The sequence below is a fragment of the Acinetobacter tjernbergiae DSM 14971 = CIP 107465 genome (genome assembly GCF_000374425.1).
Lineage (GTDB): Bacteria > Pseudomonadota > Gammaproteobacteria > Pseudomonadales > Moraxellaceae > Acinetobacter > Acinetobacter tjernbergiae.
Genome location: NZ_KB894359.1, coordinates 57,166 through 156,387, shown reverse-complemented (window position 1 = coordinate 156,387; position 99,222 = coordinate 57,166). Strand labels below are relative to the sequence as shown.

94 protein-coding genes and 2 pseudogenes (1 of these 96 only partly in view) are annotated in these 99,222 nt (G+C 38.5%); 47 read left to right on the top strand and 49 right to left on the bottom strand.

From position 1 onward, the window contains the following. The 11 genes from C502_RS0107225 to C502_RS0107175 all read right to left on the bottom strand — a co-directional run. Positions 1–926, bottom strand: a 926-nt coding sequence (locus tag C502_RS0107225) for an acetyl-CoA C-acyltransferase (protein WP_018678163.1), incomplete at its 3' end; no start/stop codon positions are given. Positions 927–1,015: 89 nt separating this feature from the next. After that, positions 1,016–1,669, bottom strand: a complete 654-nt coding sequence (locus tag C502_RS0107220; protein ID WP_018678162.1) for a 3-oxoacid CoA-transferase subunit B — start codon at positions 1,667–1,669, stop codon at positions 1,016–1,018. A gap of 11 nt (positions 1,670–1,680) precedes the next feature. Further along, the gene (locus C502_RS0107215; RefSeq protein WP_018678161.1) at positions 1,681–2,367 is read right to left on the bottom strand and encodes a 3-oxoacid CoA-transferase subunit A; all 687 of its coding nucleotides are present in this window, start codon (positions 2,365–2,367) and stop codon (positions 1,681–1,683) included. Between the two features lie 18 nt (positions 2,368–2,385). After that, complete coding sequence (gene benE, locus C502_RS0107210) at positions 2,386–3,618, bottom strand: benzoate/H(+) symporter BenE (RefSeq protein ID WP_018678160.1); 1,233 nt, start codon at positions 3,616–3,618, stop codon at positions 2,386–2,388. Between the two features lie 39 nt (positions 3,619–3,657). Further along, positions 3,658–4,443 (bottom strand): benzoate diol dehydrogenase BenD, encoded by a 786-nt coding sequence (gene benD, locus C502_RS0107205; protein ID WP_018678159.1) that lies wholly within the window; start codon positions 4,441–4,443, stop codon positions 3,658–3,660. Between the two features lie 17 nt (positions 4,444–4,460). Further along, a complete protein-coding gene (benC, locus tag C502_RS0107200; RefSeq protein WP_018678158.1) occupies positions 4,461–5,477 on the bottom strand; it encodes a benzoate 1,2-dioxygenase electron transfer component BenC in 1,017 nt (338 codons plus the stop codon). 70 nt (positions 5,478–5,547) lie between these two features. After that, on the bottom strand, positions 5,548–6,051 hold the full coding sequence (benB, locus tag C502_RS0107195; protein WP_018678157.1) for a benzoate 1,2-dioxygenase small subunit: 504 nt from the start codon (positions 6,049–6,051) through the stop codon (positions 5,548–5,550). Next, positions 6,048–7,439, bottom strand: a complete 1,392-nt coding sequence (benA, locus tag C502_RS0107190) for a benzoate 1,2-dioxygenase large subunit (RefSeq protein WP_018678156.1) — start codon at positions 7,437–7,439, stop codon at positions 6,048–6,050. The genes benB and benA overlap by 4 nt, the downstream gene beginning before the upstream one ends. 79 nt (positions 7,440–7,518) lie before the next feature. Continuing rightward, positions 7,519–8,439, bottom strand: a complete 921-nt coding sequence (gene catA / locus C502_RS0107185; protein WP_018678155.1) for a catechol 1,2-dioxygenase — start codon at positions 8,437–8,439, stop codon at positions 7,519–7,521. 145 nt (positions 8,440–8,584) lie between these two features. After that, entirely contained in the window at positions 8,585–8,875 is a 291-nt protein-coding gene (catC, locus tag C502_RS0107180; protein ID WP_018678154.1) for a muconolactone Delta-isomerase, read from the bottom strand. 10 nt (positions 8,876–8,885) lie between these two features. Next, positions 8,886–10,001 carry a muconate/chloromuconate family cycloisomerase gene (locus tag C502_RS0107175; RefSeq protein ID WP_018678153.1) on the bottom strand — a complete coding sequence of 372 codons (1,116 nt, stop codon included), beginning with the start codon at positions 9,999–10,001 and terminating at the stop codon, positions 8,886–8,888. A gap of 111 nt (positions 10,002–10,112) precedes the next feature. Between C502_RS0107175 and C502_RS0107170 the strand changes: the two genes are divergently transcribed. The 5 genes and pseudogenes from C502_RS0107170 to C502_RS0107150 all read left to right on the top strand — a co-directional run bounded on the left by C502_RS0107170 (position 10,113) and on the right by C502_RS0107150 (position 17,020). Further along, positions 10,113–11,036: a LysR family transcriptional regulator gene (locus C502_RS0107170; RefSeq protein ID WP_018678152.1), complete on the top strand. Its 924-nt coding sequence runs from the start codon at positions 10,113–10,115 to the stop codon at positions 11,034–11,036. A 187-nt stretch (positions 11,037–11,223) separates the two neighbouring features. Next, a pseudogene (locus C502_RS18120) lies at positions 11,224–13,020 on the top strand (sigma-54-dependent Fis family transcriptional regulator). A gap of 414 nt (positions 13,021–13,434) precedes the next feature. Continuing rightward, positions 13,435–14,316 (top strand): transporter, encoded by an 882-nt coding sequence (locus C502_RS0107160; protein ID WP_018678149.1) that lies wholly within the window; start codon positions 13,435–13,437, stop codon positions 14,314–14,316. Positions 14,317–14,416: 100 nt separating this feature from the next. Then, a complete protein-coding gene (locus C502_RS0107155) occupies positions 14,417–15,871 on the top strand; it encodes a benzaldehyde dehydrogenase (RefSeq protein ID WP_018678148.1) in 1,455 nt (484 codons plus the stop codon). Positions 15,872–15,904: 33 nt separating this feature from the next. Continuing rightward, positions 15,905–17,020 (top strand): NAD(P)-dependent alcohol dehydrogenase, encoded by a 1,116-nt coding sequence (locus tag C502_RS0107150; RefSeq protein ID WP_018678147.1) that lies wholly within the window; start codon positions 15,905–15,907, stop codon positions 17,018–17,020. A gap of 233 nt (positions 17,021–17,253) precedes the next feature. Here the strand turns inward: C502_RS0107150 and C502_RS0107145 are convergent, their stop codons facing one another. Further along, positions 17,254–17,775 carry a winged helix-turn-helix transcriptional regulator gene (locus C502_RS0107145; protein ID WP_018678146.1) on the bottom strand — a complete coding sequence of 174 codons (522 nt, stop codon included), beginning with the start codon at positions 17,773–17,775 and terminating at the stop codon, positions 17,254–17,256. A 142-nt stretch (positions 17,776–17,917) separates the two neighbouring features. Between C502_RS0107145 and C502_RS0107140 the strand changes: the two genes are divergently transcribed. The 5 genes and pseudogenes from C502_RS0107140 to C502_RS0107125 all read left to right on the top strand — a co-directional run bounded on the left by C502_RS0107140 (position 17,918) and on the right by C502_RS0107125 (position 22,662). Continuing rightward, positions 17,918–18,700 carry an SDR family NAD(P)-dependent oxidoreductase gene (locus C502_RS0107140; protein WP_018678145.1) on the top strand — a complete coding sequence of 261 codons (783 nt, stop codon included), beginning with the start codon at positions 17,918–17,920 and terminating at the stop codon, positions 18,698–18,700. Between the two features lie 50 nt (positions 18,701–18,750). After that, positions 18,751–19,170: a tautomerase family protein gene (locus C502_RS0107135; protein ID WP_228129324.1), complete on the top strand. Its 420-nt coding sequence runs from the start codon at positions 18,751–18,753 to the stop codon at positions 19,168–19,170. A 588-nt stretch (positions 19,171–19,758) separates the two neighbouring features. Continuing rightward, positions 19,759–19,955 (top strand): annotated as a pseudogene (locus tag C502_RS19470) (hypothetical protein). Positions 19,956–20,262: 307 nt separating this feature from the next. Next, entirely contained in the window at positions 20,263–21,582 is a 1,320-nt protein-coding gene (locus C502_RS0107130; protein WP_018678143.1) for an NCS2 family permease, read from the top strand. 81 nt (positions 21,583–21,663) lie between these two features. Further along, positions 21,664–22,662 (top strand): adenosine deaminase, encoded by a 999-nt coding sequence (locus tag C502_RS0107125; protein WP_018678142.1) that lies wholly within the window; start codon positions 21,664–21,666, stop codon positions 22,660–22,662. 44 nt (positions 22,663–22,706) lie between these two features. On the opposite strand, the gene C502_RS0107120 is transcribed toward C502_RS0107125, so the two are convergent. After that, positions 22,707–23,261 carry a cytochrome b gene (locus C502_RS0107120; RefSeq protein WP_018678141.1) on the bottom strand — a complete coding sequence of 185 codons (555 nt, stop codon included), beginning with the start codon at positions 23,259–23,261 and terminating at the stop codon, positions 22,707–22,709. A 216-nt stretch (positions 23,262–23,477) separates the two neighbouring features. Here C502_RS0107120 and C502_RS0107115 point away from each other — a divergent pair, with 216 nt between their 5' ends. The 3 genes from C502_RS0107115 to rnhB all read left to right on the top strand — a co-directional run bounded on the left by C502_RS0107115 (position 23,478) and on the right by rnhB (position 24,993). Continuing rightward, a complete protein-coding gene (locus tag C502_RS0107115; protein ID WP_023274539.1) occupies positions 23,478–23,852 on the top strand; it encodes a hypothetical protein in 375 nt (124 codons plus the stop codon). Positions 23,853–23,997: 145 nt separating this feature from the next. After that, positions 23,998–24,363: a hypothetical protein gene (locus C502_RS0107110; RefSeq protein ID WP_018678139.1), complete on the top strand. Its 366-nt coding sequence runs from the start codon at positions 23,998–24,000 to the stop codon at positions 24,361–24,363. Between the two features lie 60 nt (positions 24,364–24,423). Next, on the top strand, positions 24,424–24,993 hold the full coding sequence (gene rnhB, locus C502_RS0107105) for a ribonuclease HII (protein WP_018678138.1): 570 nt from the start codon (positions 24,424–24,426) through the stop codon (positions 24,991–24,993). 78 nt (positions 24,994–25,071) lie between these two features. On the opposite strand, the gene csrA is transcribed toward rnhB, so the two are convergent. The 3 genes from csrA to alaS all read right to left on the bottom strand — a co-directional run bounded on the left by csrA (position 25,072) and on the right by alaS (position 29,612). Then, entirely contained in the window at positions 25,072–25,335 is a 264-nt protein-coding gene (gene csrA / locus C502_RS0107100) for a carbon storage regulator CsrA (RefSeq protein ID WP_018678137.1), read from the bottom strand. Between the two features lie 239 nt (positions 25,336–25,574). After that, complete coding sequence (locus C502_RS0107095; RefSeq protein WP_018678136.1) at positions 25,575–26,855, bottom strand: aspartate kinase; 1,281 nt, start codon at positions 26,853–26,855, stop codon at positions 25,575–25,577. Positions 26,856–26,921: 66 nt separating this feature from the next. Continuing rightward, positions 26,922–29,612 carry an alanine--tRNA ligase gene (alaS, locus tag C502_RS0107090; RefSeq protein ID WP_171067618.1) on the bottom strand — a complete coding sequence of 897 codons (2,691 nt, stop codon included), beginning with the start codon at positions 29,610–29,612 and terminating at the stop codon, positions 26,922–26,924. Positions 29,613–29,794: 182 nt separating this feature from the next. Between alaS and C502_RS0107085 the strand changes: the two genes are divergently transcribed. From C502_RS0107085 to C502_RS0107065, 5 genes are all read left to right on the top strand, one after another. Continuing rightward, positions 29,795–30,820 carry a type I glyceraldehyde-3-phosphate dehydrogenase gene (locus C502_RS0107085; protein ID WP_018678134.1) on the top strand — a complete coding sequence of 342 codons (1,026 nt, stop codon included), beginning with the start codon at positions 29,795–29,797 and terminating at the stop codon, positions 30,818–30,820. Positions 30,821–30,850: 30 nt separating this feature from the next. Further along, on the top strand, positions 30,851–31,162 hold the full coding sequence (locus C502_RS0107080; RefSeq protein ID WP_018678133.1) for a hypothetical protein: 312 nt from the start codon (positions 30,851–30,853) through the stop codon (positions 31,160–31,162). 92 nt (positions 31,163–31,254) lie between these two features. Next, on the top strand, positions 31,255–32,316 hold the full coding sequence (locus C502_RS0107075; RefSeq protein ID WP_018678132.1) for a hypothetical protein: 1,062 nt from the start codon (positions 31,255–31,257) through the stop codon (positions 32,314–32,316). 204 nt (positions 32,317–32,520) lie between these two features. Further along, entirely contained in the window at positions 32,521–33,687 is a 1,167-nt protein-coding gene (locus tag C502_RS0107070) for an ATP phosphoribosyltransferase regulatory subunit (RefSeq protein ID WP_018678131.1), read from the top strand. Positions 33,688–33,744: 57 nt separating this feature from the next. Then, positions 33,745–35,064: an adenylosuccinate synthase gene (locus C502_RS0107065; protein ID WP_018678130.1), complete on the top strand. Its 1,320-nt coding sequence runs from the start codon at positions 33,745–33,747 to the stop codon at positions 35,062–35,064. Positions 35,065–35,436: 372 nt separating this feature from the next. On the opposite strand, the gene C502_RS19360 is transcribed toward C502_RS0107065, so the two are convergent. Continuing rightward, a complete protein-coding gene (locus C502_RS19360) occupies positions 35,437–36,447 on the bottom strand; it encodes a helix-turn-helix transcriptional regulator (protein WP_018678129.1) in 1,011 nt (336 codons plus the stop codon). A gap of 212 nt (positions 36,448–36,659) precedes the next feature. Between C502_RS19360 and C502_RS0107055 the strand changes: the two genes are divergently transcribed. The 4 genes from C502_RS0107055 to C502_RS0107040 all read left to right on the top strand — a co-directional run bounded on the left by C502_RS0107055 (position 36,660) and on the right by C502_RS0107040 (position 40,425). Next, entirely contained in the window at positions 36,660–38,210 is a 1,551-nt protein-coding gene (locus tag C502_RS0107055) for a circularly permuted type 2 ATP-grasp protein (protein ID WP_018678128.1), read from the top strand. 85 nt (positions 38,211–38,295) lie between these two features. Next, positions 38,296–38,898, top strand: coding sequence for an alpha-E domain-containing protein (locus C502_RS0107050; RefSeq protein WP_018678127.1), 603 nt, complete (start codon positions 38,296–38,298; stop codon positions 38,896–38,898). Next, entirely contained in the window at positions 38,895–39,674 is a 780-nt protein-coding gene (locus C502_RS0107045) for a transglutaminase family protein (RefSeq protein ID WP_018678126.1), read from the top strand. The genes C502_RS0107050 and C502_RS0107045 overlap by 4 nt, the downstream gene beginning before the upstream one ends. A gap of 16 nt (positions 39,675–39,690) precedes the next feature. After that, positions 39,691–40,425, top strand: a complete 735-nt coding sequence (locus tag C502_RS0107040; RefSeq protein ID WP_018678125.1) for a proteasome-type protease — start codon at positions 39,691–39,693, stop codon at positions 40,423–40,425. Positions 40,426–40,472: 47 nt separating this feature from the next. Here C502_RS0107040 and alr read toward each other — a convergent pair whose 3' ends face one another. From alr to ppsA, 14 genes are all read right to left on the bottom strand, one after another. Then, a complete protein-coding gene (alr, locus tag C502_RS0107035) occupies positions 40,473–41,543 on the bottom strand; it encodes an alanine racemase (protein ID WP_018678124.1) in 1,071 nt (356 codons plus the stop codon). A gap of 80 nt (positions 41,544–41,623) precedes the next feature. Further along, positions 41,624–43,069: a replicative DNA helicase gene (gene dnaB, locus C502_RS0107030; RefSeq protein WP_018678123.1), complete on the bottom strand. Its 1,446-nt coding sequence runs from the start codon at positions 43,067–43,069 to the stop codon at positions 41,624–41,626. A gap of 182 nt (positions 43,070–43,251) precedes the next feature. Continuing rightward, positions 43,252–43,698, bottom strand: coding sequence for a 50S ribosomal protein L9 (gene rplI / locus C502_RS0107025; RefSeq protein ID WP_018678122.1), 447 nt, complete (start codon positions 43,696–43,698; stop codon positions 43,252–43,254). A 12-nt stretch (positions 43,699–43,710) separates the two neighbouring features. Continuing rightward, the gene (rpsR, locus tag C502_RS0107020) at positions 43,711–43,938 is read right to left on the bottom strand and encodes a 30S ribosomal protein S18 (RefSeq protein ID WP_004648825.1); all 228 of its coding nucleotides are present in this window, start codon (positions 43,936–43,938) and stop codon (positions 43,711–43,713) included. Between the two features lie 11 nt (positions 43,939–43,949). After that, positions 43,950–44,333: a 30S ribosomal protein S6 gene (gene rpsF / locus C502_RS0107015; RefSeq protein ID WP_018678121.1), complete on the bottom strand. Its 384-nt coding sequence runs from the start codon at positions 44,331–44,333 to the stop codon at positions 43,950–43,952. Positions 44,334–44,461: 128 nt separating this feature from the next. Further along, the gene (locus tag C502_RS0107010) at positions 44,462–45,199 is read right to left on the bottom strand and encodes a DUF3142 domain-containing protein (protein ID WP_018678120.1); all 738 of its coding nucleotides are present in this window, start codon (positions 45,197–45,199) and stop codon (positions 44,462–44,464) included. A 6-nt stretch (positions 45,200–45,205) separates the two neighbouring features. After that, positions 45,206–47,317, bottom strand: coding sequence for a hypothetical protein (locus tag C502_RS0107005; protein ID WP_023274540.1), 2,112 nt, complete (start codon positions 47,315–47,317; stop codon positions 45,206–45,208). 87 nt (positions 47,318–47,404) lie between these two features. Further along, entirely contained in the window at positions 47,405–48,283 is an 879-nt protein-coding gene (gene cyoE / locus C502_RS0107000; RefSeq protein WP_018678118.1) for a heme o synthase, read from the bottom strand. A 10-nt stretch (positions 48,284–48,293) separates the two neighbouring features. Further along, on the bottom strand, positions 48,294–48,623 hold the full coding sequence (locus C502_RS0106995) for a cytochrome o ubiquinol oxidase subunit IV (RefSeq protein ID WP_018678117.1): 330 nt from the start codon (positions 48,621–48,623) through the stop codon (positions 48,294–48,296). Then, positions 48,623–49,243, bottom strand: coding sequence for a cytochrome o ubiquinol oxidase subunit III (gene cyoC, locus C502_RS0106990; protein WP_018678116.1), 621 nt, complete (start codon positions 49,241–49,243; stop codon positions 48,623–48,625). Before cyoC ends, C502_RS0106995 begins: the two co-directional genes overlap by 1 nt. Before the next feature lie 4 nt (positions 49,244–49,247). After that, a complete protein-coding gene (cyoB, locus tag C502_RS0106985; protein ID WP_018678115.1) occupies positions 49,248–51,239 on the bottom strand; it encodes a cytochrome o ubiquinol oxidase subunit I in 1,992 nt (663 codons plus the stop codon). 3 nt (positions 51,240–51,242) lie between these two features. Next, positions 51,243–52,295 (bottom strand): ubiquinol oxidase subunit II, encoded by a 1,053-nt coding sequence (gene cyoA, locus C502_RS0106980; RefSeq protein ID WP_018678114.1) that lies wholly within the window; start codon positions 52,293–52,295, stop codon positions 51,243–51,245. 298 nt (positions 52,296–52,593) lie between these two features. Then, positions 52,594–53,355 carry an RDD family protein gene (locus C502_RS0106975; protein ID WP_018678113.1) on the bottom strand — a complete coding sequence of 254 codons (762 nt, stop codon included), beginning with the start codon at positions 53,353–53,355 and terminating at the stop codon, positions 52,594–52,596. Between the two features lie 65 nt (positions 53,356–53,420). Next, on the bottom strand, positions 53,421–55,799 hold the full coding sequence (gene ppsA / locus C502_RS0106970) for a phosphoenolpyruvate synthase (protein WP_018678112.1): 2,379 nt from the start codon (positions 55,797–55,799) through the stop codon (positions 53,421–53,423). 158 nt (positions 55,800–55,957) lie between these two features. On the opposite strand from ppsA, the gene ppsR reads away from it, so the two are divergent. Further along, positions 55,958–56,794, top strand: a complete 837-nt coding sequence (gene ppsR, locus C502_RS0106965; protein ID WP_018678111.1) for a posphoenolpyruvate synthetase regulatory kinase/phosphorylase PpsR — start codon at positions 55,958–55,960, stop codon at positions 56,792–56,794. Positions 56,795–56,874: 80 nt separating this feature from the next. Beyond that, positions 56,875–57,591: a hypothetical protein gene (locus C502_RS0106960; RefSeq protein ID WP_018678110.1), complete on the top strand. Its 717-nt coding sequence runs from the start codon at positions 56,875–56,877 to the stop codon at positions 57,589–57,591. A 42-nt stretch (positions 57,592–57,633) separates the two neighbouring features. Here C502_RS0106960 and C502_RS0106955 read toward each other — a convergent pair whose 3' ends face one another. Then, positions 57,634–58,635 (bottom strand): LLM class flavin-dependent oxidoreductase, encoded by a 1,002-nt coding sequence (locus C502_RS0106955; protein WP_162147109.1) that lies wholly within the window; start codon positions 58,633–58,635, stop codon positions 57,634–57,636. 143 nt (positions 58,636–58,778) lie between these two features. After that, positions 58,779–59,297: a glycine zipper domain-containing protein gene (locus tag C502_RS0106950; protein WP_018678108.1), complete on the bottom strand. Its 519-nt coding sequence runs from the start codon at positions 59,295–59,297 to the stop codon at positions 58,779–58,781. 245 nt (positions 59,298–59,542) lie between these two features. Between C502_RS0106950 and C502_RS0106945 the strand changes: the two genes are divergently transcribed. Then, entirely contained in the window at positions 59,543–60,256 is a 714-nt protein-coding gene (locus C502_RS0106945) for a pseudouridine synthase (protein ID WP_018678107.1), read from the top strand. Here the strand turns inward: C502_RS0106945 and C502_RS0106940 are convergent, their stop codons facing one another. From C502_RS0106940 to C502_RS0106925, 4 genes are all read right to left on the bottom strand, one after another. Then, the gene (locus C502_RS0106940; RefSeq protein WP_018678106.1) at positions 60,257–60,700 is read right to left on the bottom strand and encodes a GNAT family N-acetyltransferase; all 444 of its coding nucleotides are present in this window, start codon (positions 60,698–60,700) and stop codon (positions 60,257–60,259) included. Positions 60,701–60,798: 98 nt separating this feature from the next. After that, positions 60,799–61,107 carry a type II toxin-antitoxin system RelB/DinJ family antitoxin gene (locus tag C502_RS0106935; protein ID WP_018678105.1) on the bottom strand — a complete coding sequence of 103 codons (309 nt, stop codon included), beginning with the start codon at positions 61,105–61,107 and terminating at the stop codon, positions 60,799–60,801. 108 nt (positions 61,108–61,215) lie between these two features. After that, positions 61,216–62,130, bottom strand: coding sequence for a pseudouridine synthase (locus C502_RS0106930; protein ID WP_018678104.1), 915 nt, complete (start codon positions 62,128–62,130; stop codon positions 61,216–61,218). 26 nt (positions 62,131–62,156) lie between these two features. After that, positions 62,157–62,447: a hypothetical protein gene (locus tag C502_RS0106925; protein WP_018678103.1), complete on the bottom strand. Its 291-nt coding sequence runs from the start codon at positions 62,445–62,447 to the stop codon at positions 62,157–62,159. A 120-nt stretch (positions 62,448–62,567) separates the two neighbouring features. On the opposite strand from C502_RS0106925, the gene tsaE reads away from it, so the two are divergent. The 5 genes from tsaE (at position 62,568) to C502_RS0106900 (ending at position 67,524) form a co-directional block, all read left to right on the top strand. Next, positions 62,568–63,044: a tRNA (adenosine(37)-N6)-threonylcarbamoyltransferase complex ATPase subunit type 1 TsaE gene (gene tsaE / locus C502_RS0106920; protein ID WP_018678102.1), complete on the top strand. Its 477-nt coding sequence runs from the start codon at positions 62,568–62,570 to the stop codon at positions 63,042–63,044. Beyond that, entirely contained in the window at positions 63,034–65,022 is a 1,989-nt protein-coding gene (mutL, locus tag C502_RS0106915; protein WP_018678101.1) for a DNA mismatch repair endonuclease MutL, read from the top strand. The genes tsaE and mutL overlap by 11 nt, the downstream gene beginning before the upstream one ends. A gap of 6 nt (positions 65,023–65,028) precedes the next feature. Further along, positions 65,029–65,973 carry a tRNA (adenosine(37)-N6)-dimethylallyltransferase MiaA gene (miaA, locus tag C502_RS0106910; RefSeq protein ID WP_018678100.1) on the top strand — a complete coding sequence of 315 codons (945 nt, stop codon included), beginning with the start codon at positions 65,029–65,031 and terminating at the stop codon, positions 65,971–65,973. Between the two features lie 90 nt (positions 65,974–66,063). Further along, positions 66,064–66,582, top strand: a complete 519-nt coding sequence (hfq, locus tag C502_RS0106905) for an RNA chaperone Hfq (protein WP_018678099.1) — start codon at positions 66,064–66,066, stop codon at positions 66,580–66,582. An 81-nt stretch (positions 66,583–66,663) separates the two neighbouring features. Then, positions 66,664–67,524: a DMT family transporter gene (locus C502_RS0106900; protein ID WP_023274541.1), complete on the top strand. Its 861-nt coding sequence runs from the start codon at positions 66,664–66,666 to the stop codon at positions 67,522–67,524. Between the two features lie 37 nt (positions 67,525–67,561). On the opposite strand, the gene nfsB is transcribed toward C502_RS0106900, so the two are convergent. From nfsB to C502_RS0106885, 3 genes are all read right to left on the bottom strand, one after another. Then, a complete protein-coding gene (gene nfsB / locus C502_RS0106895; RefSeq protein WP_018678097.1) occupies positions 67,562–68,215 on the bottom strand; it encodes an oxygen-insensitive NAD(P)H nitroreductase in 654 nt (217 codons plus the stop codon). A gap of 107 nt (positions 68,216–68,322) precedes the next feature. Then, entirely contained in the window at positions 68,323–69,039 is a 717-nt protein-coding gene (locus tag C502_RS0106890) for a UDP-2,3-diacylglucosamine diphosphatase (protein ID WP_018678096.1), read from the bottom strand. An 83-nt stretch (positions 69,040–69,122) separates the two neighbouring features. Continuing rightward, positions 69,123–69,632: a peptidylprolyl isomerase gene (locus C502_RS0106885; RefSeq protein ID WP_018678095.1), complete on the bottom strand. Its 510-nt coding sequence runs from the start codon at positions 69,630–69,632 to the stop codon at positions 69,123–69,125. Positions 69,633–69,799: 167 nt separating this feature from the next. On the opposite strand from C502_RS0106885, the gene C502_RS0106880 reads away from it, so the two are divergent. Then, on the top strand, positions 69,800–71,527 hold the full coding sequence (locus C502_RS0106880; protein WP_018678094.1) for a glutamine--tRNA ligase/YqeY domain fusion protein: 1,728 nt from the start codon (positions 69,800–69,802) through the stop codon (positions 71,525–71,527). Between the two features lie 402 nt (positions 71,528–71,929). Here the strand turns inward: C502_RS0106880 and C502_RS0106875 are convergent, their stop codons facing one another. Continuing rightward, positions 71,930–72,652: a glutamine amidotransferase gene (locus C502_RS0106875; protein WP_018678093.1), complete on the bottom strand. Its 723-nt coding sequence runs from the start codon at positions 72,650–72,652 to the stop codon at positions 71,930–71,932. 31 nt (positions 72,653–72,683) lie between these two features. Further along, positions 72,684–73,649, bottom strand: a complete 966-nt coding sequence (locus C502_RS0106870; protein ID WP_018678092.1) for an alpha/beta hydrolase — start codon at positions 73,647–73,649, stop codon at positions 72,684–72,686. A 159-nt stretch (positions 73,650–73,808) separates the two neighbouring features. Here C502_RS0106870 and C502_RS0106865 point away from each other — a divergent pair, with 159 nt between their 5' ends. The 3 genes from C502_RS0106865 to C502_RS0106855 all read left to right on the top strand — a co-directional run bounded on the left by C502_RS0106865 (position 73,809) and on the right by C502_RS0106855 (position 76,833). Further along, the gene (locus C502_RS0106865; RefSeq protein ID WP_023274542.1) at positions 73,809–75,521 is read left to right on the top strand and encodes an AAA family ATPase; all 1,713 of its coding nucleotides are present in this window, start codon (positions 73,809–73,811) and stop codon (positions 75,519–75,521) included. 10 nt (positions 75,522–75,531) lie between these two features. Next, the gene (locus C502_RS0106860; RefSeq protein ID WP_018678090.1) at positions 75,532–75,894 is read left to right on the top strand and encodes a 5-carboxymethyl-2-hydroxymuconate Delta-isomerase; all 363 of its coding nucleotides are present in this window, start codon (positions 75,532–75,534) and stop codon (positions 75,892–75,894) included. Between the two features lie 87 nt (positions 75,895–75,981). Next, positions 75,982–76,833 carry an AraC family transcriptional regulator gene (locus C502_RS0106855; RefSeq protein ID WP_018678089.1) on the top strand — a complete coding sequence of 284 codons (852 nt, stop codon included), beginning with the start codon at positions 75,982–75,984 and terminating at the stop codon, positions 76,831–76,833. Positions 76,834–76,866: 33 nt separating this feature from the next. Here the strand turns inward: C502_RS0106855 and thiM are convergent, their stop codons facing one another. Together thiM and C502_RS0106845 are read right to left on the bottom strand one after the other, a co-directional pair. After that, positions 76,867–77,682: a hydroxyethylthiazole kinase gene (gene thiM / locus C502_RS0106850; protein WP_018678088.1), complete on the bottom strand. Its 816-nt coding sequence runs from the start codon at positions 77,680–77,682 to the stop codon at positions 76,867–76,869. Positions 77,683–77,718: 36 nt separating this feature from the next. After that, the gene (locus tag C502_RS0106845; protein WP_018678087.1) at positions 77,719–78,879 is read right to left on the bottom strand and encodes a hypothetical protein; all 1,161 of its coding nucleotides are present in this window, start codon (positions 78,877–78,879) and stop codon (positions 77,719–77,721) included. A 228-nt stretch (positions 78,880–79,107) separates the two neighbouring features. Between C502_RS0106845 and C502_RS0106840 the strand changes: the two genes are divergently transcribed. The 4 genes from C502_RS0106840 to C502_RS0106825 all read left to right on the top strand — a co-directional run bounded on the left by C502_RS0106840 (position 79,108) and on the right by C502_RS0106825 (position 81,551). Further along, positions 79,108–79,581, top strand: a complete 474-nt coding sequence (locus tag C502_RS0106840) for a DUF2147 domain-containing protein (protein ID WP_018678086.1) — start codon at positions 79,108–79,110, stop codon at positions 79,579–79,581. 142 nt (positions 79,582–79,723) lie between these two features. Then, positions 79,724–80,200 carry a DUF2147 domain-containing protein gene (locus C502_RS0106835; RefSeq protein WP_018678085.1) on the top strand — a complete coding sequence of 159 codons (477 nt, stop codon included), beginning with the start codon at positions 79,724–79,726 and terminating at the stop codon, positions 80,198–80,200. Positions 80,201–80,395: 195 nt separating this feature from the next. After that, positions 80,396–80,869 (top strand): DUF2147 domain-containing protein, encoded by a 474-nt coding sequence (locus C502_RS0106830; RefSeq protein WP_018678084.1) that lies wholly within the window; start codon positions 80,396–80,398, stop codon positions 80,867–80,869. A 208-nt stretch (positions 80,870–81,077) separates the two neighbouring features. Beyond that, positions 81,078–81,551 (top strand): DUF2147 domain-containing protein, encoded by a 474-nt coding sequence (locus C502_RS0106825; RefSeq protein WP_026315762.1) that lies wholly within the window; start codon positions 81,078–81,080, stop codon positions 81,549–81,551. 72 nt (positions 81,552–81,623) lie between these two features. On the opposite strand, the gene C502_RS0106820 is transcribed toward C502_RS0106825, so the two are convergent. Next, positions 81,624–81,881, bottom strand: a complete 258-nt coding sequence (locus C502_RS0106820; protein WP_018678082.1) for a hypothetical protein — start codon at positions 81,879–81,881, stop codon at positions 81,624–81,626. A gap of 332 nt (positions 81,882–82,213) precedes the next feature. Here C502_RS0106820 and pepN point away from each other — a divergent pair, with 332 nt between their 5' ends. From pepN to C502_RS0106780, 8 genes are all read left to right on the top strand, one after another. Further along, the gene (gene pepN, locus C502_RS0106815; protein ID WP_018678081.1) at positions 82,214–84,820 is read left to right on the top strand and encodes an aminopeptidase N; all 2,607 of its coding nucleotides are present in this window, start codon (positions 82,214–82,216) and stop codon (positions 84,818–84,820) included. A gap of 286 nt (positions 84,821–85,106) precedes the next feature. Then, complete coding sequence (locus C502_RS0106810; protein ID WP_018678080.1) at positions 85,107–87,236, top strand: sensor histidine kinase; 2,130 nt, start codon at positions 85,107–85,109, stop codon at positions 87,234–87,236. A gap of 29 nt (positions 87,237–87,265) precedes the next feature. Further along, complete coding sequence (locus tag C502_RS0106805) at positions 87,266–87,931, top strand: response regulator transcription factor (RefSeq protein WP_018678079.1); 666 nt, start codon at positions 87,266–87,268, stop codon at positions 87,929–87,931. 266 nt (positions 87,932–88,197) lie between these two features. Then, entirely contained in the window at positions 88,198–90,606 is a 2,409-nt protein-coding gene (locus tag C502_RS0106800; protein ID WP_018678078.1) for a hypothetical protein, read from the top strand. 116 nt (positions 90,607–90,722) lie between these two features. Continuing rightward, complete coding sequence (locus tag C502_RS0106795) at positions 90,723–91,409, top strand: dienelactone hydrolase family protein (RefSeq protein WP_018678077.1); 687 nt, start codon at positions 90,723–90,725, stop codon at positions 91,407–91,409. Between the two features lie 66 nt (positions 91,410–91,475). Beyond that, entirely contained in the window at positions 91,476–91,892 is a 417-nt protein-coding gene (locus tag C502_RS0106790) for an RDD family protein (protein WP_018678076.1), read from the top strand. A 360-nt stretch (positions 91,893–92,252) separates the two neighbouring features. Next, entirely contained in the window at positions 92,253–92,972 is a 720-nt protein-coding gene (locus C502_RS0106785; protein WP_018678075.1) for an MgtC/SapB family protein, read from the top strand. Between the two features lie 116 nt (positions 92,973–93,088). Continuing rightward, positions 93,089–94,921, top strand: coding sequence for a monovalent cation:proton antiporter-2 (CPA2) family protein (locus C502_RS0106780; RefSeq protein WP_018678074.1), 1,833 nt, complete (start codon positions 93,089–93,091; stop codon positions 94,919–94,921). Positions 94,922–94,965: 44 nt separating this feature from the next. On the opposite strand, the gene C502_RS0106775 is transcribed toward C502_RS0106780, so the two are convergent. The 4 genes from C502_RS0106775 to aceR all read right to left on the bottom strand — a co-directional run bounded on the left by C502_RS0106775 (position 94,966) and on the right by aceR (position 98,966). Further along, positions 94,966–96,144 (bottom strand): benzoate/H(+) symporter BenE family transporter, encoded by a 1,179-nt coding sequence (locus C502_RS0106775; protein ID WP_018678073.1) that lies wholly within the window; start codon positions 96,142–96,144, stop codon positions 94,966–94,968. Positions 96,145–96,251: 107 nt separating this feature from the next. Next, on the bottom strand, positions 96,252–96,902 hold the full coding sequence (leuE, locus tag C502_RS0106770) for a leucine efflux protein LeuE (RefSeq protein ID WP_018678072.1): 651 nt from the start codon (positions 96,900–96,902) through the stop codon (positions 96,252–96,254). A gap of 72 nt (positions 96,903–96,974) precedes the next feature. Continuing rightward, positions 96,975–97,964 (bottom strand): transaldolase, encoded by a 990-nt coding sequence (gene tal, locus C502_RS0106765; RefSeq protein WP_018678071.1) that lies wholly within the window; start codon positions 97,962–97,964, stop codon positions 96,975–96,977. A 102-nt stretch (positions 97,965–98,066) separates the two neighbouring features. Then, entirely contained in the window at positions 98,067–98,966 is a 900-nt protein-coding gene (aceR, locus tag C502_RS0106760; protein WP_018678070.1) for an HTH-type transcriptional regulator AceR, read from the bottom strand. Between the two features lie 87 nt (positions 98,967–99,053). On the opposite strand from aceR, the gene aceI reads away from it, so the two are divergent. Then, a protein-coding gene (aceI, locus tag C502_RS0106755; RefSeq protein ID WP_018678069.1) for a chlorhexidine efflux PACE transporter AceI crosses the window boundary here: on the top strand, positions 99,054–99,222 show its beginning. 260 nt of this gene lie beyond the right edge of the window; 169 of the gene's 429 nt are visible here — the first part of the coding sequence; the start codon lies at positions 99,054–99,056; its stop codon lies off the right edge, out of view.

The window sequence follows — 99,222 nt, the reverse complement described above, 5'->3', positions numbered from 1 at the left end:
TGTTTCAGTAACTTTTTGATTGCAGGCGCAGGTGCAAAACCCATAATGCGTGGTTCAACACCCACCGTGGTTGCCGCAATAATTTTGGCACGTGGCTTCAGTTGGTATTGAGCAACTGCTTCATCTGAAGCGATCAATAGCGCTGCCGCACCATCGTTAATGCCTGAGGCATTGCCTGCTGTGACCGTACCTTCTGCCTTCACAACACCTTTGAGTTTCGTTAATGCTTCAATGGTGGTGGATGCACGTGGATGTTCATCCGTATCTACAACGATCGCGTCACCTTTATGTTGTGGAATGCTGACAGCAACGATTTCGTGTTTAAAAAAGCCTTTGGCTTGCGCTGCTGCTGTCCGTTGTTGGCTCACCAAGGCAAACTGGTCTTGATCAATACGATTGATATTAAATTGCTCTGCCACGTTCTCCGCAGTCTGTGGCATGGTCTCTACACCATACAGTTCTTTCAGCTTTGGATTGATAAAACGCCAACCCATGGTGGTGTCTTCAATTTTTTGGCTACGACCAAAAGCACTGTCAGACTTACCCATGACATAGGGCGCACGGCTCATACTCTCGACACCACCTGCAATGATCAGATTTGCTTCACCTGCTTTAATCGCACGCGCTGCCATCGCAATCGCATCTAAGGATGAACCACAAAGACGGTTCACTGTGGTTGCAGGGACTTGATATGGCAAGCCTGCGAGTAGAGCGGACATACGACCGACATTACGATTGTCTTCACCTGCTTGATTGGCACAACCATAGATCACATCATCCACTTGTTGCCAATCCACGGTTGGATTTCGTTGTATTAAGGCTTGAATCGGAACTGCCCCAAGGTCATCCGCACGTACAGGGGCTAAACCACCTGCATAACGTCCGAATGGAGTGCGAATCGCATCAATGATATAAGCGTTTTTCATATTTTTCCCTTTATCTAAAATCCCTCCCAACCTCCCTTTAATAAAGGGAGGAGTTCCCCTCTTTTTAAAGAGGGGTTAGGGGAGATTCATTATCCTTGTGTCGCATCAATCAATTGAGCACCCGTCAACGCCTGTAGTTCTTCAAAACTCAGACCATCTACTTTCTCAATCACTGTTAAACCGTCTTTGGTCACATCAATCACACACAGATCGGTATAGATACGATCGACACATTTCAAACCGGTTGCTGGATAAGAAAGCGCTTCAACAATCTTTGGTTCGCCTTGTTTGGTGACATGGTCGGTGGTGATAAAGACTTTCTTTGCACCCACGGCCAAATCCATTGCACCACCCACAGCAGGAATCGCATCGGCAGCACCTGTATGCCAATTGGCAAGGTCACCGTTGGCTGCGACTTGGAAAGCGCCTAAAACTGCAATATCTAAATGACCACCACGCATCATGGCAAAGGAATCACCGTGATGGAAAAAGCTTCCACCTGTGAGCATGGTCACATATTCTTTACCTGCATTAATCAGTTCAGGGTCTTCTTCACCTTTGGCTGGTGCTGGGCCAAATGCCAATAAACCATTTTCAGAATGTAGAAAGACATCTTTATCCGCAGGTAAGTAGTTCGAAATCTTGGTGGGTAAACCAATGCCTAAATTGACATAGGCACCATCAGGAATATCTTGTGCAACACGTTCTGCAATTTGGTCACGGCTGAGTTTTTGATAGCTCATTGTTATTCTCCTTATTGCGCAGTGACAGGTGATGCTGCTTCAACAGCAACCACATGCTGAACAAAAATCCCTGGGGTAATAATGTGTTCAGGATCAAGCTGACCGAGTTCAACCACTTCAGAAACTTGAGCAATCGTGACATCAGCAGCCATCGCCATAATAGGTCCAAAGTTACGTGCCGATTTATTGAAAACCAGATTGCCCCAACGATCGCCTTTGTAGGCTTTGATCAAGGCAAAGTCAGCCTTAATTGGGTATTCAAGCACATAGTCTTTCCCCTCGATATGACGGGTTTCTTTGCCTTCTGCCAATAATGTTCCAAAGCCTGTCGGCGTAAATACAGCACCTAAGCCCATACCTGCGGCTTGGATACGGCAAGCGAGATTGCCTTGTGGCACGAGTTCTAATTCAATCTTGCCTGCATGGTAAAGTTCATCGAACACCCATGAATCAGATTGACGAGGGAAAGAACATATGATTTTACGGACTGCACCTGTTTTTAGGAGTTTGGCAAGACCATAGTCACCATTGCCTGCATTGTTATTCACAATAACAAGGTCTTTGATACCGAGTTCAATCAGACCATCGATGAGTTCTGCGGGTTGTCCTGCAGTTCCGAAGCCACCAATCATGATGGTTGAGCCATTTTGGATTTGGGAGAGTGCTTCAACCAGTGAAGCTTGTGATTTGTCGATCATAATAAATTCATCCTACAATCAAGTCTTTCTGATCTGTTTTTCAGAAGATGACTGGGTCATTACAGTATTTGGGTGAGCATGAGGATTTAAGAGAATTTGAGCAATAACACCGATACAGATGCCCCAAAAAACTGAGCTCAGCCCTAAAAAGTGCATTCCTGAAACCGTTGCAAGAAATGTGATTAATGCTGCATCACGCTGATTATCATCTTTCATCGCAATCATGACATTTGTCCCGATCGCCCCAAGCAGGGCTAATCCTGCTAAAGCTGCGATGAGTTCTTTGGGAAGAAGGCTAAAGAGCGTGACAATACTGCCAGCAAATAAGCCACCTAAAATATAGAAAATACCGTTGGCAACACCTGCGATATAACGCTTCTCTTGGAGTTCATGGGCGTCTTTACCCATACATAAAGCAGCAGTAATTGCAGCAAGTACAATCGTAATTCCACCTACACAAGCGACTGCAAGTGAGGTAATACTTGATGCTGTAATAATCGGTTTAGCAGGAGTGTCATAACCACTTAATTTCATAATGGCCATACCCGGCAAGAATTGCCCTGTTAAACTCACGAGAATTAAAGGTAAAGCCAAGTTGAATGTAGAGTGCCAAGTCCATTCAGGAAAAATAAAATGGGGGATAGCAAAGTTAAACTGCATTTCAACAGGATTCATTTTTCCCAAGAATAAACTGAGTGAAACACCACATAGCAATACCCAAAGCATGGTGTAACGAGGTGAATATCGTTTTGCTAATATATAACAAAGCAACATGCTGAAAACGATCAAAGGCATGGAATCAGTTGCTACAAATAATCCGAGCCCAAACTGAAATAAAATCCCTGCCATCATGCCTGCTGCGATCCCTTGAGGAATCCATTTCAACAATTTATCGAAATAGCCTGTAACCCCAACAATAAAAATAACGATGGCGGTGGTAATATAAGCAGCAACAACTTCATTCAAACTGATATTGGGGAATAAGGTCACGAGAAGGGCTGTACCGGGTGCAGACCAAGCTGTAATAACAGGTGTTTTATAACGAATCGAAAGGTAGATGCCTGCAACTGCTGCCCCAATCGAAATTCCCCAAATCCATGAAATCATCATTTCTGTAGAGATATTGGCTTTTTGTGCTGCTTGGAAAAAGATAATAAGCGGACCAGAATATGAGATCAGAACCGCTAAAAATCCAGCGATCGTTGCGGAAATAGACCAATCATCCTTTAAATTCTTCAACAGGGTTGTCATAGTGCCTCCTTGCAAGATTTCCTGCTGTTTAGATCAGAATTAGCCCTGATCACCACCACCCACTGCAATGACACTTCCAGTCATATAAGACGATTCATCTGATGCAAGAAAAACAATGGCGTTGACTTGTTCATCAATCGTGCCATAACGTCCCATCAGACTTCGTTCTTTGGTTTGATCTACAACCTGTTGCATCCAAACTTTTTCATCTTCGGTCAGTGGAGTTGAATTACGAGGCACTTTACGTGGTGGAGCATCTGTTCCACCTGTTGCAATCGCGTTTACACGAATTCCATCTTTCGCGTGCTCAAATGCAAGGGATGCAGTAAGCGCATTGACACCCCCTTTTGCTGCTGAATAAGGAATTCGGTTGATACCACGCGTTGCAATAGAAGAGACATTTACGATGACACCGCTTTTTTCCTTCAACATTTCTGGCAATACAGCACGGCAACACCATAAAGTTGGAAACAATGAGCGATTGATTTCTTTAATGATTTCTTCTTCACTAAAAGCATCATAGGGCTTCATCCAAATTGCGCCACCGACATTGTTAATCAGAACATCAACACGACCGAAATGCTCAATTGCTTGATTTACAACGGTCTGGGCGCCAACAAAAGTTTCCAAATCTGTTTTGACTGTGATCGCCACGCCACCTGAACGCATAATTTCATGAGCAACTTCATCCACCAAATCTGAACGATCAGCTAAAATCACTTGTCCATTTTCAGCAGCAATTCTAAGTGCAACACCGCGACCAATCCCTTGTGCCGCACCTGTAACAATCACTATTTTGTCTTTGAATCTATCTGGAAAAATCATGCTCACCTCCAATTTAATTAATTCGCTGAGAATTTTTCAAATAAGAAATTGGCAGGTTTAATGCCTTCTTGATCTAACCAACCACGAACAGCTTCAACCATTGGTACTGGGCCACATAAGTAAATGTCGACATCACCATGATTCAACCAGTCATTTTCAATATGACCTGTGACATAACCTTTACGTTCATGTTGACTGTCTGGGTTTGCGACGACAGTACGATACTCAAACCACGAGTATTTATTTTGAAGTTCTTCTAACTTTTCAAGAGCGACTAAATCAAAGTCATTGGTTACACCAAAAACCATACGAATAGGGTGCTCAGACCCTTTTTCTTCAAGGATTTGAAGCATCGACATAAATGGCGCAATGCCTGTACCACCAGCGAGCATTAATACTGGGCGAGTCACATGACGCAGATAGAAACTGCCAAATGGACCAGTAAAACTCATTTTGTCACCCGCTTTTGCATTTTTACTGAGGAACTCGCTCATCTGTCCATTCGGTACATTACGAACAACGAAACCCGTTAAACGATTGCCAGGTTTTGAACTAAAAGAATAAGAGCGTGTTTCAGTCGTATTTGGAATTCCTACATTGACGTATTGGCCTGCAAGGAAATGAATCTCTGGCTGCCCATCATCCAGTTGAATATCAAAGGTAATTGTGGAGTCAGAAAGATTTTCGACACGTGATAAAGTACCTTGAAAGCTATGAATTTCTGTTTTGCAAACATCAGAAGAAGCTTGAATTTTGAATACTGCATCTGATTTTGGGCGACATTGGCAAGCAAGTATGTAGCCTTGTTCAGCTTCTTCAGGCGTTAAAGCGTCTTCAATATAGGTTTCTTCTGGCATGTCATAACGACCAGATTCACAGAATGCTCGACATGTACCACATGCACCATCTCGGCAATCCAAAGGAATATTAATCTTCTGGCGGTAGGCAGCATCAGATAAAGTTTCATCTTGTGCGACAGTAATAAATCGCGTTACGCCATCTTCAAATTGAAGTGCTACATTATGGTTAGACATGGCAATCATCCTATTTAAAAATTTTGATCTGGCTAACCCAACCAAAAAATCCATTTGGCTGGGCGGCTGGCTATAGATGATAAATATCAATAACTTGATTGATATAATCGTTCTTTAACACCACATATTTACTGAGGATTTTTGGTTGTTCAGCTGAAAAATCAATGACATAGCGAGACATACCAAAGTAGCTATAGTTGGTTTTGTAGCGGAAGCTCAAGGTATTCCAGTTGAAACGTACGGTGACTGTTTCACCATTACGTTCCACAATTTCAATATTGCAGATGTTGTGGCTGGTCCGTGTATCTGGCATCGTTGCTGATGAACGTTCGGTTTTGATACGAAATATGCGATCTTCCAATCCTTGGCGGTCTGGGTAGTAAATTAATGAAATTTCAGACTGAGGATTTTCGGTGAGTTTGTCGTCATCATCCCATGCAGGCATCCAAAAAGATGCTTCTGCTGCATAGCAATTCAGCCAATCGTCCCACTGTTCATCATCGAGAAAACGAGCTTCTTGATAGAGGAATTGAGTGATATTTTCTAAGGTCACTTTTTCTGCTGCGGTATTCATACGGCTTCCCCCTGAAATTGAGCTGCTGCCAATCGTTTTTCGATCGCAATTGCATTTTTCATAGAGGTCAACCAGTATTGATGCTGAGCAAGATATAAGCCCTCATCTTCAGTTTTAATACCACTGAGTTTTGGTTTTAGACCAATTTCGTTTGCTGCTTCATCAGGCCCATGAATCCAGTGTTTTGAACCACGACACATGTCATTCCATTCCAGTTCTAAGCCTGCATAACCTGCTTGGCATGCGCGGAACTCTTCCAAATCATCAGGCGTCGCCATTCCAGAAGCATTGAAGAAATCTTCATATTGACGGATACGGCGAGCACGAGCTTCAGTCGATTCTCCAACAGGCGCGATGCAGTAAATGGTGACTTCAGTTTTATTCACGCCAAGTGGACGGAGTACCCGAATTTGAGAGCCAAATTGATCCATCAAATAAACGTTAGGATATAGGCATAGATTTCGTGAGCGTTCGATCATCCATTTAGACATCGCAGTCCCGAATTTCTCGGTATATTCTTCTGCTTTGGGAAAATTCGGTCGATCTTCTGGGTTTGCCCATTGAGTCCATAGCAACATATGACCATGTTCAAAACCGTATGATCCACCACCTTGTTTGCCCCAAGAACCTGCACTCATTGCACGAATATTATCGCCTGCCTGAGCTTCTTTACGGTGTTGAGTCGTTGCAGCATAGTTCCAGTGAACGGCTGATACGTGATAGCCATCCGCACCATTTTCAGCGGTGAGCTTCCAGTTTCCTTCATAGGTGTAGCTTGAAGAACCACGTAAAACTTCTAAACCTTGTTCCGACTGACCAACAATCATGTCGATAATTTTACTTGTTTCACCCAAGAATTCTTCTAAAGATGGGACATCTGGGTTTAAGCTGCCAAATAAGAAACCCTTATAGTTTTCAAACTTTGCAACTTTTTTTAAGTCATGTGAACCATCTTGGTTGAAACAATCAGAATATCCAGCATCGCTTGGATCTTTTACTTTGAGCAATTTACCTGAGTTGTTAAATGTCCAACCATGGAAAGGGCACGTATAAGTCGCTTTATTACCGCGTTTATGTCTGCAAAGTTGTGCACCACGATGAGAACATGCATTGATCATTGCATTTAATTCACCGTTACGGTTACGCGCGATAATGATTGGCTGACGACCGATATAGGTGGTGTAAAAATCATTATTTTGGGGAATTTGGCTTTCATGTGCTAAATAAACCCAGTTACCTTCAAAGATGTATTTCATTTCAAGATCAAACAAGGCTTGATCAGTAAATACTGAACGATGCAGTTTGTATTCGCCCGTTTCTTCGTTATCTACAAGTAATTCATCAATTCGATCAAGATGGCTCGTATTAATTACAGGAATTCGTGGCATGTCCGTTCTCCGACTTTCCAAGCAAGGAAGTCCTGAGCTAACAAGTTTCTATTGCTAACTCAGTTCCTATTAAGCTGAGTTATGCGCTAGCGCGACGACGATCTACTTCAGTTGAAGGTGCTGTGGTAGCGTCTTTCACGAGTTCGATATTGAACGTGATATGTTTAAAGGGTTTATCCAGACCACGACCTTGAATTTCAGCTTGATCAGATACATCAATCGCGGTTGCCACTAAGCCATCACGGGTCGCAAAAGCAAAGTCATCCCATAAATATTGATCACCCTCAATGTTGAATTGAGTTGTTAATTTGCGGAAACCTGGTGCAGAAACAAAATAATGGACATGAGAAGGGCGGTTACCATGACGACCTAATTTGTTGAGTACAAATTGGGTTGTGCCTTCTGGTGGACAGCCATAACCTACAGGCATTGTGGTAAGCGCTACGTATTTGCCCTCAGCATCCGCCAAAATAGTACGACGTAAATTAAAATCGGATTGAGACTTATCGAAGAAAGAGTAGTTGCCTAAACTATTCGCATGCCAAACTTCAACCTTAGCACCTTCAATCACATTACCATCAGTATCAGTGACTGTACCTTCAATAATTAATGTGTCGATTTTGTCTGATTCAGAGCCATCGTCCATACGTGCAAAACCAACGGATTCAGGTGCGCCTGCAACATAAAGTGGACCTTCAATCGTACGTGGTGTACCGCCTGAAATACCTGCTTTAGCATCAGCTTCATCAGCATGTAAATCTAAATAATGTTCTAAACCCAAACCTGCCGCAAGTAAGCCTAATTCATTGGCTTGACCTGCATCTGTAAAATATTCGAGACCTTTCCATACTTCCGATGGTTGGATATCTAAATCTTCAATTGCTTGAAATAAATCACCTAATAAACGAACCACAATCGTTTGAACGCGTTGATCAACTGCAGCAGTTGCAGTATCAACATTCATTTGTTTAACGAGCGTATCGATTTCCTGACGGTTCATACTATTTCTCCTTGAGTATGCTTATAGCGTTAGTAGCGGGGGGAATCACCAAATTGTTTATTGTGATTTTGCCTTGCTACATTCCTTGTTTTAGCCTAGCGCTGAGAGGATATTGGTAATCTCAGAGCAATTAGATTCATATACGTTAATGATCATCTTCCCGAATCGATGATGGGTGACGATTCAACGCCATCACTTCAATATTCATGTAGGGATATAGAGGAAGATCTTGTAAAATGTCGTGCAGCTCTTCATTGCTTTCGACATCAAAAATACTGATGTTTGAATACTGACCTGTGATACGCCAAATGTGACGCCATTTACCTTGATGCTGTAAATCTTGTGAATACGCCTTTTCTACAGCTTTAATTTCATTAACTTGCTCAACTGGCATATCGAGTGGAATATGCACATCCATGCGAACCTGAAATAACATGCTTTTCTCCTTATGCTTTGCGTCGTAATTGCTCAATTTTGTCTTCATCGATCTCAATACCTAAACCTGCTGCTTGAGGTACAACCAATTCAAAATTTTCATATTGCAAAGGTGTTTTTAAGATATCTTCAGTGAGCAACAATGGCCCAAACAATTCTGTTCCAAATGCAAGGCTGTCAAAGGTGCTAAACGCATGTGCTGAGGCAATCGTTCCAATCGGACCTTCAAGCATCGTGCCACCATAAAGATCAATACCTGCAAGTTTTGCAATTTTTGCCACTTCACACGCTTCAATCAGACCGCCGGACTGTTCAACTTTTACGGCAAATACATCAGCCGCATGTTGTTGTGCTAAACGATAAGCACTGTCAGGACCTGTTAATGCTTCATCAGCCATAATCGCGACATCAAATCGCTGGGTTAAACGTCCGAGAACATTGGTTTGTTCAATTGCACAAGGTTGTTCAATTAAATCAATGCCACCATCCTGTAACTGTTGAATACCTTGGATACATTCCAATTCTGACCATGCACGATTTACATCGACACGAATACTGATCTCTGTACCTAAAGCCTTTTTAATGGCAATTACATGATCAACATCATGTTGCAGAGGATTAGAACCAATTTTTAACTTGAAAATATTGTGGCGTTTTAGCTCAATCATTTTCTTTGCTTCAGCAATATCTTTATCTGTATCGCCAGAAGCTAAAGTCCAAAGTACAGGCAAGCGATCACGCAAACGACCACCTAAAACCTCACTCAAAGGAAGGTTTAATTTTTTTGCTTGAATATCAAGAAGTGCTGTTTGAATGGCACATTTTGCAAATCGATTGCCATTAATACTTTTGCGAATTAACGTCAAAGTTTGTGCCACATTCAACGATTTTTTGATTGAAAGTAATAATGGTGCAAAGTAAGTATCGATATTTGCTTTTACACTTTCAGGACTTTCTTCACCATAGTTAAGCCCACCAATCGTGGTGGCTTCACCCCAACCAACCACCCCATTTTCTGCTGTTACTTTGACCAAAACTAAAGTTTGAGTCTGCATCGTAGTCACTGAAAGCTTGTGTGGACGAATGGTTGGAATATCAACTAATATGGTTTCGACAGATTTATACATTTCACACCATCACTGGTTCTTTATGTTCTTCCTATACCTTAAAAGAATGATTAAACTCTGTCTAAGACTGAATATGTATTTTTTTATACCTATTAGGTATGGAGGTAAGGAATGGAACTCAGATATCTACGCTATTTTGTCGCAGTGGTAGAAGAACAAAGCTTCACCAAAGCAGCAGAAAGGCTTTTCATTGCTCAACCACCATTGAGTAGGCAAATTCAAAACCTTGAAAATGAACTAGGTGTGCAACTTTTTGAGAGAGGCAGTCGACCACTTCAAACCACAACCGCAGGACAATTCCTTTATCAGCATGCGCTTAAACTTTTGTCTAATGCGGAAGAAGTCAAAAGTATGACCAAAAGAATTGGTCTCATCGAAAGAACTTTAACGATAGGTTTTGTCGGTTCATTACTGTTTGGTTTATTACCAAGAATTATTTATCTCTACCGCCAACAACATCCACACTTAAACATTCAATTAATCGAATTGAGTACCACTGAACAAATCCAAGCGTTAAAGGAAGGACGAATAGATGTTGGATTTGGTCGATTAAGAATTAGTGATCCTGCGGTGAAACGTGTTTTATTGCGTAAAGAAAATTTGGTTGTCGCTGCTCATTCAAGCCATCCTTTGGCTCAACGAGTGGAGGGCGTTCATTTAGCAGATTTAGTTGATGAAAAACTTTTTGTTTATCCAAATACGCCAAAACCAAATTTTTCGACCCAGCTTATGAATATTTTTGCGGAGCACAGTTTAGTGCCAAAACATATTCGTGAATTGCGTGAAATCCAACTCGCATTAGGTTTGGTTGCGGCCGGAGAAGGAATTTGTATTATTCCAGCAAGTGCAGATACGATTCGATTTCCACATTTACTGTATATTCCTATTTTGGATAGTGGCGCGGTGAGTCCTATTTTTATTACTGCCAGAGCGATGGATAAAAGTGAAGATTTACAATCGCTATTTGATTCAATTTATCAGGTTTATGATTTAGAAGGAATAAAATACAATCGGACAATATTTGAATGGGGATAATTTAGAGCATAACTACGCATTGAATCGGTATAGTTGAACTGATATTTCCTTTAGATGTTCAATAACTAAATTAATTGTATTCTTCTTTTATATTTGAATTTATGAAACAAAGAATTTTTTTCTATTATTTTATATTTGAATGAACAACGGTATGATTTAACGAATTTGATTCATTTTGGATATGCTTATGGATGGTTTATCTGAATTCTCTTGGCAAAATATTAAATATAATTTTTACAAGACAGGGGTGCTTCCTGAGATCGTAGAGAGAGATTCGCCGATTCTGCAAGCATGGGAGCGATCTAAAAAAGCGGGTTTAAGTCCTTTTTCTAAACTGACCTCGTTACATGATTTTCCTGTTGATCATCTGTCTTGTGAGGATGTCAAATTTGCTGCGCTAGCTGAAGTGGTTTTAAATGATATTTGGCAGTTATTTGGACAACAGGATGTTAGTGTTTTTTTAATTAATCAACAGCTTAAAATTATTGCTGAACGACATAATCCTGATTTAGATGAGCAATATCATTTTCTAAGGACAGGTCGTGTGATTGATCCATCTATATTTGGTGCGATTGCACCGACATGCAGTGTTCTGTCCAAACAGCCGCTGATTATGACGGGACATCAGCATTATTTAGATGAGTTTGCCAATTATTCTTGTGCTTCTGTGCCTATTTTTAATGGAACAGGAGAGGTTTTAGGGGCATTGGATATCACTTCACCACAAGGACTTTTGGCAAGTAATTGGCTTCGGCATTTACTCTATCAAAGTTATGTTTTAGAAAATAAAATAATTCTTTCTGAACTTAGACTGAATCAGCGAGTACTCTATTTTCAACACTCAAAAGACCTACTTGAAAATGCTTATACTGGCATGATCGTGCTGGATGATCATGGACAAACTGTGAAAGCCAACCAAATGGCATTGAAATTACTCAATTGTTCGATCCAGCTGTTACTACATCGTTCTATTCATGATTTCTTTTTAACAGAGCACTTGAACCAGTTCGACGCGAGTGATCCATTTTTTATTCAAAGTCATGATCATGCATTTTTCTATGCACAGTTGCATATTTTGCATAGAACAGCACAAACCGAAAAAATCGCTGTACAGCCTGTGCTTGATCAGGCATTAAAAGCATTAAAAGCAGATATTCCAGTACTGATTACGGGTGAGACAGGTACGGGTAAAGACCATTTCGCACAGCAATTGCATCAGAAGTTGGATGCTCATTTACCTTTTATTTCTATTAACTGTGGTGCGATTCCTGATCATTTGTTGGAAGCGGAGCTGTTTGGTTATTAGGGTGGTGCTTTTACTGGAGCAAAAACACAAGGTGAAAAAGGTCTCATCGAAATGGCAGATCGAGGGATATTATTTCTCGATGAAATTGGTGACTTAGCTTTGCATTTACAGGTCAAAATTTTAAGAGTCTTGCAAGATCAGCAGTTTTATCGTGTCGGTGGACGTAAGCCGATTAAGTCTGCATTTAAATTATTATGTGCAACCCATCAGGATCTGAAAACGAAAATTGCACAGCAGTCATTCCGTAGTGATTTATATTATCGGATTTGTGGTTTTCAAGTGTATTTGGAACCTTTACGTTTACGTCAGGATAAGCAGGACATTTTCTACAAAATTCTACACCAGTTTGGTATCTTGGAATGGTCAGCCCAAGTTGAGCAGCAGTTTAAAGCCCATGCTTGGTCAGGGAATATTCGTGAGCTGATTCATATCGTGAGGTTGTCAATTGCATTTAAGGAAAGTGAAGTCTTAAATCAGCTTTATTTACCTGAGTCCCAGCCCTTGTTACGTCCTCACACTATCAATCAACCTACTTTCGATGGTGAAAACAAGAATTTAAATGCCATGACCAAACATATGGTCATACAGGTGCTTAATGAGGAAAATGGCAATATTGCTCGCACTGCCAAACGTCTCAATATCTCAAGAACAACAGTATATAAATACATCAGCAGTTAAGCATTATTGAGTAGCTTAATTTTAATGAAATTTTGCCTTAACCTTTAGTTTTTGATTACTGCTATTTAAATGCCGCGACGTTTCAGACTTCTATTATAAGTTCAGCATATTAAGTGCAATTTATTTCGATGAGTTTTTAAGGTATTAATGTAGAAAAAGGATTGTCCAATAACTGGACAGTCCTTTTTTAATATGTCTAATTTATGGACATGATAAGACTATTTAAATTAATAAATTGTTGATTTTAAATAATTAAAATTATGGCATGTAAACTGCAATAATTCTATGACTCATACTTGATCTAGAAGGACTCTTGATAATTTCTGGCAAATGATCAACGGATTTAAATGCCATTAAAAAGTTCAAGAAAAGAGATGAGTCATTAAGGATAATTTGAATAAAAGGAAACATATTATGCATTTTAGGAATAAAAATGCGTTACTTCTCATGCTGGGTGGTTTACTCGCTCAACATAGCCATGCGATTGATGTGAATGCGGGGGATTATACGGCTTTACCGAGTGGAACCAATGTCGGTGTTTTTTATTATCAACATGGTGAAATGGATGGTTACTATCAAAAGGGCGATAAAGCCCGTGCTGAATCCAAATCTGATATTGGGATTGCACGCTTTATTCATTACACGGATATCGCAGGCTTACGAGCGACCCCGCAAGTAGTTATACCTTTTGGATCGGTGCGTAATACTCAAATTGGGGATGCGCATTTAAATAATGCATCGGGTTTTGCTGACCCCATCATTGCCTCCGCTTTTTGGTTCATCAATCAACCTGAACAGGGCGTTTCTGGTCGCTATCTTGCAGTTACGCCATTTATTTATTTGCCGCTTGGGCAATACGATAAAAATGATGCCGTCAACCTTGGTGAAAACCGTTTTAAATATGATTTGCAGTTGGCTTGGGTACAACCGCTTTATGGCAAATTGGGTTTTGAGTTTTATCAAGATGCAATTTGGTATGGCGATAATGATGAAGCGGGTAGTGGCAATCAGACACTGTCTCAAGACACCAGTTATCAAACACAGGTCAATTTACGTTATGACCTGAATGCCAAGCAACGGATTGCGCTGGGTTATGCTGCCAACTATGGTGGCGATCAGTCACTAGATGGCATTCAGCTTAAACAGAACATGGAAAAACAACAAGCAAGAGTTGAATTCCAGCAAATGATCAATTCCAAAACGCAATTGAGTGCGCAGTTGGTTTCGGACACTCAAGTCGAAAGCGGATTTAAGAAAGATTTAGGACTGAATTTTCGACTTTTTTACATTTTTTAATTCAGAACACATGCGATGGCAACACATGAATTGTTTCAGTTTTGCGACTATGAAATTTGAACAATAAATGAATTGTCTAAATAAATTTTAAGAGGTCATGATGTCTATATTAGCAAAAGAGATTTGGGATAAAAAACTGTTCAACGGTTCATGGCAGCCAGCTCAGCAGACTTATCACGTGGTGGAAGTGGCTACGGGTCAAGGACTGGGTGAAATTGGTTATGCTTCCGCTCAAGATGTGGTGGAGGCAGCTCAACAAGCAAAAATTACCCAGCACCAGTGGTGGTCTTTGTCTTATCAAGAACGTCAAGCTGTATTTGAACGAGCAGTCGCTTTACTCACAGAACATCAAGCAGAGGTAATTGCATGGTTAGTGAAAGAAAGTGGTTCTTTACAGCTTAAAGCTGGGTTCGAAGTCAGTATTTCGATTCAAGTGCTTAAACATTGTATCGGTTTACCTGCTGCGGATCAGGGCACATTACTGCCGACTCAAAATGGCAAATTAAGCATCGCCAAACGCGTACCGCTTGGTGTTGTTGGGGTCATTTCACCGTTTAATTTCCCACTGTACTTAGCTTTACGTGCTGTAGCACCAGCTTTGGCATTGGGTAATGCCGTGGTACTGAAACCTGATGAACGGACAGCGGTGTGCAGTGGTTATGCGATTGCACGTATTTTTGAGCTTGCAGGTCTTCCAAAAGGTCTTCTACATATCTTACCGGGTGGAGCTGAAGTAGGGGAAGCACTCACTCTAGATAAAAATATTGCCAGTATTCAGTTTACAGGTTCAACGAATGTGGGACGCATTGTAGGCGCTAATGCTGCAAAAACGTTGAAGAAAGTATCGTTAGAGTTAGGTGGTAAAAACTCGCTGATTATTTTAGATGATGCTGATATTGAATTGGCGGCTGAAAATATTGCATGGGGAGCATTTTTGCATTCAGGTCAGATTTGTATGACTTCAGGCAAAATTCTGATCCATCAAAATATTTATGAACAAGTCAAACAGCGTGTGATTGAAAAAGTGAAAAACTTTGTGGTGGGCAACCCGTCAGAAAGCCATGTCACGATTGGTCCACTGATTAATGCCAAACAAGTGCAGCGTGTAGAACAATTGGTGAATGCTGCAGTTGCCGAAGGCGCAACATTGGAAATTGGCGGACGTGCCGATGGCGTCTTCTTTGAACCGACAGTTCTTGCAGGTGTGACTTCAAACAATTCAATTTTTAGTGAAGAAATTTTTGGTCCTGTTGCGGTGCTCATCCCTTTTAGTACAGATGAACAAGCGATTGAGTTAGCCAATGACGGTGACTATGGGCTTTCCGCAGGTGTGATTAGCTCAAATGTTGGGCGTGCTATGCAGCTTGGTGCACAGCTCAAAGTGGGTTTACTACACATCAATGACCAAACCGTAAATGATGAAACGGTCAATCCATTTGGTGGTTTCGGTGCATCAGGAAATGGAACGCGTATTGGTGGCCCTGCCAATGCAGATGAGTTTACCCAATGGCAATGGATGACCGTACAGGCTCAAGCGCCACATTATCCTTTTTAATAAATTGAATGACACATTACAGGAAGTAATTACATGAACGAAATGAAAGAAATGATTGCCGCAGTGACTGCATGTAAAGGTGCAGACTTTGAATTGCAACCGCTTAAAATTCGCCAGCCCCAAGGCGATGAAGTACTGGTAAAAGTGATTGCCACAGGCATGTGCCATACCGACTTAATTGTCCGCGATCAATATTATCCTGTGCCACTGCCTGCGGTGCTTGGACATGAGGGGGCGGGTATTATTGAGGCCATTGGCCCGAATGTCACTGATCTTCAAGTGGGCGATCACGTGGTTTTAACCTATGGTTACTGTGGGAAATGTACGCAGTGTAATACAGGTAATCCGGCTTATTGTGCAGAGTTTTTTGGGCGCAACTTTAGTGGCGCTGACCTAGAAGGGCACAGTGCAATTTGTACCCATGATCATGCTGTGGTGCATGATCACTTTTTTGCACAGTCCTCTTTTGCAACCCATGCCTTAAGCCGTGAAAATAATACGGTTAAAGTCACTAAAGATGTACCAATCGAGTTACTTGGACCTTTAGGCTGTGGCATTCAAACGGGTGCGGGTGCATGTATTAATGCACTTAAAGTCACACCAGCAAGTAGCTTTGTAACATGGGGCGCGGGTGCGGTTGGTTTAAGCGCATTGCTTGCGGCAAAAGTGTGTGGTGCTGCAATCATTATCGCCGTCGACATTGTCGAATCTCGTTTAGAACTGGCCAAACAATTGGGGGCAACTCATGTCATCAATAGTAAAACGCAAGATCCTGTCGCTGCGATCAAGGAAATTACGGGTGGCGGGATCAATTTTGCTTTGGAATCAACGGGACGACCTGAAATCTTAAAACAGGGTATTGATGCATTGGGTATTTTAGGCAAAATCGCGGTCGTTGGCGCGCCACCTTTAGGTACGACTGCTCAGTTTGATGTGAATGATTTATTACTCGGTGGAAAAACCATTCTGGGTGTAGTTGAAGGCAGTGGTTCACCGAAGAAATTTATTCCTGAGTTGGTCACGCTATATCAACAAGGTAAATTCCCGTTTGATCAGTTGGTGAAGTTCTATGCCTTTGATGACATCAATCAAGCTGCTATAGATAGCCAAATAGGGGTTACCCTTAAGCCAATTATCAAAATTGGCTAATTTTTGATGACCTGATCATATCGATGTGATCAGGTCATTTCATTTAAAAAATGTATAAATAATAAATTTAGGGAATAGATGAATGGCGGAGTCAATGCCAAAATATGTTCGCAAAACTTTGATATAGCGTTATCTAACTGGATTTACAACAGTGAAGTTTTGGAGGTATAAGTTTGATTCTGCAATCTATCTATTAAAAGAGGATTCTATCACTACGTAAAGCGAGTTTAATATCAATCATAATTGTTTCTCGAAACAGATTGATATTTCTGAGCTTGCTCCAATCGCCAGCGTGTTTTTTCATCAGCTACAGGTCCAGCGATAATCGCAACTTGATGAGGGTTCACGATTGCTTGAGTTTTTGAATTAATAATGGCGAAAGAAATAGGTATATGGCTGTTTTTTTCTACAGCTATCAGTTGTGGTGGAATTTGCTCCTCTTGATCAAATATATTACCTAATTGCAGCATCATTAAAATAACTAAACCAATTTTCTGGCCTTTAGGGGTTGGAACATATTCATAACGTTCTGGCTTAAATTGATATATTTTTTTTTCGATAAGCCCATTTTTTTCAAGAACTTTTAGCCGATCAGAAAGTGTTGCATTGGTAATGTTTGTTGAGTTTTTAAGCTCATCATATCGTCGTAAGCCTAATAATAAATCACGCATAATCAAAACGCCCCAGCGATCATTCAGTGCACTCATTACTTTGGCGATCGGGCAGTTCATACCATCAAAATCATTTGATTTCATAAAACTCCAAAAATATTTTCTAATTTTTCAGATGAATAGCTTAATTTAAAAACTTTATGTTTACAACTCTAATTATAAGAGTTATAAACTCAAAACACATATACTCTAATTATAAGAGTTAATTTTAAAAGGAAATGAGAGCATGACTTTAAGTAATAAAACCGCTTTAGTTACAGGAGCCTCTTCAGGTATTGGGGCTGCTTATGCAGATCAATTAGCCAGTCGAGGATATCATCTAATTTTAGTGGCTCGTCGTGAGGAGCGACTCCAGCAATTAGCACTAGAATTAAAACAAAAATATGCAAAAAATGTGGAAGTTATCGTTGCAGATTTAGCCAGCCCAGTAGAGTTGGAGTGGATATGTAATTGTATTCGGGATGTTGATCAATTGGATATGCTCGTAAACTGCGCTGGTTTGGGGGCTCTAGGAACCAGTCAGCAGGTCAATCCTCAATCGGTTGTTCAGATGTTACTAGTGAACGTCATTGCATTGACTCAATTATCTTTAGCTGCCGCTAAACGTTTTAGCCAACAACAATCAGGCAATATTATCAATATCGGCTCCATTCTTGCTGCAATGCCTGTTGCTGGTGCAGGTGCTTATAGTGGTTCTAAAGCATATGTATTGAATTTCTCTAAAGCCTTACAAGCAGAATTCAAAACTTCATCGGTTAAGGTTCAAGTGATCATGCCAGGACCCGTCAAAACGGAGTTTTTTACTCATACTCCAGCACCATTCCCAGAATCATTATTCATGCAACCAGAAACGCTTGTTGAGACTGCACTGATTGCATTAGATCAGGGAGAAGACGTTATTTTTCCTAATTTAGAAGATATGTCTTTATGGGAAAAATATGAAATTTCACGAGGAATTTTGGTAAAGGGATTAACACAATCGAATGCTATCCCTTCACGTTATCTATAAACCAATGTGAATAAACTTTAATTTAAATATAAGAGTAATTTGATATGCCAATGTGGAAAATATATCATCCTGAAAATGCTTTTAATGATGCAGATAAGCAACAACTTGCACAAAACATCACCGAACTATATTCATCATTTTTGCCAAAATTTTATGTAAATGTTTTTTTCCATCCGATAGCGCCAACAACTTGTTATATCGGTGGGCAAGAGAGTAATGACTTTGTTCGTGTTGCGATTGACCATATCGCACGCTCACTCACTTCTCCAGAAGCTCAACAGCAATTTTTGCAAGGTTGTACACAGGTTTTAAATCCATACGTTCATGAGAGAGGATTCCGTTGGGAATTACATGTCAATGAAACATCATTTGATTTATGGACAATTAATGGTTTTAAGCCGCCTTTACCCAATACAAAAGCTGAAGCGAAATGGAGAGCAGAGAATAAGCCTTCTGAATATTACCAATAAAGCTTTTATACGCAGTAGAAAATAATTTAACAAGGAAAGTAGCTTATGATAAATTTGATACTTTTCTTGTTCTTGTTCTTGTTCTTGTTCTTGTTCTTGTTCTTGTTCTTGTTCTTGTTCTTGTTCTTGTTCTTGTTCTTGTTCTAAGCTTTTGCTCATACTTCATATAAGGTAAGTTGTAAGGACTAGGATTGGCCAAAGTTGAAAATCTATTTTTAATATGAGAATATATTTTTATTTATATAAGTCATTGAAAAAATTAATTTTTATATATTTTTATTTATTGTTTTTACTCAATTGCTTTTGGTTCTAAGTAAAAATGCCTCTTTGTAGATATCTTAGTTAAGATAAATATTTTACCAAACGTTAAAAAAATTGCTTAAATTTCAACCTATCTCATTGAATTATATAAAATGCAATTGCATTAGGGAGTTAAATAATTTATTATTTAAATGGATGAAAAATGTACAATTTTAATTTATAAATAATCGTATAATTGTGACCTATTTTTAATTTGTGATTATAAAATGTTAATTTGTTCTCATTTTTGTTAGTATTGAAGAAAAGTATACAATAGAGATAATAATAATGAAGATATTACTTTCATTGCTTGTTGTTAGTTCTGTATTTTTTTTGGGTTATGCAGCATATGTAGATGCTCATACAAAAAACGCCAAGAACTTATTAGAATTGTCAATGATGCTGAACATAGCTTGAATACAATCCAACATAATCCAAATTATGTGAAGCACTCGCGTTTAACATCGTATCAACAAAATCAGTAATGATAAATACGAGTGCATAAATAGCATTCGAATAATTAGCTTCGGCTTTTTTTATGTGGTGATACTCAAGTTTTCGATAGAATCTGCTAAAATATTTACCATTAAATAAAAAGCTGCATCTCGTTATGCAGCTTTTTACATTTTGATAGCGGATTAAATTTGTATATCTTGTTGCAATTACAACGGTTTAACTGGCATGTAGATTGCTTTGTTGTCTTGTCTAGCATTTCATATATTCAAAAAAGATTGAAATGCAAGAGTACAAATTTCAAGTCCTAAGATCTCAGATTTTAACAGGTGCTATGTTATGACAACGCCTAATACTTCGGTTGGTGTTTTGGAACGCTTATTTAAATTAAGTGAGAACAAAACCAACTTTAGAACAGAAGTTTTAGCAGGTGTGACCACATTTTTGACTATGTGTTACATCATTATTGTAAACCCACTTATTCTTTCCGAAACAGGAATGGATCATGGTGCTGTGTTTGTTGCGACCTGTTTAGCTGCTGCTATTGGGTGTTTGGTTATGGGGATTGTTGCGAACTATCCTATCGCACTTGCACCAGGTATGGGCTTAAATGCCTATTTTACCTATTCTGTCTGTTTAGGGATGGGAGTGCCTTGGCAAACTGCACTTGCGGCTGTTTTTGTTTCAGGTTTAGTTTTCTTAGCAATAAGCTTCTTTAAAATCCGTGAAGCGATTGTGAATGCAATTCCGATGTCACTTAAATTTGCGATTGGTGGCGGTATTGGTTTATTTCTTGCCTTAATTGCACTCAAAAATGCAGGAATTATTGTTGATAATCCAGCGACTTTAGTGGGTTTAGGAAATATCAAGCAACCTACGGTTTTACTGGCTTTATTTGGCTTTTTAATGATTGTCGTTTTACACCAGTTAAAAGTTCGTGGTGCGATCATTATTAGTATTCTCGCAGTTACAGCAATCGCAACGGCTTTAGGCTTAAATGAATTTAAAGGTGTGGTTGGACAGATTCCATCGATTGCACCAACATTTATGCAAATGGATTTTGAAGGTCTGTTTACGAGCAGTATGGTTGGCGTGATTTTCGTCTTCTTTATTGTGGATTTATTTGACAGTACGGGTACTTTGGTTGGCGTGTCGCACCGTGCAGGATTGCTACAAGATGGTAAATTACCGCGTTTGAAGAAAGCTTTATTTGCTGATTCAACTGCGATTGTTGCAGGTGCCGCATTAGGTACGTCTTCAACAACACCGTATATTGAATCTGCATCGGGTGTTGCTGCGGGTGGTCGTACGGGTTTGACTGCCGTTGTCGTTGCATTGTTATTTATCTGTTGTTTATTCTTAGCACCATTAGCGCAATCTGTTCCAAGTTTTGCGACAGCCCCTGCGTTGTTGTTCATCGGTGTGTTGATGATTCAAGGAATCACACATATTGATTGGGATGATATTACTGAAGCAGTGCCTGCATTTTTAACGATTGTATTCATGCCATTTACCTATTCAATTGCGGATGGTATTGCAATGGGCTTTATTAGTTATGCATTAGTAAAATTATTTACAGGCAAAGCAAAAACAGTTCCTTACATGGTTTGGATTATTGCTGCACTGTGGGTATTTAAATTTATTGCATTTGGTGGCTAAGCCATTTAAAAGTTATTGATAAAACCTTTAAAGGGTGTACCGAACAGGCAACACCCTTTTTTATTTAGACGTGGAGTTAATATGAATCAAGTCGAGCTGATTCGTGCTTTACCCAAAGCCGAATTGCATGTGCATATTGAGGGGACTTTTGAACCAGAACTGATGTTTGCAATTGCACAGCGTAATCAGATTCAGATTCCGTATCAATCGGTTGAAGAAGTAAAGCAAGCGTATAACTTTCATAATCTTCAATCTTTTTTAGATATTTATTATGCTGGTGCGAACGTGCTGGTGTATGAACAAGATTTTTATGATCTGGCTTGGGCATATTTTGAGAAATGTGCTGAAGATCGTGTAGTGCATACAGAGATGTTCTTCGATCCACAAACACATACTGAGCGTGGGGTTGCATTTGCAACAGTGCTTGCAGGTTTAAAGCGTGCTTGTAAAGATGCTCAGGAAAAATTAGGGATTAGTTCTCAATTGATCATGTGTTTCTTACGTCATTTAAGTGAAGAAAAAGCATTTGAAACACTTGAGCAAGCTTTGCCATTTAAAGATGACATTATTGCAATTGGTTTAGATTCGAGTGAAGTCGGGCATCCTCCTTCGAAATTTGAGCGTGTTTTTGCCAAAGCGCGTGAAGCAGGTTTCTTGATCGTTGCACACGCAGGTGAAGAAGGCCCACCAGCATATATTTGGGAAGCTTTGGATTTACTCAAAGTAAACCGTATTGATCATGGTGTTCGCTCAGAAGAAGATGAGCAGCTAATGGCGCGTTTAATCGCAGAAAAAATGCCATTAACGGTTTGCCCTTTAAGTAATTTAAAGCTTTGTGTTGTCAATGACATGGGCGAGCATAACATCCGCCGTTTATTACAAAAAGGTGTGCATGTTACGGTGAATTCAGATGATCCTTCATATTTCGGTGGTTATATGAATGATAACTTTGTAGCAATTCAGCAGGCTTTAGATTTATCGAATGATGAGCTTAAGCAACTTGCAATTAACTCTTTTGAGGCGTCCTTTATTTCTGATGATGAAAAACAGAAATGGATTGCAGAAGTAAGAAAGATCTAAATCAAAAAAACCGCTGATGAAGCGGTTTTTTTACACATCAAGATTTATTTAGGCTGACGTAGCATGCTCATTAAGACATTATCTTTGTCAATAACATGGTGTTTAATTGCAGCTAAAGCGTGTCCAGCAATGAGTAGACCTGCAAACCATGATAAGTAGATATGTAAGGGTTTCACGATTTCAAGAAGATCAGGATTGTCTTGCACTAAGCGTGGAATTTCAAACAAATATAAAACAGGGGCAGGGTGTCCAGCACTCCAACTAAATAAACAGCCTGTAATGGGTAGTGCGAGTAGCATGAGATATAATAAGAAATGCCCAACATGTGCCAATATTTTCATGGTCGGAGACATTGTGTCAGGTAGCTGTGGTGCAGGGTGGGTATAACGCCAAAAAATTCGAATCATAACCAGAAAGATAATGGTGGTCGCTATATTTTTATGTAGTGTAATAACGTTCCCTTTAAAGCTTCCATCAACGTCATAGCTGAGAAAATTACCACTATAAAAGCCGATCAGCCAAGCGGTGATAAAAATAGCCGCCATCAGCCAGTGTAAAATTTGCGCTGTGCGTGTGTAATATTGTGCTGAGGTTGACATCGCAACATCCTAGCGGTGAGATATGAGTCTTTCAATTTTAAATAGCTCATTTTTCTGGATATACAGTGTATATGTAACAGAGCGTTTTATGCTTGGAACAGTAAGTGGGATGCAACGTCATTGTTATATTATGTAAAGAATCTACACAGTCATTTCTTTCAAGCAGCGCTTTAGGCACAATATGCCTGCCAAAATTTTGGATACAGGTTTGAGTTCGTGAAAAAATTATTATTTATTGTGCCTATGCTATTTGCTTTAAATGGATGTGTTGCACCTAATACCAATAATACCGCTGCAACAACATCTCAGCAGTTGGGTGTGACGGCATTAAAAATTGCAGTGAATGCGAAATGTATTAATGAGATCAATACATTACCTGCATGGAAAACAGCAACTCGTTTAATGACATCTGAGCAACGTGAAAACATTCAGACGAATGTATGTGGCTGTGTCAGTGAAAAAGCACCAAATAGTGTAACGACGATTGAATTGGCAACAGCCGCGCTTGACCCTACGGCACGTGCAACGATTGTGAATCAAGTTGTTTCTGAAACAGTAAATGCCTGTGTCGCAGAAGTATTGAAGAAATAATTCTGATGAAATACGCTGAGCAGAGCTAGGTTTGACTTGGTTCTGCTTTTTTATATGAAATTGATATAGTCTTGTAATTAGAGATCTTGCTAATAAATTTATATGATTAAATTATAAAAATACTTACCTTTAGAATAGGTTTTATATGAATAAGAACAAATTTTTTATTATTTTCTCTTTCTTTGCCTTATTGGCGTGTGTTGACGCACAAAGTGCCGAACCAACTAAATTGAAAATGGGGACGTCAGCAATACAATTTGTAGCACAAACAAAATGTAAACATGATCTGGATGATTTTGCAGCGTGGAAAATTGCAGCGAAGTTAATGAGTCATGATCAGAAACAACAAAAGAAGTCGCAGATTTGTAAATGTGTTGGTAAAAATGCACCTACAGTATTATCACCCTCTGAGCTTGCTTTAGCAGCTGTTGATTCGAAAGCAAGAACAACGTTAACAGGTGTTGCTGTTGCAAAAACCATGAATGCTTGTGTATCAGAAGTGCTAAAATAGTATGGTTTGAATAAGTTTTGATTAGCTGCGATACGCGGCTAATTTTTTGTGAGTAGTATAATGTTTATTGCTGGTGTAGATGAGGCAGGGCGAGGTCCCTTAATTGGTTCAGTGGTGGCTGCCGCAGTGATTTTAGATCCCAATAACCCAATTGAAGGTTTGAATGACTCTAAAAAATTGACTGAAAAAAAACGTGAAAAACTTTTTCTAGAAATACAAGAAAAAGCACTGGCTTGGTCAATTGCAGAAGCGACACATACTGAAATTGATGAGTTTAATATTTTACAAGCGACATTTTTGGCAATGCGCCGTGCAGTAGAAAGCTTAAAGATTCAGCCTGAAAAAGTGATTGTGGATGGCAACCAAATTCCGAAAGGAATAGAAATTTCGTGTGAAGCGATTGTCGGTGGAGATGCGAGCCATGCTGAGATTAGTGCAGCAAGTATTTTGGCAAAAGTTACCCGTGATCGTCAGATGTATGAACTTGATCAACAATACCCAAATTATGGTTTTGCTAAGCATAAAGGCTATCCAACAAAAGCTCATTTTGAAGCAATTGCTGCACATGGCGTGATTGATCAACATCGCCGTAGTTATGCACCAGTAAAAAGAGCTCTAAACTTGCTGTAAATTAAAATATAAATCTCTGAAATAAAAATAAAGCGACTAATATTAGTCGCTTTATTTATTGGAGAAGAATTCTGTACATTAACGATTGAAGTTATTATGTTGGGTGAAATCGTTATTATCTTCTTCATAAGAAAGTTGATAATCTTGATCAAGATGTTGTAAATGCTCATGCATGGCACGTTCATGTTGGATACGCTGGTAAATTTCTTCACGATGCACAGAAACTTCTTTTGGAGCATTTACTCCAATACGCACCTGATTGCCTTTTACGCCAAGCACAGTAACACTGACTTGATCCCCAATCATTAATGTTTCTCCGACACGACGAGTCAGAATCAGCATGTTTATCTCCTTGCTAAACGCTTAAACTTGCGATAGGGAATTCATTGTTTGAAAGCACAGCCTTAATATACAGAAAATTTTAACAGAAATATGTAAAAAACAGTTTTTTTCGTAAACTCTGTCCAGATTCTCTGAAAAACCTCATGACTTAATATAACAGAGCCACTGTAATAAAAACTATAGTGGCTCTGTTTTTTTTACTACTTACTTGAAACTAAGTAGGTTTAATTAGCTATTAATTAAGCACGTGCGCTGCTTTCGCCATGTTCACGATCTAAACCAAAAGCAGTGTGTAAGCAACGTACAGCAAGCTCTAAATAGTTTTCTTCAATGATTACAGAGATTTTTATTTCTGACGTCGAGATCATAAGAATATTGATCCCTTCATCAGCTAATCCTGTAAACATTTTGCTTGCTACGCCAGCATGTGAGCGCATACCTACACCAACGATAGACACTTTTACGATGTCATCACGTGTTACAACTTCACAGCCTTCAATGCTGCTTGCTGTGTGGTCTAAAATTGCTTTTGCTTTTGCTAGGTCATTACGATTTACCGTAAAAGTAAAATCAGTTGTACCATCTTCTTCAACATTTTGGATAATCATATCCACTTCAATGTTGGCATCACTGATTGGTGACAAGATTTTAGAGGCAATACCTGGTTCATCAGGAACACCCAAAATAGTGAGTTTTGCTTCGTCACGGTTAAATGCAATACCTGCAATAATTGGTTGTTCCATATCGTCTTCTGCCTCAGTCGTAATTAGTGTGCCTACGTTTTGTTTGAAATCTTCATCAAATGCGCCATCATCGTCATTATCAAAGCTTGATAATACACGTAGAGGTACTTGATATTTACCTGCAAATTCAACAGAACGAATTTGTAAAACTTTTGAACCTAAAGATGCCATTTCAAGCATTTCTTCAAAAGAGATACGGTCAACTTTTTTCGCTTTAGGCGCAACACGTGGATCAGTGGTATAAACGCCATCAACATCAGTATAAATTTGGCATTCATCTGCTTTTAATGCAGCAGCAAGTGCTACACCAGATGTATCTGAACCACCACGACCTAATGTTGTGATATTACCTTCAGCATCAAAACCTTGGAAACCAGCGACAACAATGACACGACCTGCATCTAAATCATTGGTCATTACATCAGTATCAATTGATTCGATACGCGCTTTGGTAAACGCGCTGTCAGTTTTAATCCCAACTTGACGTCCAGTGTATGATCTAGCTTCTACACCAATTGAATTCAGTGCCATAGCTAACATGGAAATCGTTACTTGTTCACCCGTTGACACCATTTGATCAAGTTCACGTGGGTTAGGGGTGCTAGTAATGGCTTTAGCAAGCGAAAGTAGGCGGTTAGTTTCACCACTCATTGCAGATACGACCACGACCACTTTATGACCATGATCATGCCAACGCTTGACACGATGAGCAACATTTAAAATGCGCTCAGGAGTACCCATAGAGGTACCGCCATATTTTTGAACGATTAATGCCATAGTTGTTCCATATAAGCCATGACCCTGAGAGGCATCAGGGTCAGTTACACAAAAGTGAAGTTTTTATTATTGCTCAAGCCAAGCAGGCAATGCTGCAATCACTTGATCAAACTTCTCGTTAAGTGGCGCGCCACCTTGTGCTAAGTCAGGTTTACCACCACCTTTACCACCCAACTCTTGAGCTAAGTGTTTGATGATGTCACCTGCTTTTAGATGTGCAGCATATTGTTTAGCGACGGACGCGATTAAACTCACTTTATCGCCTTCAACACCAGCTACAATAATGACTGCATCTTCCAATTTTGATTTTACGCTGTCATGTAGATTGCGTAATGATTTGGCATCTAACCCTTTTACCGATGTGATAAGCGTTTGACGACCTGCAATTTCTTTCACTTGATCTAAAAGTTCAGCTGCTTGGAAGCTGGCTAATTTTTGATTCAATTGTTCGATTTGCTTTTGTAGGCTAGAAGCAGTTTCAACAATTGCTTCAACTTTCTCTACAGTTTGGTCTTTTTGCGCTTTCAACAAACCGTTAATGATTTGGATATCTGTTTCTGCTTTTTGAACCACTTCAAGCGCTTTAGTGCCAGTCACGGCTTCAATACGACGAACGCCCGCAGCTACACCACCTTCAGAAGTGATTTTGAATAAACCAATATCGCCCGTACGTTTAACGTGAATCCCGCCACACAGTTCGATTGAGAAGTTTTGCTCTTCAATCATAGAACCCATAGACAGTACGCGAACTTCTTCACCATACTTTTCACCGAAAAGCATCATCGCGCCTTTCGTTTTAGCTGATTCAATATCGAGCAGTTCAGTCGTTACAGGAGTGTTGGCAATCACTTCGGCATTGACTAAACGTTCAATCTGTTGCAATTGTTCAAATGAAACAGGTTGGTCATTGGCAAAGTCAAAACGTAAAATATCGCTTGCAACCAAAGAACCTTTTTGTTGTACATGCTCACCAAGAATTTGACGTAACGCAGCATGTAGAAGGTGAGTCGCAGAGTGATTGCGCGCTGTTGCAGCACGAATATCCGCTTTAACGGTTGCTTCAACGTTTTGAGTTGCTTTGAGGCTACCCATGGTCACGAGACCTTGGTGTACAAAAGCACCACCAGATTTTTTGGTATCTTGAACTTCGAAAATACCTGTATCATTTTTGAAGATACCTGTGTCACCAATTTGACCACCGCTTTCAGCATAGAAAGGGGTTTGGTTCAAAACGATAAGGGCTTCATCACCTTCATTAATTTCATCAACTTGAACGCCATCTTTATAGATCGCAACAATTTGACCTTGACCTTGAGTTGCATCATAACCATCAAATTGAGTTTCGCCTTCAACTTTAACAATGCTGTTATAGTCAACTGCGAATTTACCTGCATCACGCGCACGTTGGCGTTGTGCAGCCATTTCAACTTCAAAACCAGCTTCATCAATTGTCAGATCACGCTCACGTGCGATATCGGCAGTTAAGTCAGTCGGGAAACCGTAAGTATCATAAAGTTTGAATACAGTTTCGCCTGCAATGACATTGCCTTTCAGTTGAGCCAATTCACCTTCTAACAACTTCAAGCCTTGCTCAAGTGTTTTAGCAAATTGCTCTTCTTCTTTAAGCAATTGTGCTTCGATGCGTGCTTGTTGTGTAGCAAGCTCAGGGTAGGCTTCACCCATCACTTCAATTAAAGGTTGCAACATCTTGTAGAAGAAAGAACCTGTTGCACCTAACTTATTACCATGACGCACTGCACGACGAATGATACGACGCAATACATAACCACGACCTTCATTTGATGGATTTACACCATCAGCAATCAAAAACGAACATGAACGTGCATGATCTGCGATGACTTTTAATGAAGCAGGATATTCAACAGGCTTATTATTTTCTTTCGCTTCAGCTTCAATTGCAGTGGTATCTAAACCAATAACATCAGCTGCCGCTTTTAATAGATGTTGGAACAAATCAATTTCATAGTTTGAATTGACGTGCTGAAGTACAGCAGAAATACGTTCCAAGCCCATACCAGTATCAACTGAAGGCGCTGGAAGAGGATGCATGACACCATCCGCAGTACGGTTAAACTGCATGAAAACGTTGTTCCAGATTTCGATGAAACGGTCGCCATCTTCTTCAGGCGTGCCTGGTAAACCACCCCAAATATGATCGCCATGATCAAAGAAAATTTCAGAACATGGACCACATGGACCTGTATCACCCATTGCCCAGAAGTTATCAGAAGCGTATAAACCGCCTTTATTGTCACCAATACGAATGATACGTTCAGCATCGATCCCGATTTCTTTGTTCCAGATATCAAATGCTTCATCATCGGTATGATAAACCGTGACATATAAACGATCTTTCGGTAAGCCTAACCATTGTTCGCTGGTTAAAAATTCCCATGCAAACTTAAGCGCATTTTGTTTGAAATAATCACCGAAAGAGAAGTTACCTAACATTTCAAAGAACGTGTGATGACGTGCTGTATAACCTACGTTGTCGAGGTCATTGTGTTTACCGCCTGCACGTACACATTTTTGTGATGAAACAGCACGTACATAATCGCGCTTTTCTAAACCTAAGAAACAGTCTTTAAACTGGTTCATACCAGCATTGGTAAATAGCAAAGTTGGGTCGTTGGCAGGAACGAGAGAACTCGAAGCAACACGTGTATGCCCTTGCGATTCGAAGTAACGCAAAAATGCTTCACGGATTTCAGCGGATGTCATAAAACGAGTACTCACAACCAAGCGTCCATAATTTTAAAAAGTGCTAAATTATAACGGAAAATACCAGTCCAACCAACGATTTTACAAGCAATATCATATAAAACTGTGTTTAAGCTAAAAATCTATATTCAATAGTGCTGTTCATGTTTTACCATATAGCATAGAAAAGATGATGTTTTGATGAATAAGGGCTCTGCATGCAACGTATCGCTATCAATGGATTTGGTCGAATTGGTCGAAATGTATTACGTGCGTGGTTTGAGAGTCCAAAGCAATTTCAGTTTGAGATCGTCGCAATCAACGACATTGCAGACGTGCAAACTTTGGTGCATTTGTTTAAATACGACACCACCCATGGACGTTTTGCAGGTCAAGTTGAAATTCAGATTGAAAATGAACAGATATTTTTAAATATTCAGTCCAATCAACGACAGTTAAGATTACAAGTCTTTAAGCAAGCACAACCTGAATTGCTCTCTTGGGCAGATTTAGAGATTGATGTGGTACTTGAGTGTACAGGTTTATTCCGCTCTAGAACCGATGCAACTCGCCATGTTGAAGCTGGAGCAAAGCGGGTCATTATTGGGGCTGCACCTTTTGATTCGGTCGATGCTGCGATTGTCTATGGTGTTAATCACAATGATGTGAAAGTAACTGATCAAATTATTTCGAGTGTGTCTTGTACTACACAGGCCTTGGTTCCGTTGGTCAAAATTATTGATGATGCTTTTGGAATTGATACTGCTTTAATGACAGAAATTCATGCGGTCACAGCAGATCAATCCGTTTTAGATCATGCACACCGAGATTTACGTCGTGCCCGTGCTTCAGGACAAAATATTATTCCAACAACTTCGAGTGCATTAGGGGCATTAAAACAAGTCATGCCAAAAATGGAAGGTCGAATTGATGGTTATTCCATTCGTGTTCCAACCATTAATGTCGCAGCAATTGATTTGAGTTTTGTTTCGCATTCAGCCATTACCGTGCATAAAATTAATCAGGTATTGAGCCAAGCTGCACAACTTGATTATGCGCAAATTATGCAAGTAACGAATGAGGATCTAGTCTCTAGTGATTTTAATCATTCACCCTATTCTTTAATTGTTGATTTGACACAAACCATGGTGGTTGGGCATCAAGCTAAGGTTTTTGCATGGTACGATAATGAATGGGGTTATGCAAATCGCCTTTTAGATTTGTGTGAGTCATTTTGTGATTAATTCTTTATAAAATTTATTTGGGGATAAAAAATGACATTAATATTGATTTGGAGTTTTATTATATTGCTTGCAGTTGCTATTGCTTTCTTGTTTTGGTTTCAGTTTAAAAGTAGTAATTTGGTTCAAAGTACTGAACAGGTTCTTCAATTGGAAGAGAAAGTAATTCACTTAGAATTACATTTAAAAAAAGGATTGGAGATCATGCAAGATATGGCTAAAAAAATGCATGTTCAACAAGAGGTTTTAGATAAAACGATTTCAAATATTTCAGCTTTAGAAAAGCAGAACGCTGAGTTGGTGAATGTTTTGGAAATTGTTGTTAAAAATAACGCTAAAAAATAATAATTTAAAATCTTATAATTTATTGTTTGGTTTAATAAATCACTTTGTTATGATTCGAGATGCTTAATAATTTATAAATGTATCAGGATTATATGGACACTATTTCAAAAAAGATAACAGGATGCTTTGTTTTATTTTCTGGATTACTCTTAACTGCTTGTGGTGGAGGTGGGGGGAATTCGCAAGCAAAGAGTTCTGAGAGTGATGAAGTAATCTATCAAATATATTATCAAAAACCAATTATATCCGAGGGTTATATTCCCGAGTCTTTTGAAATCACTAAGTATTCTATAAAAAATAATGAAATTAACTTTACAAAATCGCGTAATGCACCATTAGATGAAAGTATTCTGACTGAGCAGAAGGTTTTTGAAATAAATACGCCACAAACAAATATTGTAAAGAGAGCTTCACCTACGGTTTGGACATATGAACGTCTACCTGAACTTAAGCAGAATCTAAATTTTGAACTAGTAAATTTAGGTGGGGAAAATATATTTGATCGTGTGTTGCCAGGCTATCGTGATAATATTGATTTCAATAAGATGGATGATCATTTTAATAAAGAACTCATTACCTTTAATCAACATTATAAAAATTCAGTTTTTCCAAATGGAAGCATTTGTTATCGGCTAAAGCAAACACAATGGAATCAGCCTTATATTGAATTTTTCCCCACATTTAATTCTTTTCCATCATTTAAGGAACAGAAACAGCAAATTCTTTCTATTTACAACAACTTGGATGAAGATAAAAAGTACTTCAAGCTTTTAGATACTCAATGGCATAGCTATAACTTAATTTCTTTAGAGAATTTAGAAACCGGCGAAACACAAAGTGAGCTTGGAAATAGTGAAGATCAGGCTGCCAACATTCAATTTATTCCAAGTACTTTGTGGGATGTAGATAAAAATTTAGCTTATGAGCAAAACCATCTTCTTCAAGCTTCTGATCCTGAAAATTCGATTAAGAATTTATTTGTACATCAGCAAAAAATGGAAATTGCCAATCTTAAAAAAAGTTGCTTTGCATATAATTCAACAGCAATTAATGCTGTAAAAAAGTTAAATCTGATCAATTGGAAACAAGGGGATAGTTCAGGTATTGGGCAGTTCTTTGGGATGCGAACTTGGATTTTTGAGCCAAATTCATAGTAATAATCTATTGAAATTCTTAGTTAATCATATAAAAGCTGTTTATTTTTTATAAGGTGGAATAAGCAGTTTTTATTCAAATTCTCAGGTGCATCATGTAAATCTTCATGCTACACTACGCTGAATCGGGCATTCACCCGATTTTTTTATGTGGTTGCTTTTTGTGTGGATGCCTCCACATTGAACAGATTTTAGGTTTGGAACATGACCATTTCAGAGACATGGTTGCTCCCTGATGGGGTAGCAGATGTATTGCCCGAACAAGCGCAAGTCGTTGAAACTTTGCGACGGGAAGCTTTAGATTTCCTCGCTGTTCGAGGTTATCAATTAGTATATACACCGTTTATTGAATACATCGAATCGTTATCTTCACTTTCAGAATCAAATCAAGATTTAGACTTGGTCACATTTAAAGTGATTGATCAACTTTCTGGTCGTTTGCTTGGTGTACGAGCAGACATGACACCACAAGTTGCTCGTATTGATGCACATGTTCGTCCGATCGAAGGTATTGCGCGTTATTGCTATGCAGGTACAGTCCTGCATACAAAACCGCAGAACTTTAATGCAACACGTGCGCCGCTACAGTTGGGTGCAGAGCTATATGGCCATGACAGCATCGAAGCTGATGTTGAAATGATTGATGTCATGCTTGGTTTGTTAAAGCAAACGGATAGCTTGCAAGGTGTTCACCTCGATTTAGGGCATGTTGGTTTATTCAGAAGTTTAGTCAAATGTGCTGGTCTCAATAAAAATACAGAAGATCAACTTTCTGATTTATATCAGCGTAAAGCATTGCCAGAGTTGGAAGAATTTACTCAAGATTTAGCAATGGGTGCTGACTTTTATGCTTTAGGTCGTTATGCAAGTGACTTGAATGCCTTACAAACACATTTAAGCCAAGATATTTTAAATGATGTTGATTTTAAGAATGCGTTTGAAGCATTGAAAACAACATTAGCTGAGATTCAATCGCGTTGGTCAAATTTGAATATTGGTGTAGATGTCGTAGAGCTACGCAGTTACCACTATCATACAGGTTTGATGTATGCCATCTATGCACCGAATCGTGCTGCGCCACTTGCTCAAGGTGGACGTTATGATGGTATTGGCGAGCATTTTGGTCGTGCGCGTCCAGCAACAGGATTTAGTTGTGATTTATATGCTTTAGGCGCAACACAGTTTGTAGAAATTGAAACGATTGTTGCTCCTAAAGGCAATCATCAAGATTTATTAAATGCAATTGCAGATGCACGTATTCAAGGTTTACGTGTGGTGCAATTGTTAGGTCATGATGATTTAAGCTCGGTACCGTATGCAACCCATCAAATGGTATTGCAAAACGGACAATGGGTGATTGAAAAGATTTAATCGCTAAGTTTAAAAACTTGGTTTCCAATTTTAACAGCATGATGTAATGAGGCTATTATGGGCAAAAATGTTGTGGTACTTGGTACCCAATGGGGCGACGAAGGTAAAGGTAAGATCGTCGACCTGCTCACAGATCAAGCGGCTGCGGTCGTACGCTATCAAGGTGGACATAACGCAGGTCATACGCTTGTGGTCGGTGGTAAGAAGACTGTATTACACCTCATTCCATCGGGTATTTTGCGTGAAAACGTATTGTGCTTAATCGGGAATGGTGTTGTTCTTTCTCCTGAAGCATTAATCAAAGAAATGGCAATTTTAGAAGCGGAAGGCGTACCTGTTAAAGAACGTCTACGTATTTCACCAAACTGCCCATTAATTTTGCCAAACCATATTGCACTTGACCAAGCACGTGAGAAAAAACGTGGTAATGCCAAAATTGGTACAACAGGTCGCGGTATTGGTCCAGCGTATGAAGATAAAGTTGCGCGTCGTGCTGTACGTGTAGCAGATTTAATTCGTGGTGGCGCATTACTTGAAGAAAAACTTCAGGAAATGTTAGAGCTTCATAACTTCCAACTTTCTCAATTCTACGGTGTTGATGAAGTTAAGTTTGAAGACGTACTGGCGCTTTGTAATGAATGGCGTGAAGTGCTTGCTCCATTAGTGATTGATGTAACTAAAGTGTTACATGATTACCGTAAAGAAGGTAAGTCAATCATGTTTGAGGGTGCGCAAGGTTCATTGCTAGACATCGATCATGGTACTTACCCATTTGTAACAAGTTCAAATACCACTGCTGGTGGCGTGAGCTCTGGTTCAGGTATGGGGCCATTACATTTAGATTATGTATTGGGTATTACGAAAGCATATACAACACGTGTTGGTGCAGGTCCATTCCCAACTGAGTTACATTACGATGCTGCTACAGATACGGGTGATGCGATTGGTCGTCATTTAGGTACTGTGGGTCACGAATTTGGTGCATCTACAGGTCGCCAACGTCGTTGTGGTTGGTTCGATGCTGAAATCTTACGTCGTTCAGTTGAAGTGAACTCATTATCAGGTATTTGCTTGACTAAACTTGATGTATTAGATGGTTTAGAAGACATTAAAATCTGTGTGGGTTATGAAGATGTTGATTCAGGCTGTGCAGGTTCTTCTGATGCAATTTCATTTGAAAGCTTAAAGCCGATTTATGAATCAATGCCAGGTTGGAGCGAATCAACTGTTGGTTTGACTCAAATTGATCAACTTCCTGCAAACGCATTGGCTTATGTGAAACGCCTTGAACAGTTAATTGAATGCCCAATTGACATCGTTTCAACAGGTCCAGACCGTGCAGAAACAATCGTGTTACGTCATCCATTTTCAGCATAAGCTGATTTAGATGATTGAAGGCTCCCTGATGGGAGCTTTTTTATTTTATAGATTTAGATATTTAAAATACCTAGCAAAAAATCAGCTTTCTATTCCAATCTTTATTATTTCACAGCTTAAAAAATCCTCGTTATATTAGTTTTACGTTCAAAAAAGAGGGCTTCAAATATGACGAAAAAAAGAATTCGCTACAATGGATATGAATTAGCATGCCGATGTTAGTTCAATCCAAAGTGATGAAAAAGGTACAAACCAATTTTGATCGGGCGAGGAGCGAAATTGGTTTGAACATGTTTAAGATAATAAGAACAAACCCTAAACCTAAATATAAAAGTGATAAAAAATTTAAGAGAACTGAAAATGTTCTCTTTTTTATTGGGTATTTTCTTCAACTTCTCTCACTGCATTATAAACAGCAGCAGGTTCAATATTGAGGAGTTTCTTACCAAAACTTCTTAACCACCAAACCAGTTGAGAGGTAAAAGGAACTGTAGCTGATACTTCAACGATATTTTCTTCTAAAGGTGTGATCGTTTGGTCTTTACTTAACTGGCTTTCATAAAAACTTTTTGCTGTATTTTCTGTCATCGTCAATTTGAGTTGAATCTGTTCAGTCGGTTTGTTGTAATCCACACGGAAACCAAGCGCACCAGATTCAATATAGTTATCAATGTCAAAATTAACAGGGTGTAAAGCACGGCTATCGAGTACGGTTGCTGCTTTAAAGCGGTGCAAAGCAAATGTTTGTACTTCAGTTTTATCATTACGAGTACAGATCAAATAAATTACTGCACCTTTTTGAACCAAGGCTAAAGGATTCAAAATATAAGTTTTATCTTCACCTTGATGGGTTCTTGCTCGATAAATACATTCAATTTGTTTGTCTTGTAATAAGCCTTCATAAATTGCTTGTTGAGCGTGCTTATCGACCATAGGTGGAATTAAGGGTTGCGTTGCAGGAACGATACGAACTCGGTTAATCCATTGTCTGACATTGTTTTGGGTGGATAAACTGCGTTTTGCGAGATCAAACCACGGTGTCATTTCCTCAAGTAAACTCGGCGGGAGCAAATGCCGTAAATGCTCTTCAACCATCATAAAAGTGACGGCTTGAGAACTGGTCATATGTGGCAAGCTTTGAATCGGTGCATCTGAACGCCAGCGCCAACCTTGCGGTACAGTTTTATTGCTTTCAATTGGAAAGCGCAATGCAATTTGATTTAAATCCCTTTGAATGGTTCGTAGGCTGATTTCAATCCCTTCACGCTGCAAAGTCTCTTGTAATTCGCGTGTTCCCATCCATTTACCAGTAGAAAGGCGCGATAAAATTTGCCATTGGCGATAAAGGCTATTGGAAGTTTCTTTTTCTTGTACGGATGACATAAGCGTAATACGTAATTCAATGGTCTAGAGCAAACACAATAAAAAAACTAGCACTATTTAGCAAGTACATCATCTTGAGATTACGTATTTACGACTGAAACAAGCATCGATTTATTGAATGATCTTAATTCTGATGAAAAAATAATCGTTTTATATAAGTGGCATTGAAATTGCTTATTTGAAATATAAATAAATGATGAGACGAGGTTCCTATGTCAGAACAAGAACACAGCCTACATGTCAGTGCGGATTATTATACTCAAGAGCAAACGGCAGCAGTATCAGTCCATTCGTCTACATTTATTCCACAGCTCAACGTCAATCCAAATTTATTTGAGCAGCTTAAATCTGAATTTTTCAATGAAATGTTAGATGATAAAAGTTTTAATGCAGAAGCCTCGAAAAAAATTGAACAATGGTTGAGTCTTCGTAGTCTCGATGAATTACGGTCATTAGGTGTTCAAGCCAAGCAACATTTCCTTTATCAAGGAATTACGTTCAATGTTTATGGCGATCAAGAGGGTGCTGAGCGAACGATTCCCTATGATCTTATTCCAAGAGTGATTGAAAAGAAACAATGGGAAAAAATCTCATCAGGCTGTGCGCAACGTGTGAAAGCACTGAATTTATTTTTAGATGATATTTATCATGGGCAAAATATTTTAAAAGAAGGACTTATTCCTGCACAGCAGGTGATTGCGCATGAAGCATTTCAACCACATATGTTAAAGCATCATCTTAAAGGGAAAGTTTATTCACAAATTAGCGGCATTGACATTATTCGAGATGGTCAAGGTGATTTCTTTGTACTTGAAGACAATTTAAGAACACCGTCAGGCGTCTCTTATATGATTGAGAGTCGTAAGATCAGCCAAAAATTAATGCCAGATTTATGCACAAGCAATAATTTGCAAGGTATTGAACAATATCCAACTTTATTAAGAGCAATTTTAGAAGAGAATGCTTATGTGGATAAGCCACTTATTGTGGTATTAACACCGGGTCGTTTTAACAGTGCTTATTATGAACATTCATTTTTAGCGCGTGAAATGGATGTGCCATTGGTCACGAGTCGAGATTTATTTGTTGAGAATGATCGAGTCTTTGTCAAAACAATTCGTGGTCGTCAGCAAGTTGATGTGATTTATCGCCGTGTGGATGATGATTTCCTTGATCCGTTGACTTTTAGACCTGATAGCACATTAGGTGTGGCAGGGTTGATGTCGGCTTATTTGCAAAAAAATGTTGTGATTGCAAATGCACCGGGTACAGGTGTTGCTGACGATAAATCAATTTATCCTTATGTTGATCAGATGATCCAGTTTTATTTGGGTGAGATGGCAATCTTAAATAATGTGCCGACATATCAATGTCGTGACCAAGAACAATTGGATTATGTCCTTCATAATTTAGAAAAATTAGTGGTTAAAGAAGCTCAAGGTTCGGGTGGTTATGGCATGTTGATTGGGCCGCAAGCAGATCAGCAACAAATTGAACTATTTAGACAAAAAATTATTGAAACACCACACTTATATATTGCGCAGCCCACTTTAGCGCTTTCGGTTGCACCAACATTAACGTCTGAAGGGGTTGCTGAGCGACATATTGATTTACGTCCATTCGTTTTGAGTTCTCCTTACCGTACTGAGATTGTGCCGGGTGGTTTGACTCGTGTGGCGATGCAAGCGGGTTCCTTGGTGGTTAATTCTTCTCAGGGTGGTGGGATTAAAGATACATGGGTCGTGGAAACATTACGTTCTTGAGCATTTTCCTTCAACGTTTTAATCCAAAGTACTTGGCTTAGTGCGGTGCTTTGGAGGATTTGATCATCTATAAGGGAGGACATTTATGGTTTTACTTAGTTCAAGCGCTCATCATATTTACTGGTTAGGTCGTTATTTATTCAGAATTGGTCATGTTGCGAGTTATTTACCATTTTGTGATGATGAGCAAGCAACTCGCTTTGCTCAAGCACTTTGCTTGCATATTGATGATGCTGAAAGTCTAAATCAGTTTATGTTGGATCAACAACAACCTTATTCTTTGTTAAGTCAGCTTGAGATTGCGCGAGATAATATCCAAGAATTACGCGGTTTATTGAGCGCTCAGGCGTATGCTGAACTGAATTATATAATTAAAAATGCGGTATCTGACGGAGAGGCAATTCAGGGGGTTATAGAAAAGTGCTGCGCTATTATAAAAGCAGAGCAAGACGATATTTTCTTATTTTTCCATGTTGGGCAATGTGTCGAGCAAATCGATACTTATTTTAGATTTCAGCATAATATTGACCATACCATAGATTCGATTGACCCAATTATTGGGCGGTTATTTGAATTGGGATGGCATGATTTGCAAGCAAGTTGGGAAATCTTAAAAGATCAACCGTATTTAAATCAGTTTTATGCATTCACGTATAAATTGGAAAACCAATTTGAGGCATTCTCATGAGACTCATGGTGAATCACCAAACGCACTATCGTTATACACAGGTAGCGCGAAACAGTGTGCAGTCAATTAAAATGATGCCACAGAGTTCTATGCATCAAAATATTGAAAATTGGCATATTAGTGTACCAGGACAATATTCATGTCAGCGAGATGCATTTAATAATCTATGGATTACTGCAACGCAGCGACATGAATATCGTTATTTGACCATTATGGCGCAAGGTGTGATTGATTTACATGCAACAGAACTTGGTTATGTAGACATTAATGTTTCTCCAATGATTTTTTTACAGCGCACAGCAATAACATCTTGTGATTTAACGATGTTTGACTTTGCACAGGCAGTTGTAAAAGTAAAAGATCGCAAGCATTTAGTACGTTTATCTGAAAAAATTTTACAGCAGGTTCAGTATCAATCTGAGAGTACATCGGTTACAACTTCTGCAATTGATGCATTTTATGCTGGGCAGGGTGTTTGCCAAGATCATGCACATATATTAATTGCCATGTGTCGTGCGCTACAATTACCAGCTCGCTATGTCTCTGGCTATATCTATGATGAAAATCAGCCCCACCTTGCCAGTCATGCATGGGCAGAGGTATTTGTGGAAAATGAGTGGTATTGTTTTGATGTAAGTAATCAGATATTTACTCCGAAAAATCATATTTATGTTGCAGTTGGTCGTGATTATTTAGATGTTGCGCCAATTCGAGGTATTCGTGAACAAGGAGGAGTGGAAAGTATGATGTCTGTAGTTCAAGTTTTGGCTTGTTGAAGGTAAAGAGAAAAAGATGACCTATTGTTGTGCATTAAGATTAGAGCAAGGTTTGGTATTGATTAGTGATACTCGAACTAATGCAGGGGTCGATCATATTTCTGTATTTCGTAAACTGCATACCTTTGGGGTTGAAGGTGAGCGTTTTATTGCGCTACAAACAGCAGGTAATTTAGCAACGACACAAGCCGTGATTGGTCATCTACAAAATGCTTTGGCATTGCACCAAGAGCCAAATTTATATAGCGCAAATACAATGTTTGAAGTTGCCGAATTGGTTGGCAAAACGTTGCGTAAAGTGCTTGAGGATATTACAACAGATACGCAGGAACAAATGAATTATTCGTGCAGTATCTTGGTCGGTGGGCAGATCCAAGGTGAGGCAATGCAACTCTATAATGTTTATCCTCAAGGCAATTTTATTTGTGCAACCACCGATACGCCTTATTTTCAGATTGGTGAAAGTAAATATGGTAAACCAATTTTAGATCGTGCTTTGCACTATAGCATGCCTTTAGATGATGCATTACGTTGCACATTGATCTCTTTTGACTCGACATTACGTTCCAATGTTTCAGTTGGTTTGCCTTTAGATGCATTGGTATATCATAAAGATAGTTTTAAAATTCCAGAAGGTAAGCGGATTAGAGAAGATGATCCGTATTTTACTCAGATTAGTAAGCAATGGTCAGAAACCTTGCGCCGTGGCTTACAGGAATTACCGAAACCTACTGCTGATTATGGGTTGTAATGATCCGATAAAAAATCCAAGCAATGGCTTGGATTTTTTTGTCTGTTTTAAATGAGTGTTCTTATCGGTCGATTGCTTAATCGGCATAATAATTCATAACTAATCGTTCCATTTGCAGCAGCGACATCATCGACTAAGCGATGTTTACCCCATAGTTCAACTGGAGTTCCTATGTCAGTATTTATATGTGTTACATCAATTGCAATCATGTCCATGCTGACACGCCCAACGACAGCAACAAGCTGTTGATCAATCGCGACAAAATTGGGTTTTACATAGGCACGAGGATAACCATCACCATAACCAATTGAAACAATTGCAATATTTGATGTGCATGAAGCCGTATAGCTAGAGCCATAACCGACATATTCACCTTGTTGGATCTGATTGAGTGCAATGATTTCTGCACTCAAGGTCATCACAGGTTTCAAATCAAGTTCATGTACATTTCGATCTGCAAATGGGCTTGCCCCGTAGAGCATAATCCCAGGACGTACAAAATCAAAATGTAATTCAGGATATTTGTAGATCGCAGCAGAGTTACAGCATGATGCTAAGATAGGGTCACATGCTTGTTTGACGTGTAGAAATTGTTGTTTTTGTTGTTCATTCAGAGGGTGATCGGCATCTGCATTGGCAAAATGCATGGCGAGTACGCAGGTAAAACCTTCTGCTTTTAAACGTTGAATGACATCAATAATTTCAGTAACTTTAAAGCCCAAACGATTCATACCGCTATTCAGTTTTACCCAAACTTTTAAGCCCAAAGCATTATAAGCTTGTTGCTGCTGAATCAACCATTCAACTTGTTGATTGTGATGAACAATACATTCGAGTTTGTGTTCAATCACTTGCTGCATTTCATCTTCTGAAAATACGCCCTCAATCAAGGTGATTGGCTGAATATATCCGAGTTGCCTGATCTCCAAAGCTTCTTCTAAACTGGCGACACCAAAGGCATCTGTTGCATCCAAGGCGGCTAAACAGTCTTTAACTCCGTGTCCATAGGCATTGGCTTTGACCATACTGACAATTTTTGAATGTGGAGCAAGTTGTTTAACACGATTTAAATTATATTGTAGTGCATCACTGTCAATATAAACTGTTGCTTGGCGCACCCTAATGTCTCCTTTAGGATTTAGTAGAAAGCCCCTCTTTGAAAAAGAGGGATGAGAAGCGGCTATAGCTTCGTAAAGGATTATTCGTCATTGTCATATTGAGCATAGAACTCAGGAGAGAGGTTACTAAAACGAGTGTATTGACCTTCAAAGGCAAGACGAACTGAACCAATTGGACCATTACGTTGTTTACCGATAATAATCTCAGCTGTGCCTGCTTCTTTAGACTCTTTGTTATAGACTTCATCACGGTAAATAAACATGATTAAGTCAGCATCCTGTTCGATTGCACCTGATTCACGTAAGTCTGACATCACAGGACGTTTATTTGGTCGGTTCTCCAAACTACGGTTAAGCTGAGAGAGTGCAATCACAGGGCACATCATTTCTTTCGCCAGTGCTTTTAAGCTCCGAGAGATTTCTGAAATCTCACCGACACGGTTGTCGCCCATACCTGGGACTTTCATCAACTGCAAGTAGTCGACCATAATACAGCCGATTTTGCCATCATGCATTTTGGCAATACGTCGCGCACGCGCGCGAAGTTCGGTTGGTGGCAGGGCAGAGGAATCATCGATATAGAGGTGCATTTCTTGCAATTGAAGAATAGTTCCTGTGACTTTTGTCCATTCATCTGCATCGAGATTACCTGAACGCAAATGTCCTTGATGAACTTTACCCATTGCTGAGATCAAACGCATCGCAATCGAGTCTGCTGGCATCTCCATCGAGAATACAAGAGCAGGTAAGCGGTTGTATTGCAGCACACTTTCAACTAAGTTCATTGCAAAGGTGGTTTTACCCATTGATGGACGGGCTGCAACAATAATCAAATCCCCAGCTTGCATACCTGAGGTTTTATTATCGAGTTCCAAAAAGCCTGTGGTTAAACCTGTGATATTGCCGTCTAGTTTAGAAAGTTCATCGAGTTTAGAAATTACATCGGCAGTGACAGAGCTAATCGATTTTGGACCTGAGTCCTTTTTATTATTATTGTGTTGTTCTGCAAGCGAAAAAATCTGGGTTTCAGCTAAATCTAGAATTTCACTGACAGGGCGACCCTTGGTGTCATAAGCATTTTGTAAAATATCACTGCTTACTTTGATCATGCTACGCAGTGTTGAAAATTCTTTGATTTTGTTGGCATAGGTTTCAAGATTGTAAAAACTTGAGGGTGAGTCTGCCATGAGTTGCATTAAATATTCTTCACCACCAATTGCATCTAGCAAATTTTGTTTGAGTAGCCAGTCATTGACGAGTACAGCATCGTAGGGTGAGTTTTCTTGAGCGAGTTTCTCAACTGCACGGTAAATATATTTATGGCGAGTTGCATAAAAATCATTTTCTTTGAGTAAATCACCGACTTGTTCAAATGATTCGGCAACCGTCATTAATGCCGCGAGTACAGCTTGCTCAATCGCAAGGTTATGCGGTGGGGTACGAAACTCTTTTAACTGACCTGAGTCACTCACTTTACTCTCTGTGTTTGGAGAATTTTTCGTAAAATTGGCATTCGCCTGTGACATAACAAGACCTAATAAAAAGATGAAACTGTAACGACTGACTATCTTAATCCAAATGGACGCAGACAGGAGAATTTAATTGGAAGAAAATTGTTTAATTGGTGGAAAAGTAGAGTGTACTAAAGATATAAAATTTTAGGCATAAAAAAAGAGCATGTAAAAACATGCCCTTTTCTTTGCAAAAATTACTCAGATACGATAGTAACGAGAACGTCTGCAACAACATCATGATGCAATTGGATTGCGATGTTGAATTCACCAGTGTGACGAAGCGCACCGTTTGGTAAACGAACTTCTGCACGGTCTACAACAAGACCAGCATTAGTTAAAGCATCTGCGATGTCACGAGTACCGATAGAACCGAAAAGTTTACCTTCATCACCAGCTTTTGCAGTAATAACGATATTAACTTCGTTCAATTGTTCAGCACGTGCATTTGCAGCAGCTAAAATATCAGCTTCTTGTTTCTCAAGTTCAGCACGACGAGCTTCAAAAGCTGAAGTATTTGCTTCAGTAGCAGCTACTGCTTTACCTTGAGGAATCAAAAAGTTACGACCGTAACCAGCTTTAACTGCTACTTTGTCGCCTAATTTACCAAGATTCTTAATGCGTTGTAATAAGATAACGTCCACAGCTCACCTCACTTACTTATGGTTGTCAGTGTACGGAATCAAAGACAAATAGCGAGCTTGTTTAATAGCTAACGCTAATTGACGTTGATAACGAGCTTTAGTACCTGTAATACGGCTAGGAACAATCTTGCCGTTTTCAGTGATGTACTGTTTTAGAGTGTCGATATCTTTGTAGTCGATATATGCAACTTTCTCAGCTGTAAAGCGGCAGAACTTGCGACGACGGTAAAAACGTGCCATTGATGTTCTCCTTATTCAGCTTCTTGAATTGCGTGTTGTGCTTCTTCACGTTGAGCTTTACGCGCACGTTTTTCTTCAGCACTTTTAGCAAGTAAAGATTCTTCAGTAATTGCATGTTCACGACGGATAATGATATTACGAATAATTGCATCGTTATAACGGAACAATTCTTCTAATTCATCAAGAGTCGTTTGACCACATTCAACATTCATAAGAATGTAGTGTGCCTTGTGAATTTTGTTAATTGGGTAAGCCAATTGGCGGCGGCCCCAATCTTCTAAACGGTGAATTTGACCTTCAGCTTCTTTGATCTGAGAGATATAGCGTTCAACCATACCTACAACTTGATCGCTTTGGTCTGGATGTACCAGTAGTACGATTTCGTAGTGACGCATTGTCAGCTCCTTACGGTTTAAGCAGCCCCTAACTCAAAAGTTAGAAGCAAGGAGTCATAACTAAAAAGTTATGTCGCAAATTGCGAAGCTGCGATTTTAGACATCTTTCACCTAAATCGCAAGCTAATTCATGTTTTTGAACGAACTAAAAAGACTACATAGCCTTTAAAATTAGGGTCATCAAAATCGTTTGCGTTATTTTGTCTTAACCCATGTTGCACAAAACCTATTTTGTAAGGCAATTGCATGGCTGAAACATGCTTTAAATATTCGGGATAATTCGGAATCGTGTTTGTACCTTGATAGGTTTGAATCACGAGTTCATCAATATTGTTTTTCAAAATATTCAGTGTATTTTGATCCTTGAAATTGGTCCAGTCCAATAATCCTGTAATACTCAGTTGATAATGAGCAGGAAGTTCTTTCCTCAACTTTTCTAGAAATAGGGCATATTCTTTTAAATTATTGGTTCGGCTGTCGAAGTCGATTTGAATTCCTTGAACTTGATTTCCGTGATTATTCCAATGTTCTAAACGCTTGAAAACAGCTTGGTAATTTTGTTCATTCCAGTCTAGATGATGAGTTCTAAAGACTAACCAGATTTTTTGATGAGGTAATTTGAGGATAGAAACACCTTGTGGTGTTAGTATTGAACTCCGCCGTTGTTTTGAATAGCGAATTTCACCTTGTAAAATATAAAGTTCTTTGGCTTTACTTAGATAAGGTGCAGATTGAATCTCACCCCAAATCCAAAAAGAATCGAAATTCTTCGCATCAATTGTTGAAGTCGCTGATTGTGTTGGTTGGCAGGCATTCAGGCCAAAAACAAAGAGAACATAGATGATTGTTTTAAGCGACTTCAACATTGTTAATTACCAATAATACTTGAGTGATTTCGCCCAACTGGTATTTGGATAATCTCTCTTCATTTGATCAAACCACTGCTTTCGTATTGTTTTGCTTACTTCAGCACCACCACAATCATTAATGCCACTGGGTGCGTAACATTGAATTGCCCGATAAAGTGCATAAGCTTGTAAATCACCTTTACTAGGCGATTTTATGAGGTCTTGATAAATTTGACCGCGAATAAAGACTTTGCCATCAAAACTTGATGTTTGTTGTTCGCTATAAGAAAGCTGCTGTAATGAATAGCCTTCCGCACTGCGGAAATATTCTCCTAAGCAGACATTTAAGAATAAATCTTTAGGTGTCTGAGCCAATTGGCTGACCAAAGTTTCTAAATTTGAGCATTTTAGTTGTGGTGTAATGTTTGCTCCATTCCAAATGAAATTTGAAAAATCAGGTTTGTTTTTGAATTGTTCATTGTCACTGTTATAACCTTTATATTGCGCTGCATCTTTAGGCATAAAAGCATAACTTTGTTTGAATAATTTAAACTGTTGATGTGCCAAGCTTTTACTTAAAAGGGTATAAGTAGCAGCTTGTTTCTGATCCATGTTGCTTTGATCGGATTGAATAATTTTTTGTAAACTGTCTGTATTTGCGATTTGAGTAATAAAATTTCTTTGTAGATTTGCTTGAGTGATTTGAGCTTTTTTTCCAATAAAGGCTGAATAATCTTGTTTAGTCGCCAAATGATTAGATAGAGCCGTTTCAAATAAACCATGCTGATAACTATCTTTGGCTTGTGTAAGTTGCTGACGCCAATAGTGTTCAGCATTTTGTTGTAGTTCAATTTTTTCTAAAATTTGTCCTTTTAAAAAAGTCTGGCTTAACTGCAAATAACTACTATTTTTAGCATTTGCTTTAGGTAAGTAATTTTGAGCTTCTTGAGCTTTATTTTGAACAAAAAATAAGTGAGCAGCTTGTAAATATTGAAATAGTTCAGGCTGGGTTTTGAATAGTTCTTTTTGTTTATTCAGTTGCGCCCATGATATTGGATGATAATTTTCTGAACTTGATTCACGCATATACATCAAATCGTAAATTGCCAAGAAAAATGGGTCTTTTAAGTTTTTAAGATCAAAAGATGTACTCTCGAACACTCGACGGTCAATTTCGGCGGGAAGTTCACTCATTTCCAAATTATAAAATTTTGATGCCGGATTTTTGATTTGCCAGACAATTTCATTGACTAATAAATCTTGGCGTTTTGAAAGCCAAAAACCACGACGCATAAAACCACGCGCACTCGCAACGTATTGCCCATTTGGATAGGCTTTTAGGTAAGTGGTGATATTATCCAAAAATTGTTTGAGTAAATTTTGGTTAATATTGTCTAAATAAACATCACCATATTGATCTACACCAGTTGCATAGGCTGAATTGAGTGATGTTCGAATTAACATATACTGCGAAGTTTCTTTTAGCCACGCATCTTCAACTGTGGTTAAAACAGTATAAATTTTGGTCGCAGCAGAATAATTGCTATTATAAAACAGAATGCTCGCATTTAAATAAGAAGCATACTGGCGTGTTGTTGTTGACCAATTTGGATCAATCGCAATCAATTCAATTTTGTCACCACACTGATTCATTTTCTTGCGTTCATGAATCAAAATTTGTTTTTCGAGATTTGGAATCGCTTTATTATTTTGAACTTGCGTTATAAAAGTAAGATTGCCCGAGCTGAAAGTTGAGCAACGTTCATCAAAGATAGTTTCAGTCTGTTCTAAGAATTTCCTTTGGTTTGGGGCTTTGTTTTGAGTCAGAAATGACAAGTTAGATGCATCAAAAGGTACAGTACCATAAACAGCATCCCATAAATTCTTATCTGCTGTCATCGGTTTGATAGTTGCAAGCCCTAAGTCACTGAGCAGCAATGTGATATTGGTTTGGCTATCATTTGAGGGATACAATATAGGAAGATTACTACAACCATTGAGATGCTTGTCATTGATTGCAAAATTGGGTTCGCAAAATTGCTCTACGCCAGCATAGGTCATTGGACTATGATAAACAGCCAGTGAAATGCAAGAATAAAAAATGGATTTTAAGATAAATTTGTTATGTCGTTTCATTTAGGCAATAAAGGATGAAATGTTTTTATTGCGCGAAATGATAACAAGTGGAGAGGGGAATAAAAAGACAGAGATGTCTCTATCTTTTTAAAAAATAGGGAGGAATGGTGCAGGACTTTTGAATGTGAAGCTAAGGCTTAAACTAATCACAGTAATTAAAATTACTGAAAATAGGAAAAAGCGTTTTGCCCAAAGCTGATCATCCTCAGCTTTAAATCCTAAAATACCAATGTAGAACCAATAAATGCAAAGGGCATTGCAGATCACCAAGAAAATAAGATTGGTGTATCCATATACATATAAAGCATTCATTGCAACGGTAAATAGAACCACATAAATCAGTGATTCGATTTTGGTTCTAAGAATAGAACGCGCTACAGGTAAAATAGGCACGCCTGCATTTTTGTAGTCATCAAAACGGTAAATCGCGATCGCCCATGAGTGCGGCATTTGCCATAGAGCATATGCAACAAAAATAAGGAGAGCAGCGACATCGAATTGACCACTGACAGCCGTATAACCAATAACAGGAGGACTCGCTCCAGAAATACTACCAATCACGGTTTGATGGATCGTGGTACGTTTAGTCCACAAACTATAAAAACCGACATAGACGACAAAACCAATCACAGCGAATAAAAATGCATATGCATTGACATAGAACCAAAGCATACTAAAACCAATCACACCTAATATAAATGCATAGCACATCGCAATCGTAGGGGAGATCGTTTTCTTAACAAGAGCACGGTTCATAGTGCGTTGCATTTTTTGATCGATGTCTTGATCAATTACATTATTCACTACACAACCAGAAGCAACCACAAAAGTTGTTCCAATTAATGTAAGTAGTAATAAGAGGACGTCTATAGAGCCTTGAGCGGCTAAAAAGAAGCCGCCCAAGGTGGTAATAAAATTACCGAAGAGAATTCCTGGTTTAGTCAGGAATAAGTACTTTTTCCACATGACAATCAGTTTAGATCATCATGTTGTAGTGTAGGTAATTCATAATCCACACAGAGCCGACTAGAAGTACAGCGATACATAAAATTGTGTAGATAAATGCAATAAGGTTCCAACGCTGTTCAGATGATGTATTCATGTGTAAGAAATACACAAGTTGTACAATGACCTGAGCAACGGCAGCGATTGCAATAACAGCAACTAAGATGCCACGGCTAAAACCACCAGCCATCACCATCCCGAATGGGATGATGGTGAGGATAACAGATAGAATAAATCCAACAGTGTATTGCTTGAAGTTACCGTGTGATGCACCTGCAGCATTATGGTCATGACCACTCATTAGAGAACTCCCAGTAAGTAAACGACGCTGAATACACAGATCCAAACGATGTCAAGGAAGTGCCAGAACAAGCTTAAGCAAGCAAGACGACGTGTATTCGCTAATGTCAAACCATTCTTTTTGATTTGGTACATCAATACCAACATCCACACTAAACCAGAGGTTACGTGAATACCGTGTGTACCAACCAAAGTAAAGAATGATGATAAGAATGCACTATGCGTTGGACCATGACCTTCATGTACAAGGTGATGGAACTCATTGATTTCCATACCGATGAAGGTTGCACCGAAAAGGAATGTGATAAATAACCAAGTAATCACTTGATTCACATTCTTTTTATAAGATGCAAGCACTGCAAAGCCAAACGTTACAGAAGAGATCAAAAGGGCAAAGGTTTCACCTAATACATAACCCAATGATTCACTGAATAAGTCTTTTGCACTTGGAGTACCTGGCGGAATATGACTGCTTAATACAGCGAACGCGATGAAGAGTGATCCGAAAAGAATCAAGTCACTCATCAAGTAAGTCCAAAAACCAAAGACCGTTAAGTCGGTATCATCATGTTCGTGATGACCGTCATGACCGTGGTTGTCGTGATGAAGTACTTCAGCCATTTCCTTAGTCCTTCTTCAAGTGTTTTTCAAGTAAAGCATAGCGTTCGTTTTCAATACGCTCAACTTCAGCAGCAGGAACATAATAATCAACATTCTTCGTGAATGAGCTTACGATCAAGCTAACAACAGCAGAAACGAATGAAACGACAACAAGCCACCAAATATGCCAAATGAGTGCAAAGCCCAATACAGTAATAAACATTGCAATGACAAAACCAGCAGCACGATCAGTCGGCATGTGGATGTCTTCATATTTGGTATTACGTGCGTATGCTACACCATTTTCTTTGTCAGTCCAGAAACGGTCAACACCGCTAGCATCTGGTACATGTGCAAAGTTATAGAATGGAGCAGGAGATGACGTTGCCCATTCAATGGTACGGCTATCCCATGGATCACCTGTGTAATCCATGTTGTCCTTGCGTTGTAAGAAACCAACGATAATTTGCATTAGGAAACATGCAATACCGATTGCAACAAGAACAGCACCAAATAATGCGATCGCTAAGTATGGATCCCATTCAGGGTTGTCATATGTATTCAAACGACGTGTCATACCCATGAAACCAAGGATATAAAGTGGCATGAATGCAAAATAGAAACCGAAGAACCAGAACCAGAACGCAGCTTTACCCCATGCTTCATTGAGTTTCCAACCAAACATTTTCGGCCAGTAGAAGATGATGCCGGCAAACATACCAAACACCACACCACCGATAATTACGTTATGGAAGTGAGCGATCAAGAAGAGTGAGTTGTGTACGAGGAAGTCCGCAGGTGGAACCGCCATTAATACACCAGTTAAACCACCGATACCAAATGTGATCAGGAAGCCAAGCGTCCATAACATTGGAGTCGTGAAAGTAATGCGACCTTTATACATTGTGAATAACCAAGAGAAGATTTTCACACCTGTAGGAATCGCAATAACCATGGTCATGATACCGAAGAACGCGTTAACGTTCGCACCAGCACCCATGGTGAAGAAGTGGTGAAGCCATACAACGAACGCAAGAACAGTAATCGCAATCGTTGCATACACCATAGACTTGTAACCGAACAACGCTTTACGAGAGAAGGTTGCAACGATTTCTGAGTATAGACCAAATGCTGGTAATACTAAGATATATACTTCAGGGTGACCCCATGTCCAAATCAAGTTCACATAAAGCATTGGGCTACCGCCAAGCTCATTGGTGAAGAAATGGAAGCCGAAGTAACGGTCTAAAGTAAGCATTGCAAGTGTACCTGTTAATACAGGGAATGATGCAATGATTAATACAGCCGTACAAAGTGAAGTCCACGTAAAGATTGGCATATCCATTAATTTCATGCCAGGCGCACGCATTTTAATGATGGTAACAAAGAAGTTAACACCAGATAAAAGCGTACCAAGACCAGAAACCTGAAGTGCCCAGATATAGTAGTCAACACCAACACCAGGAGAATATTGAATGCCAGAGAGAGGAGGGTAAGCCATCCAACCAGTCGCAGCAAATTCACCTAATACTAATGAAATCATCATCAAACCAGCAGCACCAGCGAATAACCAGAAACTTAAAGAGTTTAATAATGGGAACGCAACGTCACGTGCACCAATCTGTAAAGGTACAGAGATGTTCATCATACCTACAACGAGACCCATTGCCACGAAGAAGATCATAATTACACCGTGTGCGGTGAAGATCTGATCGTAGTGGTCAGGGTGTAAGTAACCTTCGCCGCCGCCTTTCGCGAGGAAAAGTTGTAGACGCATCATGATTGCATCGGCGAAACCACGCAGAAGCATGACCACAGATACGATGATATACATGATACCAATCTTTTTATGGTCTACAGATGTAAACCATTCATTCCATAGGTATCCCCATTTTTTGAAATAGGTAATACCACCAAAAACAGCAATGCCACCAAGAGCCATCATGACCATGGTAACGAGTACAATCGGCTCTGTTGGGATAGAATCCCAACCTAATTTGCCAAAAATCATATCCATGTCTTATTCCCCTTGAGCAGCGTGTTCAGCCGCAGCATGAGTTTCTGCTGTTGCATGTCCAGCAGAGTGGTCAACACCGTGATAGTTACTCATATAGCGGTTAATAATTGTTTCAAACAATTTTGGCTCAACTGAAGAGTAATAAGTCACAGGGTGTGGCTTAGTCGGGAACGGTTTCATCGCTTCAGCTTTAGCAAGTGCTTCTTCATCACCAGCAGCTTTAGCACGATTCACTAAATGCTCAATCTGATGCTTAGAACGGTCACCATCTTTAAGCGTCGCTAACTCAGCTTGGTCAAGTGTACCTTTTTGAATTGCTTCTGCATTGATACTTGTACCATTACCAGCTTTCACAGCTTCTACCCATTTCACAAACTCTGGTTCAGTCACGCTATGTGCTTTAAAGCGCATCTGAGAGAAACCATAACCTGAATAGTTTGCTGAGAAACCACGGAAAATACCTGGTTCATCTGCTAATAAGTGAAGGTGAGTTTGCATACCCGCCATTGCATAGATTTGACCACCTAACTGTGGGATGAAGAACGAGTTCATCGTGAAGTTAGACGTAATCTTGAAGCTTATAGGCGTTTTTTCTGGGAAGCGTACTTCGTTTACCGTTGCAATGTTTTGCTCAGGATAGATAAAAATCCATTTAAACTGTTCAGCGACAGCTTGAATAGTTAATGGTGCTTTATCTGATTCTAACGGACGGTAAGGGTCGTACTTGTGGGAACCCCACCAAGTTAACCAAGCTAAAATACCAATAATAATGACAGGAACACCCCAAACAACGATCTCAATTGTCGTAGAGTGTGCCCAAGTAGGTTTATAGTCTGCATCTTTATTCGATGCGCGATATTGCCAACCAAACCATAATGCCATAACGATTGATGGAATCACCACCAAAAGCATTAGATAGATCGCAGTCATCATCAGGTCACTTTGACCTTGACCTACTGGACCTTTATTGTTTAGAAGTACCATATCACCACCACACCCAGTCAAGAGTGCAGCCATCGTTGATAAAGACAATACAGCTAAAATCGTTTGTCTCATTTTACAACCTCGGTGAAGAGTCCCATTCCCTAATTAAATTATGGGATAGCGATTAAAGTGTCGCATGATTGATAAGAATTTTTTGTGAAATGCTTAGCAATCATGCGACACCGCTACGTTGTCGGGCATTATGCCTCATATTGAAAAACTAAGCTACATCTAACAAGGTCAGAAATACTTGTTTTAAAACCCGATTTATTTTGTAGGAATTATTGTTGGTTAGTGTATTTTTTGTATAAATATCAAATTAATATATAAAAAAAGAGGAATAAATCCTCTTTTCTTTATCGATTTGTGATTATTGCTTTACGACCTTAGTTTTTGCCAGTTTATCATGCAAAGTTTGACGATTCTTATTGAATGCGAAGAATGTATAATCAATAAGTGTAATAAATGGCATGAATAATAAATTTAAAACAATAAAGAGAACGCTTCTCAACCAGAAAGCTCTAATGGTATTGACGGGATCATTGGTTTCAACATCAATAATTCTGATCTTGGCGATTTTCTTACCAATGCTTTGTCCCGACTGAGCAATAAAAAAAGCTTGCATCATGAGCATGATAATTAAATAGGCAAAAATACTCATCCAAGCTTCATTGGGGATAAGTTGAATGAGTTGTTGTTGTAATTCAATTGCTTTGTTTGAAGCCATTTGTGTTGCTTGCAATTGCTTTTGAATTTCAAATAATTCTGCATATTGGCTTTGGTTAAAAAAGAACGAAGGAATTGCAGCCATAGGTAACCAGAGTATTAAATCTAGAACTTTAGCGAGTGCGCGTGAATAAAAAGAAGCGAGTTCAGTCGTTTTCTGTTCCACTTTTATTTTAAAAGCGGATTGATCAATTTCATTTTTAACTTGAGCACTAAAAGGTGAATAGCCTGTAGGTTCGTATACAAGTTGTCCTTGAGTCAATTCACCAAGTGTTTTCCATTCGCTCATACCTTCATGCCAAACTAAGTCGGTGAGTAAAACTTGCTGACTAGAAAGCATTTGATTTAGTTGTTCTAAGCTATAAGGTCCAGCTTGTTGGTTATTACGAGCCAAGTAAATTTGCATAATTTTAAAATCTCGATGACTAAAGATGAAAAAAGACCCTACGAAAGGGTCTTTTTTAAAAAAGACTAGGCTTTCTTGATTTGTTCTTCAGCAAGGAAGAACCACGTATCAAGTACTGAGTCAGGGTTCAGTGACACAGATTCGATACCTTGTTCCATGAGCCATTTTGCAAGATCAGGATGGTCTGAAGGGCCCTGACCACAAATACCAACGTATTTGCCTGCTTTACGGCAAGCATGAATTGCCATAGAGAGGAGTGCTTTAACTGCTGGATCACGTTCATCAAATAAGTGAGAGACGATACCAGAGTCACGGTCAAGACCGAGTGTTAATTGTGTTAAGTCATTTGAACCGATTGAGAAACCATCGAAATGCTCAAGGAACTGTTCAGCCAATAAAGCATTGGTTGGTAGTTCGCACATCATAATGATTTTTAAACCATTTTCACCACGTTTCAAACCATTCTGTGCAAGTAACTCAATGACGCGTCTCGCTTCATTTACCGTACGTACGAAAGGAATCATGATTTGAATATTGGTCAGACCCATTTCGTCACGTGCTTTTTTCAAGGCACGGCATTCAAGCTCGAAACAATCACGGAAATTATCAGATACATAACGACTTGCACCACGGAAGCCCAACATTGGGTTTTCTTCCTCAGGTTCGTATAATTTCCCGCCGATGAGGTTTGCATATTCATTTGACTTAAAGTCAGACATACGAACAATCACAGGCTTGTTTGCAAACGCAGCAGCAAGTGTTGAAATACCTTCCACTAATTTTTCAACATAGAATTCGATCGGTGATGTATAACCAGCCGTACGGGTCATGACTGCCGCACGAGTTTCACGTGGTAAGCTTTCAATGTTCAATAAGGCTTTTGGATGCACACCAATCATACGGTTGATGATGAACTCAAGACGTGCAAGACCGATCCCTTCATTTGGAATTTGAGCAAAGTCAAATGCACGGTCAGGGTTACCCACATTCATCATGATTTTGAATGGTAGTTGTGGCATTGAATGCACTGAGTTACGTTGAACTTCAAAGTCTAACGAACCTTCATAGATAAAGCCTGTATCACCTTCAGCACAAGAAACAGTAACTTCTTGACCATCGGTTAATACTTCTGTTGCATTACCACAACCAACGATTGCAGGTACACCTAATTCACGTGCAATAATTGCTGCGTGACAGGTACGACCACCACGATTGGTGATAATCGCAGCTGCACGTTTCATCACTGGTTCCCAATCTGGATCAGTCATGTCAGAAACAAGTACATCACCGTCTTGTACTTTGTCCATTTCTTTAATCGAAGTGACAATACGAACTTTACCAGAACCGATGCGTTGACCAATTGAACGTCCTTCACAAATGACAGTGCCGCGTTGTTTTAATAGGTAACGTTCCATTGTGCCGACATTTTGACGACTTTTTACGGTTTCTGGACGTGCTTGAACGATATAGATTTGACCATCGTCACCATCTTTTGCCCATTCGATGTCCATTGGTGAACCATAATGCTGTTCAATAATCAACGCTTGTTTAGCAAGTTCATGCAATTCGTGATCATTTAACGCAAATTGTTGACGTTCTGGTTTTTCAACATCAACCACAACGACTGATTTACCAGCAGCACCTTCTTCACCATAAATCATTTTTTGGTGTTTAGAACCAAGGTTACGGCGTAAAACAGAGTGTTTCCCATTGTTTAAAAGAGGTTTAGATAAATAGAATTCATCAGGGTTTACTGCACCCTGTACCACCATTTCACCTAGACCATAAGATGCAGTAATAAAGACCACATCACGGAAACCAGATTCTGTATCTAGGGTAAACATGACACCCGCAGCGCCAGTTTCTGAACGAACCATGCGCTGCACACCTGCAGAGAGGGCAACAACACTGTGTTCGAAACCTTGGTGTACACGGTAAGCAATCGCACGGTCATTATAAAGCGAGGCAAAAACTTCTTTGATTGCAATAAGAACGTTATCAATACCACGAATGTTTAAGAATGTTTCTTGTTGTCCTGCAAAAGAGGCATCAGGTAAGTCTTCTGCGGTTGCAGATGAACGTACTGCAACAGCGATATCTGGATTACCGTTTGAGAGAGCCGTAAATGCTGCACGAATTTCTTGTTCTAAAGTTGCAGTAAGCGGAGTATCAACAATCCATTTACGGATTTTTGCGCCTGTCTCTATAAGTGCGTTTACATCATCAACATTAAGCTGATCGAGTTCAGCCTGAATTCGAGCGTTTAAACCACTTTGATCTAAAAACTCACGATAGGCAGCCGCAGTTGTTGCAAAACCACCAGGTACCGATACACCAGCATTGGATAAATGACTGATCATTTCGCCCAAAGATGAGTTTTTCCCACCTACGAGTTCGACATCGTGTTTCCCTAATTTTTCCAGACCGATTACGCGCGCTTCCAAAGTATTTACTCCACTTTTTTTGCAGTATGAATGACCATCATTGGTATGAAATGATACGAATGTGCCTAGATTTAGCGTTTTACTAAGCGACAGTCATGTTAGATGAGTTTACTATAAAGATTATAGAGCACTAAGACAAATGTTTAAGGAGAATTTTGATGCCCGTAAGTAAACAAATTAAACGGAGCGTATTTTTTATTTCAGATGGTACCGCAATTACCGCAGAAACCCTTGGACATTCACTACTTGCGCAATTTCCAAACGTTGATTTTGACATCCATATCATGCCTTATATCACCACTGAAGAAGCAGCGATGAATGTGGCTGTAGAGATCAATGCATGCCAGTCTCGTGATGGTTCTTTACCGCTTGTTTTTGATACTTTGGTTGATCCTCATGTTCGAGAAATTATTAATACAGCCAAAGCGGTAAATTTAGATGTTTTTGAGGGATTAATTAGTAAACTTGAGCAAGAATTGGGAACACCACCAACGACATTGGTTGGACAAACACACGCAGTCACAGATTCAGAATATTACAAAGCACGTATTGATGCCGTTCATTTTGCTTTAGACAATGACGATGGCGCAAGAACACGTCATTATGATAAAGCTGACATTATTTTAATCGGCGTTTCTCGTTCTGGGAAAACACCAACATCAATTTATCTGTCTTTGCAATTTGGTATTCGTGTCGCAAATTATCCATTAACTGAGGAAGATTTAGACGATAACCGTTTACCCAAAGTTTTAAGAGAACATAAAAATAAACTTTTTGGTTTGATGATTGATGCTGAACGTTTAGTTGCGATTCGTAATGAACGTAAGGCAAATAGTCGTTATGCAAGTTTTAGCCAGTGTCAGATGGAATTACGTGCGATCGAAGGGATTTATATTTCAGAAGGAATTAAGTACTTAAATGTCACTGAAATGTCGATTGAAGAAATCTCAACGCGTATTTTACAAGCGACGGGTTTAAAACGTCGTATTGGTTAAATATGATAATAAATAATTAAAAAGCGTAGACAATGTGCTGCGCTTTTCTCGTTTAGCAGTCACAAAAATAGGAATAGATAATGGAAAAACTTGCTTTATTATTACCCTTGATTTTACTTTCGCAAGCACATGCTGAAACACTTGCTCAGTTTGAGAAAAAGCTGATTAAAAATTATGATAAAAAGGATTTTTATGAAGTGAATCAAAAGATTGAAACGGCAATTGTGAATAAAATAAAGCAAGACCCTACGAGTTTTAGTTATTCTTTTCCTGTTTTTCAGGATCATTATAATTTGCGTATACATTTTTCGCCTGACAAGAGCCTAAAGTTTTATACCTTTGATGTTGGTAGTGGGGGAACGATGGGAGAATATGCATCTTATGCTCAGTCAAAAAAAGCAGATAAAACGACTTTAGTCTCAATGGATACGGGCTTTATTTTAGATGTGAAACAAACTGAATTTGAAAAACAACCTGTTTATCTAGTTGAAAATTATTATAAAGGAAGTAGTTGTATTGGAGCGTATGCAATTCATGCTTTCAAACCAACAAAAACTGGGAATATTCAGGCGATTAAAGTTTTTCAAACGAAGAAAGCTCAATTTGATCATATTCAAGTTGATTTTGATTGCAAAAATCATGAAGGATCGAATGATGTACCTGATTATATTCGTAGTGATAAGAGTTTGAAAAATATTGATTTTATGCTATTGGATAAAGACTATAAGCCCCAAGGGAAATATTTACGCTATGCTAAAAATAATAAGATGTATCAATATGTTGGTGTGGTGAAGTAAGCATTCTCGTTACCAACAATGCTTACTTGAGAAAGTGTGAAATTATTTGTTTTTAATATCCATCAACAAACTAAAGTTTTCCAAACGTTTTTGCGTATCATAAATATCACAAGTAAAGATAAACTCATCAACATCATATTGATTGGCAATTTTATTTAACCCAGTTTTAACCGTTTCTGGTGAGCCGATTTGTGCCATAGCATAAAAATTCTGAATTGCCATTTGTTCGGCACTACTTGCTAAACCCTGCGTCGATTCAATAGGTGGTTTTAGCTTTAAACTATGCCCACGAATCAGATTCAAAATTCGTTGGTAAGAACTGGTTGCTAAATATTGTGCTTCATCATCGGTTGCTGCGACTACAGTGGGTACACCCATTGAAACATAAGGTTTATCTAAATATTCAGATGCTTGGAAATTATCACGATAAATTTCGATTGCTTGTCCTAACATTCTTGGTGCGAAATGAGAGGCAAAAGAATAGGGAAGTCCTAGCTTAGCCGCCAGTTGTGCGCTAAATAAACTTGAACCGAGTAACCAAACAGGGACATGCGTATTTTGTCCAGGAGTCGCAATAATTTTCTGATTTGGTTGTGGTGCTTTGAAGTATTGTAAAATTTCCATCACATCTTGGGGAAATTGTTCCTCCGTTTCTTGGCGACCGCGACGTAATGCTCGCATGGTGAGCGGATCAGTTCCAGGTGCGCGACCTAAACCGAGTTCAAAACGGTTTGGGTAGAGTGTTGCTAAAGTCCCGAATTGTTCTGCGACAACGAGTGGAGCATGGTTAGGAAGCATGATACCGCCAGAACCTAAACGAATCTTCTGAGTATGTGCAGCAATAAATCCCAACAGGACAGCAGTTGCTGAACTGGCAATACCATCCATATTGTGATGTTCGGCTAACCAAAAACGTTCGTAACCTAGATTTTCAGCATATTGAGCAAGCTCTAGTGCATGACGAAGTGAAAACTCAATACTTTTATCATCTCTGACGGGTGCTAATTCTAGAATAGAAAATTTTATATCGCGTAGTGATTTCATCATTGACTCTCAAAACCATATATCGAAATAATACGATATTGATTTGATCTTGTATATCGTTTTTGTTCGATATTATGTGTCAATTCATTAAAACAAAAAAAGCGCCCGAAGGCGCCAAAAGGGTAAGCGATATTGTTTGATTATTAGTCTTTATACCAACCACGATGATAGCCATTATCATGACGATAATTATGGCGAGAATTGTAGTAGCGGCGTTCATCATAAGAGCGGCGATTTTCATAACGACGATCATCATACGAACGACGACTTTCGTAGCGGCGATCTTCATCACGATCTTGTCCTACTTTTTGACCTAAAGTCGCACCGCCTGCTGCACCTAAAGCAGCACCAATATAACCACCATTGGTTCCAGCGACATTACGACCTACAGTGTAACCACCAGCTCCACCTAAACCACCACCAATTGCAGCTTCAGTACGGTCACGTTTATTACTTGATGCTGCTGCACCGCCAGCTCCACCAATTGCAGAGCCAATCATTGCTCCTGTTTGTCCACCTAATTGTTGCCCAATTGCTGTACCGACAACACTACCTAGAGCTGATGTCGCTGCGACACGAGTTGAATTATCTGCATGAGTAACAGTCATCACTGATGAACAACTTGCTAAGATAATGCCACATAACCACATATTCGATTTCATGATGAAACTCCTTATCCATTCTTTTGGACAGTATTCTTTTGCTTGTGGTAAATGTAACAAGATTTTTAAGTGAAAATATGAAGTGCAATAGTTGGATTGAGAGAGTTTGATGATGGTTTTGTATGTGTTCTATTACAAATGAAGGGATTATGAATAAACTATAAAAACAAAGAGTGATGATTTTTGGAACAACTTAAAAGAGATGAATCGAGTAGAATAGATCAAGTTTGAGTGAGGGTTTATTTATGCTGCTGGAAAAAATTTTGCAATCTCAGGGCTTTGGTTCACGTAAGTATTGCCAGCAGTTAATTAAAAATGGTTTTGTGCAAATCGAAAATCAGGTTTGTAACAATCCTAAGCAAAATATTAATACGGAACAGCTTTGCTTTCAGGTGTTTGGTGATGAATACCAATATCGAGAGCATATCTATATTGTTTTAAATAAACCGCAAGGTTATGAATGCTCACATCAGGCAACACATCATAAAAGTGTATTTAGTTTATTGCCTGAAATTTTGATTCATCGAGGTATTCAGTGTGTTGGACGTTTAGACCAAGATACAACAGGGTTATTGCTGTTAACGGATGATGGTCAATATTTACAAGCATTAACCAATCCACGAAAACACGTCCCTAAAGTGTATCATGTGACCACTGCTGATCCGATCATGCCTGAACAGAAAATGGCTTTAGAACAAGGGGTTGAATTACGTAATGAAAAAGGTATCTATGCTGCCACCAATGTTCAACTATTTTCAACACATCAATTGGCGATGACGATTCATCAAGGCGTTTATCATCAAGTCAAACGTATGTTGGCTGCGGTCGGTAATAAGGTTGAAGTTTTGCATCGACATCAAATCGGTTTACTAGAACTTCCTGAATTAAAAGAAGGTGAGTGGATCTATTTAACACCTTCACAAAAACAGCTGAGTCAAAATATTGCTTTGGATGAATGATTACTTTAAGAAGCAATGAAAGGTCTTGAATTCATCATCACGAATAAAGCCCATTTGCTCATAGAGTTGGTGTGATTGGTAATTATTCTTCTGTGTTTCAAGGCTAATCCGCTGAGCATTATCGTGACGTGCAAAAAGAATGGCAGTATCAATCAATTGTTTTGCAGAGCCTTGTTTGCGATAAGAGGGTGTGACATAGACATCATCCAAAATGTAATACGTTTCACAAGCAACAGAGGAAAATGCGAGATAAAGTAAAACAAAACCAGTGAAATCATCGTCTTTAAGATGAATGAAAATGACGCTATCTTTATTATCGAAACGATGTTTTAAAAATTGATAAGATTGTTCAATATTTGATGATGCCCCATAGAATTGGCGATATTCATCAAATAAGACAGCAAGCTGATGGAGATCTTCCTTTATTGCTCGTTTAACAATCATTCTTGTTGATCCTTACATTTATAATTGTATTTGAACTGTCAGGATAACGAAAAAAATTCAGCTTAAAAAATAAAAACTTGTTTATAAATGCAACATTGTTAACTTTTGTCACTTTCACCTAAAAGTGCATTCAGCTCTTCAAATAAATCTTCGTGATCATCTTCTATATCAATTGCGGATGGATTTTCGTTTGCTGCGGCATTTTTAGATTTACGAAGTTTAAGTAACTGCTCCATATTGATGTTTTGGTTTTCAATTGCAAACGGGATTGACTTCGTCAGAACGACCTGCTTAAAGAAAAGACGAACGGCTTGAGCAGGGGATATGCCGAGCTGCTTAAAAACGGCAAAAGCCTGTTTTTTTTCCTGTGAATCGAGGCGAACCTGATAAACTTCTGTTTTTCGCATACAGAATAAGACCAAATATTTTTAATTATCGTCATGTATTCTAAACCATTGCAATGTAATTTCAATATTTTTGAAGTGAAAAATAGATTTTTTGTCATTACGCTGTATTTACAATGTAAGTTCAAAATTAGAACTAAAGCACATTCCTTGATTTAGAATCGGATCTATAAAATAAATTTCCTTTGCTAATAATTGTAGCGGTTGGCTAAAGTCATCATCAGCTTTATGCGCCACCATTGGATAAAAGGGGTCATTTAAAATCGGGAGACCTAAATAATTAAGGTGTACACGTAATTGATGCTGTTTCCCTGTTTTAGGTTGAAGTCGATATTTCGCATGTTGTTGGTTGTGCTCAAGTAGCTCGATGAATGTTTCCGTATTTTGAGCTTTTTCAGCATTAGTTTGCATGGTGTAGAAAGGATTTCCTTTTTCCATATGCAATTGTAAAGTTTGTGGAAAAATGATTTCAGAACGATAAGCAGCAATCGCATGATAGATTTTTTGTACTTTTCGATCGGCAAAAAGCTGTTGGTATATCCCTCTACATTCTGGTTTTTTACAGAATAAAACGACACCGGCTGTTTCTCGATCTAATCTGTGGATTGGAGTCAGTTCTTCATAGCCTGTTTGTTTCTTTAAGCGGACGAGTAATGTTTCTTGAACGTATTGTCCTGTCGGTGTCATTGTCAGAAAGTGGGGTTTATCAACGACGAGTAAATGTTCATTTTCGTATAAAATCTCATGCTGAAAGGGCACATGGATTTCTTGAGCTAGGAAACGATAATAAAAAATATGGCTATTGGGCGTATAGATACTGTCTATTTTTAATTTTTCACCGTTCGCAGCATAGATTAATTCATCGCTAAAACGTTGTTGCCATTCGCTTGATTGAATATGTGGAAAGTGTTGGCAAAGATAAGCAAAAATGGTAGGTGCAGAAATTTCATGGGGTAAAAAGACTTTACTGGCACTGACACCGTTGATTAAGGGGGGAGAAAAGATAGATGCGGTAGAATCAATCATATTTAGTTAGTAAGTGGTCAAGTTTATTAAGATTGCTGATTTTTATAGATATCGTGTTTAGTTTTTATCTCCTGATAGCATTGAGTACAGACAACAGCCATATTATTAAAGTTATGGAATGAATCTGTCATACCATTCTCCTGAGTAAAAACATATTCACATGCCAAACACCAGCCTTGTGGATTCGTTGGGGTAGAAACATTTTCAATAAAACCCAGAGGATAATTATTGTTATTTTGAATCAAATGTCCGCATACGACAGCAGCATAATTTTGACCATGACATTCGCAATGTATAAATAAAGATTCAGAAGACATTTCTATCCTTTAATATTTAGCTCATGATTGCATTAAAAAGAATCAACTTCTTTCCATAGATTAGGCTTTACCTCAGGGCAATGTTATCATAGTCAGCATCCCAATTTTGTTCTATTTGCCATGTCATATTCAGTGAAATTTACTTTAAATCATGAACAAGACACTCAATATTTTTCGCAAGTGCTTTCACAACAAGTGCATTCAGGCATTATATATTTGATTGGTGATTTAGGGGCTGGAAAAACGACATTTACGCGTTATTTTCTACAACATCTTGGGCATCAAGGTTCAGTAAAAAGTCCAACTTATACCTTGGTTGAACCCTATACCATTCAAGGCAAAGAAATTTTCCATTTCGACTTATATCGTTTAGATGATCCCTATGAATTAGAGTTGATGGGAATCCGTGACTATTTAGAAACACCTGATGCTTTATTTTTATTTGAATGGCCATCGAAAGGTGGGGATGAAATTCCTCAAGCCGATGTAATCATTGATATTCAAAAATCAGACGATGAGTTAACTCGATTCGTGACATTGACCACGTCATCTGAACCTTTAGCTCAAATTTTGCAGGAACAATTGAATGGTGCATGATTCAACTCGTCGTATTCATACACTTGATGCAGCCTTAGCTAACCAAATTGCAGCAGGCGAGGTCATTGAACGTCCGTCTTCAGTGGTTAAAGAGTTATTGGAAAACGCGATTGATGCTGGGGCAACCGAACTGATTATTCGGGTGGCACAAGGTGGTTCAACACTGATTGAAATCATTGATAATGGTCATGGTATTCATGCTGAAGACTTACCATTAGCCGTGATGCGTCATGCGACGAGTAAAATTCAAACTGCTGAAGATCTACATGCGATTGTCAGTTTAGGATTTCGTGGGGAAGCATTGGCTTCGATTGCTGCCGTGTCTCGTTTAACGTTGACCAGTAGTCAAGATGAGCAGGGTATCGGCTATCAAGTTGAAGTCAATGGAACGGCTTTTGATCATCAGCAAATACAGGCTGTTGCAGCACAAAAAGGGACACATATTCGTGTGCAGGACTTATTTTTTAATGTCCCCGCTCGCCGTAAATTTTTAAAAAAACCAAGCACAGAATTTGGTCATATTGAAGAAATCGTTCGCCGTTTGGCTTTGACTCATTTTGAAATCCGTTTTGTACTCGAACATAATGATAATATTCGTTTGAATTTACCCATCGCAGATAGTGGTGAATTACGTTATCAACGAGTGCAACAATTATTGGGTCAAGCATTTATCCAAAATGCATATTGGATTGATGCTGAAAGTATTAATATGCGTTTGTCTGGTTGGTTGGGGCATCCTTCAGATGCACGTGCGCAGGCGGACATGCAGTATGTCTATGTGAATGGTCGTATTGTCAAGGATAAAACCATTTCACATGCTTTGCGTATGGCCTATGAAGGCATTTTGCATGGGCATCAACATTCATCTTATTTGCTGTTTTTAGAAGTTGACCCTGAAAATATCGATGTCAATGTACATCCAACCAAACATGAAATTCGCTTTTTAAATCAACGTGAAGTGCATGAGTTTGTACGTCATTATGCTAAAGCAACATTGTCGCAATTTCAAACAGCAAGTACTGATTTAGCCCAAGCCATGAAAATGGATGATGCCGCGACAGAGCATTTTAATTATCAGCCACAACCGAAATACCAAGAACAATTTAATTTACATCGTGCAATTGTAGAGTCTGAGCCGCAAGCCAATCAGCAAGTAGAAATATCAACAGATTTATTGACGGACTTTAATCATAGTCGTCCACAAGCAGTACAATATCATTCAGTCCCACAACAACCTCATTATAATGGTACGGCACAACTAAATAATGCACTCAAAACTTATTTAGCACCTTTGCGTGATGAGCAAATTCCTTACGTTGCTACAACCGCAGCTCACCCCTTTGATAAAGAGGGGGCAATAGATGATCAAACGATCCCTTCTCGTGTTGATGAATTTCCATTAGGCATCGCAATTGCTCAGCTTCATGGTATTTATGTTTTGGCGCAAAATACCGAAGGTTTGATTATTGTCGATATGCATGCAGCGCATGAGCGTATTTTGCTACAACAAATGAAAGCTGCATGGGATAAACCAGAATTCTGGACGTCACAACAATTACTGATTCCAAAAATAGTGTCAATCACACGAATGCAAGCCACCCGTGTTGAGGAGTTGCAGGCACAATTGCAACGTTTAGGATTGGAAATTGATCAGTATGGTGATGAGCAGGTGGTTGTTCGTGGCGTGCCTGCGATTTTGCACAAAGCAGATTTTGGTCGTTTAATTCCTGAATTGTTAAATGATCTTGACCCGAATGATGAAGCGAGAGGTTTATTGCAAAAACGTGATGAACTATTAGCGGGGATGGCATGTCATGGTGCAGTACGTGCACATCGCCAGTTAAGTCTATCCGAAATGAATGCTTTATTGCGTCAAATGGAACAAACTGAGTTTGCGAGCCAATGTAATCATGGGCGTCCAACTTGGCGTGCATTTCCATTACATCAATTAGATAAATTATTTGCTCGAGGAGAGTAGTTTTACATGTCAAATCAATTGCCCGTCATCAATTTAATGGGGCCTACCGCAAGTGGTAAGACCGCATTGGCATGTGAACTTTATGAGCGTGGTAATTTTGAACTGATTTCTGTGGATTCAGCTTTAGTCTATAAAGACATGGATATCGGAACTGCGAAGCCCACTGAAGAAGAGCAAGCACAATATCCGCATCATTTAATTGATATTATTACGCCACTAGAGGTGTATTCAGCAGCACAATTTGTTGAAGATGTTTGTCCATTGATTGATGATATGCATTCGCGAGGAAAAACACCAATTTTGGTTGGTGGAACTATGCTATATTTTAAATCGTTGCTTGAAGGGCTTGCTGATAATTTGCCAAATGCTGATCAAAGCATACGTGATGCAATTATTGCAAAAGCTGAACAAGAAGGCTGGCAAGCTGTTTATGAGGAATTGGTTGCGGTTGATCCTGTTGCTGGTGAGAAATTTAAGGTTTCTGATAAGCAAAGAATCATTCGAGCGTTAGAGGTATATCGCATTACAGGCGAACCAATAACAAAATTACAAGCTGAACAGCCTAAAAACCAACCATATCGTTACACATTTCATAATTACGCGCTCATGCCAGATCGGTTAGAATTACATCAACGCATTGAGCAAAGATTAAGCAAGATGTGGAGTATTGGTTTTTTAAATGAAGTAGAGGAATTAATTAAAAATTACGATTTAAATGAGAATTTACCCTCAATGAGGTCAGTAGGTTATCGCCAAGCTTTAGATTTTTTATTAAAAAGCGACTTAAGTCTCGAAAAAAAAGTAGAAATGGAGAACAAGGCACTATTTGCGACACGGCAACTAGCCAAACGTCAATACACTTGGTTACGTTCTTTGCAAGAAACACACGATTTTAAAACTTATGTGACGATAAAGCAGGCGAAAGAAGACTTGCGAAACTTCTTTGGATAAAGCAAAATTCGCAAGCTGTCTTTTTATAATTTTTAGTTGAAAAATAAAGATAGTTTTTTTGCGCTGATTTAAAAATTTTTGGAGTTAAAAATGTCTAAAGGTCAAACTTTACAAGATCCGTTCTTAAATTCTCTCCGTAAAGAACGTATTCCAGTTTCTATTTTCCTTGTGAACGGTATTAAATTGCAGGGGCATATTGAGTCGTTTGATCAATATGTAGTTTTGTTGAAGAACACTGTAAGTCAAATGGTTTATAAACACGCGATTTCTACAGTTGTTCCTGCACGTAATCCACGTCCAGCTGGTGCTCAAGGTACTACGGGTGGCTTCCCAGCTCAAGGCACTACTGGCGGCTTCGGTGGTCAAGGTGCTACTGGCGGCTTCGGTGGTCAAGGTGGCGGCTTTGGTGGTGGTCAAGGTGGTGGCTTTGGTGGTCAAGGTGGCTTCGGTGGTCAAGGTGGCTTCGGTGGTCAAGGTGGCTTCGGTGGTCAAGGTGGTGGCTTCGGTGGTCAAGGTGGCTTCGGTGGTCAAGGTGGCTTCGGTCATCAAGGTGGCTTCGATAACGAAACTAAATTTGAAGATGGTCAAGAAGACGAAAACAATCGTTAATTGATCAATGATCTTTAAGAAAATGCCAGTCTCACGCTAGACTGGCATTTTTTTGTGTTTTAGAAAGTCAGAATAAATATTATGGAAATGATTGTTGCTGCTGCGAGTTGTAGTGTTCTCGTCTCAATTCTATTGAAATACCTTAAAACAAAAGGGTTTGATGTTTTTCAAATGATTGCATGGAATTATTTGAGTGCAAGTATTTTATGTTTTTATTGGTTTAAAACGGATATTAGCCATATTTCTTGGAATCATACCCCTTGGTGGTTGATTTTCATTTTAGCGATCTTATTGCCGAGTATTTTTTTATGTTTGGCAAAATCCTTGCAATTTGCAGGGATTCTTAAAACTGAAATTGCTCAACGTTTGGCGGTCATACTGTCATTATTGGCAGCCTATTTTATTTTTGGCGAGCAGTTTAGCCAATTAAAATTAATTGGTGTGGTGCTGGGGATCATCGCAATTTTAGCGATCATTATTGGACAAGCCACGGAGCAGGCAAGTAAAAGCATGAATTTAAAATCTGCTTTATTTTTGTTTAGTGTCTGGGCGGGTTATGCTGCGATTGATGTATTACTAAAATATAGCAGTAGTCTAGGTTTACAGTTTGCTGTCACGTTGAATTTAACGTTTATCACAGCTTTTATTTTATCTATTGCTTATATTGCAATTACCCAGCCGAACTGGCAGCCTAAAAATATTTTTATGGGTTTGGTTTTAGGTGTACTGAATTTTGCCAATATCGCCTTGTATGTCAAAGCGCATATGATTTTCAAAGAAACGCCAGCCATTGTTTTTGCAGGCATGAATATTCTTGTCGTGGTACTTGGCGTTCTTAGTGGCATCGTATTATTTAAAGAACGCTTAAAAGCTTATACCTGGATTGGATTGATCTGTGGTGTGGTTGCAGTCCTATGTTTAGCCAAAGCAATGATGAAATGAAACAAAGGGAGTAAGCTAAGCTACTCCCTTTGAATGATTATAAATGAGTAAAAACGACTTCATCTGGTAGGCGTGATTTTGGTAGTTTGGCATTGAAATCACTGTCACTGCGATAACCTAAAGCAACGATGACTGATGCCTTCAAGCCTTTTTCTGTGAGTTTAAATTCTTTATTCAACGTATCTCGATCAAACCCTTCCATTGGTGTTGCATCAATACCTTCTAGCCCCGCTGCAAAAAGGAATTGTCCAAGCGCAAGGTAAGTTTGGTTTTCCATCCAAGATGATAGGTTTTTTAGTTCATTACGGTAGAATTCGACATAACCATGACGGGTATCACGTTGCCCTTGTTTGGCAGCTTCATCTTTAAAGCGACCACTGGCATCATCTTGTTGTAAGAGTTGTTCTAAATATTCAGATGAAATATCAGTACGAGTACAGAACACGAGGGTGTGCGAAGAATGAAGCACTTTAGCGGCATTATAGACATAATTCCCTGTCAGTGCTGATGCAATACGTTGTTTCGCTTGATCAGATTCAGCGACTAGAAAATGCCAAGGTTGAATATTCACTGAAGAAGGGCTGAAACGTAATACTTCTAAAAGTTTTTCAAACTGCGTTTGAGGGATTTTTTTCTCTGCATTATAAGCTTTTGTTGCATAACGTGTTTTTGCTGTAACTAAAGTGTCCATTGAGAATAAACCAAACCAAAAAAATTAATTTATTTTACTTGATATAAACGTTACTGAAAGTAGCGAAATGTGATTTCTATATCGATTTGAATTAAATGGATCTGAAATCAGTAAGTCCACTGTTTAAAATCTAATTGATTATTTTCTAGAGGATTTATTTCTAAAACCCAAGCTGAATCCGCTCGCCAATCACCTAAAACAATACGTTGTTTGTTGAGTACATGCTGAATATCTGGACGATGAGTATGTCCATGAATTAAATAATCGACAGGTGCGATGACTGATTCTACTGCTTGTGTATTAACATCCATAATATCGTAGCTTTTCATTTGCTTAGTTTCACTACTTTTCTTACGGAAACCATTAGCAAGTTTTTGTCTAAAACTCAAAGGAGTGCGTTTTAAGAAACCGAGTAAAATGGGGTTGCGAATTACTTTGCGAAAACGTTGATAAGCAATATCGTCTGTGCATAAGGCGTCACCGTGTTCGAGTCGAAATTTTTTGTGATCAATGTCGAGTGTATAAACATCAGGTAATAGAATACCGTTGAAGTGATTTAGGAACTTTTGACCTAAGGCAAAATCTCGATTACCCACTTGGAAATACACTTGATTGCCTGCCGCAGCGAATGCTTGTAAAGCATTGACAATTTCATCTAACCATGGCGCAGTGTAATCGTCACCAATCCAAGCATTAAACCAATCACCTAGAATATAAAGTTGGGTATTTTTATTTTGATATTCTTTCAATAAAGCTAAAAACCCTCGAATGAGTCGATGATGATCAGGCGACAAGTGTAGATCTGAGATAAATAGATAGGTCACACTTTCTTCCTTTTAATCTCCCTAAATCCCTCTTTAAAAAGAGGGACTTTCCTCCCTTTATCAAGGGAGGTTAGGAGGGATTGTTACTCAGCAATAATTTTAGCTGATTCAATCACAACGTTTTCTAAAGGAACATCAGCATGGTAGCCGCGGTTGCCAGTACGAACGCCTTTGATCGCTTCTACAATATCAAGACCTTCAACAACTTTACCAAATACTGCATAACCCCAGCCTTGTGCTGTTTTACCAGTATGGTTTAAGAAAGAGTTGTTTTTAACGTTAATAAAGAATTGAGCAGATGCAGAGTGAGGAGCTTGAGTACGCGCCATTGCAATTGTGCCTTCATCGTTACTTAAGCCGTTGTCAGCTTCATTTTCGATTGAGTCACGTGTTGCTTTTTCTTTGAAGTTTTCGTCCATGCCACCACCTTGGATCATAAAACCATCAATCACACGGTGGAAAATTACGCCGTCATAGAAACCGTCGCGTACATATTCTAAGAAATTTGCAACCGTTTTTGGTGCTTTTTCAGCGTTAAGCTCAAGAACAATACGACCTTTGTTGGTATTTAATTCGACTTGAGGAAAACTCATTACATTAATCTCCTAAACATGGGCTTGTGACCATGGGTTTTTGGTTGAGAGAAGCATAAGCAAACTGTAAACTACAAGGCAAGTAAAAAACGTTAAAATCTTTCAGAAAAAGCAAAGATTGCGTTTTATTTCCTATTTTTTTAACTGTAAGAAGTGATTTACACCCTATGAAGCCAAATGATGTTGTTTCAGAACTGCCAAAGACCCCGACACCGAATACTCAAACCACTGTCGACGCCGCGCAGCAAGAACAACAGGCAGGCTTGGATTTTGTACGTCAAGTGATTACAGATGACTTAAATCAAGGTCGTACTCAAAAAGTTGTGACTCGTTTTCCACCTGAGCCAAATGGTTATCTACATATTGGTCATGTCAAAGCGATTTGTCTCAACTTTGGTATTGCTGAAGAATTCGACGGTTTATGTAATTTACGTTTTGATGATACAAACCCAGATGCCGAAGAACAAGAATATGTTGATGGTATTGCCAATGATGTGAAGTGGTTAGGTTTTAACTGGAATGGTGAGCCTCGTTATGCATCAAGTTATTTCGATCAGCTTTACACGTGGGCTGTTCAATTAATTGAACAGGGGGATGCCTATGTGGACTTGCAAACACCTGAAGAAATTAAGTTGAATCGTGGTAGTTTCATTGAGCTAGGTAAAAACTCGCCATATCGTGATGCCACAGTTGAGGAAAACTTAGCGCGTTTTGAACAAATGCGTAGTGGTGAAATCCAAGAAGGTGGTGCTGTTTTACGTGCCAAAATTGATATGACAAGCCCGAACGTACATATGCGTGACCCGATTCTTTATCGCGTATTGCATTCAGCGCATCATCAAACGGGTGATAAGTGGAAAATGTATCCAATGTATGACTATGCTCATCCATTGTCAGATGCAATTGAAGGGATTACTCATTCACTCTGTACTTTAGAATTCCAAGATCACCGCCCATTCTATGATTGGATTGTGGAGAAAGTTCATTCTCCAGCTGTACCGCGTCAATATGAGTCATCACGTTTAAACATCGATTACACCATTACCTCTAAACGTAAATTGCGTAAATTGGTTGAGGGTAACCATGTACAGGGTTGGGATGATCCGCGTATGCCAACCGTAGTCGGGATGCGTCGTCGTGGTTTTACCGCAGAAGGTTTACGAGATTTCTGTAAGCGTGTGGGTGTATCGAAAACAGATGGTATTGTGGATGTTGCAATGCTTGAGTTCTGTATTCGTCAGTCTTTGGAAAATGCCGCAGCGCGTGGTATGGCTGTATTGAATCCATTAAAAGTCACATTGACCAATTTACCTGAAGAATTAGATTTAACTCATTCACGTCATCCAAATGTTGATATGGGTGAACGTGTTATTCCTTTAACGCATGAAATCTATATTGATCGTAAGGATTTTGAAGAGGTTGCACCAAAAGGCTTTAAGCGTTTAATTCCAGATGGTGAAGTGCGTTTACGTCATGCTTATGTCATCAAGTGTGATGAAGTAATTAAAGATGCCAATGGTGAAGTGATTGAGCTTAAATGTTCAATTGATCCTGAAACTTTGGGCAAAAATCCTGAAGGTCGTAAAGTCAAAGGTGTGATTCATTGGGTCTCTGCAACGAAAGGTATACCTGCTGAAATTCGTATTTACGATCGTTTGTTTACTGAAGCCGCACCAGATGCGACGGATGATTTCTTGGCAAATCTAAATCCTGAATCATTGAACGTGGTACAGGCTGTGATTGAACCTGCGTTAGCACAAGCGAAGCCAGAAGATCGTTTCCAGTTTGAGCGTGAAGGTTATTTTGTTGCAGATCAACATGATCATCAAGTTGAGAAACCTGTGTTTAACCGTATTCTTGATCTTAAAGACAGTTTTAAGGCTGAGAAGAAGTAATCTAATTCATTGGATTCTCATTTTAGCTATTTGAGTTTTGATGAACATTAGTTTAATAAAAAGCCCAATTGTGATGATTGGGCTTTTTTTGCTAGGCTATTTTTAAGGATTGATGTGATAAAAGTAAACAATCATTGAAATAAGTAATGCTGTTGATAGAATTAAATAAGTATTAATTGTATGGAAACTTCTTAACAGCTTTATCATAATTGTAGACCCACTTAAAAACAGACTTAGTTTTTATATTCTATTGTTTATTTTAAACTTTATTAAATTATCTTGTAGCTAGTTGTTTGGCTTAATGTTTGTTTGTGTAATAATTTTTTAATAAATGTAATTACACATATTGCTCTAATTAATATGTTAAGTAGCATCCCAATTTATAGGATACTACTAGTTGATTTAGACTTTTGAGTAATTAATGTTGTCCAAAAATGACTGAATAATTCCACTGCATTTGTTTTCTAATTGCGTTGCATAATCCAAATTATCTTGTCGTAACTGAGGAATTGATAAGCCTGCATGACGTATTTCACAGGTATGGCCAATCAGCCATTTCTCAAAACTGTGTTGGGTGATCTCCAAATGAAATTGTAAAGCTAAGATGTTATTCCCGATAGAAAATGCCTGATTAGGATAAATTGCCGAGCTTGCAAGTAATGTCGCATGGCGTGGTAAATCAAATGTATCGCCGTGCCAATGCAGAACTTCAGTGTTTTCAAGTGCAGATAAGGAATTATGCTCAACAGCTTTGATTTCTAACTGACTCCAACCAATTTCTTTTTGATGTCCTGCGTAGACTTTTGCCCCTGATGCGTGCGCAATCAGTTGCGCACCTAGACAAATTCCTATGGTTGGCTTGTTGGCAGCTAAGCGCTGTTTAAGCCCTTCAATTTCATCAACTAAGAAAGGGTAGTCCTTCGTTTCATAAACACCAATAGGTCCACCGAGAATAATTGTAAGCCCATCATAATTTAATGCAGGGCTGAGATCATCTACACCCGCTTCGAAATAACGAACGCGGAAACCGAGTTGATAAAAAATATCTTCCAAAGAACCTAAATCTTCAAAAGCAAGGTGTTGAATCGCATAAACTGTTTTAGGTAATGAAATTGAAGTATCCATAATTTGTGTAATCACTATAAATAGAACTTGGTTAAGGTATTTTTTGTTCGAGCCAAGAAAATAAATCTTGATAGACTTTTTCTCGAACAGGCGGTGCAGAAAGAACAAGATCATGTAAGCCATTTTTTACAGCAAGAGTTTGTACATCACCTTTCATTTTCTTCGCATTATTTGTCATATCTTTGATATCTAAAATCACATCACTTTGTTGTGCATCAATTCCCCATTTTTTAGGATATTTGGATTGATGTGAATGCATAATCAGAGTTGGAATATTTAAAGTGATACCTTTATGGATTTCTTTTTGTGCCTCATGAATGGCATGGACAAAACATAAATGGACAAAAGGCATAGATCTCGGTTTCCACTCTAAATTGAAATCCCATTCGCCATAAAAATCTTTATGTAAACTAGGTGTATACCATGGGTTTAACCCACTAGGGAATTTGGCATTTGGTAAGTATTTACCCACTTCACTAAGTAGCGGAATACCGACTTTTTTCTCTATGACACTTTTATAGAAACCATAGAAGGGGCTATTAACCCATAACCCTTTAATCAGGCGATGGTCTGGATAATGTGCTGCATAAAGTGATGTGATTAAGCCACCCGTTGAATGCCCTGCAAGTAGTACTTGATTATGCTGTTCTTGACCAATAATTTCGAGTGCTTTACTGATTTCAGCATCATATTCACGTAGGTCTAGAACATAATAAAATTTTTGATGAGGGAGTTTAGAGCGCCCGTATTTTCTGAGATCAAGCGCATAAAAATCATAACCATGCTGGTTAAATTGTTCTGCCATTTCTGTTTGGAAAAAGTAGTCAGAAAAACCATGAATATAGAGAACAGCTTTCTTTGTTGCTTGTGCTGCTTTTTTACGGACTAAAGTTGCAACGACTTTGCCATCATAATCATCAGCAAAATCTAAAGTGAGTTGCTGATAATTTTCTCCTAATATATCTGTTTGATATTTATATAAATTCGAAGTGTTCATTTTTATATCTAATCTGAATTAACTCAGAAACACATTAAATGAAAAAGTTTGGATGTCAATGTAAAAATGAGATACAAACAGTTCTTTGGCACAGTTTGAGTTTTTACTTTTAGAAAAAAATCGTTAAGCTATGGGCTGTTGTTTTTGACTGAAGAAATTATGAAACAAGAGACTGCACTGAAGTTACTTAAAGCTGGGGAAAATGTTTTTTTAACAGGTTCCGCAGGTGCAGGAAAAACCTATACGCTTAATCAATATATTCATTATCTTAAAGCGCGAAAAGTACCAGTTGCGATTACTGCTTCTACAGGGATCGCTGCTACACATATGAATGGTATGACCATCCATACATGGGCAGGAATTGGGATCAAAGATCGTTTGAGTGATGATGACCTCAAACGAATGAAAGAGCGTAAATATTTAAAAGAGCATTTAGAAAATGCCCAAGTCTTAATTATTGATGAAATTTCAATGTTGCATGCCAAACAACTCAATTTGGTTAATCAGGTGCTTAAATACTTTAAAGAAAGTGATGAGGCTTTTGGTGGGATTCAAGTCATTGTTGCGGGTGATTTTTTCCAGTTACCACCTGTGGGTAGAAAAGATGAAAGCAATCGGGATAAATTTTGCTTTATGTCTGAGGCATGGGTTGAAGCTAAATTTCGTGTTTGCTATTTAACGGAACAGCATCGTCAGGACGATGAAATTTTAAATCAAATTTTAAATGCGATTCGTGCGCAGAGCATTCAACAGAATCATATTTCTGCATTACAACAATCACGTCAGCATGATATTGGTGAGACCTTTACTCGTTTATATACGCATAATATGGATGTCGATAATATCAACTATCAACATCTCAACGAAATTGAGAATGAAAGCCACCAATTCAATGCGGTTGTCGATGGCAACGACAAATTAATTGAAACCTTAAAATCTTCAGTACGTGCACCTGAGGAGTTGGCACTTAAAAAACATGCCAAAGTAATGTTTGTCAAAAATAACTTTGATATGGGTTATATCAATGGCAGTTTAGGTGAGGTCATTGGTTTTGAGGAAGATGATAAGCAAGGTCTTCTGCCAAAGGTCAAATTGACGGATGGAACGACTTTATTGGTTGAACCAGAAACGTGGTCAATTGAAAATGAAGCGGGCAAAGCGATTGCAAGTTTTCAGCAAATTCCTTTGCGTTTGGCTTGGGCGATTACCATTCATAAAAGTCAGGGTATGACGTTGGAAGCCGCAGAAATTAATTTAAGCAATACCTTTGAAAAAGGTCAGGGCTACGTGGCTTTATCTCGGTTGAAGTCGCTAACAGGACTGAAACTACTTGGCTTTAATGAGCAAGCACTTGAGCTTGATAGTTTAGCCATCAAAGCAGATCGCCGTTTTCAGGAATTATCGACTGAAGCAGAAGTTAACTTTGGAAATGTGGATTTAACCACGCAACATAATGCTTTTATTCGCCATTGTGGTGGCACACTCAATCCAACTGAAATCAATCGGAATGAAAAGAAATTATCCAAAAGTGGAAAGCAAAATTATGCAGCAGCGACCTTAGATGAAACGCGTGCTTTATTTGAAGATGGATATGAAATTGAAGATATTGCCCATGAGCGAGGGCTAACACCTGCAACCATTATTAACCATCTCGCGCGATTGCATAAAGAACAAGGATTAGATATTTCAATTGCTAATCCTGGTGATGACGTGGTTGAAGAAGTCCGAAAAATTTATAAACGTTTGCATAAACGTAAAAATCCAGAACATTTTACCGATGATGGCTCAATCAAATTGCGTCCAATCGTTGAAGCAACCAGTCCACGTATGGCTTATGATCAAGTTCGGTTAGCTTTATTATTTGTTGAATAGGGCGAATCAAATGCCTCATGTGATTGTTCACTATTCAGCAAATTTAACAGCGTTAGATCCGCTAGAATTGCTCAAAGACCTAAATACAGCGTTGATTAAAACTGAGCTGTTTAGCGTAAATGATATAAAGTCTCGTGTTTTTAAAGATGAAGTTTTCTTAGTGGGGTTAGGTCAGACACAAGAAGCCTATCTTCATCTTAAACTCTATTTATTGGATGGAAGAACCGACGCACAAAAGCAAGGACTGGGTGAAGCATTGCTCCGTAAACTGGAGCAACAAACATATTTCAAATCAGTTCCTCAATTTCCAATACAGCTTTGTGTTGAGATGATTGACATACCAAAACAAAATTATTTTAAGGCAACGGTCTAATTTTTATTGGAAAAGCGCAATTCTGATCAAGTCTGTATGTTGTGAATCTGGCAAATTAACCTTTATCAAATGAATTGAGTTAAATGTATGACGCTATATGATCAGAAGTTGCAACGTGTATGTGAGTACATCCAGCAGCATCTAGATGATGAGCTAGATCTGAATACGTTGAGTCAAGTTGCATCACTATCTAAATTTCATTTCCATCGCATTTTTGTAGCGAATACAGGTGTGAATCTGATGAAGTTTATTCAGTTGTGTCGTTTAAAACGAGCCTCATTTCAACTTGCATTTTCTACAGACACCAAAATTATTGATATTGCTTTACAGTCTGGTTTTGATAGTCCAGAAGCATTTAGCCGCGCATTTAAACGTTCATTTGATCAAACCCCAAGTGCTTTTAGAGAACAGCCGCATTGGTCATCTTGGCATGAAAGGTTTGTTTTTTCTTTACCTCCAAGAGAAATCATGATGAACGTTAGTATTGTAGAAAGAGCAGAAGAGAAAATTGCATTTATTTCTCATTACGGTGCACCAGAACGTGTATTTGAAACGGCAGCACAATTTATTCAGTGGCGCAAAGAAACGGGATTATCTCCTATAGCAAAAAGTCGTACCTATGGTATTCCATATTCAGACCCTGAACAGACTTTAAGTGATGAATTCCGTTTTGATATTGCTGGAACAATCACGGCGGATATACCTGAAAATACATACGGTGTAAGCACAGGTACTCTTCCCAAAGGCAACTATGCCATGATTCGACATTTGGGCAGTCACGATAATATTAAAGACAGTGTTTACTATCTATATCGGGACTGGTTACCACAATCAGTGCGTGAAGTAGGGGATTTTCCCGTCTTTTTTCACTACCACAATTTTATTCATGATGTAGATGAATGTGATTTGATCACAGACATTTATTTATTACTGAAATAGCTTTTAGGCTCTGCCTATATTGGCAGAGCTTAATTATAAAATTTCAATATCTACATATTGCTGAATTAAATTATCATCGAGCATATGGATATAATCTAAAAAAGCGACATTAAAGCTTCCAACAGTTTGTGCATGTTCATAAGCCAATTTGCCTGCAATCGCAAAATGAATGTGTGAAGCAAGCGCCGCAATCGTTGGATTGGTAACAGCATGATAAGCCGCAGTTAAAGCGCCTAGGGCACATCCTGTTGCGGTGATTTTGGGTTGTAAATGACAACCACCATTCACCTTAATGACGATATCTAATTGTTTTGAAATGATGTAATCAGATTCGCCTGAAATAGCAATACATTCAGAGTGTTGTAATAAGCTTTTTGCTTGAGCATAAACATCATGACTATTTAGAGTGCTATCGACGCCTTTGGTTTGAATTTGACTACCTGCCAGCGTACTGATTTCAGAAGCGTTACCACGAATAATACTAGGTTGAAACTTTAGCAGCTGATCTACAGTTTCACTGCGCCATTTTAAAACCATGCCATAACCTACAGGGTCAAGTACCCAAGGAACATGATGCTGTTGTGCCGTTTTGGCTGAAATCAGCATCGCTTGAGTTTGTTCTGTTGTTGGTGTTCCAATATTGATGCTTAAAGCAGCACTAATACGGGTGAAATCCTCGGCTTCAAAAGGATTGTCGATCATTGCTGGCGATGCGCCTGCCGCAAGTAAGATATTCGCGACGTAATTGTTAGCGACACTATTGGTGATACATTGCACCAAAGGGGTTTGTTGTTGAAGAGCTTGCCAAGCATCTATCACTTGATCAATCAGTTGTTGTTTTTGTGACATGACATCAGCCCTTTAAAATTGATTAAAAATAGGAATTTAACGTGTAAAATAGTGATCTTGATGTTTACATTGACGACAAATCAAAGACACATAATCTTTAGCGTCATAGTCCACGATTAAATCATTTGAACCACAATACATACAGCGTTTCACTGAATAAAAATTTAAACGAGGTTCTATTTTTCGCCAAGATTTCCACACGGGCTGAATAAAAATATTTTCGTCATAACCTAAAAATTTAAATAATAATACTTCACTCATTTTACTAAATGGAATGGTGTAGGGACGTGGCAAGGTCGTGGTTTCCCAGCGTTCTGCTAAAGCACGTTCACGATACTGTTCCACGGTTTTTTTGAGTAAATTCGTGTTGATAAATTTATCATTTTTGGGTTGTAAGGCTTTCTGTTTATATAAATATTCCAAGGCAGTTTGGATCAAATAGAAAATTTGCCCCACAGCTAGAGGTTCCATCAGACGATAGCAAAAGGCTTGAAATGAGCGATTGCCTGCGATTTGAATGCCCCAAGTTCGGCAGTAAAATTGCATGAATTGTACGATTTCTTGATACAGTACTAAATACAATGCATCTTTGACTTCATCTGTCATTTTGAAGGGAATGCCTGAACTTAGATTTTCATAGAACCAATGGCGTAATTGTTGAGTCACACTAAACAGGCTTGGATCAGAATAACCATCGAGTCGAATATTGAGGTAAAAATGCTCTGTTTCTATATTTGAATCCTGTGGTTTCAATATTCCAAGTTTAAGAAGTTCCTGAACCAATTGATTTTGAAATAGATAATTGGGTGTAAAGTCATGATATTTAATATTCTTCCAATGAATCAATTCATCATGTTGAACATCGTCACGGGCATAACGATCTAACAAACTGAGTAAGAATAATTTATGCATGAAACTCAATTGATTCAGGCTATAAATTACTTCATCTTTGATTTTGTATTTACGCTGTTCTTGTAAGATGGTTTGTTGGGTTTGTTTTTTACGCTGTGCGGTACATTGGGCACAATGACAATTCAGCCTACTATCACTTTTAAAGACACGATGTTGGCAATGGCTGCATTCATGGAACTGCAATTCTTGAGCGTATTGTTCCGCTTCAATCCAGTACATAGAGGCTTGGCATAAAGGGCAATGGCTACTTTCATCTAACTGTTTTTGTAGAATCTGTAAATCCATTGATATTGAACCTGTGACCTTTAAAAAAGAGAATTATACATTGCTCGTGGTTGGAGTGATGTAAAGTTTATCTAAATAGAAAAAGTAATTTTATCGTGATCGTTAATTCAATGTGTTTTATATAAAAACGTATTGAGTTAGCTGATCTATTTTTTAAAATATGGTAAATTTTTGTCCCTATTAAAAGATGTTATTAAGTTAGTTTTGTAGAAGTAGAAAGGGATAAGGATGAATAATCAAATATTGGTAAAATTTACCATCGGTTTAATTGCTTGTTTTACAAGTATTCTCTCATATGCAGGTTCTCTTGAAGGGTATTGGCGCAGTATTGATGATCGAACGGGTGAACAACTGACCATTATTGAAATCAGGAAAGCACCAGATAATACCTATCGAGGAAAGATTGTTTATATCTATCCAAATGCACATGGCGTTGTTGTTACACATTGCGTAAATTGCCCACCGCCTTACACAGGAAAAGCACGTTTAGGCTTGGAAGTGTTGACAGGTTTAGTTGAAGACCCTAAACGACCAAATAATTTTATTAATGGGCTTATTGTCGAGAGCAAAACAGGAAAAGTATATAAAGGCAAGGCACGATTAAATGCAGATGGTAAGTATTTAAATATGCGCGGTTATGTTGGGATTTCTGCCTTAGGTCGTACCGCTGTATGGATAAGAACTGATAGTGCGAACCCATAAACATTTGGAGTGTAATATGTGAATTGCTTAGAATTTTATTTAATTTTAAGCAATTAAATATCCAATAGTCTTGTTGACTGTCCCAGAACATTAGCATAAGAATGTATATAAGATGGATCTGTTTTGCATTAGGGAGCCTTTTATGCAAAAAAACTCACTTATGAATGGAATCGTAGGTATCTCCTTAGCCTTATTTGCAACGGCCAGTTTTGCGGTCACACCAGAAGGATTTTGGAGAAGCATTGATGATCGTACGGGTCAACAACTTTCCATCGTAGAAATCAAAAAGAAACCTGATAATACCTATACAGGAACAATTGTATATCGTTATCCCGTCTTAGGCGGGGGCACAGTATTGACCAATTGTGTCAAATGCCCAGAGCCTTACAAGGACAAACCGATTTTAGGTCTCCAAATTGCATCTGGTTTAAAAGAAGATCCTAAAAATCCAAATCACTATATTGACGGTCGAATACTAGAGCCAAAAACAGGCAATATCTATAAAGGCAAAGCACAATTAAGCGTGGATGGTAAACGATTGCGTATGCGTGGGTATATGGGGATTTCTGCTTTAGGTCGTACCCAAGTTTGGATCAGAACAGATAGTGCCAATCCTTAATTAAATTAAATAAAGCATGCTTTTGATTCAATGTTAGATTTTTCATTTCAATTATTTTTGGTGATTGAAATGAATAAATGTACATCGAGATTAGTTTGATTGATTTGATATGTGATCAGAAGTGTCGTTTTTATTTTATAACAAGATTTTCGTGTAGATGGGTTGTTAATTCTAATTTGTACACTTAGAGGTTTTATGTATAAATCTTCTTTAAGAAAAGGTTTAATTGGCATAGTACTGGTTTTTACAAGTATTAGTAGTTATGCGACTTCGATTGAAGGTTATTGGAAAAGTATTGATGATCGAACGGGTGAACAACTTTCGATTGTCGAGATAAGAAAAGGCACTGATGGTTATTATCACGGTAAGATTGTTTATCGTTATTCCAACTCACATGGCATAAAACTAGAAAATTGTATTAAATGTCCTGCACCATATACCAATCATCCTATTCTTGGTTTAGAAATATTATCAAATCTTAAAGATAATCCTGAGAATCCAGATGCTTATGTTGATGGTAAAATAATGGAACCTACAAGTGGTAGAGTCTATAAAGGTAAAGCGCTTGTAACAAGTGATGGTAAACGTTTGCGGATGCGCGGTTATATGGGGATTTCTGCACTAGGTCGAACGGTAGTCTGGTTAAGGACAGATCATGCAAACCCTTAAATAAAACTTTGACATGTCAGTTCAAAGAATTCGTTTTTATTTATTTTATAATAATGTTATTCATTACATGAATTATATCAGTTGGATCAGTTGTTTTTTAAGCAAAAGTACTAATTGGTAGCGTGAAACTTATCTGGAAATATGATAAGTTTCAATAATTAAACCTATAAAGATGAATGGGTTAGTTTCTTTAAAAGACGGGGTTAATATGCTAAATCATATGTTCATGAAAGGAATCATGGGACTTTCTATTGCTTTTGTAAGCATGACGACTTTCTCAGCTTCGATTGAAGGTTATTGGAAAAGTATTGAAGAACGCACAGGTGAGCAACTCTCGATTGTTGAAATCCGTAAAGGATCTGATGGTCGCTTTCATGGGAAAATTGTTTATCGTTATCCTAATGCTCGTGGTTTTTCACTTGCAAACTGTACCAAGTGTCCAGCTCCAAATACCAATAAGCCAATTCTTGGCTTAGAAATTTTATCAGGTTTTAGAGAAGATCCTGATAAGCCAGATTCATATATTGATGGTCGAGTATTAGAAGCAACAAGTGGTAAAGTTTATAAAGGTAAAGCAGTTGTAAGTGGTGAAGGCAAACGTTTACGTATGCGTGGATATATGGGTATTTCAGCCTTAGGCCGTACAGTTGTTTGGTTGAGAACAGATAACGCAACGCCATAATTATTGTTGCTTGAATAAAAAAACCTCAATTCTGGTCGGACTTGAGGTTTTTTTTATTTGTGAGATTAATAATTAAACAGGGCATGGTAAGTTTTCATCTTCCTGACCGATTTTTTTTGCGGCAATTAGTGCTTGTACTTTTTTACTTGGTAACTTTTCTTTTCCAAGTGCATCGTAAGTATTTACAATATTTGTCACTTCTAATGTCGTGAGTTCAATTCCTTCAGCTGATAAAAAAACAGCAATTACATGATGATCGACACTTGCATTTGCAAGATCGTGGATCGCTTTAATGTTTTCTAAACGATATAAGTGTGCTTTTAATTCCATTGTCATAACCCTCGCTTGTATTATTTTATCTACCTAGATTGGCATATATAATTAAGCAATAACCGTGCACAAAATGTAAAAGACAGGAAAAAAATGTAAGTTGAACGCTAAAATGTAGTCAATTCTGTAGTGTTTATTTAAAAATAGAAAATAGTGTTATAAGTTTGTCTAAGTAAGTACTTAATTTCACCATTAGATTTGAAAATCGCTTGAGTAAACCCAATAAAAACGCTTAAAACTCATCTATAGGTTTAAAGACAGGTTTTATAAGTTGGCGTATGATCAGTTGATCAAGACCATCTAAGCGACATGACGATACATAAGGAATACTGATGAATATTGCAGCGCAACCGCCTGTACAAGCAGACCAAACCATTTATTTAAAAGACTATCAAAAGCCATCCTTTCTAGTTGAGTCAATTCATTTAGATATCCAAGTTTATGATGATCATACGCTTGTTGATTCAACTCTGGTCATGAAGCGTCAAGCGACAGGAGCATTGGTATTTTTAGGTCGTGATCTTGAACTCAAGTCGATTCAACTGAATGGGCAAGTTCTGAGTGCAGCACAATATCAGTTAGATAGTGAACAATTGGTGATCACTGATGCACCAGATGAGGTCATTGTTCAAACTCAGGTAATTATCCATCCTGAATCAAATACCCAACTTGAAGGTTTATATAAAGCTGGTGATTTATTCGTTACCCAAAATGAACCTGAAGGCTTCCGTAAAATCACTTTTTATCCAGACCGTCCAGATGTTTTATCTGTATTTACAACACGGGTTGAAGCAGATAAGAAATATCCAGTTTTACTTGCCAACGGCAATTTATTGGAAACGGGTGAAGTCGGTGCAGATCGTCATTTTGCAATTTGGCAAGATCCGACTAAAAAGCCAAGTTATTTATTTGCCTGTGTCATTGGTGATTTAGCTATTTTGACAGACCGTTATACCACCTCTGAGGGGCGTGACGTTGCTTTAGAAATTTATGCAATTGAAAAAGATATTCCAAAATGTCACATTGCAATGGAAGCTTTAAAGCATTCGATGCGTTGGGATGAGGAGCATTATGGTCGTCCTTATGATCTCGACAATTATATGATTGTTGCAGTCAGCCAATTCAATATGGGCGCGATGGAGAATAAAGGCTTAAATATCTTCAATACCTCTTGTGTACTGGCTGATGAAGAATTTACCACCGATGCTGCGATCATGCGGGTACAGTCGGTGATTGCACATGAATATTTCCATAACTGGACAGGCAACCGTATTACCTGTCGTGACTGGTTCCAACTCTGTTTAAAAGAAGGTCTGACCGTGTTCCGTGATCAGTCTTTCTCAGAAGATTTACAGTCTGCTGCTGTACAACGGATTGATGATGTGGCGGTACTAAAATCACATCAATTCCCTGAAGATGCAGGTCCATTGTCACATCCGCCGCGTCCAGACCATTTTGTTGAAATTAATAACTTTTATACAGCAACTGTTTATGAGAAAGGTGCGGAAATTAACCGCATGATGGCGACTTTATTGGGTAAAGAAAAATACCGTAAAGGCACAGATGAATACTTCCTACGTCATGATGGGCAAGCAGTCACAGTTGAGGACTGGGTTGCTGCATTGAGTGCAGGTTCAGGTGTTGATCTCTCTAACTTCCTTGCATGGTATAACCAACCAGGTACGCCAAAGTTAGAAGCGAAAGGTGAATATGATGCTGCTGCACAGACTTATCGTTTAAGCTTCAAACAAAGTCTAAAAACACATGCAAAATATCCAGACCTCAAAGCAGTGCCAATTCCTGTGGCTTTAGCCTTATTTAATGCCAAAACTGGTGAGCAATATACCTTGCACAGCACTGATCTGTTTGTGAATGAGGTTAGAGACGGTGTGTACTTATTTGATCAAGACCAAGCGAGTATTGAATTTACAGGCGTGACGGAGCAACCCGTGGCATCGTTATTGCGTAATTTTTCTGCACCTGTCAATTTGGTGTTTGATTATTCAAATGATGATCTTGCCTTCTTGATTCAGCATGAAACCAATGGTTTTAACCAGTGGCAAGCGACGCAGACTTTGTTGGAACGTATTCTTTTAGAAGATCATAAAGTGGATACTTATATTCAGGCGATCAAAAATACCTTGCCTGAACTCGTCAATAAAGATCCATTATTGGCATCACGTTTGTTTGATGTACCAAGTGAAAATTATTTGGGTAGTCGTATTGATCAAGATTATGAACCTGAATTGATTCGTGAAAAACGTGAAGCGGTACTTGCTCGTTTAGCACATGACTTAGGTTCATTCTGGAAAGAAACTTATTTGAGTTTAGACCCAGACCAGCAAAAAGAGTTTTCTTTGGCGATGGGTGTGCGTTCATTGAAGAATATCACCCTGAATATGCTGGCACGTCAAGGTGATGAGTCTGTCTTTGATTTGGCTTATACGCAATACCAGCAAACGGGAAATATGTCCGAACGTTTGGGTGCATTACGTGTATTGGTTTGGAATGCTGCACCGCAGGCACAAGCAGCTTTGGAAGATTTCTATAACCGTTTTAAAGATGAAGCTTTGTCGTTAGATCAGTGGTTTAGTATTCAAGCATCAAATCCAAATGCGACAGCAGAAACGATAGAGTATCTGACTAAGCATGCCGATTATGATTTGGGTACGCCAAACCGTATCCGTGCCGTGAGTGGTGGTTTGGCAGCAAATCCAGTCAATATTTGGAGTTTTGGTGTCAATCATTTCATCGAGCTTGCAGCTTATCTAGATGAGAAAAATCCAATTTTAGGGTCTCGTTTATTACAAGTGCTTTCTCGTTGGTATACTTTAGCTGAACCACAGCGTGATCAGGTACAGCAAGCACTCAAAGTATTACAGCCTAAAGTAAAATCGAAGAATGTAGTAGAAACTATAAATACTATGTTAAATATCTAGTAATTATTTTTACCATTTTTCGATAAAAGGATGCTCTATGGCATCCTTTTTATTTTGTGGATATGTTTTACTATCGCAACAAATAAAAAGATTTAAGCCTTGTTCTATGGAAATGTGTGGCACAACTTCATACAAAGTCAGCCATTTCTACGGTATATGTAATCGTTATTTTTGTTTGTTGTTGGTGTGATTGTTTTCTCAATCCATCACCGAACGACCATTTAAAAATCACAAATACTGAATATGGTTAAAGTATCTGCATAAGGCAGGTGGGGCATTTGGCAAGATGATAAAAACACCTTTTGTTGTGATGTGGGGCATTTTGCTTGTTGGTATAGCACTGACATTGCTTACAGTAATCACCGCACTTTACCAACCTTGGTTTGGTTTCACACTGGTAGTTGAGAAACAGCATATCGTGGTGGATACTATTGGCGTACCGCTTGTAGGTGTTCAGCATGGAGAGATTGTTCAGTCGATTAGTCATGCAGATGGTGGAAATAGAGCTGAACTGGTTGAGCAGGATATTATGGAAGATCCTGACCAATTGGAAACCTATCAACAAAGTAGACAATTTTTTCATCGTCAGGATTATTTGGCAAGTCTGTTACAGCAACAACAAATCGGTATGCAGTTTGCCAATGGGAATAGTATTCTGCTCGATGTACAACCTAGACGGCCCATGAATAGCTTACCTGTTGTATTCTGGGTGCAAATTTTCGTAGGGCTAAGTAGTTTCTTAATCGGGGGATGGGTATGGGGTATTAGCCGCAAACGCTATACCACTTTTATTCTATTTATCGCTGGTTGCTGCATTATGGCAGCCGCATTTTCGGCTGCTATTTATAGTAGCCGGGTACTTGCCTTGCCTGCACCTTTATTTGAACTATTGTCCAATCTTAACCATACGAGTGCCATGCTATTTGGTGTTGTACTCGTGTTGCTGTTTGCCAATTATCCTACCGTTCGTTTACTTCCATCTAGACTACAACTGTTGTTTGTTGTTGTTACGTTCTGTTGGTGGCTATGCGATATGTTTAAGGTATTTTTTTCTGGCCCTCCAATCGGCACTTTTGTACCATTACTGATCGCATTAAGTATTATTCTATTACTTAGTTGCTGGCAATATCGTAGGGCAAAATATGATCCTGTTGCACAAGCTGCTTTAAGGTGGTTCGCATTATCTTTAATGTTGGGTGCTGGTATTCCTGTTCTGTTGGTAAGCATGCCAAATTTGCTAGGCATAGATGCTGCAATGTCGCAAGGCTATGCTTTCCTGTTTTTCCTACTGATTTATGTAGGGGTCGTACAGGGCGTGTTGCGTTATCGATTGTTTGAGTTGGAAAGCTGGATATTTCGTATTCTGTTTTATCTGTTGGGTTTCTTTTTACTCATACTAGTAGATACATTTCTGGTCATGATGTTAAGTCCACGTATGTCACTCAGTCTAGCAATTTTGATTTGTGGTCTCATTTGGTTGCCTATTCGTGGCTGGCTACAAGCACGATTATTACAATCCAAGAAACTATCTGATAGTGAGTTGTTTGAAAGAATCTTACAGATGAGCTTTGCAATTAATGAACAGGAGCGTCAGTTACAGTGGAAGGTACTATTGAATGATTTGTTTCAGCCATTAAAGCTTGAGATAGGTGAACAGACACATCATAGCCAAATTGAAGATAATGGCTTAGTTCTACATACACCACAAGTTGCAGGGTTGGCGGCTATGCGTCTCAGCTATGCACAGCAAGGTCGTCGTTTATTTAATGAACATGATCAGCAACTGATTCAGAATTTATTACCATTTTTAGCTCAGGCGGTGGAAAGCCGTGTTGCTTATGATCAAGGGGTACGTGAAGAAAGACACCGTATTGCTCGAGATTTACATGATGATTTAGGCGCAAAGTTATTATCTGGTTTATACCAAAAAGATGCTGAGCAGATGAAACAGACGATACGTCAAGCAATTGCTGAAATGCGTATGATTGTTAATGGTTTATTGGGTGCTGGTGTTGAGCTTAAGGTGGTGTTGCACGAACTAGAACAAGAGATAAAACCCCGTTTACATAATTGTGATATAGCGTTTATATGGATACAAGATATTGGCGATCAACCTATAAGTTTAAGTTATTCACAATATCGTCACTATATATCTATGATGAGAGAAATTATCAGTAATATAATTAAATATGCAAATGCGCATCAGGTCAGTATCCAAATTTATCTAGATACATCTAATTTGTATTCTGTAGTCTGCGACGATGGTCAAGGCTGTGAAACCAATTTAAATGAGACGATATACGGCAATGGACTAAAAAATTTAAATGAGAGAGCAGTTCAACTTTCAGCAAGACTCGATTTACAGCTAGGACAAGGCGAAAAAGGTTCAAAAATTACCATCAGTTTCCCTGTATGAATATAAACATAAATAAGTTGGTTATCGATATGGGAAAAACGCAGATTAAAACAGCATTAATCCTAGAGGATATTGTAGAAGTAAATAAATGGTTGCAACAAAGATTGCTTGAATCTTTTATAGGTATAAATATTCAGCAAGCATATAGTATTCAAGAGGCGAAACAACTCTTAATTAAACAGCAATATGAATTGGCTTTGATCGATCTTTCTTTACCTGATGGTAAAGGTTTGGAAATTATTGACTGGTTGGCAGTACACGCATCAGAGACAATAAGTATCGTTGTTACAATTTTTGAGGACGACCAATATTTATTTGAAGCGATTTGTCATGGTGCCAAAGGTTATTTACTTAAAGATTTAAATGAAGATATATTCCAACGATATTTACAACAGATCGCTGATGGTCAATATGCTTTCTCACCCTGTATGACACAAAAGTTATTGAGCTACGTCAAAGCGAATGAATTATCCAATCAGCAAAAAAAACAGAAACTTCAGTCTCTCAATTTAACCAATCGAGAAAAACAAGTATTTTCATATATTGCTAAAGGTTATCAAGTTACAGAAATTGCTTATGAATTGGATTTGTCAAGTTATACAGTTAGTGACTATGTTAAATCGATTTATCGAAAACTAAATATTTCATCTCGTGCTGAAGCTGCACTGTTAGCACAGCAATATGGTTTAATTTAACTTTTATTACTGTGATTAATATTTATTCATACTTTTAAAAGAAAAATATAATTTTTTCATTAGCTTAGTTGCTTGTTTGAGCCAATTATACTTTGCTTTCAAATAAAACCTCACATTAATGTATTCTCTAAATCGCAGTATATTACTAATTTATGATTATAAAATTTAAAATAGAAATAGATGCCCCCCTTAAATAGGGGATACGCAAAAAAATATAAAAACGTTAATGTGATCAAGAATGGAACGAAATAATAAATGGGCTTTATATGATAAAATATAGTTTATTAAGTGCTTGTATTGTATGTAGTTTACTGTTGGGCGCTTGTCATAGTGATGGTGACAAAGAGAGCATAGCGGCACCTACACAGAAAAGTATTACGATTACACCTTCATTAGGGCAGGTCATACAAGGCCGTGTTGTACTCAAAGATGCAATTACGGGGCAAACAATTGTTGAAGTTAAAAATATTGGTGCCGATGGCACGGTAACATTCAAAGTTGATAGTAACAAATTAAAAAATCCAATTATTGCAGAGGTATTACCAACAATTGATGGCAAGCTTAGTTATGCAGATGAAGCGATCACAGATAAATTAGTAAATTTAAATGCAGCGGCAAATACACCTATTTTACGTGCAGCTGCGACCATTACCGCCGATCAAACGAATCTTGGTGTTACCGCACTAACAGAGGCAGCTTTAGTTTATGCGCAGTCTTTGAGTGCACAAATTACTCAAGCGAATTTAGATATTGCTGCAAGCAGAATTAGTCAACAATTAAGGCTTGGTCATAGCTTTCAGATTACTGATGCGCCTGCAATTGCGAAGTTAAATGATTTTTCAGAATTAATTAATTATCAAAAAATTAGTGAGCCAAAACGCGCATACGCTCTATATTTAGCAAGTTTAGCGAAAGAAGCAAAACGATTAAATAGTGAGAGTACGCAACCTGCTTATGATATTTTACAAGCATTGAGTCAAGATTTTTCTGATGGCACACTTGATGGTAAACAGAATGCAATTGCTTTAACTACCTATAACAATGCGTGGATACAAGCGTGGTCAGATTGGGTTAATGTTTTTTATAGCTCAATTTTTAAACTACAAAATATAGCCGATTTATCAGCATGGTTAGGTGTATTTAATGCACAAGTACCCAATATTCCTGCACCAACACCTGTTACAACTGCGACCCCCATCCGTATTGTAGATGGCGTTGCTGAATATGCTTGTGCAGATGAAAAAAATTTAAAATCAGCCAATGGTCAATCGTTATATATTGACTTTATCAATCAAAGTGGTGCAACAGTTAATATTGACTGGATTAATTATACAAGCCAAGCAGTAAATTATAAAAAAGGGCTAGCAACTAGTCAGATTCATAATCAGCAAACCTATACCACACATCCTTGGAAAATTACGGATGACAAAGGAGTATGTAAAGGAATCTTTGTTGCAACAACAACGACAAAAAAAACATTAACTATCAAAGCAAATGAAATTGTAATTGGTCTCGATACTCCTCCACTAGTTACAGAGACATGTGCGAGTAAGAATCTACCTGTTGGTAAACTAAGTGACTTAATTGCTTATAATGGTGATTACAAAGATCAAGGAGTCGTTGTTTTTAACCTAGATTCAGCAAATGCCAAAGTAATTGCTAAAGGTACAACTGCGAATATCAAAGAAGTCTGTGGTGCGAATGTTCAAAGTAATGGTACAAATTATTATTTGATTACAGATAAAGGTTATGCAACTATTTTTAAAGATAATTTAGGTAAATATTCTGCAGAAAGTGCAGATTTTTCAGGCTTTTATGGAGAAAAAGTAACTACATCTCCGCAATTATGTGAATCTAATGGTGTCGATGATAAGCTGGGCTTTAAAAATGCGCCAAGTGATTTTTGTGGTTTTACAAAATCCACAGTAACAGCAATCACTTCACCAGATGTTTATACTTTCTTTAATGCTGATAAAAAAGAAAATGTGAAAATCATAATGAATAATGGCAATTTAGTGAGTGTTGCTGTTGAAAATAAGAGTTATGCATGGGCATGTGGTGTGGGGGCATTACCTGTATGTAGTGGCGTAACAGCAAAAACTGCAAATAACAATACCACTTTTACTTTTAATAACGCAGTATTAAAAATAGTGAGTGGAGCAACACAAGACCTTACTATTAAAAATGGTGCTTTGATTTATCAGGCAAATAATACAACTCCAACAGGTTCATGTAGCGGTAATACCAATCCTTATGGATGTGTAACAATCTCAGGTGCAAATTCGCCTGCAAGCTATTACGAGCATATTGGTAATCCGATGCTTTATAATGGTGCTCCGCAAGTTCAGTTTAATCCATTAGTTCCGAATAGCGGTGCGGTCACATATTTTGGAAATGCACCAAAGCCTGGTGAAATTGCGAGTGGCTTATCTGTGGGTTTCCAAAAAATGGTGGGTGAAACTCAAAATACAGCATATACCTTCATTCAATATGATCAGTCATTTAATATTATTAAAGATTGGGCATTTAGATGCAAAGATGAAAATGGTACTTGTACTGGTTTAACCGTGAATACGACCAATCGTACTATTACATTCAACAATGTTGTAATGAAGCAAATTAAGCCTATGGATGGAGTAATACAATTAACTTTCAATGGAACAATGAAATTCTAATTTATCAAATGATTTCTCTATTTTGACTTAGAGCATCGAAAGATGCTCTTTTTTATTTGACAATCAACATTGTCATTAATAGTATGAAAGTCATTCTAATGAAGTAGATAGTGGAAATGGAAATAAAAACAATCACATTACTGACACGTCAGATTGAAGTTGAAGTGTATTCATCTACACAAAATTCAGAAAAACTGCCTGCCATATTATTGTTACATGAATTATTCGGTATCCTTGATGTGTATAGAGAAGATGCTCAAGACTTGGCCGATCGCGGCTATTTGGTTTATGTACCTAATTTGTTCAGTGGTGGTGCAGTTAAATATTGTATTCGGGCCATGGTCAGCAAGGCTGGGCGAATCAATGCAGCAGATAGTGAAGTCAATCAAGAGATGCATGTGCTGCTTGATGCACTCAAAACCGATCCACGATCGAATGGTCGTTTAGGCATGTTAGGTCAATGTTTAACAGGTGGTTATGTCATTCAAATGGCAAAGCGTGAAGATATGCTTGCACCTGTGGTTTATCACCATTCATTAGGGATTCAAGGTGCGGGTGTACCGAACAATGAATCTTTAGATGAGGTTCGTATGCTACAAGGACATTGGTCGACGGTTGATCCATTTTGTCCTGCCACTAAGCGCAATAAGCTGATTCAGCAATTGGGTGATCGTGTTGAGGCTTATACTTATCATATGCCACATGGTTTTCGTAGTGTGAGTCGTGGGCTACCTGAGGCGAAAGTGGTTTGGCAACGTACCGTTGATTTTTTTGAGCGTGAATTAAAACAAAATATTGTATAAATGCTATGCTGATAAAGCGATCATTTATAAGCATTTATATTCTATAGAAATAAAAGTGAGGGGAAAATGTCACATAAATATGAATATGCAGGTTTTTGGATACGTTTAGGTGCCTCAATGATTGATAACATTATCATTCTTGTCGCATTGCTTCCAATTGGAATGATTCTAGGGTGGGAATCAGCTTATTCATCTGAGTTAAGTTCAGGAACAGATTGGATTTGGCAAATTCTAATCGCTGCTTTTTGTGTCTTTTGCTGGGTTAAATTTGCTGGAACCCCTGGTAAGCGTTTGTTGCGTTTGAAAGTCTTAGACGAAAGGACTGGAGAAAATGTAACTGTTGGTCAAGGGATTATTCGTTATATTGGCTATTTACCTGCATTTCTCGTATTTTTTATTGGTTTAATTTGGGTAGCTTTTGATTCTAAGAAACAAGGCTGGCATGACAAAATGGCAAAAACAGTGGTAGTCAGAGAGCTTTAATTAAATAGTTGAGTTTTTTATATTGAAATAAAAAACTCACAAAATAAGGTTTGTTAATTATTGAGCAAGCCTTACAATTTTCCCAATTTATATAATAGGTGTATGAAATGGATAGTTGTTTGAGGTTTGGATTGAATTATCAATTCAATCAAAGCGAAGACTGAGCAAGCTAGCCATTTTATGCTGTTATCTTGCAATGAGATAGCAATGATAAGAATATGATTCATCCATCAAACTTACCTAGCAGTAAAAATGGTCTTTGGTAAATTGCCATGAGATTTTGCTTATCTACAATCTTTAAACAGGTGGGCATTCATTTTACTGACCGGAATCATCAAATCTAAATAGAGTAAGCAAAAGATGTCATTAAAATTTCTACAAAATACAGACCTATCCAATATTGTCGATACTTTAATTAGCCTTTCAGTTGCATTTATTTTAGGTGCATTGATTGGGTTTGAACGCCAGTATCGACAACGTACAGCAGGACTTAGAACAAATGTTTTGGTTGCTGTGGGGGCGGCAATTTTTGTTGATATTGCAATTAATTTGACTGGAGCCGATGGAGCAGTTCGCGTGATTGCTTACGTCGTCTCTGGAATTGGTTTCTTAGGTGCAGGTGTGATTATGCGCCAAGAAGGTAATATTCATGGTTTAAATACGGCTGCGACATTATGGTGTTCTGCTGCTGTGGGTGCTTCGGCAGGTGCTGATTTGATTGTTGAGGCAGTTTTGGCAACAGGTTTTATCTTAGCCGCGAATACGCTGTTAAGACCTATTGTTCATGCCATAGATCGCCGTCCATTAGATGATGAAACTGAAGTCTTACATGTCATCTATATTATTTGTGATCGTACTCAGAGTAAGGTAGTCATGGACGAGCTGAATCTAACTTTGAAACATCATAATTATCCTGCCAAAGATATTGATGTAACGCCATTTGGTGAAACGGAAGTTGAGATAGAAGTAACGCTGATTGCGAGTTCGATTGAGGCAGAAGAAGCGCAGCATATCATTAATCACCTCAATGCGATGCCACAAATCCGCCAAGCATTTTGGGATAAAAACGCCATTAATTAAGGTCTATAACGGATTGTTTTGCATCATTATGTTGGGAAGCATTGTCTCATAAATGATATATAAGTCTTTTATTGTTTCACTTAGAATGACTTTAGACGAATAAAAATGAGAACAGTATGAGTTCAGAAGCACACTCAATGAGTTTAATCGCGCCTGTTGTTTTATTGGCTGCGGCTGTAATAGCCGTTCCTATTTTTAAACGAATTGGCTTAGGCTCAGTTCTTGGTTATTTAATCGCGGGATTGGTCATTGGTCCATTTGGCTTTGCTTTTTTCCATGACTCAGCCTCAATTCTGCATATCGCAGAGTTGGGTATTGTCATGTACTTATTTGTGATTGGGCTGGAAATGCAGCCTTCACATTTATGGAGTCTCAGGCGTGAGATTTTTGGCTTAGGGACTTTGCAAATTATTGCTTGTGCTTTGGCATTAACAGGTGTTGGGCTTTTATTTGGATTTAAATGGCAAGTTGCATTTATTGGTGCAGCAGGTTTTGTACTGACGTCTACCGCAATTGTGATGCAACTCTTGGGTGATCGTGGTGATATCGCACAGCCACAAGGTCAAAAAATTGTCGCAATTTTGTTGTTTGAAGACTTATTGATTGTCCCATTACTGGCAGTTGTTGCTTTTATGGCACCGAATCATGTGGTGGAAAGTACCTCAGCACGTTTGGAAAATATCGGTATTGGTTTAATTGCAATTGCAGGTTTAATCGCCGCAGGTTATTGGTTGCTCAATCCTTTATTTAGATTGCTTGCTGCTGCAAAAGCACGAGAAGTGATGACGGCTGCTGCACTTTTAGTGGTGTTGGGTGCTGCTTTATTGATGCAAGTCAGTGGCTTATCTATGGCAATGGGGGCATTCCTTGCAGGCGTGTTGCTATCAGAATCAACTTTTAGGCATCAGATTGAAGCTGATATTGAGCCATTTAGAGGAATTCTATTGGGGTTATTTTTCCTTGGTGTTGGAATGTCACTAGATTTATCAATCGTGAAGCAAAACTGGCAATTGATCTTGAGTGGCGTAGTTACAATGATGTTTGCTAAATCACTCATGATTTATATCGTTGCTCGTCTGACCAAAAGTCGGCATACGGAAGCTTTGGATCGTGCCTTATTGATGGCTCAAGGTGGTGAGTTTGCATTCGTATTATTTTCTGCGGCGGTCACTGCCCAAGTGATTGATAATACAGTTAAATCGAATCTAACAGCAATTATTGTACTGTCTATGATACTGACCCCAATCTTAGGCATTCTTTTTAAACGATTTACCGAAACCAAAGATTCAGTTTCTCTTGATAACGTCGATATAGCTGAAGGTCTAAGTGGCAGTATTCTAATGATTGGTTTTGGTCGTTTTGGTCAGGTAACCAGTCAATTGCTTTTAGCAAGAGGAGTTGATGTCACGATTATTGATAATGATATCGATATGATTCAAAACGCAGAAAAATTTGGTTTTAAAATCTACTACGGCGATGGTTGTCGTCTCGATATTTTACATGCTTCAGGGGCTTCGACGGCAGAAGCAATCGTAATTTGTGTCGACAGTAAACAAACAACCAATCGCATTGTGGAATTGGTGACACATGAATTTCCATTAGCCAAAGTCTTGGTTCGTTCTTATGATCGGGAACATTCACTACATTTGGTCAAACAACAAGTCGATTATATGATTCGTGAAACCTTTGAATCTGCGATTAAATTCGGTGAAGTGATTTTAGAACAACTGGGTGTCGATGAAGATGAGGTTCGTATGATCTCAAATGAAATTCGAGAACGTGATAATGAGCGTTTTGAAACAGAAATTGCTGCTGATGATGTCTATGCAGGGGTGGGTTTACAATACTCCCACTCTCATCCTCGACCTACAGCACCATTGATTCGACCTAAACAAGCAGGACGAATTTTAAATGGTGAAGAAACTGAAAAGGATGGAGAGCAGAAGTAAATAAACTCTCGACTAAAATAGATTTAAATAAGTCTTAGCCTGAACTAAGACTGATTTTTTAATTTAAATTTGAATAAAACTAAAACAAAAATACCCAATAAAAGCCCCCAAAATGCAGAGCCAATTCCCCAAAATTGAACTCCTGATGCACTACATAAAAAGGTGAGTAATGCTGCTTCTCGTTCTTCTACGTTTGCAAAAGCCACTGCAATGTTATGGCTAATTGTGGCAAATAGGGCAATACCTGCAAGTGCAACAATAAAAATAGGCGGAAATGACATGAGCAAACTGACTAAGGTTGCAGCGAAAAGCCCCATTAAAATATAAAACAAACCACAGCTTATACCTGCAATATAGCGTTTGCTCGGATCAGGATGTACTTGATCATCTAAGCTGACCGCTGCACTAATCGCGGCTAAATTTATCGAGAAGCAACCAAAAGGGGCGAAAATCGTATGCGCAATACCTGTCCAACCTACTAATTGATTAACGTGTGGGTGATAACCATAACTTTTGATCATGGCGATACCGGGCAAATTTTGAGAAGTCATATTGATGACAAACAAGGGTAAGGCTAGACCCAGTAATGCAGACCATGAGAATGAAGGTTGCATCCATACAGGTTGGGTGAAAGACCAAGTGATTGAATGTAATTGAAAATCAATAAATAGAGGGCAAATCATTGCACCTAAAATCACCGTCAGTACAATGCTATAACGAGGTAATAAGCGTTTTGAAACAAGATAAATTGCTAACATGCTCAAGATAAAACCGAGCTGACTTTCTAAGCTGCTAAAGATTTGAATCCCAAATTTTAATAAAATTCCTGCAAGCATGGCACATGTGAGGCTTTGAGGAATATGCGCCAACAGCTTTTGAAAAATGCCTGAAAATCCAACGATTGCGATCGCGACGCCACAAATTAAGAAAGCACCAATCGCTTCGTAAAGGTCATAATGCCCTGAGGATGCAATAATTAAAGCAATTCCGGGCGTCGACCATGCGGTTGCAACAGGATATTTATATTTCCAAGATAAGATAAGTCCTGATAATCCAATCGCCAAACCTAATGCCCAAAACCAAGAGCTAATTTGTGCTGTATTTGCACCGAGAGATTGCGCCCCTTGAATGACCAGTACCGCAGAAACACTTATTCCAATCAGAAAGGTAATAAAGCCAGCAAAAACGGCAGGAATCGAAAAATCTTGAATTAGACGTTGCATCAATGCATCTATACTTGATTAAAATTTGTTGAAAAGTATATCGTTAATTTGGTGGAAATCGTAGTTTTAAAATGATTGAATTAATTGATCATATGATCAAAACAGAGTTATGCAAGGGTGGACGTTGCTAGTCGTAATCCAAACATAAAGAATAAAATCCCCACGCTACAAACACCTCCAGCGGCAAGTTTATAATTATGTTTGAAAAAGTTTGCTAATTTAACACCTGAAAAAATCAAAGCAGTCAGATAGGTAAAACTGACCAGTTGCACAATGATGGCTAAGATCAGGAAGCTGAGTGCTGGATAAGCATAATTGGGTTGTACAAATTGAACGAAAAAAGACAGGAAAAACAGAATCGCTTTAGGATTGAGTAAACTGATACTGAGCGCAGTACGATAGGGATGAATTTGATCTAAACGAGGTAAATCCGCCATTTCAGTAGGGTGTGGTGGTTTATTCCATGTCTGATATGCACTTTGTAATAGTTTGAAGCCTAGATAGGCGAGATAACAAGCACCTGTTAACTTGAGAACGATAAATAAAATCGGAAAGGCTTTTAATAATGACGCTGCACCTAATACCGTACACAGGATTAAAATAGAATCACCTGTGAATACGCCACATGCCGCTGCATAACCTGTACGAATGCCGTAACGTGAAGCGACCGACATGACATATAAAGAGTTTGGGCCAGGCAATAACACAATTAAGATTGTACCAATAATAAATGTAGTTAAATCTGTTACGCCGAACACAACCTACTCATTAAAAAACCGATTTTCATTAATATAACAAAAATCGGTTTTTATAGGTGAAAAATAAACTAATTATGCTTGGATCTCGGCATCAATACCAAAAGACTGACGCAGCAATGTACTGAGTTGATTTCGTGCTTTGATAAAGCCATCAATACCACTTTGTAGTAATTGGAAAGCCATCAAATCTTGTTCAAGTTCAGCTTTAAAACTCTCTTTGGTTTGAGCAATACGTTCAATTTTTTCAGCTTGTTGCGCCGAAGTTGAGCTGAGTTGAGCTTCAACAACTTGTTGATCTTGTTCAAGTTGAGCCAATAAATTTGGTGCAATGGTGAGTAAGTCACAACCTGCTAAACCAAGGACTTGTGCTGTGCTACGGAAACTTGCACCCATGACCTGTGTCACAATGCCGTGTTGCTTGTAATAGTTATAAATTTTCTTGACTGAAAGAACACCTGGATCGTTTTCGATCGGGTATTGCTCAACGCCTTCCGCTTTTTTATACCAGTCTAATATGCGACCGACAAAAGGAGAAATTAGGGTAACTTTTGCATCTGCGCAAGCTTGAGCCTGATGTAAACCAAATAATAATGTTAAGTTACATGGAATCCCTTCAGCCTCTAAAACTTTAGCTGCTTGAATGCCTTCCCACGTTGATGCGATCTTGATTAAGATACGAGATTGCTCAATACCATAACCTTGATAAAGTTTAGAAAGTTCACGTGCTTTGGCAATTGTCGCATCAGTATCATAAGAAAGAGAAGCATCGACTTCAGTTGAAACACGCCCATCAATCAATTTTAAAATTTCAACGCCAAACTTCACCGTCAAAATATCAATGGTACGTTCAATCAGTTCATCACTTTGATAACCTTCTTGTTTTGCTTGTGTATAAGCATCTTCAATCAGTTGTTTACTTTCAGATTGTTCAGCCGCAGCGGTGATGAGTGATGGATTGGTTGTTGCATCTAAGGGACGAAATTTTTCAATCGCTTCTAAATCACTACTATCGGCAACAACGGTTGTTAAATTTTTTAATTGGTGTAATGCAGTCTGAGTCATTGATATAGCGTTCTTACTTAAACAAAATTATGGATAACTTCTTTATAGCACAATCTACAGGAAAGCAAAGCATCGCTTTCAATACATTTAAACCTGAGTGATTTAGTCGCTTTTCCTAGGTTGTTGCCGTTGTTGTCGAATGTGCTCAATCAAAAATCTAGCAGCAACACCTAACTCGCTTTCTCGACTCCAGACTAGATCGACATAGTATTCAAACTTGGGGGTGAAATCATAAAGTTCCAAAACTTTTAATTTTTTCTTTAGTTCAGGATTCTCATTAAACATTTCTAAGGGTAAAACTCCCCAACCTAAATTTCGAATAATCATCATACACGCAGAGTGATGATTATCTGTGCGCCAATAATCTTTAGAAAATAGTAGTTCTGGCTTGATGCTATGGTCACGGCTAGCCACCACGATTTGGCGCGTCTGCACCATTTGCTCAAAGGAAATTTGCTCAAATTGAGCTAAAGCATGACCTTGAGCAATCACTGGAACAAGAGCTTCTCGTTTTAATTCAACAAATTGTTCACGACTATCTAATTGTTCTCGTTCAAACATCAGTGCAAGTTGCGCAGATTGATCGAGCAACATCTGTAAAGCATCTTCTTGAGGAGCAGAAAAAATATTAATGGTTAGATTCGGAAAATGTTGTTCGAGCAACGTAATGTAATCTGTCCAATTGGTATGCAGCAATTCAGAGACCACGACAATGTTTAAGGTTGACTCTAGTCCAGTGCTGAGTGCATGAGCGTGCTGTTTCCATTGATTGATTTCAATCAAAAGCTGTTGGGTTTTCTCATATAAAACCATTGCCGCAGAAGTTGGTTTTGGCTCACGTCCAATTCGCTCAAATAAATTGAGATTGAGATCAATTTCTAAATTGGCAATTGACATGCTCACTGCCGAAGGGACTTTGCCGAGTTTCCGCGCAGCCGCAGAGAATGAACCTGTCTCAATGACAGTTTGAAACATCAGAAGTTGTTCTTGATTAATATTCATCTGTCAAAAAAACTGAAAGAACCTAATTGGATTAATCAAAATTATAAAAATAAAATGGCGTATATCCAAACAAAAGAGTGTTAGAAAATGTTGATTTCCAGAAGAAGACTCATTCATGCAATTAGCTATGAAGTGATCTTATTGGTCATCATCGCAATTGCGTTAAGTTTTATTTTTAGTATGCCACTAGAAGTAACAGGTGTTTTAGGTACGATTATGGCTGTGATTTCCGTATTTTGGAACATGATCTTCAATC

What these genes read in the sequence shown, in the direction of transcription:
- C502_RS0107220 (WP_018678162.1), bottom strand. Translation starts at nt 1,669, where the DNA reads ATGAGCTATCAAAAACTCAGCCGTGACCAAATTGCAGAACGTGTTGCA.
- C502_RS0107215 (WP_018678161.1), bottom strand. Translation starts at nt 2,367, where the DNA reads ATGATCGACAAATCACAAGCTTCACTGGTTGAAGCACTCTCCCAAATC.
- benE (WP_018678160.1), bottom strand. Translation starts at nt 3,618, where the DNA reads ATGACAACCCTGTTGAAGAATTTAAAGGATGATTGGTCTATTTCCGCA.
- benD (WP_018678159.1), bottom strand. Translation starts at nt 4,443, where the DNA reads ATGATTTTTCCAGATAGATTCAAAGACAAAATAGTGATTGTTACAGGT.
- benC (WP_018678158.1), bottom strand. Translation starts at nt 5,477, where the DNA reads ATGTCTAACCATAATGTAGCACTTCAATTTGAAGATGGCGTAACGCGA.
- benB (WP_018678157.1), bottom strand. Translation starts at nt 6,051, where the DNA reads ATGAATACCGCAGCAGAAAAAGTGACCTTAGAAAATATCACTCAATTC.
- benA (WP_018678156.1), bottom strand. Translation starts at nt 7,439, where the DNA reads ATGCCACGAATTCCTGTAATTAATACGAGCCATCTTGATCGAATTGAT.
- catA (WP_018678155.1), bottom strand. Translation starts at nt 8,439, where the DNA reads ATGAACCGTCAGGAAATCGATACGCTCGTTAAACAAATGAATGTTGAT.
- catC (WP_018678154.1), bottom strand. Translation starts at nt 8,875, where the DNA reads ATGTTATTTCAGGTTCGCATGGATGTGCATATTCCACTCGATATGCCA.
- C502_RS0107175 (WP_018678153.1), bottom strand. Translation starts at nt 10,001, where the DNA reads ATGTATAAATCTGTCGAAACCATATTAGTTGATATTCCAACCATTCGT.
- C502_RS0107170 (WP_018678152.1), top strand. Translation starts at nt 10,113, where the DNA reads ATGGAACTCAGATATCTACGCTATTTTGTCGCAGTGGTAGAAGAACAA.
- C502_RS0107160 (WP_018678149.1), top strand. Translation starts at nt 13,435, where the DNA reads ATGCATTTTAGGAATAAAAATGCGTTACTTCTCATGCTGGGTGGTTTA.
- C502_RS0107155 (WP_018678148.1), top strand. Translation starts at nt 14,417, where the DNA reads ATGTCTATATTAGCAAAAGAGATTTGGGATAAAAAACTGTTCAACGGT.
- C502_RS0107150 (WP_018678147.1), top strand. Translation starts at nt 15,905, where the DNA reads ATGAACGAAATGAAAGAAATGATTGCCGCAGTGACTGCATGTAAAGGT.
- C502_RS0107145 (WP_018678146.1), bottom strand. Translation starts at nt 17,775, where the DNA reads ATGAAATCAAATGATTTTGATGGTATGAACTGCCCGATCGCCAAAGTA.
- C502_RS0107140 (WP_018678145.1), top strand. Translation starts at nt 17,918, where the DNA reads ATGACTTTAAGTAATAAAACCGCTTTAGTTACAGGAGCCTCTTCAGGT.
- C502_RS0107135 (WP_228129324.1), top strand. Translation starts at nt 18,751, where the DNA reads ATGTGGAAAATATATCATCCTGAAAATGCTTTTAATGATGCAGATAAG.
- C502_RS0107130 (WP_018678143.1), top strand. Translation starts at nt 20,263, where the DNA reads ATGACAACGCCTAATACTTCGGTTGGTGTTTTGGAACGCTTATTTAAA.
- C502_RS0107125 (WP_018678142.1), top strand. Translation starts at nt 21,664, where the DNA reads ATGAATCAAGTCGAGCTGATTCGTGCTTTACCCAAAGCCGAATTGCAT.
- C502_RS0107120 (WP_018678141.1), bottom strand. Translation starts at nt 23,261, where the DNA reads ATGTCAACCTCAGCACAATATTACACACGCACAGCGCAAATTTTACAC.
- C502_RS0107110 (WP_018678139.1), top strand. Translation starts at nt 23,998, where the DNA reads ATGAATAAGAACAAATTTTTTATTATTTTCTCTTTCTTTGCCTTATTG.
- rnhB (WP_018678138.1), top strand. Translation starts at nt 24,424, where the DNA reads ATGTTTATTGCTGGTGTAGATGAGGCAGGGCGAGGTCCCTTAATTGGT.
- csrA (WP_018678137.1), bottom strand. Translation starts at nt 25,335, where the DNA reads ATGCTGATTCTGACTCGTCGTGTCGGAGAAACATTAATGATTGGGGAT.
- C502_RS0107095 (WP_018678136.1), bottom strand. Translation starts at nt 26,855, where the DNA reads ATGGCATTAATCGTTCAAAAATATGGCGGTACCTCTATGGGTACTCCT.
- C502_RS0107085 (WP_018678134.1), top strand. Translation starts at nt 29,795, where the DNA reads ATGCAACGTATCGCTATCAATGGATTTGGTCGAATTGGTCGAAATGTA.
- C502_RS0107080 (WP_018678133.1), top strand. Translation starts at nt 30,851, where the DNA reads ATGACATTAATATTGATTTGGAGTTTTATTATATTGCTTGCAGTTGCT.
- C502_RS0107075 (WP_018678132.1), top strand. Translation starts at nt 31,255, where the DNA reads ATGGACACTATTTCAAAAAAGATAACAGGATGCTTTGTTTTATTTTCT.
- C502_RS0107070 (WP_018678131.1), top strand. Translation starts at nt 32,521, where the DNA reads ATGACCATTTCAGAGACATGGTTGCTCCCTGATGGGGTAGCAGATGTA.
- C502_RS0107065 (WP_018678130.1), top strand. Translation starts at nt 33,745, where the DNA reads ATGGGCAAAAATGTTGTGGTACTTGGTACCCAATGGGGCGACGAAGGT.
- C502_RS19360 (WP_018678129.1), bottom strand. Translation starts at nt 36,447, where the DNA reads ATGTCATCCGTACAAGAAAAAGAAACTTCCAATAGCCTTTATCGCCAA.
- C502_RS0107055 (WP_018678128.1), top strand. Translation starts at nt 36,660, where the DNA reads ATGTCAGAACAAGAACACAGCCTACATGTCAGTGCGGATTATTATACT.
- C502_RS0107050 (WP_018678127.1), top strand. Translation starts at nt 38,296, where the DNA reads ATGGTTTTACTTAGTTCAAGCGCTCATCATATTTACTGGTTAGGTCGT.
- C502_RS0107045 (WP_018678126.1), top strand. Translation starts at nt 38,895, where the DNA reads ATGAGACTCATGGTGAATCACCAAACGCACTATCGTTATACACAGGTA.
- C502_RS0107040 (WP_018678125.1), top strand. Translation starts at nt 39,691, where the DNA reads ATGACCTATTGTTGTGCATTAAGATTAGAGCAAGGTTTGGTATTGATT.
- dnaB (WP_018678123.1), bottom strand. Translation starts at nt 43,069, where the DNA reads ATGTCACAGGCGAATGCCAATTTTACGAAAAATTCTCCAAACACAGAG.
- rpsR (WP_004648825.1), bottom strand. Translation starts at nt 43,938, where the DNA reads ATGGCACGTTTTTACCGTCGTCGCAAGTTCTGCCGCTTTACAGCTGAG.
- rpsF (WP_018678121.1), bottom strand. Translation starts at nt 44,333, where the DNA reads ATGCGTCACTACGAAATCGTACTACTGGTACATCCAGACCAAAGCGAT.
- C502_RS0107010 (WP_018678120.1), bottom strand. Translation starts at nt 45,199, where the DNA reads ATGTTGAAGTCGCTTAAAACAATCATCTATGTTCTCTTTGTTTTTGGC.
- C502_RS0107005 (WP_023274540.1), bottom strand. Translation starts at nt 47,317, where the DNA reads ATGAAACGACATAACAAATTTATCTTAAAATCCATTTTTTATTCTTGC.
- cyoE (WP_018678118.1), bottom strand. Translation starts at nt 48,283, where the DNA reads ATGTGGAAAAAGTACTTATTCCTGACTAAACCAGGAATTCTCTTCGGT.
- C502_RS0106995 (WP_018678117.1), bottom strand. Translation starts at nt 48,623, where the DNA reads ATGAGTGGTCATGACCATAATGCTGCAGGTGCATCACACGGTAACTTC.
- cyoC (WP_018678116.1), bottom strand. Translation starts at nt 49,243, where the DNA reads ATGGCTGAAGTACTTCATCACGACAACCACGGTCATGACGGTCATCAC.
- cyoB (WP_018678115.1), bottom strand. Translation starts at nt 51,239, where the DNA reads ATGGATATGATTTTTGGCAAATTAGGTTGGGATTCTATCCCAACAGAG.
- cyoA (WP_018678114.1), bottom strand. Translation starts at nt 52,295, where the DNA reads ATGAGACAAACGATTTTAGCTGTATTGTCTTTATCAACGATGGCTGCA.
- C502_RS0106975 (WP_018678113.1), bottom strand. Translation starts at nt 53,355, where the DNA reads ATGCAAATTTACTTGGCTCGTAATAACCAACAAGCTGGACCTTATAGC.
- ppsR (WP_018678111.1), top strand. Translation starts at nt 55,958, where the DNA reads ATGCCCGTAAGTAAACAAATTAAACGGAGCGTATTTTTTATTTCAGAT.
- C502_RS0106960 (WP_018678110.1), top strand. Translation starts at nt 56,875, where the DNA reads ATGGAAAAACTTGCTTTATTATTACCCTTGATTTTACTTTCGCAAGCA.
- C502_RS0106955 (WP_162147109.1), bottom strand. Translation starts at nt 58,635, where the DNA reads ATGAAATCACTACGCGATATAAAATTTTCTATTCTAGAATTAGCACCC.
- C502_RS0106950 (WP_018678108.1), bottom strand. Translation starts at nt 59,297, where the DNA reads ATGAAATCGAATATGTGGTTATGTGGCATTATCTTAGCAAGTTGTTCA.
- C502_RS0106945 (WP_018678107.1), top strand. Translation starts at nt 59,543, where the DNA reads ATGCTGCTGGAAAAAATTTTGCAATCTCAGGGCTTTGGTTCACGTAAG.
- C502_RS0106940 (WP_018678106.1), bottom strand. Translation starts at nt 60,700, where the DNA reads ATGATTGTTAAACGAGCAATAAAGGAAGATCTCCATCAGCTTGCTGTC.
- C502_RS0106935 (WP_018678105.1), bottom strand. Translation starts at nt 61,107, where the DNA reads ATGCGAAAAACAGAAGTTTATCAGGTTCGCCTCGATTCACAGGAAAAA.
- C502_RS0106930 (WP_018678104.1), bottom strand. Translation starts at nt 62,130, where the DNA reads ATGATTGATTCTACCGCATCTATCTTTTCTCCCCCCTTAATCAACGGT.
- C502_RS0106925 (WP_018678103.1), bottom strand. Translation starts at nt 62,447, where the DNA reads ATGTCTTCTGAATCTTTATTTATACATTGCGAATGTCATGGTCAAAAT.
- tsaE (WP_018678102.1), top strand. Translation starts at nt 62,568, where the DNA reads ATGTCATATTCAGTGAAATTTACTTTAAATCATGAACAAGACACTCAA.
- mutL (WP_018678101.1), top strand. Translation starts at nt 63,034, where the DNA reads ATGGTGCATGATTCAACTCGTCGTATTCATACACTTGATGCAGCCTTA.
- miaA (WP_018678100.1), top strand. Translation starts at nt 65,029, where the DNA reads ATGTCAAATCAATTGCCCGTCATCAATTTAATGGGGCCTACCGCAAGT.
- hfq (WP_018678099.1), top strand. Translation starts at nt 66,064, where the DNA reads ATGTCTAAAGGTCAAACTTTACAAGATCCGTTCTTAAATTCTCTCCGT.
- C502_RS0106900 (WP_023274541.1), top strand. Translation starts at nt 66,664, where the DNA reads ATGGAAATGATTGTTGCTGCTGCGAGTTGTAGTGTTCTCGTCTCAATT.
- nfsB (WP_018678097.1), bottom strand. Translation starts at nt 68,215, where the DNA reads ATGGACACTTTAGTTACAGCAAAAACACGTTATGCAACAAAAGCTTAT.
- C502_RS0106885 (WP_018678095.1), bottom strand. Translation starts at nt 69,632, where the DNA reads ATGAGTTTTCCTCAAGTCGAATTAAATACCAACAAAGGTCGTATTGTT.
- C502_RS0106880 (WP_018678094.1), top strand. Translation starts at nt 69,800, where the DNA reads ATGAAGCCAAATGATGTTGTTTCAGAACTGCCAAAGACCCCGACACCG.
- C502_RS0106875 (WP_018678093.1), bottom strand. Translation starts at nt 72,652, where the DNA reads ATGGATACTTCAATTTCATTACCTAAAACAGTTTATGCGATTCAACAC.
- C502_RS0106870 (WP_018678092.1), bottom strand. Translation starts at nt 73,649, where the DNA reads ATGAACACTTCGAATTTATATAAATATCAAACAGATATATTAGGAGAA.
- C502_RS0106865 (WP_023274542.1), top strand. Translation starts at nt 73,809, where the DNA reads ATGAAACAAGAGACTGCACTGAAGTTACTTAAAGCTGGGGAAAATGTT.
- C502_RS0106860 (WP_018678090.1), top strand. Translation starts at nt 75,532, where the DNA reads ATGCCTCATGTGATTGTTCACTATTCAGCAAATTTAACAGCGTTAGAT.
- C502_RS0106855 (WP_018678089.1), top strand. Translation starts at nt 75,982, where the DNA reads ATGACGCTATATGATCAGAAGTTGCAACGTGTATGTGAGTACATCCAG.
- thiM (WP_018678088.1), bottom strand. Translation starts at nt 77,682, where the DNA reads ATGTCACAAAAACAACAACTGATTGATCAAGTGATAGATGCTTGGCAA.
- C502_RS0106845 (WP_018678087.1), bottom strand. Translation starts at nt 78,879, where the DNA reads ATGGATTTACAGATTCTACAAAAACAGTTAGATGAAAGTAGCCATTGC.
- C502_RS0106840 (WP_018678086.1), top strand. Translation starts at nt 79,108, where the DNA reads ATGAATAATCAAATATTGGTAAAATTTACCATCGGTTTAATTGCTTGT.
- C502_RS0106835 (WP_018678085.1), top strand. Translation starts at nt 79,724, where the DNA reads ATGCAAAAAAACTCACTTATGAATGGAATCGTAGGTATCTCCTTAGCC.
- C502_RS0106830 (WP_018678084.1), top strand. Translation starts at nt 80,396, where the DNA reads ATGTATAAATCTTCTTTAAGAAAAGGTTTAATTGGCATAGTACTGGTT.
- C502_RS0106825 (WP_026315762.1), top strand. Translation starts at nt 81,078, where the DNA reads ATGCTAAATCATATGTTCATGAAAGGAATCATGGGACTTTCTATTGCT.
- C502_RS0106820 (WP_018678082.1), bottom strand. Translation starts at nt 81,881, where the DNA reads ATGGAATTAAAAGCACACTTATATCGTTTAGAAAACATTAAAGCGATC.
- pepN (WP_018678081.1), top strand. Translation starts at nt 82,214, where the DNA reads ATGAATATTGCAGCGCAACCGCCTGTACAAGCAGACCAAACCATTTAT.
- C502_RS0106810 (WP_018678080.1), top strand. Translation starts at nt 85,107, where the DNA reads ATGATAAAAACACCTTTTGTTGTGATGTGGGGCATTTTGCTTGTTGGT.
- C502_RS0106805 (WP_018678079.1), top strand. Translation starts at nt 87,266, where the DNA reads ATGGGAAAAACGCAGATTAAAACAGCATTAATCCTAGAGGATATTGTA.
- C502_RS0106800 (WP_018678078.1), top strand. Translation starts at nt 88,198, where the DNA reads ATGATAAAATATAGTTTATTAAGTGCTTGTATTGTATGTAGTTTACTG.
- C502_RS0106795 (WP_018678077.1), top strand. Translation starts at nt 90,723, where the DNA reads ATGGAAATAAAAACAATCACATTACTGACACGTCAGATTGAAGTTGAA.
- C502_RS0106790 (WP_018678076.1), top strand. Translation starts at nt 91,476, where the DNA reads ATGTCACATAAATATGAATATGCAGGTTTTTGGATACGTTTAGGTGCC.
- C502_RS0106785 (WP_018678075.1), top strand. Translation starts at nt 92,253, where the DNA reads ATGTCATTAAAATTTCTACAAAATACAGACCTATCCAATATTGTCGAT.
- C502_RS0106780 (WP_018678074.1), top strand. Translation starts at nt 93,089, where the DNA reads ATGAGTTCAGAAGCACACTCAATGAGTTTAATCGCGCCTGTTGTTTTA.
- C502_RS0106775 (WP_018678073.1), bottom strand. Translation starts at nt 96,144, where the DNA reads ATGCAACGTCTAATTCAAGATTTTTCGATTCCTGCCGTTTTTGCTGGC.
- tal (WP_018678071.1), bottom strand. Translation starts at nt 97,964, where the DNA reads ATGACTCAGACTGCATTACACCAATTAAAAAATTTAACAACCGTTGTT.
- aceR (WP_018678070.1), bottom strand. Translation starts at nt 98,966, where the DNA reads ATGAATATTAATCAAGAACAACTTCTGATGTTTCAAACTGTCATTGAG.